The sequence below is a fragment of the Nostoc sp. genome, assembly GCF_036917095.1.
Taxonomy (GTDB): domain Bacteria; phylum Cyanobacteriota; class Cyanobacteriia; order Cyanobacteriales; family Nostocaceae; genus Nostoc.
The window spans coordinates 1-115,343 of sequence record NZ_JBALFH010000056.1 but is presented as its reverse complement, the minus strand read 5'-3'; the positions used below and the strand labels follow the sequence as shown (position 1 = coordinate 115,343).

General features: G+C 41.6%; 100 protein-coding genes and 2 pseudogenes (1 of these 102 running past the window's edge). 39 read left to right on the top strand and 63 right to left on the bottom strand.

What is annotated here, in order from left to right:
• Together V7L01_RS33310 and V7L01_RS33305 are read right to left on the bottom strand one after the other, a co-directional pair.
• On the bottom strand, positions 1-190 hold the 5' end (the start) of the coding sequence (locus V7L01_RS33310) for a type II toxin-antitoxin system VapC family toxin (RefSeq protein WP_335042578.1). 224 nt of this gene lie to the left of the window's left edge; only the first 190 of its 414 coding nucleotides appear in the window; it begins with the start codon at positions 188-190; its stop codon lies off the left edge, out of view.
• Positions 191-211: 21 nt separating this feature from the next.
• Positions 212-583, bottom strand: a complete 372-nt coding sequence (locus V7L01_RS33305; protein ID WP_335042577.1) for a hypothetical protein — start codon at positions 581-583, stop codon at positions 212-214.
• 124 nt (positions 584-707) lie between these two features.
• Between V7L01_RS33305 and V7L01_RS33300 the strand changes: the two genes are divergently transcribed.
• Positions 708-1,484 carry a 2-phosphosulfolactate phosphatase gene (locus V7L01_RS33300; RefSeq protein ID WP_335042576.1) on the top strand — a complete coding sequence of 259 codons (777 nt, stop codon included), beginning with the start codon at positions 708-710 and terminating at the stop codon, positions 1,482-1,484.
• Here the strand turns inward: V7L01_RS33300 and V7L01_RS33295 are convergent, their stop codons facing one another.
• Positions 1,485-2,015, bottom strand: a complete 531-nt coding sequence (locus V7L01_RS33295) for a hypothetical protein (protein WP_335042575.1) — start codon at positions 2,013-2,015, stop codon at positions 1,485-1,487.
• 538 nt (positions 2,016-2,553) lie between these two features.
• Here V7L01_RS33295 and V7L01_RS33290 point away from each other — a divergent pair.
• The 4 genes and pseudogenes from V7L01_RS33290 to V7L01_RS33275 form a co-directional block, all read left to right on the top strand.
• Positions 2,554-5,844, top strand: a pseudogene (locus V7L01_RS33290) (phycobilisome rod-core linker polypeptide); the annotation flags it as partial.
• 383 nt (positions 5,845-6,227) lie between these two features.
• On the top strand, positions 6,228-6,713 hold the full coding sequence (gene apcA, locus V7L01_RS33285) for an allophycocyanin subunit alpha (RefSeq protein ID WP_322716339.1): 486 nt from the start codon (positions 6,228-6,230) through the stop codon (positions 6,711-6,713).
• A gap of 65 nt (positions 6,714-6,778) precedes the next feature.
• Positions 6,779-7,267 carry an allophycocyanin subunit beta gene (gene apcB, locus V7L01_RS33280; RefSeq protein ID WP_094349822.1) on the top strand — a complete coding sequence of 163 codons (489 nt, stop codon included), beginning with the start codon at positions 6,779-6,781 and terminating at the stop codon, positions 7,265-7,267.
• Between the two features lie 221 nt (positions 7,268-7,488).
• On the top strand, positions 7,489-7,695 hold the full coding sequence (locus tag V7L01_RS33275; protein WP_334823159.1) for a phycobilisome linker polypeptide: 207 nt from the start codon (positions 7,489-7,491) through the stop codon (positions 7,693-7,695).
• 211 nt (positions 7,696-7,906) lie between these two features.
• Here the strand turns inward: V7L01_RS33275 and V7L01_RS33270 are convergent, their stop codons facing one another.
• Positions 7,907-8,029 (bottom strand): hypothetical protein, encoded by a 123-nt coding sequence (locus tag V7L01_RS33270; RefSeq protein WP_335042574.1) that lies wholly within the window; start codon positions 8,027-8,029, stop codon positions 7,907-7,909.
• A 454-nt stretch (positions 8,030-8,483) separates the two neighbouring features.
• On the opposite strand from V7L01_RS33270, the gene V7L01_RS33265 reads away from it, so the two are divergent.
• The 3 genes from V7L01_RS33265 to V7L01_RS33255 all read left to right on the top strand — a co-directional run bounded on the left by V7L01_RS33265 (position 8,484) and on the right by V7L01_RS33255 (position 12,055).
• On the top strand, positions 8,484-9,035 hold the full coding sequence (locus tag V7L01_RS33265; RefSeq protein ID WP_335042722.1) for a heme NO-binding domain-containing protein: 552 nt from the start codon (positions 8,484-8,486) through the stop codon (positions 9,033-9,035).
• A 10-nt stretch (positions 9,036-9,045) separates the two neighbouring features.
• Positions 9,046-10,554 (top strand): sensor histidine kinase, encoded by a 1,509-nt coding sequence (locus V7L01_RS33260; RefSeq protein WP_335042573.1) that lies wholly within the window; start codon positions 9,046-9,048, stop codon positions 10,552-10,554.
• Between the two features lie 298 nt (positions 10,555-10,852).
• Positions 10,853-12,055, top strand: a complete 1,203-nt coding sequence (locus V7L01_RS33255) for an FtsW/RodA/SpoVE family cell cycle protein (protein ID WP_335042572.1) — start codon at positions 10,853-10,855, stop codon at positions 12,053-12,055.
• Between the two features lie 52 nt (positions 12,056-12,107).
• On the opposite strand, the gene V7L01_RS33250 is transcribed toward V7L01_RS33255, so the two are convergent.
• From V7L01_RS33250 to rpiA, 3 genes are all read right to left on the bottom strand, one after another.
• Positions 12,108-14,408 (bottom strand): COG1470 family protein, encoded by a 2,301-nt coding sequence (locus tag V7L01_RS33250; protein ID WP_335042571.1) that lies wholly within the window; start codon positions 14,406-14,408, stop codon positions 12,108-12,110.
• 13 nt (positions 14,409-14,421) lie between these two features.
• Complete coding sequence (locus V7L01_RS33245; RefSeq protein WP_335042570.1) at positions 14,422-16,656, bottom strand: hypothetical protein; 2,235 nt, start codon at positions 16,654-16,656, stop codon at positions 14,422-14,424.
• A 794-nt stretch (positions 16,657-17,450) separates the two neighbouring features.
• Positions 17,451-18,161 (bottom strand): ribose-5-phosphate isomerase RpiA, encoded by a 711-nt coding sequence (gene rpiA, locus V7L01_RS33240; protein ID WP_335042569.1) that lies wholly within the window; start codon positions 18,159-18,161, stop codon positions 17,451-17,453.
• Positions 18,162-18,419: 258 nt separating this feature from the next.
• Between rpiA and V7L01_RS33235 the strand changes: the two genes are divergently transcribed.
• On the top strand, positions 18,420-19,100 hold the full coding sequence (locus V7L01_RS33235) for an S-layer homology domain-containing protein (protein ID WP_335042568.1): 681 nt from the start codon (positions 18,420-18,422) through the stop codon (positions 19,098-19,100).
• Positions 19,101-19,130: 30 nt separating this feature from the next.
• Here the strand turns inward: V7L01_RS33235 and V7L01_RS33230 are convergent, their stop codons facing one another.
• A complete protein-coding gene (locus V7L01_RS33230; RefSeq protein ID WP_335042567.1) occupies positions 19,131-20,513 on the bottom strand; it encodes a hypothetical protein in 1,383 nt (460 codons plus the stop codon).
• A gap of 301 nt (positions 20,514-20,814) precedes the next feature.
• Between V7L01_RS33230 and V7L01_RS33225 the strand changes: the two genes are divergently transcribed.
• A complete protein-coding gene (locus V7L01_RS33225) occupies positions 20,815-21,435 on the top strand; it encodes a CP12 domain-containing protein (RefSeq protein ID WP_335042720.1) in 621 nt (206 codons plus the stop codon).
• A 115-nt stretch (positions 21,436-21,550) separates the two neighbouring features.
• Here the strand turns inward: V7L01_RS33225 and V7L01_RS33220 are convergent, their stop codons facing one another.
• The 11 genes from V7L01_RS33220 to typA all read right to left on the bottom strand — a co-directional run bounded on the left by V7L01_RS33220 (position 21,551) and on the right by typA (position 31,131).
• A complete protein-coding gene (locus V7L01_RS33220) occupies positions 21,551-22,666 on the bottom strand; it encodes an LptF/LptG family permease (protein ID WP_335042565.1) in 1,116 nt (371 codons plus the stop codon).
• 228 nt (positions 22,667-22,894) lie between these two features.
• Complete coding sequence (gene lptB / locus V7L01_RS33215; RefSeq protein ID WP_335042564.1) at positions 22,895-23,623, bottom strand: LPS export ABC transporter ATP-binding protein; 729 nt, start codon at positions 23,621-23,623, stop codon at positions 22,895-22,897.
• 30 nt (positions 23,624-23,653) lie between these two features.
• Positions 23,654-24,151: an LptA/OstA family protein gene (locus V7L01_RS33210; RefSeq protein WP_335042563.1), complete on the bottom strand. Its 498-nt coding sequence runs from the start codon at positions 24,149-24,151 to the stop codon at positions 23,654-23,656.
• Positions 24,152-24,583: 432 nt separating this feature from the next.
• Positions 24,584-24,976 (bottom strand): DUF309 domain-containing protein, encoded by a 393-nt coding sequence (locus V7L01_RS33205; protein WP_335042562.1) that lies wholly within the window; start codon positions 24,974-24,976, stop codon positions 24,584-24,586.
• Complete coding sequence (locus V7L01_RS33200; protein ID WP_099100573.1) at positions 24,973-25,338, bottom strand: ferredoxin thioredoxin reductase catalytic beta subunit; 366 nt, start codon at positions 25,336-25,338, stop codon at positions 24,973-24,975. Before V7L01_RS33200 ends, V7L01_RS33205 begins: the two co-directional genes overlap by 4 nt.
• Before the next feature lie 208 nt (positions 25,339-25,546).
• On the bottom strand, positions 25,547-26,728 hold the full coding sequence (locus V7L01_RS33195; protein ID WP_335042561.1) for a DUF58 domain-containing protein: 1,182 nt from the start codon (positions 26,726-26,728) through the stop codon (positions 25,547-25,549).
• 104 nt (positions 26,729-26,832) lie between these two features.
• Positions 26,833-27,219, bottom strand: coding sequence for a type II toxin-antitoxin system VapC family toxin (locus tag V7L01_RS33190; protein ID WP_335042560.1), 387 nt, complete (start codon positions 27,217-27,219; stop codon positions 26,833-26,835).
• Positions 27,216-27,443, bottom strand: coding sequence for a type II toxin-antitoxin system Phd/YefM family antitoxin (locus V7L01_RS33185; protein ID WP_335042559.1), 228 nt, complete (start codon positions 27,441-27,443; stop codon positions 27,216-27,218). Before V7L01_RS33185 ends, V7L01_RS33190 begins: the two co-directional genes overlap by 4 nt.
• A gap of 215 nt (positions 27,444-27,658) precedes the next feature.
• Entirely contained in the window at positions 27,659-27,916 is a 258-nt protein-coding gene (locus tag V7L01_RS33180) for a hypothetical protein (protein ID WP_335042719.1), read from the bottom strand.
• A gap of 157 nt (positions 27,917-28,073) precedes the next feature.
• Positions 28,074-29,198 carry an AAA family ATPase gene (locus tag V7L01_RS33175; protein ID WP_335042558.1) on the bottom strand — a complete coding sequence of 375 codons (1,125 nt, stop codon included), beginning with the start codon at positions 29,196-29,198 and terminating at the stop codon, positions 28,074-28,076.
• Between the two features lie 142 nt (positions 29,199-29,340).
• A complete protein-coding gene (typA, locus tag V7L01_RS33170) occupies positions 29,341-31,131 on the bottom strand; it encodes a translational GTPase TypA (RefSeq protein ID WP_335042557.1) in 1,791 nt (596 codons plus the stop codon).
• Positions 31,132-31,806: 675 nt separating this feature from the next.
• Here typA and V7L01_RS33165 point away from each other — a divergent pair.
• From V7L01_RS33165 to V7L01_RS33155, 3 genes are all read left to right on the top strand, one after another.
• A complete protein-coding gene (locus tag V7L01_RS33165) occupies positions 31,807-33,180 on the top strand; it encodes a serine/threonine-protein kinase (protein ID WP_335042556.1) in 1,374 nt (457 codons plus the stop codon).
• A 54-nt stretch (positions 33,181-33,234) separates the two neighbouring features.
• Entirely contained in the window at positions 33,235-34,695 is a 1,461-nt protein-coding gene (locus V7L01_RS33160; RefSeq protein ID WP_335042555.1) for an ABC transporter substrate-binding protein, read from the top strand.
• A 269-nt stretch (positions 34,696-34,964) separates the two neighbouring features.
• The gene (locus V7L01_RS33155; protein WP_335042554.1) at positions 34,965-36,017 is read left to right on the top strand and encodes a hemerythrin domain-containing protein; all 1,053 of its coding nucleotides are present in this window, start codon (positions 34,965-34,967) and stop codon (positions 36,015-36,017) included.
• An 81-nt stretch (positions 36,018-36,098) separates the two neighbouring features.
• On the opposite strand, the gene V7L01_RS33150 is transcribed toward V7L01_RS33155, so the two are convergent.
• The 12 genes from V7L01_RS33150 to V7L01_RS33095 form a co-directional block, all read right to left on the bottom strand.
• Positions 36,099-37,283, bottom strand: coding sequence for a M20 family metallopeptidase (locus tag V7L01_RS33150; RefSeq protein ID WP_335042553.1), 1,185 nt, complete (start codon positions 37,281-37,283; stop codon positions 36,099-36,101).
• 240 nt (positions 37,284-37,523) lie between these two features.
• A complete protein-coding gene (locus V7L01_RS33145) occupies positions 37,524-38,087 on the bottom strand; it encodes a pentapeptide repeat-containing protein (RefSeq protein ID WP_335042717.1) in 564 nt (187 codons plus the stop codon).
• A 412-nt stretch (positions 38,088-38,499) separates the two neighbouring features.
• Positions 38,500-40,260 (bottom strand): serine/threonine protein kinase, encoded by a 1,761-nt coding sequence (locus V7L01_RS33140; RefSeq protein WP_335042552.1) that lies wholly within the window; start codon positions 40,258-40,260, stop codon positions 38,500-38,502.
• Positions 40,261-40,383: 123 nt separating this feature from the next.
• On the bottom strand, positions 40,384-40,572 hold the full coding sequence (gene rpsU, locus V7L01_RS33135) for a 30S ribosomal protein S21 (protein ID WP_012407716.1): 189 nt from the start codon (positions 40,570-40,572) through the stop codon (positions 40,384-40,386).
• Positions 40,573-40,687: 115 nt separating this feature from the next.
• Positions 40,688-40,999: an RNA recognition motif domain-containing protein gene (locus tag V7L01_RS33130; RefSeq protein ID WP_335042551.1), complete on the bottom strand. Its 312-nt coding sequence runs from the start codon at positions 40,997-40,999 to the stop codon at positions 40,688-40,690.
• Between the two features lie 512 nt (positions 41,000-41,511).
• Positions 41,512-43,134 carry a tetratricopeptide repeat protein gene (locus tag V7L01_RS33125; protein ID WP_335042550.1) on the bottom strand — a complete coding sequence of 541 codons (1,623 nt, stop codon included), beginning with the start codon at positions 43,132-43,134 and terminating at the stop codon, positions 41,512-41,514.
• 260 nt (positions 43,135-43,394) lie between these two features.
• Entirely contained in the window at positions 43,395-45,881 is a 2,487-nt protein-coding gene (gene recG / locus V7L01_RS33120) for an ATP-dependent DNA helicase RecG (RefSeq protein WP_335042549.1), read from the bottom strand.
• Positions 45,882-46,017: 136 nt separating this feature from the next.
• Positions 46,018-46,899, bottom strand: a complete 882-nt coding sequence (locus tag V7L01_RS33115) for a hypothetical protein (RefSeq protein WP_335042547.1) — start codon at positions 46,897-46,899, stop codon at positions 46,018-46,020.
• A gap of 261 nt (positions 46,900-47,160) precedes the next feature.
• Positions 47,161-48,105, bottom strand: coding sequence for a translation elongation factor Ts (gene tsf / locus V7L01_RS33110; RefSeq protein WP_335042546.1), 945 nt, complete (start codon positions 48,103-48,105; stop codon positions 47,161-47,163).
• 213 nt (positions 48,106-48,318) lie between these two features.
• Positions 48,319-49,113: a 30S ribosomal protein S2 gene (gene rpsB, locus V7L01_RS33105; RefSeq protein ID WP_335042545.1), complete on the bottom strand. Its 795-nt coding sequence runs from the start codon at positions 49,111-49,113 to the stop codon at positions 48,319-48,321.
• 250 nt (positions 49,114-49,363) lie between these two features.
• Positions 49,364-50,125, bottom strand: a complete 762-nt coding sequence (locus V7L01_RS33100) for a Uma2 family endonuclease (RefSeq protein WP_335042544.1) — start codon at positions 50,123-50,125, stop codon at positions 49,364-49,366.
• A 50-nt stretch (positions 50,126-50,175) separates the two neighbouring features.
• Positions 50,176-50,973 (bottom strand): HAD family hydrolase, encoded by a 798-nt coding sequence (locus V7L01_RS33095; RefSeq protein ID WP_335042543.1) that lies wholly within the window; start codon positions 50,971-50,973, stop codon positions 50,176-50,178.
• 105 nt (positions 50,974-51,078) lie between these two features.
• On the opposite strand from V7L01_RS33095, the gene V7L01_RS33090 reads away from it, so the two are divergent.
• Positions 51,079-51,903, top strand: coding sequence for a hypothetical protein (locus tag V7L01_RS33090; RefSeq protein WP_335042716.1), 825 nt, complete (start codon positions 51,079-51,081; stop codon positions 51,901-51,903).
• A 73-nt stretch (positions 51,904-51,976) separates the two neighbouring features.
• On the opposite strand, the gene V7L01_RS33085 is transcribed toward V7L01_RS33090, so the two are convergent.
• The 4 genes from V7L01_RS33085 to V7L01_RS33070 all read right to left on the bottom strand — a co-directional run bounded on the left by V7L01_RS33085 (position 51,977) and on the right by V7L01_RS33070 (position 57,323).
• A complete protein-coding gene (locus V7L01_RS33085) occupies positions 51,977-52,687 on the bottom strand; it encodes a DevA family ABC transporter ATP-binding protein (RefSeq protein WP_335042542.1) in 711 nt (236 codons plus the stop codon).
• A gap of 126 nt (positions 52,688-52,813) precedes the next feature.
• Positions 52,814-53,968, bottom strand: coding sequence for an ABC transporter permease DevC (gene devC, locus V7L01_RS33080; RefSeq protein ID WP_335042541.1), 1,155 nt, complete (start codon positions 53,966-53,968; stop codon positions 52,814-52,816).
• Positions 53,969-54,141: 173 nt separating this feature from the next.
• Positions 54,142-55,566 carry an HlyD family efflux transporter periplasmic adaptor subunit gene (locus V7L01_RS33075; RefSeq protein WP_335042540.1) on the bottom strand — a complete coding sequence of 475 codons (1,425 nt, stop codon included), beginning with the start codon at positions 55,564-55,566 and terminating at the stop codon, positions 54,142-54,144.
• A 1,019-nt stretch (positions 55,567-56,585) separates the two neighbouring features.
• Entirely contained in the window at positions 56,586-57,323 is a 738-nt protein-coding gene (locus V7L01_RS33070; protein ID WP_335042539.1) for a phycocyanobilin:ferredoxin oxidoreductase, read from the bottom strand.
• Between the two features lie 201 nt (positions 57,324-57,524).
• Here V7L01_RS33070 and V7L01_RS33065 point away from each other — a divergent pair, with 201 nt between their 5' ends.
• Positions 57,525-57,752: a hypothetical protein gene (locus tag V7L01_RS33065; protein ID WP_335042538.1), complete on the top strand. Its 228-nt coding sequence runs from the start codon at positions 57,525-57,527 to the stop codon at positions 57,750-57,752.
• Between the two features lie 63 nt (positions 57,753-57,815).
• On the opposite strand, the gene V7L01_RS33060 is transcribed toward V7L01_RS33065, so the two are convergent.
• The gene (locus tag V7L01_RS33060) at positions 57,816-58,409 is read right to left on the bottom strand and encodes a Maf family protein (protein WP_335042537.1); all 594 of its coding nucleotides are present in this window, start codon (positions 58,407-58,409) and stop codon (positions 57,816-57,818) included.
• A 231-nt stretch (positions 58,410-58,640) separates the two neighbouring features.
• Positions 58,641-59,186, bottom strand: a complete 546-nt coding sequence (psbP, locus tag V7L01_RS33055) for a photosystem II reaction center PsbP (RefSeq protein ID WP_335042536.1) — start codon at positions 59,184-59,186, stop codon at positions 58,641-58,643.
• 344 nt (positions 59,187-59,530) lie between these two features.
• Here psbP and tnpA point away from each other — a divergent pair, with 344 nt between their 5' ends.
• The 3 genes from tnpA (at position 59,531) to V7L01_RS33040 (ending at position 62,633) form a co-directional block, all read left to right on the top strand.
• On the top strand, positions 59,531-59,974 hold the full coding sequence (gene tnpA / locus V7L01_RS33050; protein WP_335042714.1) for an IS200/IS605 family transposase: 444 nt from the start codon (positions 59,531-59,533) through the stop codon (positions 59,972-59,974).
• 1,103 nt (positions 59,975-61,077) lie between these two features.
• Positions 61,078-61,914: a 4-hydroxy-tetrahydrodipicolinate reductase gene (gene dapB / locus V7L01_RS33045; protein ID WP_012411217.1), complete on the top strand. Its 837-nt coding sequence runs from the start codon at positions 61,078-61,080 to the stop codon at positions 61,912-61,914.
• 32 nt (positions 61,915-61,946) lie between these two features.
• The gene (locus V7L01_RS33040; RefSeq protein ID WP_335042535.1) at positions 61,947-62,633 is read left to right on the top strand and encodes a phosphate ABC transporter permease; all 687 of its coding nucleotides are present in this window, start codon (positions 61,947-61,949) and stop codon (positions 62,631-62,633) included.
• A 76-nt stretch (positions 62,634-62,709) separates the two neighbouring features.
• On the opposite strand, the gene V7L01_RS33035 is transcribed toward V7L01_RS33040, so the two are convergent.
• The 3 genes from V7L01_RS33035 to V7L01_RS33025 all read right to left on the bottom strand — a co-directional run bounded on the left by V7L01_RS33035 (position 62,710) and on the right by V7L01_RS33025 (position 65,801).
• A complete protein-coding gene (locus V7L01_RS33035) occupies positions 62,710-64,119 on the bottom strand; it encodes a right-handed parallel beta-helix repeat-containing protein (RefSeq protein ID WP_335042534.1) in 1,410 nt (469 codons plus the stop codon).
• 100 nt (positions 64,120-64,219) lie between these two features.
• On the bottom strand, positions 64,220-64,846 hold the full coding sequence (locus tag V7L01_RS33030; RefSeq protein WP_335042533.1) for a precorrin-8X methylmutase: 627 nt from the start codon (positions 64,844-64,846) through the stop codon (positions 64,220-64,222).
• A 145-nt stretch (positions 64,847-64,991) separates the two neighbouring features.
• A complete protein-coding gene (locus V7L01_RS33025; protein WP_335042532.1) occupies positions 64,992-65,801 on the bottom strand; it encodes a TPM domain-containing protein in 810 nt (269 codons plus the stop codon).
• 334 nt (positions 65,802-66,135) lie between these two features.
• Between V7L01_RS33025 and V7L01_RS33020 the strand changes: the two genes are divergently transcribed.
• Positions 66,136-66,456 carry a DUF2281 domain-containing protein gene (locus V7L01_RS33020; protein WP_335042531.1) on the top strand — a complete coding sequence of 107 codons (321 nt, stop codon included), beginning with the start codon at positions 66,136-66,138 and terminating at the stop codon, positions 66,454-66,456.
• Positions 66,456-66,899, top strand: a pseudogene (locus V7L01_RS33015) (PIN domain-containing protein). The gene V7L01_RS33020 and the pseudogene V7L01_RS33015 overlap by 1 nt, the downstream one beginning before the upstream one ends.
• 91 nt (positions 66,900-66,990) lie before the next feature.
• Here V7L01_RS33015 and V7L01_RS33010 read toward each other — a convergent pair.
• From V7L01_RS33010 to V7L01_RS33000, 3 genes are all read right to left on the bottom strand, one after another.
• Positions 66,991-67,530, bottom strand: coding sequence for a DUF948 domain-containing protein (locus V7L01_RS33010; RefSeq protein ID WP_335042529.1), 540 nt, complete (start codon positions 67,528-67,530; stop codon positions 66,991-66,993).
• Positions 67,531-67,541: 11 nt separating this feature from the next.
• Entirely contained in the window at positions 67,542-67,892 is a 351-nt protein-coding gene (locus V7L01_RS33005) for a YtxH domain-containing protein (RefSeq protein WP_335042527.1), read from the bottom strand.
• A gap of 310 nt (positions 67,893-68,202) precedes the next feature.
• Positions 68,203-68,538 (bottom strand): hypothetical protein, encoded by a 336-nt coding sequence (locus V7L01_RS33000; protein ID WP_335042526.1) that lies wholly within the window; start codon positions 68,536-68,538, stop codon positions 68,203-68,205.
• Positions 68,539-69,316: 778 nt separating this feature from the next.
• Between V7L01_RS33000 and V7L01_RS32995 the strand changes: the two genes are divergently transcribed.
• Positions 69,317-70,309: a metal ABC transporter solute-binding protein, Zn/Mn family gene (locus V7L01_RS32995; RefSeq protein ID WP_335042525.1), complete on the top strand. Its 993-nt coding sequence runs from the start codon at positions 69,317-69,319 to the stop codon at positions 70,307-70,309.
• Between the two features lie 95 nt (positions 70,310-70,404).
• Here the strand turns inward: V7L01_RS32995 and V7L01_RS32990 are convergent, their stop codons facing one another.
• Positions 70,405-70,938 (bottom strand): DUF4330 domain-containing protein, encoded by a 534-nt coding sequence (locus V7L01_RS32990; protein WP_335042524.1) that lies wholly within the window; start codon positions 70,936-70,938, stop codon positions 70,405-70,407.
• Positions 70,939-71,332: 394 nt separating this feature from the next.
• On the opposite strand from V7L01_RS32990, the gene V7L01_RS32985 reads away from it, so the two are divergent.
• Positions 71,333-72,196, top strand: coding sequence for a M48 family metallopeptidase (locus V7L01_RS32985; RefSeq protein ID WP_335042523.1), 864 nt, complete (start codon positions 71,333-71,335; stop codon positions 72,194-72,196).
• Between the two features lie 58 nt (positions 72,197-72,254).
• Here the strand turns inward: V7L01_RS32985 and V7L01_RS32980 are convergent, their stop codons facing one another.
• Entirely contained in the window at positions 72,255-73,010 is a 756-nt protein-coding gene (locus V7L01_RS32980) for a metallophosphoesterase family protein (protein WP_335042522.1), read from the bottom strand.
• A gap of 251 nt (positions 73,011-73,261) precedes the next feature.
• Between V7L01_RS32980 and V7L01_RS32975 the strand changes: the two genes are divergently transcribed.
• A complete protein-coding gene (locus V7L01_RS32975) occupies positions 73,262-73,546 on the top strand; it encodes a DUF2470 domain-containing protein (protein ID WP_335042521.1) in 285 nt (94 codons plus the stop codon).
• A gap of 103 nt (positions 73,547-73,649) precedes the next feature.
• On the opposite strand, the gene V7L01_RS32970 is transcribed toward V7L01_RS32975, so the two are convergent.
• Both V7L01_RS32970 and V7L01_RS32965 read right to left on the bottom strand, forming a co-directional pair.
• Positions 73,650-74,144 carry a hypothetical protein gene (locus V7L01_RS32970; RefSeq protein WP_335042520.1) on the bottom strand — a complete coding sequence of 165 codons (495 nt, stop codon included), beginning with the start codon at positions 74,142-74,144 and terminating at the stop codon, positions 73,650-73,652.
• Between the two features lie 123 nt (positions 74,145-74,267).
• Complete coding sequence (locus V7L01_RS32965) at positions 74,268-77,447, bottom strand: plasmid replication protein, CyRepA1 family (protein ID WP_335042519.1); 3,180 nt, start codon at positions 77,445-77,447, stop codon at positions 74,268-74,270.
• Positions 77,448-77,891: 444 nt separating this feature from the next.
• Here V7L01_RS32965 and V7L01_RS32960 point away from each other — a divergent pair, with 444 nt between their 5' ends.
• Entirely contained in the window at positions 77,892-78,185 is a 294-nt protein-coding gene (locus V7L01_RS32960) for a DUF2281 domain-containing protein (protein ID WP_335042518.1), read from the top strand.
• A 134-nt stretch (positions 78,186-78,319) separates the two neighbouring features.
• Here V7L01_RS32960 and V7L01_RS32955 read toward each other — a convergent pair whose 3' ends face one another.
• The 5 genes from V7L01_RS32955 to V7L01_RS32935 all read right to left on the bottom strand — a co-directional run bounded on the left by V7L01_RS32955 (position 78,320) and on the right by V7L01_RS32935 (position 85,388).
• On the bottom strand, positions 78,320-79,315 hold the full coding sequence (locus V7L01_RS32955) for a DUF262 domain-containing protein (protein ID WP_335042517.1): 996 nt from the start codon (positions 79,313-79,315) through the stop codon (positions 78,320-78,322).
• Entirely contained in the window at positions 79,299-79,955 is a 657-nt protein-coding gene (locus V7L01_RS32950; protein WP_335042516.1) for a hypothetical protein, read from the bottom strand. The genes V7L01_RS32955 and V7L01_RS32950 overlap by 17 nt, the downstream gene beginning before the upstream one ends.
• Before the next feature lie 727 nt (positions 79,956-80,682).
• Positions 80,683-82,209, bottom strand: a complete 1,527-nt coding sequence (bchB, locus tag V7L01_RS32945; RefSeq protein ID WP_179073504.1) for a ferredoxin:protochlorophyllide reductase (ATP-dependent) subunit B — start codon at positions 82,207-82,209, stop codon at positions 80,683-80,685.
• Positions 82,210-82,718: 509 nt separating this feature from the next.
• Positions 82,719-83,288, bottom strand: coding sequence for a peptidylprolyl isomerase (locus V7L01_RS32940; RefSeq protein ID WP_335042514.1), 570 nt, complete (start codon positions 83,286-83,288; stop codon positions 82,719-82,721).
• Positions 83,289-83,408: 120 nt separating this feature from the next.
• Positions 83,409-85,388, bottom strand: a complete 1,980-nt coding sequence (locus V7L01_RS32935; RefSeq protein ID WP_335042512.1) for a primary-amine oxidase — start codon at positions 85,386-85,388, stop codon at positions 83,409-83,411.
• A 191-nt stretch (positions 85,389-85,579) separates the two neighbouring features.
• On the opposite strand from V7L01_RS32935, the gene V7L01_RS32930 reads away from it, so the two are divergent.
• Positions 85,580-86,080: an NINE protein gene (locus tag V7L01_RS32930; RefSeq protein ID WP_335042511.1), complete on the top strand. Its 501-nt coding sequence runs from the start codon at positions 85,580-85,582 to the stop codon at positions 86,078-86,080.
• Positions 86,081-86,208: 128 nt separating this feature from the next.
• On the opposite strand, the gene V7L01_RS32925 is transcribed toward V7L01_RS32930, so the two are convergent.
• The 4 genes from V7L01_RS32925 to rpmI all read right to left on the bottom strand — a co-directional run bounded on the left by V7L01_RS32925 (position 86,209) and on the right by rpmI (position 88,258).
• On the bottom strand, positions 86,209-86,733 hold the full coding sequence (locus V7L01_RS32925; protein ID WP_335042510.1) for a tetratricopeptide repeat protein: 525 nt from the start codon (positions 86,731-86,733) through the stop codon (positions 86,209-86,211).
• Positions 86,734-86,856: 123 nt separating this feature from the next.
• Positions 86,857-87,672, bottom strand: a complete 816-nt coding sequence (locus V7L01_RS32920; RefSeq protein WP_335042509.1) for a transporter substrate-binding domain-containing protein — start codon at positions 87,670-87,672, stop codon at positions 86,857-86,859.
• A 12-nt stretch (positions 87,673-87,684) separates the two neighbouring features.
• Positions 87,685-88,041 (bottom strand): 50S ribosomal protein L20, encoded by a 357-nt coding sequence (gene rplT / locus V7L01_RS32915; protein WP_069069781.1) that lies wholly within the window; start codon positions 88,039-88,041, stop codon positions 87,685-87,687.
• A 19-nt stretch (positions 88,042-88,060) separates the two neighbouring features.
• Entirely contained in the window at positions 88,061-88,258 is a 198-nt protein-coding gene (rpmI, locus tag V7L01_RS32910) for a 50S ribosomal protein L35 (RefSeq protein WP_069069782.1), read from the bottom strand.
• 115 nt (positions 88,259-88,373) lie between these two features.
• Between rpmI and V7L01_RS32905 the strand changes: the two genes are divergently transcribed.
• Positions 88,374-88,910 (top strand): GrpB family protein, encoded by a 537-nt coding sequence (locus V7L01_RS32905; RefSeq protein WP_335042508.1) that lies wholly within the window; start codon positions 88,374-88,376, stop codon positions 88,908-88,910.
• Positions 88,911-89,000: 90 nt separating this feature from the next.
• On the opposite strand, the gene V7L01_RS32900 is transcribed toward V7L01_RS32905, so the two are convergent.
• Positions 89,001-89,981: an aldo/keto reductase gene (locus V7L01_RS32900; RefSeq protein WP_335042507.1), complete on the bottom strand. Its 981-nt coding sequence runs from the start codon at positions 89,979-89,981 to the stop codon at positions 89,001-89,003.
• 44 nt (positions 89,982-90,025) lie between these two features.
• On the opposite strand from V7L01_RS32900, the gene V7L01_RS32895 reads away from it, so the two are divergent.
• The 3 genes from V7L01_RS32895 to V7L01_RS32885 all read left to right on the top strand — a co-directional run bounded on the left by V7L01_RS32895 (position 90,026) and on the right by V7L01_RS32885 (position 91,970).
• On the top strand, positions 90,026-90,250 hold the full coding sequence (locus V7L01_RS32895) for a hypothetical protein (RefSeq protein ID WP_335042506.1): 225 nt from the start codon (positions 90,026-90,028) through the stop codon (positions 90,248-90,250).
• A 46-nt stretch (positions 90,251-90,296) separates the two neighbouring features.
• A complete protein-coding gene (locus V7L01_RS32890) occupies positions 90,297-90,977 on the top strand; it encodes a phosphatase PAP2 family protein (protein ID WP_335042505.1) in 681 nt (226 codons plus the stop codon).
• A gap of 348 nt (positions 90,978-91,325) precedes the next feature.
• The gene (locus V7L01_RS32885; RefSeq protein ID WP_335042504.1) at positions 91,326-91,970 is read left to right on the top strand and encodes a DUF938 domain-containing protein; all 645 of its coding nucleotides are present in this window, start codon (positions 91,326-91,328) and stop codon (positions 91,968-91,970) included.
• A gap of 537 nt (positions 91,971-92,507) precedes the next feature.
• Here the strand turns inward: V7L01_RS32885 and V7L01_RS32880 are convergent.
• Positions 92,508-95,183, bottom strand: a complete 2,676-nt coding sequence (locus V7L01_RS32880; protein WP_335042503.1) for a CHAT domain-containing tetratricopeptide repeat protein — start codon at positions 95,181-95,183, stop codon at positions 92,508-92,510.
• A 482-nt stretch (positions 95,184-95,665) separates the two neighbouring features.
• Between V7L01_RS32880 and V7L01_RS32875 the strand changes: the two genes are divergently transcribed.
• The 6 genes from V7L01_RS32875 to V7L01_RS32850 all read left to right on the top strand — a co-directional run bounded on the left by V7L01_RS32875 (position 95,666) and on the right by V7L01_RS32850 (position 101,550).
• Complete coding sequence (locus V7L01_RS32875; protein WP_335042502.1) at positions 95,666-96,034, top strand: Nif11-like leader peptide family RiPP precursor; 369 nt, start codon at positions 95,666-95,668, stop codon at positions 96,032-96,034.
• Between the two features lie 121 nt (positions 96,035-96,155).
• Complete coding sequence (locus V7L01_RS32870; RefSeq protein WP_335042501.1) at positions 96,156-97,343, top strand: radical SAM protein; 1,188 nt, start codon at positions 96,156-96,158, stop codon at positions 97,341-97,343.
• A 65-nt stretch (positions 97,344-97,408) separates the two neighbouring features.
• Positions 97,409-98,305, top strand: a complete 897-nt coding sequence (locus V7L01_RS32865) for a hypothetical protein (protein ID WP_335042499.1) — start codon at positions 97,409-97,411, stop codon at positions 98,303-98,305.
• A gap of 49 nt (positions 98,306-98,354) precedes the next feature.
• Positions 98,355-99,347 (top strand): hypothetical protein, encoded by a 993-nt coding sequence (locus V7L01_RS32860; RefSeq protein WP_335042498.1) that lies wholly within the window; start codon positions 98,355-98,357, stop codon positions 99,345-99,347.
• Between the two features lie 51 nt (positions 99,348-99,398).
• Positions 99,399-100,640 (top strand): cupin domain-containing protein, encoded by a 1,242-nt coding sequence (locus tag V7L01_RS32855; protein WP_335042496.1) that lies wholly within the window; start codon positions 99,399-99,401, stop codon positions 100,638-100,640.
• Positions 100,633-101,550: a cupin domain-containing protein gene (locus tag V7L01_RS32850; RefSeq protein WP_335042495.1), complete on the top strand. Its 918-nt coding sequence runs from the start codon at positions 100,633-100,635 to the stop codon at positions 101,548-101,550. Before V7L01_RS32855 ends, V7L01_RS32850 begins: the two co-directional genes overlap by 8 nt.
• A 107-nt stretch (positions 101,551-101,657) precedes the next feature.
• On the opposite strand, the gene V7L01_RS32845 is transcribed toward V7L01_RS32850, so the two are convergent.
• From V7L01_RS32845 to V7L01_RS32830, 4 genes are all read right to left on the bottom strand, one after another.
• A complete protein-coding gene (locus tag V7L01_RS32845) occupies positions 101,658-102,515 on the bottom strand; it encodes a nucleotidyltransferase domain-containing protein (protein ID WP_335042493.1) in 858 nt (285 codons plus the stop codon).
• A 225-nt stretch (positions 102,516-102,740) separates the two neighbouring features.
• On the bottom strand, positions 102,741-104,897 hold the full coding sequence (locus V7L01_RS32840; protein ID WP_335042713.1) for an NHLP family bacteriocin export ABC transporter peptidase/permease/ATPase subunit: 2,157 nt from the start codon (positions 104,895-104,897) through the stop codon (positions 102,741-102,743).
• 116 nt (positions 104,898-105,013) lie between these two features.
• Complete coding sequence (locus V7L01_RS32835; protein ID WP_335042491.1) at positions 105,014-106,456, bottom strand: NHLP bacteriocin system secretion protein; 1,443 nt, start codon at positions 106,454-106,456, stop codon at positions 105,014-105,016.
• A 74-nt stretch (positions 106,457-106,530) separates the two neighbouring features.
• Positions 106,531-107,571 (bottom strand): cyclic nucleotide-binding domain-containing protein, encoded by a 1,041-nt coding sequence (locus V7L01_RS32830; RefSeq protein WP_335042489.1) that lies wholly within the window; start codon positions 107,569-107,571, stop codon positions 106,531-106,533.
• 690 nt (positions 107,572-108,261) lie between these two features.
• Here V7L01_RS32830 and V7L01_RS32825 point away from each other — a divergent pair.
• Genes V7L01_RS32825 through V7L01_RS32815 form a run of 3 tightly spaced genes read left to right on the top strand, consistent with a single transcriptional unit; the run spans position 108,262 to position 113,983 of the window.
• Positions 108,262-109,035, top strand: a complete 774-nt coding sequence (locus V7L01_RS32825) for a DUF928 domain-containing protein (protein ID WP_335042487.1) — start codon at positions 108,262-108,264, stop codon at positions 109,033-109,035.
• Positions 109,036-109,038: 3 nt separating this feature from the next.
• On the top strand, positions 109,039-111,321 hold the full coding sequence (locus V7L01_RS32820) for a CHASE2 domain-containing protein (protein WP_335042485.1): 2,283 nt from the start codon (positions 109,039-109,041) through the stop codon (positions 111,319-111,321).
• Positions 111,314-113,983, top strand: a complete 2,670-nt coding sequence (locus V7L01_RS32815; protein WP_335042484.1) for an NHLP bacteriocin export ABC transporter permease/ATPase subunit — start codon at positions 111,314-111,316, stop codon at positions 113,981-113,983. The genes V7L01_RS32820 and V7L01_RS32815 overlap by 8 nt, the downstream gene beginning before the upstream one ends.
• Before the next feature lie 231 nt (positions 113,984-114,214).
• On the opposite strand, the gene V7L01_RS32810 is transcribed toward V7L01_RS32815, so the two are convergent.
• On the bottom strand, positions 114,215-114,382 hold the full coding sequence (locus V7L01_RS32810) for a hypothetical protein (RefSeq protein WP_335042481.1): 168 nt from the start codon (positions 114,380-114,382) through the stop codon (positions 114,215-114,217).
• 9 nt (positions 114,383-114,391) lie between these two features.
• Between V7L01_RS32810 and V7L01_RS32805 the strand changes: the two genes are divergently transcribed.
• Complete coding sequence (locus V7L01_RS32805; RefSeq protein ID WP_335042479.1) at positions 114,392-115,288, top strand: MFS transporter; 897 nt, start codon at positions 114,392-114,394, stop codon at positions 115,286-115,288.
• The last annotated feature ends 55 nt before the right edge of the window (positions 115,289-115,343 follow it).

The following is a 115,343-nucleotide window of genomic DNA, read 5'->3' as shown; positions in this document are numbered from 1 at the left end:
GAACTGATGCTGTCCGATGCACTGCACTTAAAGCATTACCAACTTCTATCAAAACTGCTTCTGTCACCCATACTTCAAAAGCATTTTTTACTCTTGGAAATAATGCTTTAGCTTGATGATGGTATTGATCATTCTTGTTTAGTAGAGCCTGAATAAATACTGTATCTAAAAACAACCTTTCTTGATTCATTCTATTATCTCATCGTTATTTTTAGGGCATTCCATACAAATAGTGATTATGCTGAATTGACCAATCACTTGGTGCTTCAACTGTTCCTGTTAATGCCTCTAGTACATCCCAAGCGTTACCCTCAGAGTTGAACATTTCCGCAGCTTCCATTAAAGGAGATTCAATTTTAGGAGGGTAGGTTTCTTCTAAAGTAAATATTTTAGGGTTTCGTTGCTCAAAAAGCTTAATGAGATTATATAAAGCTTCTTCTTGATTCTCACCAAAACATTGATAGTCTGGTAAACCTAACAATGTTGCTTTTACTGTGCCATCTGGTTCGGTTTCAATTAAGACATCATAATTTAACTTAGATGCTGTATTTTTAGGATAAGTTTGGATAGTTAAATTCATCATATTTTTCCCATTTAATCGTTATTTTAATTATAACTGCTGACATTATTGCGTAGTAAGGAATTTATTCCTCAAACTATTTTTAGGGTGCGTTAGCGGAAAGTACAGCAATATTTTTCAGGATTTAGTGCGTTACCCTATTGTCTTTGGAACTGTAGCGATCGCACCAATGATTTACAACCAATCAGAGTTTGATTTACGCTGTGAATGGGGGGCACAAGGAGTTGCTGAACTTGCTCCCATCAGTGATGTAATTGTAATAGTTGACATTCTCTCTTTTTCTACCTGCGTGGAAATTGCCACCAACAACGGCGCGATAATTTTTCCCTACGCAATGAGAGATGAATCTGTCATAGATTATGCCAAATCAGTGCAAGCAGAGTTAGCAAGTCATAGACAACGTTGGACTACAACTGGATATTCTCTCTCGCCAAAATCGGTGACTCAGATTCCTGCTGGAACTAGACTAGTTTTACCTTCACCTAATGGTTCTTTTCTGACTTTACATACAGGGAATACACCAACTTTGGCTGGCTGCTTGCGAAATTGCCAAGCTGTAGCGCAGTTTGCTCAAAAGTATGGTGATAAAATCGCTGTGATTCCTGCGGGTGAGAGGTGGAAAGAAGATGGTAGCCTACGACCTGCATTTGAAGATTTAATTGGTGCTGGGGCAATCCTCAGTTATTTAGATGGCAGTCTATCACCAGAAGCTGAAGTGGCTGTGGCAACATTTCAAGCTTTCCGGCAGGATTTACTGGGGTACTTGAAAAAATGCAGTTCTGGTAAAGAGTTGATTGAAAAAGGTTTTGAGTCAGATGTTGAACTGTCCGCCGCCTACAACATTAGTGATTGCGTGCCTTTGTTTACTGATAATACTTATGTAAATTCTAGGCTACGCACTTAATCAAAGGTCGCATTGATTAGTTTGGCAATACTTTGCATTATTGATAAATTCTTGCAAATTCCTCAAGGGAATTATCTGAAATGATGACCCACCTTGCACCTCAGCAGTGATGTAAGCAAACTTTTGCCCGCGATAATACTGGTCACGCCCAACTTTGCTGACATACCGAGACTTCTGGAAGTCATTGGCAATATTAGAATTATAAATATTTTGTAACAATTTCACTGCTTTGTCATTCTTTGTGGTGAATTTGATGCTTGAGTCACCACTAACGGTTATTCCTTCTTTAGTCACTGTGCCATTTTCTTCGGTGACATCAGCATAAAAGTATAATTTTCCTTTTGTTCCCTCGTAGCCGTGGGCTTCGCTGTTGTATCTCAGGGTTGGTAGTTGCGATCGCGTTTTCGCCCACTTAACAACGGTGTTGATGTTTTGCTCTGGAAGCGCATTTGCAGGAGTGACAGCTAAAATAACTGCGATCGCAGACAGAGTAGCATTGAATAAATAGTTAAATTTAAAACTTTTCTGCATAGTATTTTCCGGTTAAAGAATACTGATAGCAAATGCTTAAAACACCACAATTTAAGAATTATTTCCAGGGTGGTGTTATTTCTCAATACTCATTTGCTAGTAGCAAAAACAACTTAGCATCGACTAATGACTACTGTCCACTGAGATTGCTAAAGGCAATTTGGTTTCAACTAAAATTTTGTATAAGTTGTAATAATCGTAGAGTGGACACTGCCACAAACATCACAATAGGGGTTTTCGGCATCAGTAGACCATGCTTACCCTATTAGTTAGTTACAAAACTTAGATTTTGTCTCAGCCAAATAAGAGTATGTACTCTTAAGACTGGATGTATCTAAGCTACGGTTCTACACAGTTCTTAATAAACCAGCTTTGAGAACGCAAAACGTTCTAATCTAAAAGCTAACCGGGTTAATTTACTGGCAGTTTTGCAGGCACTACTCTCAAGCTTATAAAGCACAGACGCACCGATGTGTCAAGCCTCAAAGCGACCCAGACTTAACACATAAATGATTATGATGGGAGTTTTACAAATCCGATGAGTGTTAAGGCAAGTGGTGGAAGCTCAGTTGCGCGTCCGCAACTATATCAAACCCTAGCTGTAGCGACAATTACCCAAGCCGAGCAGCAAGACCGCTTTTTAGGAAGTGGTGAATTAGATGAACTGGCAAGCTATTTTGCGTCTGGTGCAAAGCGTCTAGAAATTTCCCAGACGCTGACGGACAATGCCGAGATTATTGTATCTCGCGCTGCCAACCGGATTTTTGTCGGTGGTTCGCCAATGGCTTTTTTAGAAAAGCCCAGAGAAGTAGAAATAGTACCTGTTAGTGCTGGTGCTAATGTTCAACAAGGGATGCAACTGGGAACTGTAACCTACGTTGAAAGTCGTGGTGGGTTCCTAGAAAATTTACGCTCAATATTTAACTCATCCCCCAGCGGCCCGACACCTCCAGGTTTCAGACCAATTAACATTGCTCGCTATGGCCCAAGCAACATGGCCAAGAGCTTGCGGGATTTATCCTGGTTCTTACGCTACGCTACTTATGCGATCGTTGCTGGCGACCCCAACATCATAGCGGTGAATACACGGGGTTTGCGGGAAATAATTGAAAATGCCTGCTCTGGTGAAGCAACGCTGGTAGCTTTGCAAGAAATCAAAGCCGGGTCGCTTTCCTTTTTCCGCCAGGATGCTGAGGCTACAGAGATTGTGTCTCAGTACATGGATGTTTTGCTAACAGAATTCAAAGCAGCCACACCTTCAAATAAAGTCCGCCAACGCCCCTCTAGCGACCAGCAAGGGTTGCAACTACCGCAAATTTACTTTAATGCGGCAGAACGGCGTCCCAAGTTTGTAATGAAAACTGGGTTGTCAAGTAGCGAAAAAAATGAGGTAATCAAAGCTACATATCGGCAAATCTTTGAGCGCGATATTACTCGTGCTTATAGTTTGTCAATATCTGACCTAGAATCCAAGGTGAAAAATGGCGACATCTCCGTGAAGGAATTTGTCCGTCGTCTAGCTAAATCTCCCCTTTACCAAAAACAGTTTTACCAGCCTTTTATTAACAGCCGAGTCATCGAACTAGCTTTCCGTCACATTCTGGGACGGGGGCCAAGTAGCCGTGAAGAAGTACAAAAATACTTTTCGATTATTTCTAACGGTGGTCTGGCAGCCTTAGTAGATGCCTTAGTAGATTCTGCTGAATACAGCGACTATTTTGGCGAAGAGACAGTACCCTACCTCCGGGGTCTTGGTCAAGAAGCACAAGAATGTCGCAACTGGGGGCCGCAGCAAGACCTGTTTAACTACAGTGCGCCTTTCCGCAAGATACCTCAGTTTATTACCACATTTGCTGCTTACGAACAACCACTACCAGACCAACATCCTTACGGTTCTGGTAATGACCCCTTGGAAATTCAATTTGGGGCGATTTTCCCGAAAGAAACTCGCAACCCCAGCACCAGTCCGGCTCCTTTTGGTAAGGATACCAAGCGCATCCTGATTCACCAAGGGGCAGGCATTAATAACCAAAATAGTAATCCCAAAGCGCGGGGTGAAGCTCCTGGTACCCTTGGACCCAAGGTGTTCAAGTTAGATCAGCTACCTGGTACTGTTGGTAGAAAGGCTGCCAAAGGTTCTAGCGTCAGATTCTCTGAAAGCTCCACGCAAGCATTGATTAAAGCTGCTTACCTGCAAGTTTTCGGTCGCGATCTTTACGAAGGTCAGCGCCCGAAGGTATTGGAAATCAAGCTGGAAAACGGCGACATCTCTGTACGAGAGTTTATCCGTGCTTTGGCTAAGTCGGATGTATTCCGCAATCTGTACTGGTCATCGCTCTATGTTTGTAAAGCGATCGAGTATATTCACCGCCGCTTGTTGGGTCGTCCGACCTATGGTCGTCAAGAAATCAACAAGTACTTTGACATAGCTTCCAAACAAGGCTTTTACGCGGTAGTTGATGCCATTATTAACAGCGTAGAATACAGCGAAGCATTTGGTGAAGATACAATTCCTTACGAACGGTATCTGACTCCTGGTGGTGTATCAGGGCGACAATTACGCGTTGGTAGCATTCGTGAAGATGTGGCGGCGAAAGTTCAGAAGGAAGTAACGCCGAGCTTTGTGACACTGGGTACAGTCACAGAAAATCGGTCAGAACCCGATATTCAGTTCCGTATTAACCAAGGCGTCAGCAAGCAACGCGAACAAACCAAAATCTTCAAGTTGGTGGCGAATACCAGTGACAAAGTTGCTGTAAAAACTTTGATCAGCGCTGCGTATCGTCAGATTTTTGAACGGGATATTGCACCCTACATCGCCAAAAATGAATTTACGGCGTGGGAAAGCAAGCTGGGTAACCGCGAAATCAGTGTGAAGGAGTTTATTGAAGGTTTGGGTTACTCGAACCTCTACCTGAAAGAGTTCTACACACCTTACCCCAACACCAAAGTGATTGAGTTGGGAACCAAACACTTCTTGGGACGTGCGCCACTAGACCAAGCAGAAATCCGTAAGTATAACCAGATTTTGGCTACTCAAGGTATTCGTGCCTTTATTGCTGCTTTGGTAAATAGTGTGGAATATAACGAGGTATTTGGTGAGGATACGGTGCCTTACCGTCGCTTCCCGACCCTACCTGCGGCAAACTTCCCGAATACAGAGAAGCTGTACAACCAGCTTACCAAGCAAAACGATGACGTAGTTGTGCCTAGCTTTAAACCTGTGCAAACGCGTGTAGGAGTTAGTAACGATACGCCGCTTTTGACCCAAGCGATCGCAAATATATCAGCGCAAACAAATGGTATAAACCAGAGTAAGCCCTCCTTTGCTGAACTGGGTCGTTCCTACAACGATGGTAGTGGACAAGCCGTGGAACTGGGTATGCGTAAACATGCACGCATTTACCGTCTAACGGAAAGTACCAACCAAGCCGAAAGACAACAGGCAATCAACGCCATTTACCGTCAAGTATTGGATGTATTTAGCGGTGAAGTGCCTGATAATTTCCGCCGTACTGACCTAGACAGCAAACTCCAGAATGGTGAAATTTCCGTGCGGGAGTTTGTGCGCGAACTAGCCAGTTCCCAAATCTATCGCCAGCGCTTCTATACACCCTATCCTCATGCCAAGGTCATTGAGTTCCTTTTCCGCCACCTGTTGGGGCGTACACCCGCAGATCGGGAAGAAATTGACCAGTATAACAAGCTGCTAGCTGATAGTGGTTTATCGGCTGCTGTAGAAGCAATAGTCGAAAGCCCAGAATATAGCCGCTACTTCGGTGAAGATGTTGTACCTTACAACCGCTTCCCATCTCTGCCAGCAGGTAACTAGCTCGGTAGTGTAGCGGTTGATTAGGAGTAGGGAATAGGGTACAGATTATTTCCTGTACCCTTTACCCTGTCCCCTTCATAACCTTTCGTAATAGCCCTCTCAGATTGCAGCTAAAACAGTAAATTCTGAAAAGCAATATTACAAAGTGTTAAGAGCAGTCATAAATGCTCAACAGAATGCCGGAAAATGTTTTGCGGAAGGTAACTGAGTTTAAAAGCTTGTGTACTTATGTTGACTCAAGCAAACTCGTAATTTATTAGCCGTAGCAGTTATTAAACTGTTGTGTCTAAAAGAACGAAAAAACAAACTCAGTAAACCAAATTTAAGGCCGCACCAGTTTAATCAAATCCTGGTTTCATTCGTATTGGAGGAATCCATTAATGAGTATCGTCACGAAAGCTATCGTGAATGCAGATGCAGAAGCTCGCTACCTCAGCCCTGGTGAGTTAGATCGGATCAAATCCTTTGTTGCAAGTGGTGAGCGCCGCGTACGGATTGCTCAAGTTTTGACAGAAAATCGCGAGCGCCTCGTTAAGCAAGCTGGCGATCAACTGTTCCAAAAGCGTCCTGATGTTGTGTCTCCTGGTGGAAACGCTTACGGTCAGGAATTGACTGCTACTTGTCTGCGTGACCTAGATTACTACCTCCGCCTCGTTACTTACGGTATCGTTGCTGGTGATGTTACCCCCATCGAAGAAATTGGTGTTATCGGTGCCCGTGAACTGTACAAGTCCTTGGGAACTCCTATCGATGGTGTTGCTGAAGGTATCCGTGGGCTGAAGAATGTAGCTAGTACATTGCTGTCTGGTGATGATGCTGCTGAAGCTGGTGGCTATTTCGACTACTTAGTTGGTGCTCTGCTATAGGCTGATGCTGTTTCCCTCCCGAAACAGAAGTATTGCAATACGGTTGGAAATAAGGAATTAACAACATGGCTCAAGACGCAATTACCGCTGTCATTAACTCCGCAGACGTTCAAGGTAAATACCTAGACGCTTCTGCTTTACAAAAGCTAAAAGGCTACTTCGCAACTGGCGAACTGCGGGTACGTGCTGCTAGCACTATCAGCGCTAACGCTGCTGCGATCGTTAAAGAAGCTGTAGCAAAATCCTTGCTGTACTCTGACATCACCCGTCCCGGTGGTAACATGTATACCACCCGCCGCTATGCTGCTTGCATCCGTGATTTGGATTACTACCTCCGCTATGCCACCTACGCTATGTTAGCTGGCGATCCTTCCATTTTGGATGAGCGTGTATTAAATGGCTTGAAGGAAACCTACAACTCTTTAGGAGTTCCCGTTGGTGCTACCGTGCAAGCTATCCAAGCAATCAAGGAAGTAACCGCTAGCTTGGTTGGTTCTGATGCTGGTAAGGAAATGGGCGTTTACTTAGACTATATCTCCTCTGGCTTAAGCTAAGAACTAGTTTGCGCTTAAGAATTTAAGTGCGGCTTTATTAAGGTCTGGAAATCAATCGTGAGTGCTAGAACGTTATATTGCTTATCTTGGTAAATTATCAGTGATGAGTGTTGGTGGTCTAGTATTGATGTTTGATTTCCAGCCTTTGAATGATTAAAAGATTTGCACTCAAGATTTTGAGATAAAAAAGTTTTCCAAAATATACAGGAGATTTTCAAAATATGTCCCGTTTGTTTAAAATTACTGCTCTAGTTCCCAGTCAAACCCGAATTCGTACCCAACGCGAACTGCAAAATACTTACTTTACTAAGCTAGTTCCATACGAGAACTGGTTCCGCGAACAGCAACGTATTCAAAAAGCAGGCGGTAAAATCATCAAGGTGGAACTAGCAACTGGTAAGCAAGGTGCTAATACTGGCTTGTTGTAATTCTGTAAATAGAAGATTATTTTAGGGAATTGGTAAGAGGTCGAGAAAGACCTCTTTTTTGTGGTTAGGATTTTTGCACATCAAAAATTAAACATATTTAAAAGGCGATACCCACGAGTATATAGCGGAAGTGGAGCGCCAGACTTCTGTTTTTTCTTGCGTGCTCAACAGTTTCATCAAACACAGTTAGCGTTTCTTTTCCAACCTTCAGCTAGTGTTCATAAGGCACACTCATATCTTCTTCAATACCACCAATATTAAGTGCCACTATACTGCTGCCTTGTAGCAATTTTATCAAAAAGTCGATCGCCAAGCTCAGAAAATGCGATCGCACATTAATGATTCTGCTAAAAGTTCTTCTAACATCATTTCTTCCAAGTTATTTTAAATTGACTAAATAACTTATGTATCCAAAGCCATTTCGTTTCTAAAACGAATCTGGCTGTTAAAACATATATCCAGTATTTCTGTCTTATCAGACTAAATCGATCGAAACAAACATAACTTAAATATAAATAAATACTTGAAAATGTCAGTTCCCCATCTATCAAAGCCTCAAAAATAGCTGGATAAAAGGAATAAGTGAAAATACGGTTGTAATAACAAGGATTTGTAGCATTAAAATGTGAATAGTTTTCCCCATTTTTTCGGTTTTTAAAGCTATAACGAAAGATTTCAAGGTTTGACTACACAAAATTTTGTTATTTAAATAACACTTTTAAGAAATTAGTTATCGAGTCTTGGGCAAATCCACAAAGTAAATTTAGGTGCAGCAAGAAGAGGGTTCCATGTACGGATTAGTGAACAAGGCGATTCAAGATATGGTGTGCAGTCGCTTTGGCGAAGAGACTTGGAAAAAAATTAAGCACAAAGCAGAGGTGGATGTAGATGTTTTCCTCAGTATGGAAGGCTATCCCGATGACATCACCCACAAGCTGGTAAAAGCTGCTAGTGTCGTTCTGAGTTTACCCCCCTCACAGATTATGCAAGCTTTTGGAGAATTTTGGGTTCAGTACACAGCCCAAGAAGGGTATGGCGAAATGATGGATATGAGTGGAGATACATTACCTGAGTTTCTAGAAAACCTTGATAATCTTCATGCTCGTGTGGGAGTTAGCTTTCCTAAACTCCAACCTCCATCATTTGAGTGTACTGATATGGAGGAAAATTCTTTGACCTTACATTATCGCTCTGATAGAGAAGGGCTAACCCCAATGATTATTGGACTAGTTCAGGGATTAGGAACCAGGTTTGATACAGAAGTTCATGTTACCCAAATCCAGAGCCGAGATGATGGTACTGAACATGATGAATTTTTAGTGATTTATAAACCGAATTGAATGCAGTAGCATGGCTCCTCCTCACCTTACGCTTTCGCCAGAGTTGCTGGCGAAAGCTTTTCCCTTCCACTTTGCCATTAACCGTAATCGTGAAATTGTACAAGTTGGTGATGTCTTAGAGCGCATTTGTCCTGAACCAATAGTTGGTAAATTTATTGAGCAGCATTTTCAGATTAATCGTCCAAAAATCTTGGTCGATTTTGATGCTATTAGTAAACAGTCTCGTGCCCTGTTCATACTAGAGTTTCTCCACAATGGAATGCAACTCAAGGGTCAGATGATGTATCAACCAGAGGAGGAGGTGATATTTTTTTTAGGTTCTCCCTGGATTACAGATACAGCTAGCCTAGCTCCTCTGGGTCTCAAACTCAAAGACTTTGCAATTCACGACCCAATTGTTGATTTTCTGTTTCTACTGCAAGCTCAAAATACTGCTTTGGTTGATGCCAAAAACTTAACAAGTGAACTGAAACAGCAAAGGGCACAACTACGGAGTGTGCTACAAATCAAGGAGAATTTAGCGGAAGCTGAGGCTCAATCCAAAAAATTGGAAAGATCCCTTCGTGAGCTACAACAAACTCAAGCCCAATTAGTCCAGGCTGAGAAAATGTCCAGTCTGGGGCAATTAGTTGCAGGAGTCGCACACGAAATTAACAACCCCGTTAACTTTATTTACGGTAATTTGAAATATGCAAAAGATTATACGCAGTGTTTGGTGAAGCTTGTGCATCTTTACCAACAGTTTTATGCCAATCCTGTGCCAGAAATTCAAGAATACATTAAAGAAATTGAGTTAGATTTTTTACTAAATGATTTGCCCAAAATCCTAAATTCAATGCAAGTAGGAGCCGAGCGAATCTCTGAAATTGTCTTGTCTCTCCGAAATTTCTCTCGTCTTGATGAAGCGGAAAAGAAAAGAGTTGATATTCACCAGGGTTTGGATAGCACTTTGCTGATTTTACAAAATCGCTTCAAAAATACTGTGGATCATCCTGGTATCAAAGTAGTGAAAAACTATGGAAATTTGCCTTTAGTTGATTGCTACGCGGGTCAACTCAATCAAGTATTCATGAATATTATCAGTAATGCAATCGATGCGTTTGATAAATATAATAATAAACGCGCGATCGCAGAAATTCATGCTAATCCTAATACAATTACAATTACTACAGAAGTCATAGAAACGAAGTGTGCGATCCGAATTGCTGATAATGGTTCAGGAATGACAGAAGCAGTTAAAGAACGACTGTTCGATCCATTTTTCACAACTAAGCCTGTAGGTAAGGGTACAGGATTGGGTTTATCAATTAGCTATCAGATTGTAGTTGAAAAACATGGGGGAACACTGAGATGTGTATCAGAGCCTGGACAAGGAACTGAGTTCTGGATTGAAATTCCCCTGTCTGCGGATAGACAAAGAGTTAATTACGTTAAATCGTTGAATTCTACAAATTCTGAGAATTCCGCAAAGCTTGCAGTGGGGGAGAGGGACTCACCACTTTCTTCATTTGACATCTGAATCTAAGGAAGCCTTAAATTTAGAGTTCTCTCTGAATTCTGAACTATTCTTGAAAGTACTATGTATGTTGTATAAAATAGTTTTTAAATAACCGTATGGCGATGTCTACGAGACGCTGCGCGTAGCAAGATCCCTGTAAGGGTATGCCAAGGCAATTTGTCAAAAATATCGATCGAGCCGTGTATTAAAGTTGATAACCATAAATCTTATGGTTGTGAAGCCTACTTATGAGTTATAAGTTATGATTTATGAGCTTTATTTTTAACTCCTAATTCCTAACTTTTTACCTATACTGCTCGTGAATCTACGCCGCCTGATTCCAATTTTTGATAGTTCAGTCTCCAACTGGGCATTAGAAGCGCGGTTGTTGCGCTGGTTAACGTTGATTTGGCTGTTCGTCGGCTTGATCATGCTATTTTCAGCATCCTATCCCGTTGCTGACGCCCGTCAGAATGATGGGTTGTACTATTTTAAGCGTCAGCTGCTTTGGGTCTTAGTTTCCTTAATCGGATTCAATATTATTGTTAATTTGCCATTGCAGAAAATTTTGGGACTATCCCATTGGTTTTTGTTGCTGTTTTTGGCGTTAATTTTCGTCACACTGATCCCAGGATTGGGAAAAAAGGCTTTTGATGCAGCGCGTTGGATTGCGATCGGGCCAATTCCGATTCAACCTTCAGAATTAATTAAACCCTTTTTGGTGCTCCAAAGTGCGCGGCTTTTTGGTCAGTGGGAACGAATCAGTTGGCGGATTCGCTTGGCTTGGTTGGGTATTTTCGGTCTCGTACTTTTAGGAATTCTTGCCCAGCCTAACTTGAGTACAACAGCACTTTGCGGTATGACGATTTGGCTAATTGCTTTAGCAGCGGGGTTACCTTACAAGTATCTGGGAGGAACAGCCATTGGCGGAGTGATGTTGGCAATACTCAGTATTAGTATAAAAGAGTATCAGCGGAAGCGGGTGATGTCATTCCTCAATCCGTGGGATGATGCTACAGGAGATGGCTACCAGTTAGTGCAAAGTCTTCTAGCTGTGGGTTCTGGTAGAACTTGGGGTTCTGGATTTGGGCTTTCTCAACAAAAGCTATTTTATTTACCAATTCAGGATACTGATTTTATTTTTGCGGTGTTCGCCGAAGAGTTTGGCTTTGTCGGCAGTATAGTATTGTTGGCACTTTTAGCTACATTCGCCACTCTTGGATTAATCGTAGCGCTGAAGGCTAAAAATACAGTACATCGATTGGTAGCGATCGGCGTGACAATTTTGATGATAGGACAATCATTGCTCCACATTGGTGTTGCTACAGGTTCTCTACCGACTACTGGCTTACCTTTGCCCATGTTTAGTTATGGTGGTAATTCCATGATTGCCAGCTTAATAGCTGCTGGGTTACTAATTCGGGTAGCACGCGAGAGTAGTGAAGCTGAGGTAGTACCGTTGCGAAAACCCCTGGTTGAAAATGGGCATAGACGTCGAGCTTTTCAGAAAAATAGGAATTGAGCTAGCAAAAGCTTACTTTCATATATCTCTGCTTTTCACATCGCCCAAAAAGTTACCTCAGAGGTAAGGGAGTTTTAAACGGGTTATTGTTGGGTGGCCGAGTAGGAACAATTGGGTTAATGCTAGGTATAGGAGTAGGTACTACTTTTTTGATGACTGTGATAGCAAATCCTTTTTGCTGTTGCTTGCCAGATATGTCATTAACTTGCAGTGCAATTTGAGGTGGGAAGGCTAGATTAACTGGAAGCCGCTTTGAACCAACTAGTGGAACGTCATCACCGTATGGCTGAAGTTTAACCTGAATATTTTCCCCCTCTACTTTCCAACTCAGAGTGGCAGTTGTTCCTTCTTTAAGTTCTAGATTTTGTTGTTCGCTACCGTTGATTGTGAAAGAAACAATCTTAAATGGTTTCGGTAATATTGCAATTTTTGATTCAGTCTTTTTAGAACTAATTTTGCCACTCCCATTATTAGGAAAAGCTTTGATTTCAAACGCAAAGTTTCCAGGTTTAGTTGCTGGTAGAGAAATATTTGTACATCGTAGCTGTTGATTTTGCTGCGTACATAGTTTTTGAAGTTTCGGGTCGGTAATATTACCTTGAGTAAAATTATAAGCAATTGGTTTACCATAGGATGTCCCATCATCTGCACTGCCAGAAATTTCAACTTGCTTCAGCAATAAGGGACGTGCAATTGCCCAACTTAAAAGAATATTTTGACCATTTATATACTGTGGTTTATCTGCTTGAAAACTAAGTACTTCGGCAATTTGCTTTTCAACTATTTCTACTTGGGTTGTTTGGCTAGCTACTTGGTTATTTTGAGAAAATAATTGTATACCATTACGATAAAAAGCTTGTAACTCAAAAGTATAATTCCCTTTTGTTTTCACTCCAGTTTTAACATTGCTACAAATTAGCTCTTGTTTCTGTTGTACCTGACAAGGAGCTATTTCATTGGTGCTTCCCTTACCCAGTGTTTCAGGAATACCATTACTAAAGTCATAGGTAATAGGTTGAATAGGTGGCGAACCTTTGGCTGTCAGAATCAGTTTTTGTAACTGTTTATAGTGATGAATTTCCCAGTTTAAAGCTACCTCATCACCTTCAGTGATTTGAGAGTCATTTGCACTAAAATTTTCCAATCTCAAAGGATCGGGGTTTAAAATTCGCCAAATGATGAATCCTATCCCTCCTAGTAAGCCCAAAACTGCCAAAATTAACAGAATAAATTGCCACCAAGGACGGGGTTTCCATACCAAAGTTCCCTGAGGCAATGTGTTAGGTAAGAGTAAATTTTGTTGGTCTTTTATATCAACTTTAAAGTTGACAACTAGCCCTGCACCAAACCACGGTCGTCGCCACCAAGGTTTGGGTTTGACCGTCAAATTGGCCACAGCGCTTTTGTTGGGTAATAATCTTACTTCCGTAGGATCGAATTTGTAAGTATATAGTTCTTCTTCATCTCGACTTTTTAAGCTTAATATCAGTTCGCGGACAATATTGCCCTGGTTAGCCAGTGATAATTCGTACTTGCCAAGACTACGGCTAACTTGTCCCAAGATGGTATTAAGTTCTATATCTAGGTGATAGTTTGTCGGAATTTGGATGTACACCAAATCCAACAGTACTAAATCTGGAGAGTTTTCCGAATATAAACGGATTGTCGGAGAATAGCTTCCCGCAAGAGTATCCCCAGGTGGGTGAAATTTCAACAATATTTGACCTTGAGTACCAGGGTTGAGTTCTAGTGCGGTCACGTCAGACACTAACCCCGGGCCTTCAAATCCAGTTGCAGGATAATTAATTGTGAACCAGTCATCATCTAAATCAGGGCAACTCAAGCGGAACCTGTCTACCAGATAAGAGCGATTGTCAACTATCACCTCCACTTGCAGAGGTTCACTAGAATTGAAAATTAGTGGCTTGTTGGGATTGGTGTTAGGTTGAATGGAAAATGTCGGGTCGTTCACCCGAATTGCTGTCTGTTCTTTTAGCAGAACCTTAATTTGGTTTGGGAAGGTGATGGGCGTGTCTTGGGGATAATGTAGAGGGGAATCTACGACTAGTGTATAGTCATAAGTTCCTGGGAGAGCATTTGCGGCGATTTGAAATTCAAATGTTACTTCGTCACTATTCTGTTGGGGAGCTAATGCTAAACTTTCTCTAGGAGAACTAGACCAGCCGGTTAAATTTTGAAATACTTCATCAAAAACAAAATATAAGTCAATAACCGCACTTTGATTTCCCTGATTGATTACAACAATATAGAGTTCAATGGTATCTCCTGGCATTCCAAATTGAATTCCAGGTGGGTTGATAATAACTTGCAGTGGATTGAATTTAGCTTGCATTTTATCGACTCCCTTATTTGATGCGGTGTAGTTTGACCTGAAAATCTTCACTACCACTCACAATCATGGTTCCTTGATTAGTTTTCAAGTCGATACTATTAATTGTTTTTGAGCTTTGGTAAATTGTTTTACCTTCTGCTGCCTTTGTTTTGTCGAGCTTATGTTCGGGGGTTAAGTACCAAGCCATCACTCGTCCATCATCGCCACCACTTACTAAAAGGCTACCATCATCACTAAATGCCAGACTACGCACAGATGTTTTTGATGCTGGCCAGCGGTCTAGTGGCGAGCAATTGAGTTCATTTACTTTTTCGAGTGGATTGGGGTTTTTGATAATTTGGCACTGATTCAAATTCCAAATGGTAATAAATCCCGCAGAGTCGGAGGTTGCTAGAATTTTTTCTGCCGAGTTAGGAACAAAAGCCAATCCCCAAATATAGTCTTCACGCCCAACTAATGGGTCTAGTTTTTCCAGATTTTGCACTGATAAACCTGGGAATTTTTTATCCGATTGAGTTGGATTCCACTGCCACAATATGAAACGCTTAAAGTTTCCAGCGATCGCTAGAGTTTTTGCATCTGGGCTGAGATTTAATGCCCTAACTTGGAAACCTGATAGTTTCAATATACTTTGTATATCGATAACTTGCGGTTCTGGCAGAAAATCGCTGTTAGGCGCTGCTCTTGACCATACTCTAACTTTACCACTGCCATAACCACTGAATAAGTTAAGTGAGTTTGAGGTGAAAGCTAGGTCAAAAACGCGATCGCCTTTTGCTTTAGGATCTTTAAAGTCTTGAAGTTCGCTATTCTTTCGACCTGATGGTACATCTCTGAGTTCAATTACACCATTATCTAAACCAACAGCAACGCGATCGTTTTGTAACGGCATGAAGCGTAAGACTTCTACAGCGTCATCGGTAATCGCCATCAAACCTTTGGGCTGTTGTGCTCGATCGCAAGCAACGGGTTGCCCAGCATATGTTACTCTATCATCGGGGTCTAAGCTATCAGCACCGATTCTCCAAAGTCTTAAGGTGCAATCATCTGAGCCACTGACCACAGACAAACCAATACCGCTAAAACGCACTGAGTTGACAGAACGTGTATGCATTACACCTCTTGGTTGCAGTATCCATGCTAGGAGTGCGGCTAATAGTGCGATCGCAGCCAGCTGTAGCCATAGAGGTACGATCGGCAGAGTCTCCACTTCCAATGTCTGCGTGGCGGGGTCTGTACTCCCTAAACGTTGGTCGGATAATTCAGATTTGGCTTCCAGCAACAAAGTTTTGCCGATTCCTACCCAAGGGCGTTTTGTTTTAACATCCAGAATGACTTTACTTGTCTCTCCTAGATGGAGATTGGCAATTTCGGGAAGCTTTTTGAAACTACATTTTCGCCAGTCTCGACCCTGCACATGCACGTTAATTTGTTGGTTGAGGTTGCTAGCGTTTTTAAATAGTAGTTCAAAGGAAGCTGTATTAGATTTCCAGTCAGGCAACCATGCTGATTTACTAGGAATTTTCAGGTGTTTTTGCGTGGTGCTAAAGTCTATAAAACCCACAGGCAAGACTTCAATATTGCCTTCAGCACTAGTTGGATAACCATTATTGCTAACAGCTTCAATAGTAAAAGGGTAATTTTGGCTGGGCGCTTGCACTACAGATGGAGGTTGGCATTGGAATGTAGCTTCTGCTAAACCACCCGGATCTAAAGATAATCGGCGTTCTGCACTGCCAGCTAGCCAAGATGGATCGACGCCTGTAAAACGTAGCATTACATCAGTCGGTTGTTGCCCCAAGTTCCGCACTCGTACTGGTATATCTATAGAATTGCGGGGATAAACTTGGAACTCTCGCACAGGTAATTCTACACTTAAATGCGTTGGTCTGTTGTCTCGCTCGATTTTCAGGCGCAGCACAAGTCTGCACTCTTGTGCTAACTGTGGTGAAAAAATCTTCACCATCAGGTTGACAGTACCGACAAATCCCGGAATGGGTGTATTGAATATGAAGACTTGGAATATGGTACTACTGCCTGGTGGCTTCGCTGCTGCCACCTCTGGTTCGAGTCGATACCAGCGATATCCTGCGTTCCGGGTTTCCCCGGCTGCGGCAATTTCTATCTGAAAATTGACGAAGCGATCGCTGTCATTATTGACACTTACCTCAAATGAGACAGGAGGATCGCCTGGACGAAAGGTTAGGTTCTGAGTAGAAAGACTGGCATTAATAACACTTTTGTCCATGCTATTATTTATACGATTTTATTATTTTGCATGACTAACACTATTAAAAAATTAATATCTGCGAAAAGGTCACAAGGGTCTTTTTTGTTTGATTATTCAAATGTATATATTCAATATTGTGTAATAAATCTGTCAATTTCTAAAATTCATTTTCAGAAAACCTATATATTCAAATCCAAATTCATCAATTGAATATCTGGCACAATTCCCAACAAAACTCAATAAACCGGGTTTATAGGCGAAAAATCTAGATTTTCAGGTTTAAGCACCATAAAACGCGCTTTTTCATACTTATGCTAAATGGGAGTTGGGTAACCTAGTACCGCAAGGCGGAATTAAAAATTAAAAATTAAAAATTAAAAATGAATACAGCGTAAGCGTTTCATTCATTTGAAATGGGTGGTTTACTTCTGCCGTGCTGTACTAGCGAAATTAGATACTTATTCTGGTGATGGTTATTTCTGTAATATATTGGTGACTTTGGATAATTTCACCCTGACAAATCTGGTAAGCTAAAAAACATCTAAATTGCATAATCAGATTAAATCAAACTCTTGTGGGGTGGGCATCTTGCCCGCCCTAGTTATGCAATTTAAATGTGGAACAGCTTAGTCGGTACTAATGTCATCGTCTAGCGCTTAGTTCTAGTTTGTAACGAAAAAGAATGTAGAGATGTACTAGTGCTACGTCTCTACAAGAGTTCTGGATAACGCATAATTAATTTCACCAGATGTCTATTGCTTAATTTTGGATTTTAGATGTCTCTGAAATCCAAAATCCAAAATTTAGAACACTTAGAGTTGCCGCACTAATGGCTGACCATCTTTAACTTCACCAATCAAAACTAAATCCACACAGTTAACGAAGATACCATTTTCCAGAACGCCGGGAATGTTATTCAATGTCTTTTCTAGGTCGGCTGGATCTTCAATAGAGTCAAATCTGACATCTAAGACAAAATTGCCTTGGTCAGTAATCACTGGCCCAGCTTTTTTTACACCCATACGCAGTTCTGGTTTGCCACCAAGTTTCTTGATGGCATTAGTTACAGGAGTAATTGCCATTGGAATCACTTCCACGGGTACAGCGAAACTAGAACCCAACCGGTCTACTAACTTACCACTATCTACCACGACGATGAACTGTTCTGCCAGGTAGTCTACGACTTTTTCGCGGGTATGTGCTGCACCACCACCTTTAATCAAATTCTTCTGTGGATCGACTTCATCTGCCCCATCAATGGCAATATCAATGTGGTCAATAGCATCCAAAGTGGCGAGAGGGACACCATACTGCTTTGCCAGAACTTCTGACTGAAACGAGGTAGGTATACCAATGATATCTTTGAGTTCGCCAGACTTGAGGCGATCGCCCAAAAACTGAATCGTATATGCTGTAGTTGACCCCGTACCCAACCCCACAATAGAACCCGACTTTACTAAGGCGGCGGCGGCTTTGCCAACTTCTTGCTTCATCAACTTTACGGGATCTGCTGCTGCGGTCATTGCCAAAACTCCTGAAAAACTGACTATAGTCCATAGTAGTGGGCAGATAACATCAAAAAATGAAAAGTAAAAAACAAGTTTTTGCTGATTTCTATTTCCTTGATAATGGCAACAAGCTAACACCCTACGTAGCTACGCAACATTGGCTAGCCTAAATTCGTCACTAACTGAGTTACAGGTTATTAGGAACACCAATTTTTGCCTTAACCTCAGTAATATAGTTTTTTCAATTCACGTTAGCGGCTAAAAGTGGTTATCATGATGCGTCAGCTTTCAATTATATCTTTAGTGGCACTACTACAAAACTTGCCAGTAATTGCTCAGACCCCAGCGCCAGAAAGTACTTCTGGAGTCCCATCTGATGCCATTCAACAGGTAACTGCTGTCAAATGGATGACGAACTTTTCCGATGGCAAGTTTTATCCAGAAAGGTTACTGAGTAGGGCTGAATTAGCGTCAATTATGGTAAAAGCATTTGGGCTAAATAAAAGAGAAGCTGTTAGCAAAGAAAATTTAACTATTCCAGATGTTCCTCGTTCTCATTGGGCATTTAATGATATACAGACAGTCTTAAAAACTGACATCATGAAAGGCTATCGGGGCAATGAATTTTTCCCTAACCAAAAGGTGACAAGGGCAGAAGCTCTTGCTATTTTCGCCCAAGCTTATGGTGTATTTCAGTTTCCCGATGACGCTGTGAATGAGATTCTGGCTTCATATCCAGATGAAAAGTCTATCCCAGCTTGGGCTAGAAAAGCGATCGCTACTGTAGCGACTGAGGGATTTCTGAACACAGATACCCAAGGCAATATTTCCCCATTGAAACCCTTTACCCGTGGGGATATGGCTTATGTATTGAGTAAATATTTACAACGGCAACAGAAACAACCCGAAACACCAGAAGTTCCGGTTATTCCAAATAGTCCACAATCACCTTAGCTAGATTTTATCCAGCTAAGGTGCTTAAAATCACCTTTGACCCGGCCCTCTATACTTGTCTCGAATCTGGCGAAGATATAAGGCATTAGACTGTGTTGGCTGCTGCAAGACATAATTCCCATAATTAGATTGTGGTGCTTGCGTCGGTTGCTGCAACCCATAATTCCCATAATTAGATTGTGGTACTTGCGTCGGCTGCTGCAACCCATAATTACTATATCCCATAGGGTTTGTAGGGGTGACAACGCCTTGACTCTGGCTAGAGTAAGGTGCAATATTACTTGGTGCAACAGAGGTGACTGGGGGCGTCACTGGTGCTAAATTAGGCACTACCTGACCGTTATTTAAATTATTGTAGGGATTTTGCGGTAAGTTTGTACCCGTTGACGTATAACCTGTGCCAGTAGTTAACCCATTATTAGGCAATACCTGACCGTTATTTAAATTATTGTAGGGATTTTGTGGTAAGTTTGTACCCGTTGACGTATAACCTGTGCCAGTAGTTAATCCAGTACTTGGTAGAGAATTCTGACTCTGTAAGCTGTTGATGGGTGGCATTAGCGTTGTTCCTGGGCCAGAGACTCCACCCAAGGCATTTGTCTGAGTTGCAGTACCATTGAAGCTAGACAATTTCTGGTTTGTTGATTCGTTGAGCGCTGCTTGCAAAGGGGTGGTAGAGAGAGAATTTTGATTCCTATTGGTTTGATTAGTCAATCCAGCACGCAGGTTAGAGGATGTTTGTTCCCCTTGTGTTGGTTCAGACGCCGCAGTTAAAGTCTTAAGACCAAGAAACGAGTTATTAGTATCAACCGTCCCAGTACGCAATAAATTTTCTGTTTGTACAACAAACGGATTTTTCACGGCTGGGGAAGTATCGCCATTAGCGGCTAAACCAGGATTTAATTTGGTATCAGTACCAGACTTTTGTTTATTAACTACATCCTCTAATAAGCCTTTGCTTTTTTTTGTCTCAGTCTTTTCCTTAGGCGTGTTTGGCGTTAATGAGAGAGTTGCTTGCTCAAAGTCATTAAACAAAACAGGCAAGTTATCAATATCTGCTGCAATAGCTCTATTTTCTTCTGACAGGTCGGAATCAGCAGGCTTTTGTGAAGCGACTTGTTTTTTTTGCTTATAAACGAAAATATCTGGGTTTGACCAGTATTGCCAGGTTACTAGCCCTACTAAAGATAAAAAAATTGCAGTTCCCCAAAAACCAGGTCGCCCTAGATTCCATAACCTGGCTTTGAGATAGCGTAAGTAGGCGGGAGGATAATGACGATGTGGCATGGGATAGATATATTGAAATTTGCTTGAAATGGGGAAAATTTGACGCAAGCTGAAGGCTTTGCTGTTTAAAGCTTTTGCTTTCCTCAACAGGAAATATCTTAACTGAAGTTTGAATGCTGATTTCATCCTAACTTCTCCATCAGTTATTAGCCATTACTAATAGGCATGTAGTAGTCAAAAATTTACTTTTTAGCGGTTGGAGTCCTTTGGCAAGATTTTCTCGGAAGTTATGGCAATTTATGGTTAGTTTTTGGGTATCGGTCACATTGGATAACATCAGGAGTTGACAACTGGTCTAATTTATTGTTGTGGCAGGACAAAAGTTCAACTTTTTTACTTTCTAGTTAGCAAACTGTGCGCTGCAATGCTTCGATATGCCTCTGTAGGCGCTGTGCTGCACCGTACTATTAACCAGGAGACTACAGCAATGATGAGAGCGGAAGATATCATGACCAAAGATGTCGTTACTATTCGCGGTTCGGCGACTGTTGCTGAAGCAGTGGGGGTGATGAAGGAAAAAAGATTGCGGGCGCTGGTTGTGGATCGTCGCTATGACAATGATGCTTATGGCATTGTCACAGAAACGGATATTGTTTATAAGGTCACTGCCTACGGTAAAGACCCAAAGCAAGTGCGGGTTTACGAAATTATGAGCAAGCCCTGCATTGTGGTCAATCCTGATTTGGGTGTGGAATATGTAGCGCGGTTATTTGCTAACACTGGTATTCATCGAGCACCTGTAATTCAAGGTAAGCTGTTGGGCATCATCTCTATTACCGACATTTTGACCAAAAGCGACTTTGTGGAAGCGCCAAAAGCGCTACTGCTGGAGGAGAGAATTAAAAAAGCCATTGAGCAGTCTCGGGCTATTTGCACCGAACAAGGTGCTTATTCTAAAGCCTGTGCAGCCGCCTGGGATGAAGTAGAAGAACTCCAGGCAGAAGCAGCTCATCAGAAAGCTGAGGGTATGGTATCAGCCAAAGTCTCTTTTGAAGAATATTGTAAGGAAAACCCAGACGCACCGGAATGCCGAAATTATCACCCGTAATTGAAGTGTGGGAATGAAAAGGAAAGAGGCAGGGGGCAAGGAGCAGAGGGGGAAGAGGTAATTTTTTATTCTCCCTCTTGCCCCCTCCTTCTTCATTTCCCCCTGCGATCTCAATTTATCGTTTGGCAACTCGCATCAATAAGAATAAGCCTATTCCCAAAAAAAGAAAGTTGGGCAACCAAGCGCCCATAAAGGGAGAGAGGACACCTGCTTGCGCGATCGCACCACTAATAAAGAAAATTAAGTAGTACGAAAAAATTACTACGACACTAATCCCAAAGCTGGTACCTCTTCCAGTTCGCTGGGGTATGCTTCCCATTGCTGCACCTACCAAGCCAAAAACTACACATACAAAAGGTAAGGAGATTTTTTGTTGAATCCGTACTTCGAGTTTACGAATTTTTTGGCGATCGCCACCGAGAAGTTCTACTTGTAGTTGATCTAGGGCTTCAGAAATATTCATCTCACCATAGTCTCGGCTTTTTTCTGCCAGACTTAATGGCGTGCGGGGTAGTTGCAGTTGTTGGTGTTCAAATTTGACGATGTTGCGGTAAGAGCGATCGGCAGCGACAAAATAGATCGTACCGTTGTAAAAATCCCAAACACTTTGAGAAGGATTCCACTGAGCAGATTCTGATACCACAATTTGATTCAGATTTTTTGTTGAGCGGTCTATAATTGTCAACCCTGTCATACGCTTACCATCAAATTGGTCGGCGTAAAACAAGCGTGTCAATATCCGATTCTTAGAGCCATCAGGCTGTGTAACATCCTGGTATTCAGGATAGAAAATATTTTGCTGTTTCAAAATTGGCTTATCTGATTTAAGCGCTTTATCCAGAGTCATCGCCGCTTGATAATTTGCTGCTGGTGCAATTTGTTCGTTAAACACAAATGTCAATCCTGTAACCACAAGACTTAACATCACAGCAGTTAGCACCATACGATAGACACTTACGCCACAACCACGCAGGGCAATTAATTCGCTCTCGCTAGAAAGACGACTGTAGGTCATCAAAGTAGCCAGCAGCGTAGACATGGGGAAGGCTAAAACGATAAAGTTGGGAAATTTTAACAAAAAAACTTGAATAGCAATATCTATGGGTAGCCCAGATTCTACGATTTTTCTGATGAGATCGAATACAGCATCAATGGTGACACCAAGTGATGAAAAAGCTCCGACACCAAAGAAAAACGGCGCTAACAATTCGCTGGCAAGGTAGCGATCCATGATCGTAAAAGGCAGCAGCGAATAGAGACTGTTGAAAGACGTAAGTTTCTTTGATATCATAAGCAACTTTAAAATTTAGATATTGGCAACCCTGGCAAAGCAAAACATATCTACTATATTTAGTATCAAAATTAAATTCTTAATAGCTGAAAATTAACGAATAAATTCATGCTGAAGAATAAAAAATCAAAATATCATTTGAAATGATTAACTAAAATAATTGTGAATTTAAACTTGAAAATTATCCCCTAAATAATATTGCCGCACTAGCGGGTTGCTGTAGAGTTCGTCAGCAGCACCAAAAGCGAGAATTTGTCCCTCACGCATGATGTAAGCGCGATCGGTGATGGCGAGGGTTTCGCGGACATTATGATCTGTAATTAAGATTCCCATACCGCGATCGCGCAGTTGTGCTACGATTTTTTGAATTTCTGAGACTGCGATCGGATCGACTCCCGCAAAAGGTTCATCCAAAAGTAAAAATTTGGGCCCTTCTCGTCCAGCAGCTAAAGACCTTGCTAATTCCGTCCGCCGTCGCTGACCACCAGAAAGTTGAATTCCTTTACTTTTAGCTAATTCTTCCAACCGAAACTCCCGCAGTAAAGTTTTAAGTCGGATTGACCACTCCCATCGTGGCACATGAGTTTGCTCTAGCACCAACAGAATATTATCCTCTACCGAAAGTTGCCGGAAAACACTTGCTTCTTGTGCTAGATAGCCAATACCCAGTCGCGCCCTTTTGTCCATTGGCATTCCCGTAACGTCCAGATTACCCAGCCAGACTTTTCCTTGATTGGGTTTTTCTAAACCTGTGGCAATGTAAAAGGTCGTCGTTTTACCAGCCCCATTGGGGCCTAGTAAACCAACGATTTCGCCCTGAGCAACAGAAAGATTGACACGATTGACAATTACTCGCTTGCCGTAAGATTTGTGAATATTCTCTAAAACAATTTTCACGCTGGAAGCACCCTTTCTTGGTGGTAAATGCTAATTAGAAGGCTTCAAAGGTGGTGTTTGTGGGGCAGGTGTCGCGGTTTGTGCACTATTGTTTGATTCCTCGATCATGTAGATGGACTCTACCTGACGGTTGGATTGGGGTAAAGCAACAAATCGCCCTTCATCAATCAAATAGGTTACTTTCTCCGCTCGGATACTGTTACCGCCCTGTTGCAAAATATAGACATTGCCACTGAAATCAATTCGGCGTTCCTTACTAAAATACTGTGCTTGGGCAGATGTTGCCTGAAGTTGGCGAGCCGGATACAACATTTGCACATTACCACGAGCGGTAATTACTTGATTTTTCGCGTCATATTCTTGCACATCAGCGCGGATAGTGAGGGGTCGATTTGCTTGAGATGTTTGTGCAATAGCGGTTTGCAGTTGGGTAGGCAAGGCAAAAGTGCCCAAAAGTGCAACTGGCAGCATTAAAGCTAATCCAAAGCGACGAAACTGTGACATGGGCAATTGATAGCAGGGCATCATAGCAATTGGGGATTCAGGATTTCAGCTTGCATTCTAATTATCTCAAGTACTTTATCCAGATATGAAATATACAATCTGGAGTGATTTACGATAACTACTGGCTGAAATAGTGACGCTACCCCCAACCTCAAGGTTTCAGATAATTGGCATCTGATTGAAGGACGCAGGAGGCAGGAGGTAGGAGGGGATTCGGCCCCTACTAATTTGAAGCCAGTGAACTCTCGCGAGCGTGGGGGACTCAAACCCTTGCTCCCAAGGCGTTGCGGCAGCCGAGATCGGGCAGTCTTCCTCTCTCTTGAACTGCCCTCAGCAAGAACTGCCTTCATTGGTGAAAATGACGTAGGCACAATACCCTGCGGGAAGCCGCTTTGCATCTACATGAATTGTGCCTACCAAGGATTTCGGGCAACGCATAATTAATTTACCAGATGTCTAATCAGTAGACAGCACAATTTTAGGCAAAGATAAGACTTGATTTTCATCCAGATCGCCAGATGTAATCTTATCTGGCCCCATTTGTTGTAATGTCGTCAACAACACTGCACTCTGACTCAATAGCTCATCTACGTCAACGCCGCTGAAACTAGATGGGTAACGGCGTAGGCGATTGCTGCCTTCTCCAAGTAGAATAACTGCACCTCGCCAGTTCCGGTTCTCCAAATGATACAGTGCCACAGAAATTTGGAGAATGCCTTGATAAAAGGTTTTTTCCGGTTCTCCAGCTTCAATCCACAAAGCCTCTAAAGTGTCATGACAGGCATAGAACTGACCAGAATTGAACTGTTCTACGCCTTGCCAAAACTCTTGGGGGATGATTTCGCTCATCCCATGCTGTCTCGTACTTCTTTGATTGTTTCTAGAGAGATTTCTTGTTTGTCTCCAGCAAACTCGTTGTCAGGGGTGAGGAATAACATGCAATGGCACTCTTTGCGTTCTCTCATTGGCACACAAGGACAGTTCCAATATGTGGCGTGAATCTCAGCTTCTTTATCTTCGTAATGGCGACAAGGACATAAAGGTGCACCCAGGTCGTCTTTATGTTTGGCTAGTCCTTCAATCACGACTGCGGTGACAGAAGGTTCAGAACAGAAATATGTTCCAGTACGCTTGGCGTATTGTTCGGAAAAATGCCGCATTGCCTCTAGGCTTTTATCGCTGGATTTTGTGTTATGTTCTGATGCGATCATGTCGTTCATAATTTAAATATTTCTTTGCATTGTACCTCAGCCTCATGTGGGGATTACTGGGTGGATTTCCCCAACCTTATCCCATTCAAGTTGTTTTACCTTTGCTCAAAGGCTGATATGTCCGGTGTGCTGGGATGGGGCAAAATCTCAGAATTCGCAAAAGCTTAACTTGTCAGCAGAGTTTTGGAATTATAAAATTTAAATTGATTTATGAGTGTAATGTTTTTTGCAGTTGGGGTTGTAGTGGGCGTAGGCGTAGCCCGTCGGAGACATCGCTTTGCAAAACTATACCAGGATGTTCCCAATTGATTATCTCTTGTTCTGCTGCCGAGGAAGTATTTGGCCACAAAACCCAACGACTGCCTTGAGGAAGAGTAGCAAGGCTTAGGGGGTTTTGAGTTAGCCAAATCAAAGCATGGCTTTTAGGAACTGCTGAACTGGCATCTTCTAAGGCTCTGGTTGCTGCTAAGGTTTCTAGAACATAGGCATCGCCTTTGATTAAATCTGTCGATGCTGTCCATAGTTGCACCTCTAACTGTTGTTGCTGTGCATAAAAATACAGCGAAGCTGCGGCAATTACTGCTTGTTCAAAGTTTTCTTCTTCCCAATTGCTAGCACTGTCAAGAGCAATAACTATTTCTTGTCCGCCTGTAACCATTTCTAACTCCCGCACCCTTAATTCTCCATAGCGGGCACTAGTCCGCCAGTGAATCAGACGGGTGGGATCTCCAATGCGGTAAGGACGGAGCGATCGCACCAACCCCGTTGTCGCTGTCTGCAAGGGTCTACCACGAGGATCGCCCTTTTTGCTCTCTTCTTGCCCCATTTCATCTACTAGGGGGCAGGTAGCCAAGGGTAATACTGTAGGATAGACGATCGCTGTGGCAGCACAATCACGCTGACGGCGACACCAAAACAATCCCAAAGGCGCACCAGAACCGAGTTCGACTGTGTGCCAGCGATAAACGCCCCGGCGCTGGGTAGGGTGGTAATATACCCAACGGTAACTACCTTTGCTAGGAATTGTCTCGATGGACTTTTGTACTGGTTTCCCTAAGACGAAGGGTAATATATCCTCAATTTGCAATAAGCTTACAGGCTGCTGTGCCTGATTGCGGATTTCTAATTCCACCGTCAGATCGTCCCCGGCTGACACTGGTTGAATGGGACGGCGGGTGATGGATAGATTTGTGAGCGATCGCGGCGGTAAGATGGCTGCTACACCCAAAAGGGCAAAACTAATGCCGCTAATGGCGTATAGCCAACCAGCCATCGTATTGATACCTGCGCCAAAAAAACAAATAGCCGTTGCTGCTAGTACCCAACCGCCGTATGCAGGAGCACAAGCGCGGGTTTCTAACCAATTGGTGATGGGTTTGATGATTTTCATGTTTCTTTTTTAACCCAATACCACCCCAAATTCACAGTGTCTCAGTGGTTGCGCCTGATGTCCTTATCGAAACCGCTCTAAAATTTGGTTGACTGCGGTACCATTTACCACAATATCTGCACAGGATAATTTTCAAACACACTATCTCTACTAATTACAGGTATGCTCTCCACCAAACTTTGAGAAATTATGAGCCGATCAAATGGATCTTTATGATAAAAAGGCAGCTTTGCTAACTCATCTAAATGTTCTGGTCGTATTTCAAGCAATTCGATAGCGTTACCATAAACCTGTTGTTTAACCAACTCAGTAAAAGTCATTTCCAGTTTTAGCTTGTCGATACTGACCTTGATAGAAATTTCCCAAAGACTCGCAATACTCAAAAATCTTTGATTTTCCCGATCTTCAATCAAGTTTTTTGCTGTGTCACTGAGGTTGAAACTGCCCTCAATAAACCATAAAAACGTATGAGTGTCGAGCAGAAGTCTCATGGAGCGTATTCCTCAAAATCTGCCAACGGCTCATCAAAATCATCTGACATTTTTACTAAACCCCTAGCACTACCAAACTTTGGGCGTGCTTCTACTCCACCAAGTGGCACAATTTTGAAAGATGTCCCATCATTACGAATGATGATGACTTCTTCTCCAGCAGCCGCCTCTTCAATTAATTCTGCTAGGCGAGTCTCAGCTTCTTTCAAATTAACTTGGTGCATTGATAGTCTTTACCAAAACCCGATATTTTGAATATAACTTCTTCGTCAGTTATTGACTCAAGGATCTTTTCATGTTGACAATGGCGATCGCAGTTTCACGAATAGCCATCACAATTACTTCTGCAAAAATTTTTATTCTGCTACTTTACCATCTGAATAATTATCTATCCGATTAACTGTCTGCTGTCTTAATGATTGCTCCTTCATAAATTTGCTCAAATAATCTGATCTGATCCAGATCGGGTCGTTGTGTTGGGCTGCTGGCGCTGGGCGACTTGGATTAACAACCTTAATGCCTCATTCACTGCTTCATCGTTGGGAAAAGCTTGGGCAACATCGGGAGCTAAAAGTACTAGGTTCGTTTTTGTACGATACCGTTCAACATATTTACCTCTAACCCCGCTTGCCATTTGAGCGAAGTCGTACTCAGGACGTAATTCATCTTCCATTTCGTTTTCAACTTCCTTGTTCATAAAACTCGCAGTTTCACAAATAGTCATGATAATTACCTTTTTCAGTCCTCTTCATTTTTCTCAAAAATTTGACTAAATGTACGGCAAGGGCGATCGCACTGTAAATCTATGCTACTAATTGGCGATCGCAATGGGGGTAGTAGATACTTTGACATTCTCAAACAAGATACTCCGCCAGTTGCTCATGAGTGGGAACATCAGCAGATTGAAAGGTTTTGAGGTCTATTTTTGATGGTTGGGCTAATGCTGCTAAACGGTTACATTGAATGGCAATACAACGATCAAAGATATTTCTCACAAATCTACCATTTCCAAGTTTTCCTATTTGATGTTCAAATTGATTAACTAAGAGATGCACCGCTTCTAGAGTCTTCTCTGAGAACAGATAGCCGTGCTGTTCACACCTGACTTTAAAAATCTCGGTTAACTCGGACGGACAATAGTCTTCAAAGTGAATCGACCTTGCAAATCTGGACTTTAGACCAGGATTAGATTCAATAAATCGAGACATTTCCCCTTTATATCCTGCAACAATAACTACCAGATCCTCTCTGTAGTCTTCCATCATTTTTAAAAGAGTATTGATTGCCTCTTGTCCGTACATATCGCCGCGTCCGTCTGGAACAAGAGAGTAAGCTTCATCAATAAAAAGTACACCACCAAGAGCAGATTCAACTACTTTTGCTGTTTTGGGTGCTGTTTGTCCCAAGTATTCTGCAACTAAATTAGTCCGATCTACTTCAAGAAAATGGCCTTTTGATAGAACACCAAGATTTTTGTATATCTCGCCTAAAATCCTAGCTACTGTGGTTTTGCCTGTTCCGGGATTTCCCGTGAATACGAGGTGTCTAGTGATTGAAGGAGCTTTTATACCCGCTTGAGCTTGCATCTGGGCTACTTTTGCAATATTTACCAACTCTTGAACGGTAGATTTTACAGCACTTAATCCAGTTAATGAATGAAGTTGATCTAAACATAGCTGAAGCTCATTAGTGACTACTTCAGGTTGATTAGCATTAATGTGAGGTTGCTTGTGAATCTCTTTACAGACTTCTGCTGCCCATTCGTTGCCTATTTGTTTAATGTCAGTACCCAATAGGTTACGAGCTGTTTTTATTGCATTTTCTTTAGAAGCAGCTTCAGCAAAAAACAAGCAATCAATCTCTAACTGTTTTTCAGGCTTTTCTAGAAAATTATAAGCATCATCAATGCTACTCCAAGCAGCCCATAGCCAAGAATTGCCGGAAGCACAGATACTAAAAACTGTAGAATTCCACGACATATATATACACCAGACAGTGAACACAATGAATTACACAGTGTTATGTTACCCACTCAGGTATTAAGTTATTCATTTTCCTATTACCAGAAAATAAAAAGCCCGCATGAGCAGGCTTTTTAAATCAATTAAGTTATTGCTTTACTTACCGTTTCGCCAACTTCTTCGACATCTTCCGCAGACGAATCGATTGGGGTGTAACTTCCACCAATTCATCGGGGCCAATGTATTCCAAAGCACGCTCTAAACTCATGTCTATCGGTGCTTGCAGTTGCACTAGTTCATCGCCACCAGCAGCCCGGTGGTTGGTCAACTGCTTGGTCTTACAGATATTCAATTCCAAATCTTGGGAACGATTGTGTTCTCCCACAATCATGCCTCTGTAAACCTTTGTGCCGGGAGTAATAAAGAATGCTCCTCTATCTTCGGCATTTCTCATGGCGTAGAAGGTAGAAACGCCTTCTTCAAAGGAGATTAAAACGCCTTTGTTACGGGCTTCAATATCACCACTGATTTGACGGTAGTCTAAGAAGCTGTGGTTCATGATGCCTTCGCCACGAGTCATCCGCATGAATTCACCCCGGAAACCAATCAATCCACGGGCGGGAATGACAAACTCTAACTGGGTGCGATCGCCACTACCTGGTTGCATATCTTGCATTTCGCCTTTGCGTTGTCCCAGGCGTTCAATACAGCTACCCACACCATCAGCAGGAATGTCTAATACCAAAAGTTCAAAGGGTTCGCAAGGTTGACCGTTGATTTCGCGGTAAATTACCTGTGGCTGAGATACCTGAAACTCGAAGCCTTCCCGGCGCATGGTTTCAATTAAGATACCCAGGTGAAGTTCACCACGACCGGAAACGAGGAATTTATCGGGAGAATCGGTTTCTTCGACACGCAAAGCAACGTTGGTTTCGAGTTCGCGGAATAGGCGATCGCGTATTTGTCTTGATGTCACCAACTTACCTTCTTGACCAGCAAAGGGCGAATCATTCACCCAGAAGGCCATTTGCAAGGTTGGTTCATCCACTTTAATTAGTGGTAAAGCTTGCGGATCATTGGGGTCAGTAATCGTTTCCCCAATATAAGCATCAGCGAAACCAGCCACCGCCACAATATAACCTGCGGTTGCTTCTTCCATCTCTATGCGCTTCAGTCCATCAAAGCCCATCAATTTGGTAATTTTACCCTTGACAATGGTGCCATCTTCTGTTACTAAAGCGGCTTGCTGTCCTGAGCGGATAGTACCGTTGTGAATTCTGCCAATCACAATCCGTCCCAGATATTCAGAATAATCTAGGGTTGTGACTTGCAATTGCAGAGGCTTATTGCTGTCTCCTACTGGTGGTGGAACGTGTTGCAGAATCGCATTAAACAGGGGTTGCATATCTACCGATTCTGCTTCCAAGCTTTCCTTAGCGAAACCTGCCATACCGGAGGCAAACAGATAGGTAAAATCACACTGGTCTTCATCTGCCCCTAATTCCAAGAACAGATCCAAAACTTTATCAACAGCAACGTGGGGGTCAGTTTGACCGCGATCGATTTTGTTGATAATAACGATGGGGCGCAGCCCTTTTTCTAAGGCTTTTTTGAGAACAAAGCGTGTTTGGGGCATGGGGCCTTCGTTGGCATCAACAATCAGAAGACATCCGTCAACCATGCCGAGTACGCGTTCAACTTCGCCACCAAAGTCAGCGTGTCCAGGAGTATCAACAATATTAATTAGTGTTTCTTTGTAGCGAACCGCCGTATTTTTGGAAAGGATAGTAATACCCCGTTCCCGTTCTAGGGCGTTGGAGTCCATAACGCAATCCGGAACGTCTTCGCCTTCGCGGAAAATGCCGGATTGTTTGAGGAGTGCGTCAACCAAGGTCGTTTTGCCGTGGTCAACGTGGGCGATAATGGCGACGTTGCGAATTGGGAGCGTCATAGAAGCTTTTGGTGAACTCTAGAGGGTTGTTTATAAGATTTACATTTGAATGCTAGGCTGTTTTAACAGAATTGGGGATAATCGGCAAATTCTGTAAAGAACCTTTAACAATTCTAGCGTAATCGTCACAATTGCGGGGAGTTTTGTAAACCCTACAATGGAGATGTGTGGTAATTACGGTGTTCGTGGGATATAAAAAGCTTTTTTTACAAACAGATGTGGCGTCAAGGGCGGTATCGCTTTTGAGATTGGCGCTTGATTAGTTGAGATGCTTTGCTTTGATGCTAAAGGCGATCGCACCCTTCCTTACCTAATATAAAAGTAACCTGATTTTGTGATTGCGATCGCAATGCCTTGTTTTTCCTTAAAACTGCGGAAATCATAGTTTTATTTCTCGGATGATTTGTATTAAGCTCGCTCATGCTACTACGGTTAAGTCTTTTATGTTTCTAGCTTTTCCTAAGCCCAAGGATAGATAGGTTATTTATACTAATTTTCTTTACATTAGGCTACAGATGTTAAGTTTGGGAAAAAAGCTCAAGGGTTAACTAAATGTCAGGTAAAATAATGCGATCGCACCTTACTTTAATGTTCATCTAGAGACGATACAGCGCAATGTCTCTACTGACATTTAAGGTATATTTTAAAAAATAATAAAATGACAGCGATAATTATATGGTTTGCTGCCTAAATCCCAATTGCGAGAATCCCCAAAACCTTGATGGGACAGATTTATGCCTCAGTTGCGGTACCGAGTTGGTATCGCTACTGAGAAATCGTTACCGCATAACAACACCATTAGGGAGAGGAGGGTTTGCACGCACATATATCGCCGAAGATATAGACAAGCTCAATGAAAGATGTGTTGTCAAGCAGTTGGTTTTAAGTCAATTTTATGGCGATCGCGGTAGTCAAGCACATAAAAAAGCGACTGAGTTGTTTGAACAAGAAGCACAACGTCTAAAAGAGTTAGCAGAACATGTCCAAATTCCCAATTTATATGCATATTTTAAGGAAGGTGAATATCTATATTTAGTGCAGCAGTTTATCGAAGGGCAAAATCTGTTGCAAGAGTTAAAACAACAGGGGATTTTTAATGAATCCAAGATCCGAGATTTTTTAAATGATTTATTATCTGTGCTGGTAGCTATACATCAACAGCAGGTAATTCACCGAGATATTAAGCCAGAAAATATTATCCGCCGTCACGGTGATGGTAGATTAGTACTGATTGATTTTGGGGTAGCAAAGCAAAAGACGGAAAGTATAAACACTACACTTGCTGGGACAATTATTGGTTCATTAGGTTATGCGCCGATTGAGCAAATGCAACTGGGTAAAGTTTTTCCTTCCAGTGATATGTACAGTTTAGGAATAACTTGCTTTCATCTACTAACCGATATTTCTCCTTCGAGTTTGTGGTTTAAACAAGGCTATGGTTGGACTTCTACTTGGCGACAGCATTTAACGCAAACCATAAGTCAGGAATTAGAGATGGTTCTTGATAAGTTACTGCAAGAAAATCATGAAAAGCGTTATCAATCTGCACAGGCTGTCTTACAAGACTTGAATAATCTACCACTTCTAAGGGATACATTACCTCCTACAGCCATTCCCCGTACTCAACCATTAGGTTTGCAACCACAAGTTAAACATAAATCAACTCCATATCTACCGCAGTTTTCTAATAGTCAATTATTGTCTGGATCGATAATTGCTGGATCGGGTAGTTCGTTCTTAGCGATCGCACTTATAAGTTTTCTCGGAACTACTTGGATTAGCTCTGGGTTGTGGTTGCTAATTTTGGGAGGGTTAGTCTTTATTCAATCTCGCCCGCTTCTAGAAAAAACCTATTTAATTGTTATTGCTATAATAGTAAATCTACTCGTTGTTTATATTTTCAGAAATCTCCTAACCAATAATCTTCTTCAATTAGGTGCAAATGGGCTATTGCTCGGAGGATTGCTAGTTATTTTTGCAGGCTTATTGACAGTTATTATTATGGGTGTGTCGGAAATAATAAATAAATTACTTTCTAGATATTTTTAAATTTTAATAATTCTCTTTTCTCAAATAAATTTAGTAGAATTTAATAAATGATTTATGACACATAAAAAAGAAAATTTGAGGCTGCTTATCTCTCTGGGTCTGTCTGGAGTAATGGTAGCAGCTATTTTATGGTTAATTACCAAACTTTCTTCTACGATTATAGCACCATCAAACCCCATATCAACTTCATCTTCATTGGCAAATAAGCCGTCATTAATGAATTTGGGTACAAGGATTTTGGTGAAAGTGCAAACATACCCTGAAAAAATAGATGGAGTTAAAGCTTTTGCTGAGAAAGATTTCAGTACTGCGGTTAAGAAATTTACTGATTCTCTGAAAAATAATCCAAACGATCCAGAAACTTTAATTTATTTAAATAATGCCAAAATAGCACGAGATAATTCGTCAGCTATAAAAGTTGCGATCGTCGCACCAATTAACTTTGAACCTAGTTTAGCAGAAGAGATTTTGCGTGGTGTAGCTCAAGCTCAAAATGAAGTTAATAACCAAGGAGGAATCAACGGTAAAAAATTACAAATTGTAATTGCAAGTGTTGAGAGTAGAGAAGATTCTGTACGGCTAGATAATGAATTAGTTCAAGATAAAAGCCTTGTAGCTGCGGTGGGTGTTAGACGTAATGCAGAAATTTATAAAGATAAACGTTTGGTGTTAGTCTTACCCGTGGAGTTACCAAATCAGGCAGAAAATCAAGGAAACTTAGATAAGAATACAGTAAATAGTCAGCTTAATAATTCACAAGCTAACTACTTGTTTCACATAAATCCGTTATATGAGAATTTAATAGATACTCATTCTCGTTACATTGCTCGACAAGCAAGAAATGTTGCTATTTGTGGAGATTCTCGTAGTTCAACAAGTAATTCAACCTCTTCATCAAATCAGATACTTGTAGAACAGTACACTCAAGCTATCAAAAAATATGGCAGCAACGTTATTAGTCTGCCTTGCAATTTTGCAGACAAAAATTTTGATCCTAGAACTTTCGTGGATAAAGCCATAGAAACAGAAAATGCAAGTGGCTTTTTACTAATACCCTCAATCAGAAATATATATTTTGCTAGCAAAGTGGCGCAAGAGGTTAAAGGCAGAAAGCCACTGTTTGCTTCGGAAATTATGTACAATGCAACAACTTTACAAAATGGGAAGGATCTTGAAGGAATGGTACTACCTGTGTATTGGCATAGAAATGCTAATAAAGATAACCCCTTTGCGAAAAATGCCTTTCAGCTTTGGAATGCACAGGTAAATCAAAGAACAGCGGGAACTTATGATGCACTCCAAGCAATTATTGCTGGCTTAAAAGAAGATAGTACCCGCGAAGGATTACAAAGGGCATTGTCTAATCCTAATTTTTCAACATCTGGAGCAACCGGAATGATTCAGTTTTCGCCCTCTGGGGAGCGTCAAGGAGAAGCAATGCTTGTCAAAATTGAGCGTTGTGAGTCTTGCTCTAGTGGAACTGGTTACGATTTTGCCCTCTTGAATAAGAAGTAGTTTTTTTAATGTTAATTTTCATTCCAAAGATATAGATTACTCCCAAATAGGTAATCTATTCAATTTGAGTGTCATACTAAACTGCTTGATTTGATTGCAACCATCAATTGAATTGAAGCGATCGCTTCGATTTTTCTCTAACGAAAAGTTTTGTTTCTCTACCCATAGTTGTGAACGCGATCGCTCAAAAGAAAGATGGAATCTCCTTAGTCTCTGTGTCAAGGTTATATCAAGTAAGAATTACGAACACTTTGCCGAGGAGAACACGGATGGTAACTACTTTAGATGATACGAAACGCAATGCTATTGCTGTAAAACTTGCAAGTCTAAAAGCTCTGCAACAGTTGGTCATCGAAAATGAACAATCGCTTTTGACGCAAGGGCTTGATGCTGAAATTGCCGATCGCATCCGAAATTTTATCAATGATGATGAAAAAAACCTTGGTATTTTAGAAACTGTAATTGGTCAGTATGGGATTCAGGCTGAACCCAAACAAAATGTTACACAATTCATTGAAAAAGCTCGCGAATTGTTCCAAGGTTCTGAATTAAGCCTGTATGAGAAAGTCTCTCAGCATGAATTGCTGAAACATCAAGTAGTAATGAGTGGCTTGATAGTTCACAAAGCTGCTCAAAAAGTTGGCGCTGATGTTTTGTTAGCGATCGGGCCTTTGAATACCGTTAACTTTGAGAACCGCGCTCACCAAGAACAACTCAAAGGAATTCTGGAAATTCTGGGTGTCCGCGAACTCACTGGACAAGATGCAGATCAAGGAATTTGGGCACGTGTTCAAGATGCTATGGCCGCAGTTAGTGGTGTAGTAGGTAGTGCTGTTACTCAAAACAGCGACAAAAAGGATCTAAATATCCAAGATGTCATCCGCCTCGATCACAACAAAGTAAATACCCTATTTACCGAACTCCTGCAAAGCGACAATCCACAGAAGATCCAAGAATACTTTGGTCAAATTTATAAGGATTTAACTGCTCACGCTGAAGCTGAAGAAGAAGTAGTCTACCCAAGAGTACGTCCTTTCTACGGTCAAGATAACACTCAAGAACTGTTTGATGAACAAGCTCATGCGAAGCAGGCATTAGAGGAAATTAAGGCTCTTAGCCCATCTTCACCACAATTCAAAGAGAAAGTCAAAGAGCTATTGGCTGCTCTCGGCGATCATATTCGTCAAGAAGAAAGCACAATGTTTGCTGCCATTCGCAACAACTTGACTACTGAGCAAACCGAGCAACTGGCGACTGAATTCAAAGCTGCTAAAACCCGAATTCAAGAGAAACTAGGCGTTGTTAGCGAATCGAATGTGTAGGATGCTTTCGGGCTTTCTCTATCCGCTAAAAAAAGTTAGTTAAACAAAAACTCCCAGCGCTTATCTGCTGGGAGTTTTTATTTACAAATTTTGCTGACAGTATTTATAAGCGGCATAGGCCATAGTTACAACCCCGGTAATAATGGCAGATTCATCGACTTCAAATTGGGGATGGTGTAATGGGTGGTTAACGATTCTTTCTTTATAGCCGACACCCAAGCGAAACATGGAACCGGGGACGTGTTCCAAATACATAGAAAAATCTTCAGCACCAAGGGAAGGTTCGGGTAAAACTTGAACGCGATCGCTACTCCAAGCTTCTTCTGCGGCTGATTGCAACAATTGCGTCAAGGTATAATCATTTTGGACACTGGGTACGCCCTGGCGATAATTGACTTGATATTTTGCCCCGTAGGTATGGCAGACATTAGATACAATATTTTCAATCCAGTTTGGGAGATGGGCACGGGTTTCGGGATGGAGCGATCGCACGGTTCCCAATAACTGCACTTTATCAGCAATTATGTTCGGTGCTCTACCACCATTAATCTTCCCTATGCTCAAAACTACAGGACGCAGGGGATTCTGCGTCCGGCTGATAGCTTGTTGCATTGCAGTAATGACTTGGCAAGCAATCCAAATTGCATCAATCGCCTCATGCGGACGCGCCCCGTGCCCAGATTCTCCCATAATCAGAATCTCTAAATCATCAGCAGCGGCTGTTAATGCCCCGTAACGCACGCCAATAGATCCTGCGGGGATAGAAGGGAAAACATGAACCCCTAATACAGCCGAGACGTTTTCCATAGCCCCATCTTTCACCATCCAGCTTGCCCCTTGGGCAATTTCCTCCGCTGGCTGAAATAAAAACCGCACTTTCCCACCCAACTCCTCTGCCACTTGGGACAGCACCATCGCTGTTCCTAACCCCACTGTGGTATGGACATCGTGACCGCAAGCGTGCATAATCCCATCTGCGCGAGAGGCATATTCCAAATTGGTGCCCTCTTGAATTGGCAAGGCATCCATATCGGTGCGAATTGCTAATAAACGGTCATTTTGGCTAGTGCCTTGCAGTTCTCCAATAACGCCCGTTTTGCCAACTCCTTCTTGTACATGCAGACCACAGGAAGACAAAACACCAGCTACGAAGGCTGCTGTTTGGTATTCCTGACCGCTGAGTTCTGGGTGAGAGTGGATGTGGCGACGAATTTCAATTAGGCGGGGCGCTATTTTTGTTGCTAAGTCTTTAATACGGGTAAGCATCGATTTAATTAATCTATAGGCTTTTTTCCCATGATAAAGAACTGTTAACAAACAAAATGCTTTTGCTATACAAGGATGGTTGATAAGCAGAGGGGCAGAGGGGCAGAGGGGCAGGGGGGCAGAGGGGCAGGGGGGCAGAGGGGCAGGGAGCAGGGGGCAGGGGGCAGGGAGCAGGGGGGAAGCAGGGGAGAATTAATAACCAATGCTCTATGCCCTATGCCTCATGCCCTATGCCCCAGTTTATTTTGAGTAGCAGGTTGTACCTGGAGTATTTTCGGGTTTGAACTCGTTACATTCTCTGGGATTTTGACGCTCTAACGACCAGCCATAGGGCTTGTCGGAGGTGACAACACCATTAGCCATAGTTGTGAGACGGAAGTTAGCCCCGCGAAAATTGGTAAACTGCAATTTGGCATCTTTTAAGTTTGCTGCTTCCAAATTGGCGCTGATGAAACCGGCATAAGACAAATCGGCATTTTCCAGAGATGCTGATTTCAAATTTGCACCTGTTAAGGAAGCACCACTGAGATTCGCTGAATTCAGAATCGCACTTTCTAAATTTGCACCGGTGAGATCGGCATTCGTGAGATTAGCTTGAGATAATGTAGCGCTACTCAAGTCAGCCCCTCGCAAATTTGCTCCAGTTAAATTCAATTGAGTTAGGTCAGCACCACTCAAATTACATCGGGGACAGGCACTTGTTGCCTTCAACTGATCCAAATCTAGCTGATTTAACGCAAGGGCCTGCTCTGCAAACCCAAAACAAGCTAACAGGACGATAGTGGCAACAATCTTAAGTTTCATATTTTTTACAGATATCCACAAAAATGACAAGTTACGCACATTGCGTACTGTCATACTTACATATACCGCTTCTCTAAGGAAGAACAGGGATGAAGCATTGATTAAGAAGCTGTAAAAATACTATAAATTCTAGTGGTAAGACTACCCAAACTGAAATAGAGGCTATAGAATCGATTCGTAAGGAACTATACCGAACCAATTATAGACTACCACATATGTGATCCCCCTAGCTCGATAACAAAGACGACTAGGGGGATCTTGTTTTTGGGCACTGGGTACAAGAGGCAGAGGGGCGGGGTGCAGGGGGCAGAGGTGCAAAGACGGAGAGGGAAAAACTTACTGCAACTTCTCCTTTGCTCCCCTGCTCCCCCTGCTCCCCCTGCTTCCCTGCTCCCCCTGCCCCCTGCCTTCTTCACCGCCATCCCAAAAAGCGCAATGCAGGGACAATTAGGTAGTAACTCACTCCTAACCAGAAGCTGATAAATAAGCCCACAGAACCAAAAAAAATCAGAGGTAACTGTAAATCTGACCAGGCTGCTTGACTGGTAAATTGGAAGATAGGAGGTGCTAACCTCAAAAGAATCAAAAAGGCATAGGCGATCGCACTGCCAAAGGCAGCGAACACAGCGTAGACTATGTGATGGCTGCGAAGTCCTAAACTCAAGGTGAGTAGGGAAACTGCTACTAAAATCACTGCCACTAAGCCCTCGCCGCTATCTTTTGGTGTGATTAATTGCAAAATCACCCAGCCGAAGCCATAGCTAATCATGCCCATCAGCGACGCTACTAAAAAGCGCCGCCGTTGACCAAAACACCCGGATACTGTCAGTCCCCAAGCGGTTCCCCAGCCTGCTGCGACGTACACCAAAATATCTGCACCGAAGACGGGTTGAGTGTTTGGCACTAATTCGTTTAGCTGACTCCCAAGAAATTCCACAACCTGACGCCCCAAGCTTGTGCGATAGGCCAAAATAAAACCTGCGATCGCACCAATACAAGCACCGCTACTAGTCAGCACCATCGCCCAAATCGTCGCCAAAGCAGCTTGGATAATTTTGAGGATTGCCTTAGCGATGAAAATAACGGTTTTGGTTACACCTTGACTAAAGTTAGCTAAAGCTTGTTCAATAGCTTGTGTTAACAGTGTAAATCTCTGGGAAGCTTGCGTTGAGGCTTGCTTAACGTTGCCTTGCAGTTGAGAAAATAATCCTGGCGGCGGTAATGGTTGAGAAATCTTCGCCAAACGTTTTTGAATTATAGTTGCATTTGTCGGACGCGATCGCACATCTTCTTGCACCATCTCATCCAGCAAATCTGCTAGTTGCGGGTTGACATTCACCTCAGTTCGCCAGCGCAATTTCCCAGTTTGCCGATCTTCCAACTCTAGCGGATATTTCCCTGTTAGTAGTTCAATTATCGTTCGACCAAGGGCATAAAAATCGGCACCTGGCCCGACAATACCTCCAATCACTTGTTCTGGTGGACTATAGCCAGAAGAAAATAATCGGGTGGAACTAGACTGAGAACGCAGCTTAGAGGCGGTAAATTGTTTTGCACCGCCAAAATCAATTAGTACCAAGCGATCGCCCTCTGTTTGCCCTTGAGGCGGGGTTACAGATGGCGAAGAGGTTCCCAGCATTAAATTAGAAGGTTTGATATCCCGGTGAATAATCTGACGTTTATGTAATTCTTGTAAAATCTCTACAGCTTGGGCAAACCAGTTTAAAACCAAATCTTCTGGACACCCTTGGGGAAACTTTTTTAATATTTCCTCTAAAGTCCGCCCATTGATTTTTTCCATTACCAGACAAGGCAGTTGGTGCGGTTTGGGATTGAACAGTTTTACATGAAAATACCCGTCGGCATCAACTCTGGGGACACCTGGATGCTGCAAGCTAGATAAAACCGCCGCCTCTTGGCTAAATAATTCCAATGCCTTTGGTATACTTTCTACCAACACTTTCAGCACTTTCTCTGTTTGAGTTTTTTCATCCCAAACCGTGTAGATTTGAGCAAATCCTCCCGACCCCAATGGCTGAAGTGGAACATAGCGGTCTAACAGCTCTAGCGGTGCGCCACAGCTGTTGCAAAATTTGTTTCCCCAAGGTTGAGGATAAGGACGTTGACAATCAGGATTTATGCAGTGAACCGCACTCTGAGTGATGTGGGACACAACCGCTACAATACAAAGGCTGACTTGATTTTAGCGTTTCTTTAGGTTTCCTGATTTTAAAATAGGCAAAAGAAAAACCCTCATAGATTTTATGAGGGCATTCGTTTATATCTATGTCAGCGCTTAATTACGGAAACTTCTCTTACTCTGTCTGTGCTTGGCAACTTCTTTGCGCTTGCGTTTTTCTAAGGGCGTTTCAAAATGACGATGCTTTCTCATGTCTGGAAAAATTCCAGCCTTGGAAACTTCTCGCTTAAATCGTCGTAAGGCTGACTCAATGTGTTCATTGTCACCTACAATTACTTGGGTCATTATTTCTCCTACTAAGTTGACTCGATCGATGGCTATCCAGGCAGTAACATTACAAAAAAAAGACAGACTCCTTGTCTGACCTTAAGACTTTAGGCAAATTTTTTTGTTTCCCAGGTTAGTATCGGTTGCGTCCACCGCCGCCACCGCTGTATCCTCCGCGATTACCACCAAAGGAACCTCTATCTTCCTTGGGTTTAGCCTTATTCACTTTCAGGTCACGACCCATCCACTCAGCACCGTCAAGAGCTTCAATGGCAGCTGTTTCTTCAGCTTCAGTTCCCATTTCCACAAAAGCAAAGCCTCGCGGACGACCTGTTTCACGGTCAGTAGGTACTTGAACTCGCTTTACAGTACCATATTCTGCAAAAATACCGCTTAAATCCTCTTGTGTAACGTCATAAGAGAGGTTACCTACATAAATTGACATCGATTCTCTCCAAAATCATCACTGTGTAGAGATTTTAATTTCTCTGAGAAGTCTGTAAATACTAAAAGGAAAAAGCCTTTCAATACTAAAATCAAAGACATCACCGAATTAACTCTCCTAAATCTAGGATGACATAGGAGCCAATTCTCTGCATCCAGTAAATAGTTAACAAATAGTTAACTAGTGATACAGTCGCGAAGGTGCGATCGCCCGCCCCCACTTACCCTAAGTACAGCCCACCGCAAAAAAGGGTTGGAAATCGTAGAAGATAAATTCTGTAGGGCGATCTAAGGAAATCAGACATGCAGGGGCGCATCTTTGAATATCCGAATTGAACGTTTGACTGCATTAACCATAAAGTATTACTCCCAAATTTTAATATGAAAGGCAAAGTCAGGCAACAAATCAAGGCTATGAGACTTTTAATCCTTTAGAGAACCAGCTCTTGAGCAACTGCGGGAGGGATTCTCCCTTGGCGAAGGGCAGTTTCCGCCAACCCCAAAATTTTTTTATTACATTTTGGCTATAGCAAGTTGCTTTTCATCACCTTTCCAAGCTGTTTCTAATTCGGCTTTGACAACTTGAGCAGCCAAATCTTTGCCCTGTGCCTGCAAACTTGCCTCCAAACCAAATAGAGAACGCCCATTATGGGGATACTTTTCTAGATCGGTACGAAAGACTTGCTCGGCCTGTGCATAGTCGCCCTTAGCCAAAAGCACAGCGCCCAAAGATTCCCGCGTGGGAAAGTACCAGTCTGGTGGTTCCACGTAATCGAGGGCATCTTCTACTACTACTGCTTTTTCTAGCAATTGAATGGCAGATTCATAATCATGCTTTTCTCTAGCAATTTTGGCGTCTAGAACTTTTGAGGCAATGTCTAAAATGCCGCTAGCGGGACTGAATCCAATGGTTGCTTCGATGGGAATTCCCTGTTTGGCGGCCAGTAATGCCCGACTTTCACTCGCTGCATCTTCAATGCCTGTAGTTGCAAGCGCCATCCCGCGAGCAAAATGCCAAAGTGCTGTGGTAGTGGGCAATTTTGCATCGGGGGCAGGAGTTTTTAAGATGGCATCCCAGTCACCAAAGCCTGTCTGAATCAGCATTTTGCTGCCCAGGAATCCCTCAAGCATTGGTGCATACGGGTCAATTGCAATAGCATTTGCGATTAACGTCTCTGCGGATTGGAGAGCATCTTGATATTTTCCTGCCATGCTGCTGGCCACCATGAGAAAATATACGTTGTGGTTGTAGTACATCATGGGGTAACTGCCCTGGACTTGATCTTTTTTGATGTAAATATCATCTTGAGCGATCGCCTGCTTGTTTGCCTGCATTGCCCCTTCATAATCTCCTACACGAAAATAAATATGGGAAGGCATATGTACCAAATGTCCGGCTGCTGGCGCTAGAGTTCCGAGTCTTTTGGCACTGACAAGGGCCCGTTCTGGGGAAGGTGATGCTTCCACTGCATGGATGTAGTAATGATTTGCTCCCGCATGATTCGGGTTGCGTTTGAGAACTGATTCTAAAATAGCCACGATTTCTTCTGTATCTGGCTGTGGCTTGCCATCTTTAGTCCAATGCTGCCAAGGATGCAGATCCATCAAGCTTTCAGCGTAAAGCGTCGCCGCATCCAAATCATCAGGATAGCGCTTAACTAGGGTTGCCATTGCTTTTGTGTAGTCCACCGCTAGTTGATACAAGTCTGCATCAGGATTTTGAGAGTAACGTTTTGCTAAGGCGGTAATGTAGTCTCGTTCTTCGGCAGATGCTTGGGTGGAAAGTGCCAAAGCTTGCTGTACTGCTTGGTAAGCAGCTAATTCTCGATTGGGGTCTATTGCTGAGTTAATATTAGGGCCTAGAGCCAGAGCAATACCCCAATATGCGATCGCCAAATGCGGATCGAGTTTGGCAGCGTATTGAAAAGAACGCACCGCCTCATCATGATTAAAAGCGTAAATCAAATTTAATCCCTGCTCGAAAAACTTTTGCGCTTGGGGATTAGAAGTGGAGACTGGATGGGAGAGTGTCCCAAGTCCAGATATTAAAGTATAGGGCTGTCTTGCTTGAGCGCTCGCTGCATTAGGAGCGACTAAACAGAGTATAAGCACCCAAACTATAAATAAGTACTTCATTGTATTATTTTTATTCAAGCTCTTTTTTATTCATATCCAACCAAATGCCACAGTTTTTCTAAGGAGGCAACTCGTTGGCAAACAACAGCAATACGGTGTTTCTTATAGATATTAAACCCTACAAACACAATCATTGGAATCAAGATAAAACATCCGATGAAAATGTTAACAGATGCATCGACTTGCCATATTTGTTCAAATATTAAGACTATTTATCGGGGTGTAATAGTACCTGCATGGGTAATATTCACTGAAATGTTTTATGTCAAAATTGCCCCACCCATCAACCGCTCATACCGATACTTCAACTCTTCTTTCATCAAATGCCAACGTTCTAGGGTTGCATCCATCTCTATAATTTTCTCTGCTGCTTGCCGCGCTAAAAGTAAAACTTCCTCATCTTCGACCAAACTCGCCAAGGTAAAATCTGGCACTCCAGATTGGCGAGTTCCCAATACTTGCCCAGGCCCGCGAAAACGCATATCCATCTCGGAAATGAAAAAGCCATCCTGAGATTGTTCCAACACCTTCAACCGTTGTTGAGCATCAGGACTCCTGGAACTGCTCATCAACAGACAGTAAGACTGAGCTGCGCCACGACCGACACGCCCGCGCAATTGGTGCAGTTGCGATAAGCCAAATCGCTCGGCATTTTCAATGAGCATTACTGTAGCATTAGGTACGTCTACACCAACTTCAATAACGGTAGTAGAAACCAAAATTTGCGTTTGGCGATCGCGAAATTTGGTAATCGCTTCATCCTTATCGGCTGAACTCATGCGACCGTGCAGTAGCCCCACTTGAAAATCGGGAAAAACGCTTTCTTGTAACTTTTGATGCTCCTCCACAGCCGATCGCAAATCCAGTTTTTCTGATTCTTCCACCAAAGGCAAAACCACATAAACTTGTCTACCTTGGGCAATTTCTCGGCGGATGAGGTCGTAAGCATGGTTGCGTTGCTGACCTGACAATACTGTTGTCTGAATCTTTTGTCGTCCTGGTGGTAACTCATCAATTTGGCTCACATCCAAATCCCCGTGTATCGTCAGTGCCAAGGTTCTGGGAATCGGGGTAGCTGTCATGGTTAACACATGAGGTTGATTGCCTTTTTGCTGTAAACGCGCCCGTTGTTCTACCCCAAAGCGATGCTGTTCATCTATTACTACTAACCCCAGTTGCTGGAAGTTTACAGGGTCTTGAATCAACGCATGGGTTCCCACTAACAGAGGTAATTCACCAGTTCCTAACTGAGAATGTATTTGTCTTCGTTTCGCAGCCTTGGTAGAACCTGTCAGTAATTCCACTGGTAAATGCAAGAGGTTAAACCAACCAACTAACTTGCGATAATGTTGTTCTGCCAAAACTTCTGTAGGAGCCATTAGCGCCGCTTGGTAGCCAGATTGAATTGCCGCTAAAATAGCCAGCACGGCGACGACTGTTTTACCAGAACCGACATCGCCTTGCACCAAACGATTCATTGGCACAGGTTTTTGTAAGTCGTTGAGAATATCGTTAAGGACTCGTTGCTGTGCACCAGTGAGTTGAAAAGGCAGTATTTCGTGGAATTTCTCTACAAGTTGACCTCGTGGAACCAGGATGGCGCTAGTTTGAATCGCTCTTGCTTGCTGCTGACGTTGCAGTAACCCAAGTTGCAGATAGAAAAATTCATCAAAGACTAGGCGACGACGGGCAACTTGTAGGGCAGCGCTATCACTCGGAAAGTGGATATTAGCGATCGCATCTTTCAATTCCATCAAACCATACTTCTGCCGCAAACCACTTGGCAAAGGGTCTTTCAGGTTAGCCGCAGCAGGTAAAGCAGCAATTACCGCCTGTCGCACTGTATTCGCCACCACGCCTTCAGTTAGTCCATAAATTGGCACCACCCGCCCAATATTCAGCGACTCAATCGAATCTCCTGGATTTGCCAAAACCTCTAGTTCTGGATTATCCAATGTCAAGCCGTATTTACTTTCTTTCACCAATCCACACGCCGCTAAAATACTACCCACTGGATAACGGCGTTTTAAACTTTCTTGCCAAGCGCGACTGCTAAAGCGTGTACCTGCGTAAAAACGACCAATTTTGATTTGACCGCTGTTATCTTTTACGACCAGTTCTAAAATTGATAATTTTTGATTTTTAGGGCTACTAAAGCAATTGCAACGCTTTACAGTTGCCACTATTGTCACCGTCTCACCCGCTTGTAACTCGCGGATGTTCACCTGACGCGCATAATCAATGTGGTCGCGAGGATAGTAGAAAAGCAGGTCGCGGACGGTGTGTAAACCAAGCCGTGCCAAATTGTCAGCCTTTTTGAAGCCTATTTCTGGTAAATCACTAAGTTTTTGCTCAATTTTCGGTGCAAGCCTCCGACTCACTTCAGTAACAATTGGAGATTTTGGATTTTGGATTTTGGATTTATAAATTCTCCCTTGCTCCTCTGTTCCTCTGCTCCCCTGCTCCCCCTGTTCCTCTTGCTGTAACTGGGAGAGATACCGACGAGTCTCTGCTACTAAGTGTTGTCTTTCTTCCAGTGCTAAATGTGGATAACTAGCAAATTGCACCGCTAGTCCTTGCCAACGGCGGCGTTCAGTATGGGGCAAGCCTGTTGGGAATTTGCCCAAAGTCAGACTAAGAAATTCACTGAAGCGGTATTGTCTGCCCACCAAGTCTGTAAAGCCCCGTTCTGCTTCTATTGCCAAGGCTTTGTGCAATCGTATCCAATCTGGTTTTTCATTAGTCATTAGTCATTAGTCATTAGTCATTAGTCATTAGTCATTGGTGAGCCAGTGCGGTCTTGGGGGTTTCCCCCATGAGCAACTGGCGAACCCGAAGGGTCATTGGTCATTTGACTCTGGACAAAGGACAAAGGACAAATGACTAATCCTCGAACCAACTAGCACGCCATGCAGCTTCAGCTTCAGCAATTGCCTTCTCTCGATGTTTCTTTTGATACTCTCGTCCTAGCTTGTTTAGCTGAACTAAAATACTGCGGATTTGTCTGCGTTCAGACGAGAGTGCCACATCCGCAAATTCAATTTCCCCTAGCCGCAGGTTAATAGCCATAATTTGCGTCAGTCCAGAATCTTCTGACTGCTGCTCATTTTCAATTTCAATTACTAAGTTTAATAAGTTGGGTGGCCCTGGCATTACCTCGCCAGATGCTTCTGATGCAGCCGCAGCCGCAGCTGCTAAAATCGGTTCTGGTAATTTTTTGGGTAATACCCCAGCTTTTTGTAATAAAAGATTTGCATCATGCGAAAGTTTTTTCAGAATCTCTTGCGTGACCTCTTCTAAGTTCTGTTGCCATTTTGCCAGTTCTATAGGGCTTGAGGTGTCGAGGGGAAGAGGCTCAGAGGTAGATATGCCCAGGATCTCAGGAGATAATGATGTTACTCCCCCATCTGTTCCATCTTGCCCATCTTGTCCATCTCCCTCATCTGTTCCATCTGTTCCATCTCCTTCATCTCCCTCTACTTCCTCACTTTTTATAGAAGCGAGTAATTGCTCAGATGCCACTTGACCCAACTTGCGGATGGCTTGTTGCAATTGTTGGCGCTGATTCAATGACAAATGCAGAAAGTTTTCGGGATATCCTTGGGTACAGAGGTGGTAACTCGCCAGAATCAACTGTTTTCGTACAGCTAGCCCCAAGGTGTTTAGATAACTAGCATAAGCGCTTTGTAGTTCTACTGCGATCGCCCGAATCGCTTCTTTTAGTGCTGCAATATCCCGTTCAATTCGCTCGATTGCTCTTGCCATATCTTTTCGTTCTTGTCCATGTGAACTATTACATAGTACAAATGTACAAATTTATTTTAGGATAACTTTCCAGAGGATTTTAGATTTTAAATTAAATACGATATTTCGCATCTCTACTAAATAAAATACAGGTCAGGCTATTTGCTTGACCTGTTTGGTAAAGAGTCATTTGTCCTTTGTCCTTTGTCCTTTGTCATTTGTCATTTGTCGTTGGTAAAGACTAATGACTAATGACTAATGACTAATGACCAATGACTATGATTACTTGCTGCCGATTTGTGCTGCGACTTCATCAGCAAAGCTAATTTCTTGCTTTTCAATGCCTTCGCCCAGTATATAGCGGACGAAGCGGGCTACTTGAATCTCTTCGCCTAATTGCCCCTTCACTTGCTTCACCAAGTCTTCTACAGAAATACTTTGATCGCGAATGTAAGGCTGATCGAGCAAAGTCAATTCTTTCAAGCGTTTTTCAATCCGTCCCTGAACAATCTTTTGTTTGATGTTATCTGGCTTGTTCGCCAAATCATCCTTGCCCATTTCAATGTCTTTTTCTTTTTGGGCAACTTCGGCGGGGATTTGGTCTACGCTCACATACTCGACATTGGGACAAGCCGCAACTTGCATTGCAGTATTCCGTGCCAAGGTTTGGAACTCTGAATTAGCAGCCACTGACTCAGTTTGAGAAGCCAGTTCTACTAATACACCAACTCGACCGCCAGTGTGAATGTAGCTCTCTACTATACCTTGCGTGCCTTCTGCTAGTGCAAAATTGACAAACCGACGCACTTGAATGTTTTCACCGAGCGTGGCAATGGTTTGCTTGATGAATTCTTCTACAGTCCCACTTTCATTCTCAATATAGGGTTGAGCCAGCAAAGACTCAACACTATCAGCTGTCGCTGCTTGCTTTGCTAGATTCTTAACTAAAGCTTTAAAAGCCTCGTTACGAGCAACAAAGTCGGTTTGGCAGTTTACTTCTATGAGTACGCCCACTCGACCACCGGGCTGAATGTAAGTGTCTACTAGCCCTTCTGCCGCAACGCGATCGCTTTTTCCCCCAGCTTTAGAGATGCCCTTTTTCCGTAGCCAGTCTATGGCTTCTTCTATATTGCCATCAGTCTCTATCAGCGCCTTTTTGCAGTCCATCATGCCGGCACCAGTTTTTTGGCGTAGCTCTTGGACGAGTTTTGCAGATATTTCCGCCATGTTGCCTCAATTCCTAACTTGACCTCGAGTTGTAATCGCTCACGGGTGTTGAGTATTTCTATCTTACTCAGGGCTGGGGGAGAAAAAATAACGAAGTTATGAGGTATGGGTTTTTTCGCCTCTACCTTAGCCTACGATTTGCCGCAGGCTAGGGCGGCTTGCTGCTACTGAGCCACCGCCCTTCCTCAGGCACTTGTTTCTCCCCTGCTTTACTTATTCTTCTTCTTGCTCGTCGGGAATTACGGCGTCAGTATATTCGGTTTCTTCGTAGTCTTCGTCATACTCACTACCGTCGTAATCTTCGTAATCATCTTCAGCCTCAAGCTGACCGTGACGACCTTCATAAATGGCATCCGCCAATTTTCCGACTATCAGCTTAATCGATCTGATAGCATCGTCGTTTGCCGGGATGGGGATATCTACTACATCTGGGTCACAGTTTGTATCCAGCATTGACACAATGGGAATACTTAGCTTTTGACATTCTTGAACTGCGTTATATTCCCGGCGTTGGTCTACAATTACGACGATATCGGGAACTTTCCGCATTGTTTTAATGCCGCCCAAGTATTTCTGAAGCTTCGTCATTTCCCGACGTAGCATTGATGCTTCTTTTTTCGGTAATAAATCTAGTGCGCCAGTTTCTTCACGGCGTTCTAAATCTTTCAGACGATCTACCCGTGTTTTGATGGTTGCCCAGTTAGTCAACATTCCGCCCAACCAACGTTGGTTAATGTAGTGGGAACCACAACGGCTGGCTTCTTGGGCGATAATTCCAGCTGCTTGGCGCTTGGTACCGACAAAAAGAAATTTCTTCCCTTGTTCTGCGTGCGATCGCATGTAGTTGTAAGCATTATCCATCAACTGGGCAGTTTGCACCAAGTCGATGATATGCACGCCATTGCGGGAAGTATAAATGTAAGGAGACATTTTTGGGTTCCAACGCCGGGTCTGATGCCCAAAGTGAACCCCTGACTCCATCATTTGAGCCAATGAAACTACTGGCATATATTTTTCAACTCCGATTCGGGTTAAACCTCCATCCAAGTGCATTTCCCAATAAGGAAACACCCGAATTCTCAGATGTGCGAGATTAGTTAACCATACTAGGTTAGCACATTCGGAAGAGTTTAGTTGGCTGATAGAGTGAGGGCTAGAAAATAGTGCTGCTCGCTCAACAATTGGGAAAATCTTGCTGTTTTAAACACCTTCAACAGCGTCGCCGCGCTTATTTATAGTCCAGGGACGACCCTGTGTCTTACTCAATAGTATCGGGGTCTACATTGAGCGATCGCAACCTAGCCTTTAATTGTTCTATTTGCAATTCTGCCTGTTCTGCTCGTTGGCGTTCCTGTTCTGCTCGTTGGCGTTCTTGTTCTGCTCGTTGGCGTTCCTGTTCTACCAGTTCTTCTGCTTGCTGTCTTGCTAAAACTTCCTGCCTTAAAGCCTGTGCCAGTTCACCAGGGATCAGTAATTTTTCCCCTGTATCCTCTCGATAAAACCCAATTAGCCTTCCCTCAACCACCAACCGCAGTTGTAACGGTTCACTACGTCCATCCTCTATAGGTTCGTAGATTTCTCCCCGCAGACGATACCCACGTAACTGTTGTTCCACCCACTCGCCTTTCGGGTCGAATAGCCAGTATTCCTTGACACCTAGCTGTTCATAGAGGGTCTTTTTGAAGATTTCGTCTTGTCCCTTAGTCCCAAAGGATGTCATTTCAAAAATAACTGTCGGTACTTGACCCTCTTCCCAGGTTTTATAGTTGTCTCGACCGCCAGGTGCAACATCAAAAATCACCATCACATCTGGAGCTACCCGCAACTTGGGAAAGCCTTGTGCATAGTAAAGAAATTGATTTGCCAAAACTGTTGCCTGACGATTTGTCAAATACTGTTTCAGGACTTCTAAGGTAGTTAATAAGGCATAAAGGTGGTCGTAGGTTTCTGCCACTGGTTGACCATCAGCACTGGGGTAGAAAATTTCTGATTCGACACTAACAGGTAAAGTAGCCGTCATGGTTGTAAAATCAGCGCTACGAGATTATTGTAGAACAACTCTACTTCTCCTTAACTTGAGATGTGCAAGCTTCTCAAAATATAATTAGATAACTCACAAAATCCTTCCCCTTCGGCAGCAGTGGTAATGTAAGCAGGCTGATATTTCAACTGATCCATATATTCCACAACATTCGCCACGCCTACAGAAACAGGAAAATAACGCCGATCGAATAAACTTTCATCATTGGGGCTATCGCCCACAGTGACAATTTGTTGTGGTGAGTGCTGGGGCAAATATTCGCGCAATACTTGCAACAATCCCACAGCTTTATCTTGCCCTTGAGGTTTAATGTGACACTGCACGTTGCTATAGGTAAATCCCCAGCCCATTTGTTGACAGAGATTGTCTAGGGTTTGTAGTTCGTCTTCACGCAAAGCAGCTACATCAAAAGTCCAGTCGGTGATGCGAAAGCGATTATCAGCAGATTCTTGGATTTGGGGAAATTTGGTTTGTAAATTCTCAAAAGTTGTAGCCAGGTGCTGGCGATGTTTAGTTAAATCGGGAATGGGTGTTAAAACTACTGGTTTTTGGTTCCCCGGTGGAAAGTACAAACCGCCATTTTCTGCCATAGCACCTGCCACTGGCATCAAACTACTCAATCCACTTACCCATCCAGCAGAACGTCCGGTGACAATTAGCACCTTAATGTCAGCTGCGGCTAAATCCTCTAAAGCTTGTAGCAGTGCTGGAGTAAATTTTCCTCGTCTAGTCAGGGTGCCATCCATATCTGTGGCTATCAGACGAATATTGCTCAGGCAAGTAGATGAAACCTCAGATAGGGGAGCGAGGCTCAAATCTCTGGACATATACGGTTTGTAAAAGGCATGTAAAAATTATTAATGATACAGCAAGATGACCTTGAAGATTTGGGCATCCTAAACATCAGGAGTCAAGTTTTTCAGTTTCCCACCATGTCCACTTCAATGTTTCTTGCCCAATCCTCCGGGAAAAAGACTACTAAAAAGGCATCCCAGGAAGTGCCAGCAAGTAATCCTCAAATACCACCATTATTGTTGGTAACTTCTGGAGGACTGGCTTTAGTGGTGATTGCTTTGATTGTGTATATTAAACTCCAGAAGGATAAGCTGGATAAAAAACTTAAGTTTGAACAATTCCGCGCCCGAGAACTAGAGAAAAAGTTCAAGCTGGCGCTGGAAACAATTCGCAAAATGGAAACTAATCCCGATTTGGTGAACTCACGGGACTTTAACCTGGATTATCTGCGAATGCGGATGTCAGAGGAGGTGTTTCATTTTGCAATTCTTAATCAAATAAAGATTCAGATCAAAGAAAAAATTTCTCAAGCCCTGCGTCCAAATCAAGCCCAACAAGGATCGGTTGGAATTGCTAATAGCGCTGGACGGCAAGTAGATGAAATTTTTGATGTAGAGTATGAGACTGGTAGTCCAGGTAACTCTGCTAAACGAGTGCTGTTTCGGATTCAAATCAAGTTAATGAAATTACCGACGCAAGCAACTTCTGCGACTATTAGTCAAATTATTGATTGTATAGAAACTTACCTAAGCCCCATAGAAGACGAAGATAGTTGGCAACCAATAATTCAAGGTCGGATTGCTACCATGCATTGGGATCAAAAGGCTAAACCTACGCCTCTACTTGTGCTGGAACAATCGAATGAAGGCGTGAATGTAACTTTCCGTACTACTCGCCAACCAAATACCCCAACTCAGCCACAGTCACCTGGAATGAAAAAATCAGGCTCGGCTAGACAATAAATTATGGCTGTCATTTAGTCATTGGTCATTGGTCATTGGTCTTCACAAAGGACAAATGACTAATGACTAAAAATCATGACTGAATAACTGTATTGGGGGAATTACGGGTTAAAAGACCATCTTCCATTTCGACGATGCGATCGGCTATGTCTAAAATACGGTTGTCGTGTGTCACTAACAAAATAGTAGTTCCCTGATTTTTAGCTAGACTCTGCATTATTTCCACAACATCGCGTCCTGATTGTTTGTCTAATGCTGCTGTTGGTTCGTCTGCTAGCACCAAAGGGGGACGATTCACCAAGGCGCGGGCGATCGCAATTCTTTGTTTTTGTCCACCAGAAAGATTGTCTGGGTAGTAATCTACTCGTTCTTCTAGACCAACAGACCCCAGCATGGCTTTTGATTTAGCTACTGCTTCTGTTTGAGAAATATTATCGTTCAATTCTACCGCCATTTGCACATTTTGCTTGGCTGTTAAGAAACCTAGCAAATTGTGAGCTTGGAAAATATAACCAATGTTGCGTCGCATCTGCACTAGTTTGCTTTGACTGACGCCAACGAGTTCTTCACCTAAAAATTTTAAACTTCCCTCTTGTACAGACCGCAAACCGCCAATTAAGCTCAGTAATGTTGTTTTACCTGAACCTGATGGCCCGGTCATAATTACAATTTCACCAGAATAAATTTCTAGGTTGATATCAAATAATATCTGTTTTCTCAATGCGCCTTTCCCATAGTAGTGATTGAGATTTTTAATGGCAATTACAGGTTCTTGTCTCATCATAAATTTGTTAGCTATAAATTAGTAGTTCCGAGACGGAACTGTAGTGCCTGTCAGAAATTAATATCTCTTAATTATTAATGATAGGCTATGGTTATCAACAATATCTTTTAATTAATATTGAATTAACTAAAAGATATCTGCTGGATCGGCAGAACGTAATTTTCGGACTGCGATCGCACCAGAAATAATACACATCAGCATAGTCAAAATCAACACCATTACCGCACGATCGAAACTCATGAAAACTGGTAGGAGTGTCGCTTCTCTAGCACTTTTATACATAAATAACGCAAAAACTATTCCAGGAAAATATCCTAAAATTGCTAACAGCAAAGCCTCTTGAAGAATGACTGTTAATAAATAGTTTTGTGTATAGCCTATTGCCTTGAGAGTAGCATACTCAGCTAAGTGGTCTGCAACTTCTGTATAAAGGATTTGATAAACAATCACAGTCCCCACAATGAAACCCATGACAGTTCCTAAGGTGAAAATGAACCCAATTGCTGTACTATTTGCCCAATAATTCCGCTCAAAATCAATAAATTCTTGCTTGGTTAAAACATTTACCTCGTTAGGTAAATACTTTCGTAATTCTTGGGCAACAACATTAGCATCTGCTCCCGGCTTTAATCTAATCAGCCCAATATCAATTAATCCTTTTTGCCGAGTGTTGAATATTCGCAAAAAGTTAATATCACTAGTAATTAAATTACCATCTGCGCCAAATGATGCACCTAATGTAAATAGCCCTTCTACTTTAATTCGCCGTCTTCGTACTTCTGCTGTTACAGTCTTTCCTTGTTCGTAATTAGCAGCTATTGGGCCATATTCCACTCTAGAAGAACGGTCAAATAGAACTACATCAGGCAGTTTCAGCTTATCTAAATTCTCCTGAACTCCAGGTAAGTTAACTATGTTAGTTTCTGGATTCATTCCAAAGACAAGAATACTACGAGGACGACCTGTTACAGGATTTTTCCAGATTGTAAAGTCCAAATATATCGGATGTACCGATTGGACTGCGGGTAACTCTAAAGCTTTATATAATCGCCGTTGAGAAAAACTTCTCATGGCCAAAACAGCACTAGATTGACTATTAATTAAAACAATATCGCCCTGCAAGCTGTTATGGAATCGAACGTTACTATAATACAGAGCATCTCGGAAACCGAGTTGCATAAACATTAAAATATCAGCAAAGGAAATTCCTGCTAAAGCCACAGCTAGGCGAGTTTTTTCCCTTGTCAGTTGTAGCCAGGACAGAGGTATTTTTTGATTCATTTTCTAGGCATCCAAGCACAGTTAGCGATTTTAGATTTTTCCTTGAATCTATGCGGTTGATGCTCGTATCAAATTTATAGAATGTTTAAAAATGAGAAAACAGTCTAGTTAAGAAGATTTACAATCCAAAATATCAACTCATGAATTGGTATTGCTGCTCGCTCATAACTTAATTAATTATTAATATCGACCACAACTTTAGCGTAAGTTAAACCAGAAACTTTCTGGCTATCTTCTGGAGACAGAGCAATTTTCACTTCTACGACTCTGGCATCCACATCTGCTGCTGGATCTGTATTCAACACATCTTTTTTACCAATTTTTCTGCCAATTTCAGTGACAGTTCCCTTTAACTCACCGCTAAATGCGCCATTATCGCTGGTGACAGTAGCATTTTGACCAATACGCACTTTACCAATACTATCTTCCGCGACTTCAGCAATTACAAACATTTGGCTGGTTTGCCCAATTTCAGCAATGCCATTTGCACCGATCGCTTCGCCTGACTTGGTGTAAACTTTTAAAATCTCTCCGGCGATTGGTGCTTGAACGTAGCTCAATTTCAGTTCTGCTTCGGCTTTTCTGATATTTGCGATCGCATTACTAACTTGGGCTTGCGCTACTTGCACATCGGTAGGACTAACGTCTAGAATTCTGCTCAGTTTGGCCTTTTCTTCATCGATTTGTCTTTGCAAAGTAGCTACGGTTTTATCACGGTTAACTCTGGCTTCAATTAGCTGCTGTTGCAAAGTTGCTAAATTTTGTATTTGGGTAGCTCTGGCTTCGGCAAGTTGCTGTTGTAGAGTTGCCAATGTCTGTTTCAGGGTAGCTTGACTTTCAGCAACCTGTTGATTAGAAGTTACTGCACTCAAGCGTCTTCTGTCCCGCTCTTGCTGAGAAATAGCACCTTCTGTGTATAAATAATCATAGCGTCCGGCATCCACTTGGGCATTGCGCTGTTCGGCTTTAATACGTGCAAGCGTTGCTCTGAGAGCATCTCTTTGCCCACTGAGTTCAGCTTCTAAGCGATTTACTGTTGCTTGTTGGACGAGTTTATCACCACTTAACTGGGCTGCAATCCGTGCGATCGTCGCTTGCGCTGCATTCCTTTCGCCAATTAACTGTGCTTGTAAACGAGCAATAACTGCTCTTTGGGCTTGAATATCTCTTGGAGATCCAGCCCTAACTTGTGCTAAATTCGCACGGGCTTCTTGCACTTTGGCTTTTGCCTCTTCTAGCCCGGCTATTTGAGTATCGCGGTTGTCCAAAATTGCCACAATTTGACCTTGCTTTACCTGTTCGCCCTCTTTCACCAGAAGTTGCTGAATTCGTGACGATGGTGCTAATCCTGATGATGGGGCTGACAATTTAACAACTTCGCCTCGCGGTTCCAAACGCCCTACAGCACTGATGCTATTGCTAGATGGCATTATGGGTGCAGGTGTAGCTAGTTTTCTCAGCTGCTCAATTTTGGCTGTACCTAGTATCCCAGCGGCAATTACTATTGGTACGGCTACAGCGATACCCCACCAAATCTTAGGTTGTTCGTGATTAAGTGTCTGCTCACTTGGCTTTGGCTTTTCAGTCACCCTTGACATAGTATGTTGCTCGTTTACCTGAATTGTGCTGATGGAAGTAAAAATAAAAGGGTTTTTAATCAACAGCCAGCCGCTTAGGACAAACAACAGTGGTTTAAAGCTGGGTATGGCTTAAAATCCATTGCGTGATAGATGCTCAACACTATGGTTTTACAAAATGGTGTTTTCTATAGTGTTTCTCGTTTGTATGCAATACACCAATCTCTCTCCAACGCTCTGTCCTAAAAGGAGAGAGGCTTTGAGGCTTACTTACTCCCCAACGCTAGTAGGGAAGGCTGGGGGTTAGGTCTGTATTGAAACTGAGAAGCGCTATAGTAGCTGGCTATTCAATAACTCTGAGTATTATTGAGACATGAGTGCAATGGGAGTTAGTAGGATTCACAAGCAGTATGAATCTAGATGTAGAGACGCGATATATCACATCTCTACACAAAATCCCAAAGTGGTATGATGCGGTACTCTACTGCTACATTCACTACGGCTACAGTTAGCCACAAATTTGAAAAGAAACATCAAAAATAGACTGTTGCCTTTGCTGGATACAATCTTGCTACAAAAGTTAGTCTTCCTTAAGTCAATCAACGATTAACTAACTAAAAAATATCTCTCAACTTGAACATTTCTAACATCAGAGTATCCTTATAGCGATTCTCGCTTGGGTGCAGTACAGTTTTGACCTCACTTCCATTCCTCTCTCTTTTTAGGAGAGAGGCTTTGAGTCTTACTCCCCAACGCTAGTAGGCAAGGGGGTTGGGAGTTAGGTCTGTATTGCACTCAACTGCAAACTGCTATATCTTTCTGGTCAATGAGTTAGCAGGGCTGGTTGCTTGCACCTAGCAAGACAACAAACCATATTGTGATATTCGCTTCAAAGACCTTACTACTCTCCCTGTTGCTGTTATGGGACTCCATTAAACTCTCGTTGAATGAATTCTACATTTATCCGTTACGCGAAAACGTAACAGAGCCTACAGATGGGAACTCTGAGTTTGAAGGGGTTGAGAGGGATGCTCCCATGATTATTTTGGCAGGTCGAATAAAACTGTGGTCATGTAATGTTCTGCCCAAGCTGGGCCAAAGGCTTTTTCTAGTACGCGACGGGTTTTATCGTTTTGCTGCTGTTTGGTGCAGTAGTTGTGTTGTCCGGCAAGATTTTGTGTGATTTGTTCAACTGAAACAGGATGTGAAGCGATCGCTTGGGTGCAATGAATGTCTAAAAATTCTCGCACACGCAAAAGAAACATTGCTTCTTCTTCGGGGGAACTGGGGCGCACAAAGATGCAGAAATCCGAAAAAATATTTCCCCATTCAGGTAATTCACGGGGTTGGGAAAAGTTAAGCACTGTTAGCTGTGTGAGTGCAGAAGTATAAGATTCTGGTAGAGTTCGCTCTAACTGAATCGGAGAAAGGTCGGCGATCGCTGCACTAATTTGACCTCTACCCCCAACTAAATCGCAACCAAACATCGGCAGGTTGTATTCTGGACGGGGAAACATGACGCAGTGCAAAATATCCAGCATATTTCCGATTTTTGCCAGTTCCAGATGCATTTTCCGAAACTGGGGCGTTTGATAGCAGCGGTTTTCAATCGTCAGTTTTTCGCCTTCTAGTCTACCTTCCACATACCCCAACTCATCAGGCAAATGGTAGGGTGATAAATCCAGGTGCTGATGCCAAGCTGCCTCAATACAATCAGCTAGCTGACGAATTAGGGGATGTTGTTGCTCGCGCAGCGAGGGCATAGAAGTAAATGACATATTCTAGTTGGGAATGCGATCTAATGGCCAGTCTACAACCTGTCGTGCCACACCTGTTATGGACTGCAATATAAGCAAACACTTGCACTCAGCCAACGTAAATTTATAAGACAGATGCTTTTCACAAGGATTATTTATTTTGTAGTCTAGGTTACAGAAATAATTTTAGATTAGCCCATTTGTAAAGGCTAATAGAAAGCTATGAAACTAGATTCTCATAGACCAGATTTTGCTGTGCAAGCAAGAAGGCATAATCTGGAAGCTTTGCAGCGGTTAAGGGCTTCTACTTGGGTAAAGCTTTTGCTACTTCCCAACCCCTTTAGTTTTGACGAAGCACTTTTATTGTGTCCGGTTTCAGCAGATGAGTGGCTAGCCTGGGTTCCAGATCATGGAGAGCTAATACTTAATATCAGGCAATTTAGTTATTAGTTATTGGGCATTGGGCATTGGGCATTGGTTATTCACTTTGGACAAATGACAAATGACAAATAACTATTGCCAGAAATCAATGACATCGTATCCCAATTCCTCTAGCATATGCCGCAGCAGGGGTAAACTAAGCCCTATTACATTGGTGTGACAGCCTTCAATTTTCTCAACGAAGAAACTACCAAAACCCTCAATGGCAAAAGCACCAGCACACTTGAGGGGTTCACCTGTAGCAACATAGGCTTTAATTGACTTCTCGCTCATTTGAGCAAAGTAAACTCTTGTGACTTGAGACTTGACTAAAGTACGGTTTTGGTCAATATCAATTAAGGCATGACCTGTATACAAGTCGCCAAAGTTACCTTGCATTATCTGCCAACGAGCGATCGCTTCAGAAAAGTCTGTTGGTTTGCCGTAAATTTCACCATTGATGGACAAAACTGAATCACAACCCATAATCAAAGCTGATTCAAACTGTGGGGCTACAGTTTCCGCTTTATACTGGGCGAGAGTTTTGACTAATTCTGCTGGTTCACTTAATTGAATTTGCGACTCATCAAAGTCACTTGCTCGAACTATCGGTTCAATACCAACAGTTTGCAACAAGCGGCGTCGGGCTGGGGAAGCTGAGGCAAGTACAAAAGGTGGGATTTTCATGAGATTTCTGACAAATTTGACAATTGGGGATGGGGTACTGGGCACTTGTACTGAGCGACTTGCCTTGACTTGTGCCGAGCGTTCGCGTAGCGTCTCGTAGAAAAGCCGAGGTAGCGAAGTCGAAAGGAGCCGATGTATTGGGCATTGCTTATTTCCCTTGTTCCCCTTTTACCCCAGTCTTTTTTTAATTTTTAATTTTTAATTTTTAATTGATGTCTCCCTATTCCCCAATTAATAGACAGAAAAAGAATTGACAACCTCATCAATCATTCGTTTAACTCTCGGCCAGCGTTTTTCAGGAATTGAGGCGTTGAGGGTAAAAAGTTTACCACGGCTAACAGCGACACTGGCGATGTTGTGTCGTTCCTGTTGATTGGGGAGTTTAACCTCATACTCTAAAAGGTAGTATATTTTACCGTCTACTTCTCGCTGTGCGGCATTAACTAATTCAGCTGAACGACCAGAGTCAGGAGGTGCAAGAGCAGCTTTTCCTAATTTATATCCTACTTCTGTTGGCGTTCCCAATTCTGGCAAAGTTTTGCCTTCTGGAACTGGGCTAATCACAACCGAAACATTTTCAGACACCTCAATCAAATCGTGGAAAACCACATCTGGGCCATTAGCAACTTTAACTTGCAGCCAGCCGTTAGGATATAAAAACTGATAGCCATCACTAGTGTCTACAAAGCTTTTGAGTCCAGCCGCAGCAGCTACACCAGAATTACTCAGGCTGAAGCTCAACACCAATAGCGAAATTAATACAATTCGTTTCCACATTTCTACAGATTCCTTTGGGCTGGATACAACACAAGGTTTGCATCATTTCTCGTTTTTATTCTCCCACCAACCGGGACGCTTCGGATGACGCATTACATGGGGAGGGATAAATGAGGGATAAATGCTCAAATGTGTTGAAAAGTGCAGGAGTCAGGAGGAGCAAATCATGCCTTTATTTGAAGAAAGGATGATTTGGAGTTACTGAACTCTTGTAAAGTTGCAACCCTACCCGCCTCGGAATGAATTCCAAGGCTAATAGTTCAAGTCAGCTCAAGCTGACTGGAAGATTTTTAATGATTCCGGGAATACTAGACACAGGAAATTGCATCAAAAACAGCACGTACATGGCTCTGTGGCGACTTTACTATCATCTTATTTGGGCGACAAAAGAGCGCCAGCCACTAATTACTCCTGAACGCGAAACCCAACTTTATAGCTACATCATCGGCAAAGCCAATGCACTTGGTAGCATTATCCATGCTGTGGGTGGAATAGAAAATCACATCCATTTAGTGGCTTCTATACCACCAAGACTTTCTATCTCTGATTTTGTCCAAAATCTTAAAGGCAGTAGTGCTCATCATCTCAATCATCTCTCGCCCTCACAAGATTTGTTTGGCTGGCAACGCGGATATGCCGTTTTTTCAATGGGAAGCAAACAACTTGAGCAAGCTGTTGTGTATGTAGAGAATCAAAAAGCTCATCATTTAGATGGAACTACAATTTTGTCTTTGGAACGGGATAATCATGAAGATGATGGGCCAAAACTCACGCAGCTAAACCAATGAATTCTATCGATCTTCACGTTCATTAAACCATAGTCAGCTTAAGCTGACTTGAGCTATTAGCCTCAGAATTCATTCTGAGGCGGACTTGTTATCAAGCCAAGATTCCACAATTATTCAAAAACGTAATCTCCAATCTCGCGCCGGAACCATTACCCGCCTTAAGCCAAGATTCCACAATTAGCCAAAAACGTAATCTCCAATCTCCCGCCGAAACTCATCACCCGCCATCAGCCAAGATTCCACAATTAGCCAAAAACGTAATCTCCAATCTCCCGCCGAAACTCATCACCCGCCATCAGCCAAGATTCCACAATTATTCAAAAACGTAATTTGCAATCTCGCGCCGGAACCATCACCCGCCTTAAGCCAAGATTCCACAATTAGCCAAATACGTAATCTCCAACCTCCCGCAGGAACCATCACCCGCCTTAAGCCAAGATTCCACAATTATTCAAAAACGTAATCTCCAATCTCCCGCAGGAACCATCACCCGCCTTAAGCCAATGATTCCACAATTATTCAAAAACGTAATCTCCAACCTCCCACCTGAACCATCACCCGCCATAGGTTAGAAACCTACGGCTAATAGTGAAAGTCATCTCAAAGATGACTAAAGAAAAGTTAAAGAAATCAAGGGCTAATTGAAAACACAAAAAACCCCGGCTTGATAGCCGAGGTAGATGGGAGAAGTCCAAATGTCGATGATATATACCGATACCGAAATCTGCTTTTCTTAGCTAACACCAGTTAGGTAGTTGAGTTTGGATTTTGCTAAGTTATGTAAATAAATTTAACAAAAATATTACAAATAGTCAATTAGACTTGACAAAAAAAGTCTGATGTAATTTATAAGAACTACTTATCAGGGAGAGGATGAAATTATTTTTGGAGGTGTGGTAAGTAAAGTAAAGAAAATAAAACGGGTTACTGGCTAAGATAGTGGGATAAAAATAATAACCGATCTGCTTTGGGGAGTAGAAAAACTGAGCGATTAGCTGATAAATCAGGGTAGTCGGAATTAAGCCAGAGATTTGAGAAGCTAGCTACTAGATCGCCAAAGTCTTTACAATTCCTTTGTTAGCTCAAAAAGTATTTCTCGACCTATGACGAATCAAGCTCCTATCCCGGTTATTGTCAACGGTGCTGCTGGTAAAATGGGCCGTGAGGTGATTAAGGCGGTGGCGCAAGCGCCTGACTTAAACCTAGTGGGTGCAATTGACCACAGTTTGGAACATCAAGATAAAGACGCTGGAGAGTTGGCGGGTTTAAGCGAACCCCTGGAAGTGCCAATTACCAATCAATTAGAACCGATGTTGGGGTATGTGGCTGGCGATAGACAGTCTCCTCCTGGGGTGATTGTAGACTTTACCCATCCCGATTCTGTTTATGACAATATTCGTAGTGCGATCGCTTACGGTATTCGTCCAGTAGTCGGCACTACTGGGTTAAGTCCAGAACAAATTCAAGACTTGGCAGACTTTGCCGACAAAGCTAGCACTGGTTGTCTAATTATTCCTAACTTCTCCATTGGGATGGTGCTATTGCAACAAGCCGCGATCGCAGCTTCTAAATATTTTGACCATGTGGAAATTATCGAACTGCATCACAACCAAAAAGCTGATGCCCCTAGTGGTACTGCGATTCAAACGGCACAGTTACTAGGAGAATTGGGTAAAACTTTTAACCCTGCTCTTGTAGAAGAAACAGAGAAATTACCAGGAGCCAGAGGTAGTATAGCAGATGAAGGGATTAGAATTCATAGCGTCCGCTTGCCAGGATTGATTGCCCATCAGGAAGTTATTTTTGGCGCAGCGGGACAGATTTATACTTTACGACATGATACGAGCGATCGCGCTTGCTATATGCCAGGAGTGCTACTAGCGATTCGCAAAGTCTTAGCGCTAAAGTCGTTAGTATATGGATTAGAAAAGATACTTTAAACACACTATTGGGCATTCATCACTCAGCACTCATGTTAGTACCACTGACTCGCCAGAAATTTGAACAAGTTATCCCCCTAATTGCCACCGGTTTGCAGTACAAATACTATTGGGGGAAGTTCTCAAATTTTTTGCAACGGCTGTTAATTTCTGTAGTTTCCGTAGTTGCTATTTTGCTTGTGACAGTCGTTTTTAGGCTTGAGTTTGCTTCAATAGTATTTGTGCTGGGAGTAGTTAGCGCTTTTTTTTGGCTGTGGTATCCAGTATTTCAAGCAAGTATGCGGAATTTGCAATGCCGCCGTTATAAGTATGGCGGCTTTTTCCGTGGTCGAGTGCTTGATTGGTGGATTACAGACCAGTTGATGGGTAAAACCGAAACAGTCAACAGCAAAGGCGAATTGGTGATTGTGGAAAACCGAGAAAAACAAATAAATTTAGAAGTCGGTGATGAAACAGGATTTAGCATTGAGTTTGTCGCACCATTACGTTCTGCCCACAAAGTTATTACTCGCGGTCAAATTGCAGAAATGGTAGTGATGTCAAATCGCGCAGATTTGAGCAGTATTGAACAATTCAGCGATATATACTTTCCCAGTCGCGACCTGTGGGTTAGCGATTATCCTTATCTGCGGCGAGATTTCTTTAACGAAGTCGGTCGCCGCTTGCGTGAAGACCAACAACAAAAGCCGCGTCGGCGTCGGCGTAGTGTAGAGGATTGATTGAGAATTCACAATTTTGGCTAGTTACACTTTTCTTACTTAAAAGTCAAAAACTTCTTTTGACGAGAGAAATTCTTTAACGGCTGCATCCCACCTTGATGAGTTTTCCTTTTAGACTATAAGTCACTGGTTCACAAACAAAACCTGACGAATCAACCCCTATAGAACTCGGTGCAGACCGACTTTGTTTAGATAGCTGCGATGTCCAATCGCCAGCTATTTTTTTCAAAGTTGGATGTGTCTTAATGAACTCGTCATTTGCAACAATATCGTGAGGCCCCTTAACACTTACAGAGGAAGCATTTAGGTATATATTATAATCAAAAATAACGTTTTTACTTTTCATGTTACTGTTAACATTTTTACCAGGAAAAGCATAAAGAATATTATTTAAAATTTTCACATCAGATGACATCTGAGTAAAAATTTGTCCAAGTTTAAGTTGGGGAGTCTGATTATTTAAAAAAGCTGTGTTATTTATAATATCAATATGAGCGCTGTAATATGCATGAATACCTGAACCACCATTATTAAATATCAAATTATTTTTAACTAAAGTACGTCCTTTATATGCACCCAATTTTGAGTTATCCTGATTATTTGTAGTATCGATAATAATGCCATTGCCATCCGTGATAGTCCCAGTTTTAATCCAAGGAATGTATTCTCTATTGTTGTAAACCTTGTTGTTGGTAACCAACATTTTATATCCCTGCTTACCATCAAGATTCCAATTACTCAACATCGAAATTCCACTGGTAGCATAGACGCTGTACCAAGCATTATCGAACACTACGTTACGATCCACTGTCACATAGTCCGATTGAATTACTGTAATACCTCCTCCTCCACAGCTATGAACCTTGTTATTAATAATACGTATATGGTGAGTATGACCATTTCTTCGTCCATCCACATTGATGCAGTTTCCATTAGTTAGCGGATTTAACTTATTACTCTTCTCACTCATTGCATAATCAAGGCTTACATTGGCATTGTTTCCTATTACCTCAAGTCCGTTTACCTCAATATATGAAGCTCCATTGTGAATCAAAATTCCATTCCATCCATTGTGGCGAAGCTTTGGCGAATGTCCCGGATATGCTTTAAACTTAATCCATGCATTTGCAGTTCCAGAACGAGTAATTGATACTACTTCCTCTTTTGGCTTTATATTCGTGTAGACTCCGTTCATAATCAGTACGGTGTCTCCGGGCTTGGTAAGGTTTGCTGCCTTTTGAATAGTCCTAAAGGCCGATGAGGCAGAAAGTCCACGATTTTTGTCGTTTCCGGTACCACTAACATAATATGTTTTTGCAGTCGTCTTAGCGCTAATTAACTGGCCGCTGGGTGGTATTGTTTCCTGAGCAATAGATACCTGACGAAAGTTTTTAAGTACAAATAATTTTATGTTTTCTCTCTCAAGCAAAAGACCTACCACGGGAATTGCAATACATGCGATTAAACTGAAACCTTTAATTGCCACAAGACTAGGCTCCTTTCTCGCCACTCTTCAATAAAAATATCAGGATATTCAGTAATTTTGAATACTTTTTTGGATGCAGAATACAATAGAGCCGACTTTCCTAACTCCCCCGATTTCCATCTTGTCCATAGGCTTGCCAAGCCAAGTCTACCAATCCATCAACGATCGCAGCTGCTACAACTGCATTACCTTTGCGACTGTCAATTGTAATGTGAGGCACTAAAGAGTCTTGTAAGCGCCCCTTCGCTTCATCAACAACAAATCCCACTGGAGTTGCAATTATCAAAGCAGGTCTAATTTCCTCAGCTTCAATTAAATCCACAAGTGCTGTGAGTGCTGTTTGCGCTTGACCGACCACAAAAATGCCTTCTGGATAACGCTTTGCTAAGGTTTCTATTCCCCATGCTGCCCGAGTTTTTTCTTTTTGAGGGCGTGTCAGAGCTTCCATACTGCAATACACCGGATTAGCAAAGGTGTTTTGAATCTCGTAGGCAATACCTACTTGTACCATCGGCACATCTACCACAATCGTGGTACGCGCGGCTAGTGCTGCTGCTCCAGCTTGCAAGGCACGTTCAGAGAAACGAATCAAAGACTTATACTCAAAGTCAGCTGTAGAGTATATTACCCGACGCACAATCTCATACTCTGCGGGTGAAAAGACATGAGTGTCAATTTCACTATCAATGATTGCTAAACTTTGAGCATCAGTTACGTGCCATTCCATTTTTGTTGAGCTTCTCAAATATTAGCTTTCAGCTTATCAGCTTCAGAGAGTTAGCAGTTAGGAATTATAAGTTTTTAATTAACTCATAACTCTTAACTCAGCGAGAAATTTGAGCGGCGGCTTGGGCCGCTCAAATTTTTGCTACTCATAACTCATTGCTGGAAGAAGACCGGCTCAAAACAGGAGATAAGTAGGCAACCAAGACGCCAATGAGGAACCCAGAGATATTCCGAACTAGAGGTAACCAGTCGCTTGTGCGTGTCACAACTGGCCCAATGCCAAAGGCAATAAATAAGATTCCCCACAATGGTGAGAAAATTAAAGCCCATTGCCAAGCAAAAACTTGTCCTTTCTCGCGGGGGTGAGCTGCAAATCCACAAATCACCCCACCAATAACTGAGGTAATCAAGGTGAGAATCCATTGCTCTCGTGGCAATCCGGGGACAACATTGCAACCACCTTTGAGCAAACAGCCTTTAACCGATTCTAAGGCTTGCAGAATCGCTTGGTCTTCGCCTTGCTCGCGGACAAAGTACAAATTACCGAAGCGGGTTTGCAGTTCTATCCAAAAAGTCCGGGGTAAAAGTTTATAAACAGCATCGCCGACGCTAAAACTGAGAATGTTACCGCCACGAGAATCGGCAACTAGTAGAATGCTTTTGTCATCTAAACCCCAATATTTTATGACTGCCCGACCTGGAGTGCGGTCATATTGAGTCAATACTCGCAGTTTCCAGCCTGTATCGGCTTCAAACTGCTCTAAATCTTTGACAAGCTTTTCTTCTTGCAGCACAGGAAGAGATTTAGCTAAGTCTACAACTGGCGTAAAGGTGTTAGGGAGTAAGTCAGGATTGTCATAAGCCAGTGCTGGGGGAGAATGCATCACCCAAATTGACCCAGCCAGGAAAAATACTGCAATAGATACCAGAATTCGTCGCCAAAAACAAGATTGCATGGACGTTTTTATACAAATATCAACGGTAAAAGTAAACAAGTTGTTTTAAAAGAGTACTGGAAAAGTGATAGTTCTTTACACTTGTTTACTTTACTCTAATCTAAGGGATCAAAGCAAAGCGTTTTTGGGAGTGGAAAATAGCCTTATTATATAAGACATATTTTGTCAATCAGTTTAAATACTTAAAAAATCCTTAATAAAAATGATAATTGTGGCTGGGCAGAGGAGTAGGAGGTAAACGTCATTAGCCTCCTCAAAGTTTTTAACAACTCAAAGTTGACTAAGCCATAGCGGAGTTCCCCATACAATAAAAGTAAATTATTAGAGGTGAGAGATGACTAACAAAGAATTATTAATCCAAGAAATAGAAACTTTACGGCCGGAGTTGCTAACAGAAGCACTCGATTCGATCCGTTCTATTAAGGTTAACTATATAAAAAAGGAGTTGGAACGAGGTAGGCTTGAACCTATCACTTTAAGCGATTCTACAGAAACTTCTAGCAATCAAGAACAACTTACATACCGTCCTGCTTCGGGGCGCTCCATCCTTCGACACGCTGGCACTTGGGAAGGTGACGACTTTGAAGAATGTCTTCAAGCAGTATATGCTACTCGTGGTCAAGCTAAATTTGATGACGAAAACCTATTTGAATAATGTATTTACTCGATACAAATCATTGTAGTGCCATTATTTTAGGCGAACCAAATGTTATCCGTCGCGTGAAAGAAGTTGGAGAAAATAACATTGCCACTTGCGTAATTGTACAGGGTGAACTGACATTCATGATGGAAAAATCTCAACGCAAGGAAAATAATCTGGCTCGCTTGACAGAGTTTTTATAAGACATCCGTGTATACCATATAACTGAAGAAACAGCAACAATTTACGGTCAAATTAAAGCAGCTTTATTCAATCAGTTTGCACCTAAAGATAAAAATAAGCGACGAAAAATTAAAATTGTTGATTTGGGTTTTGATGAAAATGACCTTTGGATAGCTGCTATTGCACTGCAAAATAATTTGACTGTCGTTTCCAGTGATAGTGACTTTTTGCGAATTCAACACGTGAGAACCTTTGCGCTGTCATCTTGGGTTTGATTTGCAGCATAGAGCTATAGCTCCATAATTAACTTTCACGTTTTGACACCGCAACAAGGGAGATAAGCAATGCCTCATGCCCTTTTTTTGGTCAATCTTCGTCATCAAAATTTGTTTCCCAGCTAGCAGCGTCGTTGTAACCGTCATTAGCACGGTACACTTCTGCTTTGATCCGGCGATTTTCTTGCCTGAGCACTTCTCGTTCTCGCAACGTGAGTGGTGGTTTTTCATTGCTTGGCAAGCGATCGCTTGTTCGCCTCGCGGGTTTTTGGCGCGTGAAGTTTCTCCAAGCAGCTTTCGCGCCAATAAAGACGCTGCGCGTACCTACTTGCAGATTTTGAGCCTGTTTTCTTGCACTATCAAGGCTTTGATCGACTTGCTTCACGACCTGATTAGCACTTTTCACACCTTCACTGACATCATCTGTTAAGTCAGTGATTTCCAAACCAGTCACACGGATAGCTTCTAGAGTAGGCGGTAAATCTCGTGAGAGTGTATCAAATAGCTTTTCTGCACTGCGAGCAGCGCGTGCCAACTCCTGCAAAGCCGGTATTGCCGCCACTAAAACCGCAGTCAAACTTGTGGCAACTAAGAGTAAGGAAAGTCCCAACCAAAACAGGGGGTCAATCACGGTTATGTCATTTATGAGCGTTCTAATTGCTGGGGAAGAGAATCTGAGTCTTCAACAGGTGTTTGCCGCTTTAAGACTTGGCTTTCCCTCTGACTGGCATCTACACCTGCTGCGATCGCTTCCCGTAATCTATCTAAAGTCTCATCCCAGTTTCGCAGTGCGCTGGCAGAGAGTCGATCTGCCTGGATTTGCACACTCGTTGATAAATCTTCTGCCAATTCTGGGATAGCATTGGCAGATTTTTTCAAAATTTTACGCGTTTCGCGCCCTGTGCGTGGAGCCACGAGCAAACCGGTCAAAGCACCGATGGTAGCTCCCAGCATCAAACCGCCAATAAATACTCCAGAACGGTTATTAGACATCTTGTTGTTTCTCTCCTTACACCCATTTTAGGTGGGTTTTCTCTCCTTGTAAGACTCCACCAATTTTATCCAGTTAATCTATGTGACAAAATATCAGCCATAAATGTTGCTTTTATTCATTAAATATCAAAACCATTAATTACTTGTAATTAAAAACTCCCCCTGTCTCCCAAAGTTTTTATGCCTCTGATAAGCCTTCTGGCGGGCTTCTAAGTCCCAAATCGGCGTTTAGACTTCTCTATTGTGTCTCCACGTCCCAGTGTCCTGACATCAGCCCTAATTATAAATGTTCATGCAATCCTGACATAACTTATTTTGCAACAGTTCTTTTCCCGGACGTTAACTCTAGCCTCCGAAAATAACGCTGCCAGATTTGCCGTCCTAGCAAAAGTAGACTGATAATTTGCCGCACTTGTTGGATTTGCATTTGTAGCACTTGATTTTTCTGCCGTAAGTTATAAATATTCTCCTGGCTGAGATAAATATTTTCGGGCGCTTTATTCAATGCTACATGGGTGCAACTTTCATAGACAGTTAACCTATCTGCTATGTATGCTAGTTGCTGCTTGAGTTGCCACACCCGCCAAGTCACATAGAGTAGTATCAGCGAAATGAGGGTGTTAGTGAGGATGACTAAAATTACCATTGTTTATCTTCACCAATATTAGCTTTGAAGAATTGTTCTATATACTGGACTTGGCTCTTATTTAATGATGAAGAAACTAAAGGATAAAAATTATGGCAAAAAGTACAGCCGGGATTATGGTAATAAAGAGCAGTTAGATGATGCTCTGAGCGCTATTGAAAGGATTTTAGTAGATGGAAATTAGTGTAACAAAGGCTGATGGCTAAAAAATCGCCAATTGCCAATTTTGTAACAAGCATATGCTCACACCTCGCACAACCACAGCTACAATTGCCTTAGATTCACGACTCGGTTTGCGAAATCAACCCGTATGCTCAATAAGCCCCAGCATTACTACGTTCCACTCCTTAACCCGATCGTCTTAGTCAATTTGCGACCTTTGTGGCATGTAAGCACAATGGCATAGCCTCTTCAACAGACGGTGAGAGAACTACACTACACTCCTTACCGAAGGCTCCCCAGCATCGCCTTGATTATTGTGCTCTTGCATCTACCAGTTTTCCTGTCTGTCGCGTGAAGTTAACTAACATTTTGCCTGCAAAAACCTCACTAGTGGTTCGCCAAGCAAAAATTGCTGGATGTTTTCTGGGAAAAGGGAAAGTGGGAAAGGAAAGAGTCTATTAATTTCTCTTCCCTTAACTTTTATAATTTTCCCAGCCGAAGGTTTACCCGTCCTCCCTTAACCTTTAACCTCTTCTTTGTTGAAGGCTTCTCCCTGGTATTTCACTAAATCCGTTACTGATAATGATTATTTCAATACATCCAGTAGGAGTTGAGGATGTCAAAAAAATTACCATCAACTAATTCCTTTCGAGCTATTCTTGTTGCCTTGACAATTGGATTTGTTGGGTGTGGGAATCAAACTGCAAGAACCGCATTCACTCAGACTACCACCCAGGTAAATGAGAATCTTCCCAAAATTGTAGCAACTACAAGTGTATTATGTGACTTAACTAAACAGGTTGCGGGGGATACAGTTAACCTCACCTGCTTAATTCCCCCTACAGCCAACCCCCAATTTTATAAACCAAAGCCGGAAGATCGTAGAGCCATTGAGCAAGCTAATCTTATTCTCTATAATGGCTATAATTTAGAACCAAATTCGATCAAATTAATTAAAGCGACTAAAAGCACTGCACGGAAAATAGCCGTCGGACAAGTTGCGATGTCTAAGCAACAAAAATTTCAAAAAGGCGGTAAGAAAGCGCTCGATCCTCATCTTTGGCTCAATACCAAGAATGCGATCGGGATGGTGGAGGTAATTAATAGTAACCTGATAAAATTAGAATCTAGTAATGCAGAGGTTTATACCAGCAATACCAAAAAGATCGCCAATGAACTTACTCAACTAGATAGCTGGATTAAGTCAAGAATTGCCAGTATTCCTACCAAAGAACGCAAGTTAGTTACAACCTCTGATGCACTGAATTATTATTCCAAAGCATACGGGATTCCATTAGTAGGTGGATTACAAAATATTAGTCCTGACGAAAACCTGACAGATGCAAGAGTGAAAAATTTGGCTACAAATATTAAACAGGCTAAAGTGTCAACAGTTTTTTCTGAGGCGACAATTAACCCTAATTTGCTTCAATCTGTAGCCAAAGAAGCTGACGTGAAAATTTCTGACAGGAAGTTGTATGCTGAGGGACTTGGCGAACCCGGAAGCGAGGCGGACACTTATCAGAAAATGATGATTGCCAATACACGCACAATTGTAGAAGGGTTAGGAGGAACGTATTTAATGTTTGAAGCGAAATCTCGAAAGTAGTTTTAACTCAATTGACTAATCTGATAAACCGAGTTTTTGTAAATTATATAAAATTCGGTTTATCAGCCTATTTTTTGAAAACGGAAATTTGAATGTTATTTGTCTTTTAATCTGATATCAATAACAGTTGCATTGAAGTTGTAGTTAAAGCCTTCCAACTCAAATGGCATTCCAATTTTAACTTTGCTGTTACCCAAAACTGGCCCATTGTCAGTGACCTGGGCTTTACCGTCTAAAGTCATAAGTAAATCCGTACTAAAATTGTTGGTTTTTGGATCTGGTAATTCTTTAACAGTACCATCAGGTTGGGAAACATTGATTGTTCTAGGTAACTGTTGAATGGATTTAATCTCAATCTGCCCATAGGGTTGATTGCGGATAATCACATTAGTTTTCCCGCCTTTTTTTAATCCTTTATCGAATAATTGTTCGGGGTCACGGACATTCAAACCACGAACTACTAAGTCTACTTCTATGGGTATTGTTTTTGCACCGACTTGGGCAACAGAACCAGAAGTGCCAGGAAAGACAAAGATGCCAAATATAACTAGCAGAATTACCAGCGCAGCACCTAAATCTAAGAGGTTGATTTTGCCGAACAAACGACCTTTTGAATCTAAAATAGCCATAAAAACTTTTCCGAGGTAATAGCGAAGTAATTGATTGTAGCAAGAAGGTTTTCAGTGGGAATAGCAATTTTCCCTATTTGGTAATAACTCAAAACGGCTGGGCGTTGCAGTTATGCGACAGTCTATCACGAGTTCGTAAGTTCGCAAGGGTGGCAGCTAACCCTCAAAGTTTTGCCAGTTAAGACTAACGCACCCAAAAATTAATATCTAGTGGTTAAGCCTATCTCTAGAGGGAATCTCTAATGTTTAGGCAATTCGGTAGATTTGCCTAAACATTAGCTGTATAACAACTCCTTTGGTCTTGAGTTTAGAATGCAACATAGAATACTCTAAATCCGTCTCATAATTTGTCCCATCATTTTATGTTCTCCCAAAATAATCTTCAGAGCGTATTATGTTCAACTGGAAAAGTTTTGTTGCAAATCACCGTGTGTGGCGGCGTCGCTGGTTTTATCCTTTAATTTCGGTGGTAGTTGCCCTGAGTCTGTGTCTGAGTACACCCTTGCCCGGAAGAACTTTAGATTTCTTGCCTCTTTTACTCCAAGGAGTTCAGGCATTTCAGCTTTCTAATATGTCTCCTCGCCAGGAAGTCGATCTGGGTAAGCAGATTAATCAAGAATTAGTCGGCAGTGAAGTGCGGCTTTACCGCGATCCAGAAGTTAATCGCTATGTGGAACAAGTTGGTCGGCGTTTAGCAGCTAATAGCGATCGCCCCGATCTCCCATATACCTTTCAGGTAGTTGAAAGTGACACCATTAATGCTTTTGCTACTTTGGGTGGCTATGTTTATGTCCACACCGGTTTGCTGAAAACCGCAGACAATGAAGCGGAACTAGCAAGTGTACTCGCCCATGAAATTGGTCACATTGGCGGAAAACACGTAGTCAAACAGATGCAGCAAAAAGCGCTCCAAAGTGGTCTATTAACAGCTGCTGGCTTAGACCGGAATACGGCGGTGAAAATTGGTGTACAGTTAGCGCGAGATTTGCCACGCAGTCGTAACAATGAATTTGAAGCCGATGAAAGAGGATTACGAACTTTGACACGTAGTGGTTATGCTCAGTCTGCAATGGTTTCCTTTATGCAAAAGCTGCTGAAAAAGGGTGGTTCTGCTCCGACATTTTTGAGTACGCACCCCGGAACCAGCGATCGCATTGATGGCCTCAGACGTGCAATTAACTCTCAACCTAGTAAGGGAAATTATGGCTTAGATAAGGCTAGTTATAAAGCTAATATTCGACCATTAGTGGGGTCTTGAGGGCATTGGGCTTGGTTATTACCCTTGTCTCCTTCATCCCTCTCATCTCGAATATTGCTTAATTCTTATTGCGGCGATCGACTTTGATTTTGGCTGGATCGACTCTGATCGCTACATCTTCTAAAGGCAAGGTACGCACATAGTTTTTAAAAATATTAACTTGATAAACCAAGTTATTCGTAACATCCAGTCCAGTCAACCAGCCACTCCGGGGATGATAAGCGCCAGTATCTATGTCTAGCCATCCCTCTCCTTGTGCCAGTTTACCAGGAGAAACACCCGGCAAAGTAAAAGTAATGGTGTGACCGATAATAATTTGCTTATCTGGGAAGTAGGGTTTTTCAATGCTGTGAAATTCCTCTCGTATCCAGCACAGTTCATCGGCAGTTTGTTCTGCTACCGACTTGGAAGGGTCAACACCAGCATGAGTTAACCAAATATCCCCCAAGTCGAGATATGTAGGCAAACTCTTGAACCAATCCAGATGATCGTCAGGGATTGGAGCTTCGTGGTAACTGGCTACTGTAGCTTGCCCTCCACTGTACAGCCATGCTTGCATCGTCGGGGATGAGGTTCTTTCATTGGTCAGAATGTCTAATAACATCTGCTCATGATTTCCCAGCAAACATGAGTAGTTATTTCGCTTGACAAAATTAACTACTTGTGCACTATGAGGGCCGCGATCGATTAAGTCTCCCAGAAAATAGACTCGATCGTCTGAGGTGGGGGCGATCGCCTCCAACAATGTCATCAAACCTTCATAGTGACCATGCACATCCCCAATTACAATTCGTCTGGGGCTAATTTCGCTCATTATCTCTTAGCTTCAATAGTTTTGGCTAATACTTCTGCTACAGTTTAAGCTGTCTGGTTTCCGTAATGGAAGGTAAAAATACTGAATAAGTTTTATTTTAATTTAATTACTCTCTCAGAAATAAAATTAATTTATGACAAATAGGGTATTATGCATAATTTTGAGTGCTAAGAAAGAAAATCAGCAAATTTCATTGGCGTTGTTAGCTTAAAATTTAAGCTGTTAATGTATTGCTTATTTTCAATCTCACAATGTCTAAAGATTTTTCTGCTGATATTAGTTCGCGCATTTGCAAGCATATGAATGACGACCATGCTGATGCCATAGTTCTTTATGCTAAGGCTTTTGGCGGGATCGCAGATGCAATCGCAGCGCAAATGCTGGCAATTGATGCACAAGGTATGGATTTGATAGCGCAAGTGAATGGAGAAACTGTGCCAGTTCGCATTCAGTTCGATCGTGTTTTAGCTGATGCGGAAGATGCCCATCAAACTCTAATTGCGATGGTGAAGCAGGCGCGGGTGAAGGCAAATTAGAAATTGGGATAATTGTTTATGACTAATGGTAAGGCGTAGATGCGTAGCGGAAAGCTGGAGACGTTTCCGTTACTTTGGGCTTGTCATCAAACATCGCCTAAATCTAAGTCCTCATTAGTGAAATAATCAAACGCCCTAACCCTCCCAAAACCAAGCCAAAAACTGCGGTTCCCACCAAAATTAGCACAGTGTAAAACTGATTAAAAGAAAAGAGTAATTGATTTTTTGCTCCAACCAAACTCCAAGCGCCAGACCAAGCTATACCCACGACTATTGCCCAAATTAGAGTCAAGGTTATTCCGCCACCCATAACCAAACCTAAAACTAAACCTACACCCCAAGTTAAGATCCAAGCCCAACCAAAACCTTCAGCCCAACTCATAACATCAACCCGATTCCAAGCCAAACTCCAAGTTAAAGTTAGAGCCAAAACTATCAAACTAACTCTCGATAAAGCTAAAGCTTTGCCATTAGCTAGAGCCGCATTCATCCCAAAAGCGTCAGCCCAAAGTGGAGTCAAGGCAAATAAGAAGCCAACTAGTACATAGCAGAATAAACTAAACATCAATCTCGCCCAAAGAAGAGTGTTACTGTTCATAAGTTAAGATATAGCGATCGCTTCCATTTGTTAAGGTTGTAATAGGTTCTCACAATCTTGATTTTCTAAAGCAATCTTACTTATCAGAGCAACAAATAAATCTTAAAGATTGGATGCCTTAAATTATTCGTGGGTATAAGCCCCGACTGCATTCGTCTCCCTTACCTCTTCCTTGACTACTGCGGCATAAGGTTTGGGTTGGATAATTCCAAGCTTCCAGTCTGAAGAATAATTAGGCAACTCATAGCCAACACTCTTAACATGAGCCAACATTAACTCATCCCGTTGATGCCAAACTGCAAATATTTTCTCTCTGCCATCATAAAGCGTTTCTAGGTCGATTTGATAAACCTCATTTACCCGCTTTAGTTTCAAGCCCAACAAATTTAACAGTCGGCTGAGTATTTTTATTGCTGAAACCTGCTCTTTTTCCCCGACTAAGTTAATCCCAAGCGCTCTTTTGATATGCTTACTATGCTGAAAAACAATATTTTTAAGCATTATTAAATCTGGATTACTCTCGGTAAACTCTCGTTCTGCTTCGAGAAATTGAAGCATTCCCAAAGCTCTCATCGCCTCAACTTTGAGCGTGTAAGTTTTTAAATCTGGGAGAAAAACTTTCCCTTCACCCCAAGATAATTGCTGATGCCATTCTTGCTGATCTCTGACGTGAAAATACTCGCTTTCGTGAGTTAGATAATAATGAATTAACAGTTGACGATAATATCCTTGGTCATCCTGCAATTTCAGCCAAGGAGTAACTTCTACACCATATCTTTGCCTAAGAACATATTTATTGATTTGGTTGCGTTCTCCATCAGACAGGGAATGCTTCACTAATAGCTGCTCGTATTCTACATAATCGATATCTTTAGCATTAGCTACAGCAGTTGCTACCGATAGTTGATTTTGCTGCTTAATCTCTTTAATTTTGCGTTTAATATCTTTAGCTTTTTGACGGCTTTGCGCCCAATCTTTTTGAACTTTGACAATTTCTAAAATTAATCTTCTGCGGGTAGCTAAATCATCAGCGTCAGTTGCCAAAAACGCAAGGCGTAAATCTCGAATAATATTATTGTGAACAGCATTACTCCGCATCTGAATTTGATGCCCATCAGCAATTAAACCATCTTGCATCGATTGACGGTAGAGGCGAATAGAAGCATTTACCCGTGCAGATAACTTAGCCCAAGTTCGCAAATGAATCGGGTCATGAACTAAAGGCAAATCGACATCTATTTTATGTAGTGGACTAAGCAAAGCTAAGTTTTCTTTTTGATTTTCTTGATACCAGTCAGATAGCAAGCGATAATTTGTACTACCACTACCAATTAAGCCAATACCTCGTTTAGCGCACCAGACAACACGCGGCACATCATCTCGCACTCTCGCTAATGCTTGTCTTGCTTCCGAGTCAGGAATTACCCCTTGAAAAATGCCATAAACTCGGTCGAAATGTTGGACATCAATACTAATTCCTGTACCAAGGCTAGGGGTAACAAAAACGCCATCATATTCAGATATTTTTTGATTGATTGCTGCGATAAAATCAACGGCTTCGTGGCCAGGTGTGTTTGTAGTGTGGCTACTAACTACCAAAGTTTTGGGAAATTGCCTTCGTAATTTTTGTAAGCGTTCTTTCAGATAACGTTCAATTGTTTCACAACTGTAACGTCCAGCGCGACTATCGGTAGTAACATAACATTTACGTCCAGCAAGTAAATCCAATTCCAGTTGGTGAATTAGCGGTGTTGGGTTCGGCGAATCATAAAAAGTTACGTCCCAACCATGCTGAGGTTTCCATTGGTTGAGAACTACCCAAGGCGTTAACTTAATTCCTGCTAATCCCTGTAGATATTCAAGTGATACATCTGATAAATCAGCATCTTGGGCAATTACTAACCCCCCAGTTGTTAAAACTGTGGAAATTAGTTGCTGAAATAATTTTAATATTTTTACACGTTTGTATTTACAAGTATTACTGTTTAATAAATGCCACAAAGACTGCTCTACTTCATCCAGAATTACTATTGCTCCCCGCCAATTTTCAGGGTTAAGTTTCCAAATAGAATCAACGCATAATCCAAGAGATTGCTGAGGTGAGAGTGAGCGAAGGATGGGAGGAGCGGGGGTAAGTGTTTTATCAATCCTTTTATCCCCATCTTCTTTATGTGTTCCCCATTGAATACCAATTTTTTCACACAAAAATCTTCCTAGTAGAATTCTGTGAGTAATTAATAAAACGGGTTGAGTTCTAATTTTTGCTTGCCGAACAACGCTTTGCAGTGCTGTAGTTTTACCTGTTCCTTTTGCTGATTTGACTCCGACTAATCCAGAAGTTGGGAAAGGTATTTCGCTTATATAGGGGCGATTGAAGGTGAGTGCAGCAGGAATAGTTAACTCAGTGTGGGGTTTGGTTTGAGCAAGATAAATTTCTAAATCAACACTTTGGCGATAAACTTTCTCGAAACTAGTTGCACCTTTCGCAACGATAAACTCATCAACTCCTTTTTCTATTCCTGGGAGTTCGATAATTTTAACAGTGCAATTTTTTTGCTGGAATAAACAACCAAGTTGAGAAATAGCATTATTTACAGCAGCAATTGTTTTAGGTTGAGTTTCAAAATCAAAGCAAATATAAAAGCTACGCTTTGTAATTGCAAACGCTGCTAAGTCAGGAATTAGCTGACGACGAGTAACTTTGCCAAATTCATCTTTAACAACCCGATAACCGCTAGTAATTCCGGGAATGGCAATAGCTACATATCCTTGCGTCAACAGCGTTGCTGCTTTCTTCACACCTTCGCAGAGAATGAGGGGAATGTTATGTTGCATCACCCATTGCCAAAAGCCTCTAGCTTCACCATCAGCAGTAATGGTGATATTGTCAGGCATGACCAGATTGTAACGTCCAGCAACTTGCTGCCACACTTGCAGGGTTACCCGCAAACAAAACACTCGCGTTGGCGTGCTGGGCGGATGCTCGTATTTGATGGACTTACCATTGTGATTCTGCCGGGGTTGGTTTGGCTTAAAGCATCCCCATTCCATCATTTGCCAATTATTCAAAGGGTCTAGCCCCGAACACCACCAACCACCTTCAGTGATATGAGCATAACGCTGCAACCATCCAGCTTTCACCATTCCGGTATTGGTGCGAGGGAGTAGCTCAGAAATCAATAGGTACTCATAAGCAGTTACGCCTTGGAGTGACCTAAAATTGAGTTGCACTAAGTGTAAGTCTATACCACTACTCTTGACTAATTCTTCAAGGTGTTGGGGGTGTAAATAGTGCAGATGCATAGGGAAAGGCGCGAAGGGAAGTCAATGAGATTAAAACATTAACATGCATCTGCTTTTTTTCTATAAGAGATATTGCTAGGCTTTTGTGATGCTTTTTTTACTTCGTCGCGGGAGACACATCGGTTAAGGCTTTAGTGGGTTATTCTGCCTATTAGATCCCCAAAGTAATAATTTTGTATTGTGATATTTGTTCGCAATTAATTTTTATTTATCAGTAAATTTCTGCGTTAAGGAATGCGATCGCTAGAGGGGTTGCAGCAGCGATTGCTGTAGGGTAACATCTTGTAAAATAAGCTTTGTCAAGAATCGTAGACGTATACTGCCTTTTAGCTATGTGCTATTTCAATAGTGATATCGAGCTTGAAGAAAATCAATTCGGTCATCACTTACGATAAGCCTATTCTGAAAGATAGAGGCTATGAGTTACACTGTTCAATAAAGATAGTGTCTGCAAGCATGGATTCTCTCAAAGAAAAGATTTTAGAGAAACTAGAACGCCTTCCAAAAAATGCACAGCAGGAAGTTCTAGATTTCTTACAGTTTCTAGAGTGGCGAAAAGAGAATCGTCAGGAATCTCAGTTATCTGTAGTCAATGAAGAATCTGATGCAGGATGGCTAGAAAGCGACTTTTCAAATTTGGGTAGCTATGAAGCTTATGATTGGCAACCCGGCGAACTAGATAAGGGTTTGCCTGTCAAGTATGTTCCTGGAATAGGAGTAGTCATTGTTGAGGAATGACTACTCGTTCTTTACAGTTTGGGGATGTTGTAACAGCACGTTTTCCTCAACAAAACCCTCAAGGCCGTGAGCAATAAGGTTATAGACATGCAATTTTTGTTTGGTTTCCAAACTGTTAATTGGAGTATATATTTTTAAGCGAAAATATGCTCATTAAATACCTCTGCTCTTACCACTCTCCCCTTTCTATTAGTAGTTCCTGCGTACATATATGAATAATATTTTCCATACTTGTTATCAGGTTTATTTCTATTCTCTAAGAGTAGTGATTCCAAATTTGTTAGACGTTCAACAACATTGTCTGGTATCTGGTTTATGTGTTTTGCTAATTCGACAACAAGCGTAAAGAAATTAGACTTTCTAAACCAAATTGAATCAGATGGTAAAGCCATATCACTAATGGTAGCAAAAGTCTTTATTAGCATAGCTTTCATGTGATCTTTATTAGGGTATTCATCATTGTATTGAGCGATATAATTTTCAACTTCTTTATCTTGAGGAAAATACCCACCATTTTCGATAGTTGCCATTACTAATAATATAAAGTATAAATCAGCCATTCTGGTGAATTCTGATTCATGAAAAACACCATATTCCTGCAAAGAAATATCTTCTAAAATACTCTTGCCAGTTTTGATAAAATAGCCGCTATATATAGCATTATGTATTTCTATGTCGTCCAGTTTAAACTCTGTCAAATTAATTCTGCGGAATATTTCTCTGATTGTTTCCTCTGAGACTTTGCCTATATCTCTTACAACAATTTGATATGAGAGGAATTCTTCTCTTTTTTCTTCTGTTAAATCTTCAAATTTAGGGATTTTATTTAAGATTTTATCGTTATCATATTGATGATCAATATACCGTTTTATTGTAGTTAGTCTTTGTTGTCCATCAATAACGTGTTGTGTTGTACGCAGCTTTTTCGTATCAATGTCACCTTGGCAAACATAAATCTCAGGGAAAGGATATCCTTTTAAAATAGTATCTATAAATTCCTCTTGGTGATCATGAGTCCACACAAACTTTCGTTGAAAGTCAGGTCTTAATATAAATTTTCCTCCTTCAATATTCTGGTAAATATCAGCAATAGTAGGATTAGTCACTGATGGTTTAATTTGATTTGCCATGTTCTCCACCGATTTCTAAAGATTTTTTCAGATCTATTAACCCACTTACTGTATACATTTCAAAATGTTGATAAGTTTTGAATATACCAGCATTTACTTTATAGTCACCAACTTCTGATTTACCGTAAGAAATAGAGTTAAAAAAATCAAACCATTGATTTTTTAACTCCTTAACCTTAAATGACACTGGAAGTTTGTCAGGTCTTATCCATCCGATTGCTGTGTATTCTAAAAAAGAATGGTACATCTTTAACTCATCGGATGTGACTGTTCTTCTTGCTCTCCTGAGTTCCATCTGATAAATACAAATAATATCAATAATTCTGTCATATAGGTTCTGCGATACTATAGCAACATCAATGTCTGAGTCATAATCAAAATTTTTCCTTTTACGTGGGCTAAATCCCAATTTCGCGGAGCCTGTTATGAAAACTTCATGAAAAGCAATATCAAATTTTTCAGAAATTCTTTTTCTAAATTCGTAGTATTTATCTTCTTGTCCCTCAAAGATATGTGGAGTGCCATGTAAAACTTTTTTCCTGCATAAATCTATTACAGCAGCATCATCTTTAATTTCTTGTAGAGATGATATAAATTCATGTACATTCACAGCTATATTTTTCTCAGTAAGGTCTAGCAATATTTTAGATATTTGGTATATATAATAACGTAAATTATATTAAAAAAAGTAAAACTTAGTAGTGAAGTTTAATATTTATGCTTCACTACTAAGTTATATTAACTAACCCCCTAATCTACGCCCCAACAGCTTCCTTCGTGGCGTACAACACCTCAGCGTTGATTTCTTTGAAACCGCGATCGCAGATAAATTTCTCAGTGCTGCACTAGATTGATATTCTGTTCGTTCTTTACAGTTTGCGGAGGTTGTAACAGCACGTTTTCCTCAACAAAACCCTTTCAATGTAGATTTTCCTCAGTTATTATTCAGGCCTTGTATTCCGTTCTATGCGGCTTAAAAGGTCAATGATTGCTATTAAAGCTGCTGTCAGAATATATATAATAATACAGGGAATAATCGCATAAATTAAAGGTAAGAGAATAAATATATTAGTTCCACCAAAACTTAAAGCTCGACCAAATATTGAAAATATTACAATAAAAAAAATGACTACAATAAAAAAGCCGACATACTGAAGTATCTTGAGTGTAGTAACTAATCTGGTATACAGTCTATTTTCGTTTAATCTGCTGGATAATTGATTGTTACTCATAAATACACGATTTTTTTTATAAATTAGTTTGTGCAAGAAAATTTATTTCATAATAAGCAGAAGAGTGTTCTTTCAAAGAAACACTCTTCTATGGAATTCTAGCTATCAGTTTTATAGCTGATAACTAAATTATCATTAAGCCCCGACGGCTTCCTTCGCGGCATATAATACCTCAGCGTTGATTTCTTTGAAACCGCGATCGCGGGCAAATTTCTCAGTATTACGCTTCACTTTGCCGCGCACAAATCCAGGAATCTTATTCAATTCTGCTTGACCATCTTTTGTCCAATTCAAATCAGAATCAGCAGAAATTCCTCTAGTAATAACTTCTTTGGTATCATGACCACCGAAGATTTCTAATAGGTGATCTTCCATTCCCAAAGTGAAGGAATTGTAGATCAAATCTGTAATCTGATTCGTGCCTTCGTAACCCATAAATGGTTTGTAACCAATGGGGAAGTTTTGGACGTGGATTGGTGCAGCAATTACGCCGCAAGGAATATCCAAACGCTTACCAACGTGGCGTTCCATTTGCGTGCCGAAAATGGCAGAGGGTTCGACACGAGCGATCGCATCCCCAATTTCACCATGATCTTCGGAAATTAGCACTTCATCGCAATACTCGCTAACCTGTTCGCGGAACCAGTCTGCATCATATTTACAATAGGTTCCAGCCCAAACAACATGAATTCCCATTTCTCGCGCCAGAATCTTGGTAATGGCGGCGGCGTGAGTGTTATCACCAAAGACTACAGCTTTTTTGCCAGTCAAGTTTTGACAGTCAATTGAACGGGAGAACCAAGCAGCCTGAGATACATGCAAGGTTTGCTCATTGATGAAGTTTTCATAGTCAACTTCTGCGCCTTGAGCGTTAATTACCTGCTGAATCTTGCGAATACAACGGGCAGTTTCCACTACACCCATTGGAGTAATGTCTATATAAGGTGTGCCAAATTGTTCTTCCAGGTAACGCGCTGTGGTTAAACCAAGTTCACGGTAAGGCACCAGGTTAAACCAGGCTTGGGACATCTTTTTCAAGTCATTCACCGAAGCACCTTCAGGAATTAAGGTATTTACCTCAATTCCCAAATCAGCCATCAGCCGTTTTAGTTCGGTGCAGTCGTGATTGTTGTGAAAACCAAGGGTGGTAGTACCGATGATGTTCACCGAGGGCTTCGCAGTTTTACCCTCTGCTAATTCGCCCCGCTTCCGGGCTTTTTCAATGTAGTATTGGACGATTTGATCCAAAGTGCGATCGGCGGCTTGCAGTTCGTTATAGCGGTAGTGGTTCACATCCGCCAGCATTACGTCTCCTTTTGCTTCCAACTGCGCCCGTTCGACAAAGTTGTGCAAATCCTCTTGCAAGATGCTGGAGGTGCAGGTGGGAGTTAACACAATCAAATCTGGGTGTTCCTCGGCATCCTTGCGGACGATGTTATCTACTACCTTCTCTTGGGAGCCGCGTGCCAAAACGTTGCGATCGACAACACTGGTTGTTACCGGAGTGAAATCCCTCTCCCGCGATAGCATGGAGCGCATGACGTTAAAGTAGTCATCGCCAATGGGGGCGTGCATGATCGCATGGACATTTTTAAAAGAGCTAGCGATTCGCAGAGTGCCGATGTGGGCTGGGCCTGCATACATCCAGTAAGCCAATTTCATGTTTGTGTTCTCCCTTTTCAATAGAAATAACACGGAGTCCGATAAGAGTGGACTATAAGTGCTTGATTATTATTAAATCGTTTCTGATTGTCTCAAAAGTTGTATCCCTGATGAAGTGAAGACTTGTAAGGATTTTAGCTGCACTGTGTAGGTTTAGGCATCGCTCAAACCTTGTTCCTCATTGGAATCTAGCTTCTGAATTTAACAATATTACTGTTGCTTTTTTAAAATAAATCTTAATTTTTCGGCAAATTTGCTTTCAATTTGGAGCGGCGTATTATACCAATTCTGGATGAAAATGCGCTAAATCATATTTAAGTACAAGAAAGAAGAACGAACTGCAATCGCGCAGCGTCTTGCAGAGAAGAAAGAAAGAAATTAAAAAAGATTAAGTCATGTAAAAAATCTTGAGATTAGTTTGTAGTGAGGACTTTAGTCCTTATAAGAGGACTAAAGTCCTCACTACAAACGACTTTTGACTTCCGCCTTGTGTACTAGAGAGGTGTTAGTTACTGCCGAAAAATTTCTACTTTTTCTAACACTACGTCTTGATTTGGACGATCTCTAGTTGTAGGCACATTGGCGATGCGGTTGACTATATCCATACCTTCGACAACTTTACCAAAAACACTGTGTTTGCGGTCAAGATGAGGCGTTGGCCCTTCTGTAATGAACCATTGCGAACCATTAGTACCGCGTCCTGCATTTGCCATTGAGAGGATACCCGCACTAGAGTGTTTCAATTCAGGATGAAATTCATCTTCAAATTGATATCCCGGGCCACCAGTACCCCAACGGTTGGCCATATCTGGATAACGAGCCAGGGGATCGCCACACTGAATCATAAAATCAGGGATGACTCGGTGAAAGCGAATCCCATCGTATGCAGGAGTCCCTTTCTGAGATTGACTTGTCTTAGGGTCTTTCCAGTCGATTGTGCCAGTTGCTAAACCTACAAAATTTTTGACGGTGTTGGGGGTTTTGTCTTCCTCCAAACGAACTATAATTTGACCCAAGGAAGTAATTAAACGAGCGTGCAGTGTGCCATCACCGGGAATATTAATTTCTGGAAAATCCATGAGGTAACCTATGAATGAAAACTGCTAGTATTTGACCTACGATAAGCTTATCAGCATTCAAGTTGCAGGTTTACAGATTGCGAAAAAACTGAACCAAGGAAACTTTAGAAAACGAATATTTTACTCCGGTAAATTAATCGCTGGATTACGGCTAAAGAATCCTCTAGGGACTAGCTTAAAGCCAACTCGGTGAACAGGCATCACAGGCCAATCTTCCGATCGCGGAATATGAGTTACGCCCATTGTGTACCACAGCACAATATCTTCACCCATCAAGGATTCATCGTCTGCAATATATTTTGGTAAACCCTGTCCTGGTTGAGTTTGGTTGGGATAATCGCCGCCAGCATAGAGTTCAGCAGATTTATATTTTGTTACCCAGACGTGGTGAGTCGCAAATTCTGCCTTTTGACGGATGTTTGAGCCTTCCACAGGGAAAAATATGGAATTTCCACCAGGCATCAGCATATATCCAGGTGCAGCCCCTAGCGGATTTTTCTTATCTGCACTAACAATCATCCATTCCCGACTGCTTTTCATATCCAAATCGCGGACAGCAGCCGTTTCTTTTGTGAGTGGGGTTTCTGTAATTGCGATCGCATTTCCTAAAGGATTTTTCTCATCCATCGGCAAAGCTTTCACATTCATTTCCATCACAGAATTAGCCTGTCCATCAACATCTAAATCTAGGCGGTAGTTGAAAAAGTGCTGGTGATTTACTCCAAAGATATTCTTAGCAATTAACTGACCATAGGAATCATCCTCAGATTGCTTTTGGGCAGCCGTTCCCTGCGCCAGTACGATCCCTGTTAATTCATTTTGGACTTCCAAAGTCCCATCCTGGTGAAAGATCCAATTGATGCTGTAATCATAGTTATCAATCGTCACTGTCATCGTCATCACTAATTCTCGACTGCGACGGACATCATTACGCTGAGTATTATACTCATAGTGCTTCCAAAGCATTCCGTTATCGCGCTCGTAGATACCGATAACCCCTGGCATTTTATAAGGTTCTCCCTGCTCATTAGCAAAGACAGCATTTAACAAAAGGCCATTTTCGGGAATTTCCTTACCTAACTCCATCGTATTTGCGAACAAACCAAAGTTGTATTCTCCAACATCAAAGGCATTTCTAAACGACCAAGTAGGCTCAGGATCGCCATAAGGTACTATCATCTCTGATAGGCTAGCGCGGTATAAAACTGGTCTGACATTTTCCCCGTCGTTGTGTGTAACTTGGTACAACACCAATCCATTACGAGGATGGATTAAATAGCGAAACTTCCAACCTTGCCAGCTAATTTCATTACTGTCGATCTGGAAACTTGCACCATTTGGTTGCAGAATCTTCAATGCTTTAGGCGCTGAAAGTAATTTGCCTAAAGACTTGACATCGTAGTTCCAGCTTTCTTGAGAGAAAGGTACGTTGCCTTTGTCAACTAAACTGGCCATTTTACCCGTGTTCAAATTGACTGTTGCTAAGACTCCTTCAATGGGACTACCGTAATAGTTCCAGCCTTTGCCTTTGTAGTAAGATAAACCTCGACAAAGACGATTACCTGTTGCTTCTTCTTGTTTACTCAGGATTCCTGGTGCCCACCAACTGATTTTGACTTGCTCAAAATCCGTAATTCCCCGCCTTTGCATCGCTTTTTGCCATCGGGGATCGGCTTTAACTACCTGAGTTGCCAGTTCATATTCTGGATTGACGAGCGCAGGTTGAACAGAGGATATTTCTTTCCAGGAACTTAAAGTTTTGCTTGTTAGGTTAACGATACCCTCATAGGTTTTATTGAGCGATCGCTCATAGATTACCAAAAAAACTTTTCGCTGGAAAGCTTTGCCAGGTGTAAATTTCAGAACTTCTTCTTTATCTGGTTCTTGTAAAGCGATCAGTGGAAAAACTGCCATTTCGCTCAAACTTTTCTCTCTTTTGATCGCTGAAACGGCTGTACTAATTTCTGCCTCTGTTAGCGAAGTGAGAGGATGAGAAATCGAAGGCTGTTGAGCCGTCAATCTTCCCATGAGTCCCAGTGAGATAGAAATGACGACAGTGATAGTAATAGCTATCCAAAAAAAACGTAGCCGCTTAATCATGTTTTACATTCTTTCAACAAACCCATAGTTATTTATTTCTAAGCAATAGCTCAGAAACCGATAGATTAAGAAATTAATTTGCTAACAGTATCCTCAATTATAAAATCCATCAATCTAATCAATTGTTAGCTTTACATTCAAACCTGGGAACAATGTATACAGGCATTCATGAGAAATTGGAGTACACTGTCATGCAGCAAGCAAATTCAGGTGTCGCATACATTCTTTGGTGTTTGTGCTTCTTTGGTATCTGTGGTGGCCAAAGATTCTACACCGGACAGATTGGTACTGGTTTGATATATTTCTTCACAATTGGTTTTTTTGGTATTGGTCAACTAATCGATTTGGCTCTCATTCCTGGTATGGTTGACAAGCGAAATATTTATTTGCGTGGGTTAGGTAATGGAACCCCTAGTGTTAATCAATCAATTACGTTGAACATTGGTGACATTCCCCAACTTCAACAGTTACAAGCGATACAGCCACCAATATCTACAGGTAGTCCAATGCAGAAGCTGCTCAAAGCTGCAAAGGAACATAATGGGCAACTTTCCATCGCTCAAGCGGCTATGTATACTGAACTAGAATCAGAGCATCTGAAAGAGTTGCTTCAAGAAGCAACGAAGATAGGGTACGCTGAGGTCAACAACGATCCAAATACTGGAGCTATCCGTTATCACTTTGATGTGTAAGATTTAAAAGTAAATATTCATATATTTTCATATTTAAGATTTACGCATCAAGTACGAAATCTAGGGGCAATTGATGAATTGCCCCTACGGTAAATCAAGGCTATAATCCTCTGTTTAGAACCGATCAATTACGCAGAAACCAAACGACGTAAAGATTCAGCACGGCGTTTAGCAATAGGGTTATTTGGAGCCAATTTTAGTGCATCTTCGTAAGCTTGTAACGCCTGAGTAGTTAACTTTTTTTTCTCGTAAGCGTGACCGAGATTATTCAACCCTGTTACGTAGTCTGGTTTAGATTTTAGGGCTTCTTTATACTGACGAATTGCTAGGTCATATTGCTCTTGGGTAAAATAAATATAACCCAGCCCGTTGTAAATGGGGGCGATATTTTCTTCTTCCTCTTCTTCGGCAGCCTTCAAAGCTTTTTGAAACAGCACGATCGCTTGGGAATACATTTTTTTGTCTGAATAAATACTGGCTAACTCATAATATTCTTGAGTCGTACCCTTTTCTTTCTCTAACTTCTTTCGCAATCGTCCAAAGGAGCCTTCAATCTTGCGAGTTTTGAAAATCTGGCGAAAAACACTCACGGCTGCAAGTGTCAGTATACTCACAAAAATTGAGAGATAAACTACGGCTAGACTGTTATCCATTGCTGCAAATACAAATATTATAAAGTTGCTTTTGTATCTATATATCAGCCTATTATTATTTGTCCTTTGTCCTTTGTTCTTGGTTATTCACTAATGACAAATGACTAATGACTAATGACAAAATTACGGTAAGCCCCAATATTGAACGCGTTGCTGGAGCCAACCTTCTGCTATGTAACGAGCGATCGCTTCATTCACATTCCGTCTTAACTTATCGTACTGCAATCCCTTGGGCATGACTACAGACAAGGGTTCTGTTGATAGCTTAATTGGCAGTAGCCGATATTGGGGATATTGTTGCACCCAACCGCTCAGAACGCTAGCATCTGCGGCAAAGGCAAAGGCTGCATTATTTTCTATTTTATCTCGCGCTTCGTCATAAGAATTCACTCCTACCAACTCGGCGTTTGATACAAAGTAACGCACTTTAGCGATGGTGCTGGAGTTGTTGAGTACAGCAATTTTTTGTTTTGCCAAATCGCTCAATTTCTGTACAGAGGCATCTTTTGTAACTAATACAGTGCTATCCAAATAGTAGGGAACACTGAAACTAACTATACGGCTGCGAGATTCAGTTGCTGTTACCCTAGCGATCGCAAAATCAACTTTCTTGTCTAAGACTACAGACAAGCGATCGCGATTCGCTACAGGTTTCAATTTTACAGCCTCGGCTTTCCCAACTAAGTCAAGTGCCAAGCGTTGTGCCAAGTCAATTTCTAAGCCTTGCAAATTACCTTTGGCATCTTTAAATCCCAAAGGACGCAAGTTATCTTTAACGGCAACATTTAAAAAGCCCCGTTGCTGAATTTCTGGCATTTCGGCAGCAGATGCAGTTAATCCCGTCCCCACTATGGAGAAGCAAAAAATCCACAAAATAGTGGCGGATAATACCAGATGTAACCGAGTAATTACTTGCAATCTGTTACATCTGTTATACATCCCTTGCCACCTTTATCCTTTAGCTTGATTTGCCAATTCAGCAACTTTGCCGAAGCTAGCTGGATCGAGGACTGCTAATTGTGCCAACATCTTCCGATTTAGTTGGATATCAGCTTTTTTCAAGTTACCGATCAACTGGCTGTAGCTCAAGCCGTGTTGCCTTGAAGCAGCGTTGATGCGAGTAATCCACAGGCGACGAAAATCGCGCTTTTTCTTTTTGCGATCGCGGTAGGCACTCCGTAGCGCCTTCATCACTTGTTGGTTAGCAGTTCTAAACAGAGTTGAGTGGGAACCGCGAAAACCTTTAGCTAGTTTGAGAATTTTATTGCGGCGTTTCCGAGCTACATTACCGCGTTTTACCCGAGTCATAACTTATTTCCTAAAATACTTACAAATATGGGAGCATCAAGCGCACGTTAAGTTCATCGCGTTCATGTACAAGCGCACTTTGGCGCATACCACGCTTTTTATCAGAAGATTTGTGCTCTAAAAGGTGGCTTTTGAACGCTTTACGACGGACGATTTTGCCGGTGCCGGTGGCACGGAATCGCTTTGCCGCAGCTTTACGAGTCTTTAGTTTAGGCATGATCTAGATTTGATTCGACACGATCCACTATTATATACTATAAAAATTGCTCGAATGGCAATTAAATAAAGGATTTAACCAACCGCGATCGCTGTAGACAAAATTAATTTCACCTATGGATGAGGTCAATATAGTCGAATATGACCCACATTGGCAGATTTTGTTTGCACAAGAAGCCGAGCGTATTTGGCAGGCACTAGGCAATAACTTAGTTGTGGAAATTGAACATATTGGTAGTACCTCAGTACCAAAAATGGCAGCCAAACCAGTTGTTGACATCATGGTAGGAGTAGGTTCCTTAGTAGATGCGAAATCTGCTGTTCCGATATTAGAATCGTTGGGATACATTTATTGGCGTGAAAACCCAGATCCTGGACGGATGTTTTTTGTTAAAGGAATGCCACCATACGGAAAGCAACGTACTCATCATGTTCACATAGTCGGGGTTGACAGCGAATTTTGGGAGGAGCACAAGCTATTTTGCGACTATCTGAGAAGGCATCCTGAAGAGGCGAAACGATATGAAGCTTTGAAGCGCGATTTGGCGGCAACTTTTCGGAGCGATCGCGAGGCTTATACCAATGGTAAAAATGACTATATCCGGGCTGTGATGTCAAAAGCCCGGTGTGAAGAGATGGCGAAAAAAGAGTGAGTGGGTTCAATCACTACGCGTAGAATTTTGCCAAACTGTTCAACCAAGAGGCAGGGGGCAGGGGGAAGGGGGAAATGACCTTAGAATAACTTAACGGTTAACTGTACTCATATCAGGGTAGCGATCGCCTGCGCTTACGCCCTTTGGTGCAACTGCTTCAATTCGAGCGAGTTCATTTGGAGTTAGGGTGATTTCAGTAGCTGCAATGTTTTCTTCCAAATAGGTGCGCCGTTTTGTACCAGGAATTGGGACAATATCTTCGCCTTGGGCTAGCAACCAGGCGAGAGCAAGTTGGCTGGGTGTGACTCCTTTTTGGTCAGCAATTTCCTTGACTTTTTCAACGAGTTGCAGGTTCTTATAAAAATTCTCGCCTTGAAAGCGGGGAGAATTTCTGCGATAGTCATCAGATGCCAGTTGCTCAGGACTTGTGATTGCACCCGATAGAAAACCACGTCCAAGTGGACTGTAAGCAACAAAGCTAATTCCTAACTCACGAATAGTTGGTAAAATTTCGTCCTCTGGGTCGCGACTCCACAAAGAATACTCTGTTTGGAGTGCGGTAATCGGATGAGTAGCTTGTGCTCGTCGAATTGTAGCAGGGGCAGCTTCCGAAAGTCCTAAATAACGCACTTTGCCAAGCTTGACTAACTCAGCCATTGCTCCTACGGTGTCTTCTATTGGGACATTAGGATCGACCCGATGTTGATAATAGAGGTCAATTGTCTCAACTCCCAAGCGTTTAAGCGAAGCATCACAAGCTTGATGGACATATTCTGGTTTGCCACTAACGCCTTTCCAACCGCCGTCTTCAGTGCGGACATTACCAAACTTGGTTGCTAGTACAACTTTGTCTCGACGATCTTTAATAGCTTTACCTACTAGTTGCTCGTTGGTAAACGGGCCATACATATCAGCAGTGTCGAGGAAATTTACCCCAAGTTCTAATGCACGATGAATAGTTGCGATCGCTTCTTGTTCGTCACGACCACTATAAAATTCAGACATTCCCATGCAACCAAGTCCTATATTTGAAACTTCTAATCCTTGCTTGCCTAACTTTACAGTTTTCATTTAACAGTCTCCTTATCAGTAATTAGTCAGAGAAAAACAAACCTTTGAGCATTATCCCTCTTCCTCTGGCTAAGTCATCTATTATTAGAAGTACTTCATCGGCACAATTGGTAGTCGATCGAGCTAGTGGCAAAAATCTTTGTATAACTTATGGCGTTGGTCGCATTCATTGCGAATTTTACCCAAATTATCGAAAGTTATGCTTAATTCGTGGGATGCTCGATCGAGGGAGTAGGTTAAGCGATCGCCATCTGCATCACTCGCAATGATATCTTTTGATAAGTATTGTTGGCACAGCGATCGCTAATAGATTACATGATCCGACAAATTTATAATTTCTGGTTGCGCCATATACATCCTCGTTTGGCTCCCCTAATTGCCACAATTGGTATTGTTGGACTTGCTAGTTGTCTGCTGATACTTTTTGTTTTAGCAGAACTGGCTGAAGAGGTTTTGGAGCGAGAAGCTTTTGAATTTGATACTCATTTTTTGTTATGGCTACATCAGTTCGCCAATCCAAGTTTAGATAATTTAATGCTATTTATTACAAATCTTGGTAATCCTAGGACAGTGGTTATAGTTGCAGGCGCTACTGTCTTGTTACTTTGGTGGCGACGTTACCAAGAAGAAGCGAAAGTTTTTGTACTTGCTTGCTTGGGAGGATTAATTTTAAATACAGGGCTAAAGTTGTTTTTTTCTAAACCTCGCCCTGAACTGTGGCATCGCTTGATTTCTGAAACATCTTTTAGTTTTCCTAGCGGTCATGCACTAGGTTCTATGGTGCTTTATGGTTTTATTGCTTACGAGTTGGCAATTCACTATCCTCATTTTGCCAAATTTATTTACAGTTTCACCGTTATTTTAATTGCTGCTATTGGTATCAGTCGCTTATATTTAGGAGTCCATTGGCCCACAGACATAATTGCAGGTTATGGAGTTGGTTTTTTGTGGCTGATGATATGTATTACAATGCTTAAATTGCAAAAATTGAGGTAGGGAAAGTTAGTTGATTAAATCCTATTAACCTCTAATGCCATAACTCTCAATACGGTTCGTTCGGTTAAGGTTTTTTGATGACACGCCGCTAATCGCAAAGACGCGATAAATCGCCGTCTTTACAAAGGACTGATTATTGTAGAGACGGCGATTTATCGCGTCTCTTGCCTTAACCGAACCGTATTGCCATAACTCTAACTTACAAGCTGTGGCTCTAAGTAAGTCCAGAACGAGAACATTCTATATTTTTTTCATAACCTACTTTTTTGTTCGCATTGAAAGAGACAGGAATGCTTACCTTACAATAGCGAATAGGATGAAAATTAAGTAGGTTTAAAAACGATACGGATGACACCACAAGACGCACGCCAATACGCACCAGCAACTGAGCGCAACCGCGAAGCAATTCTAGAAATTCTTTTGCAGGTATTGCCGGAGAGTGGCACTATTTTAGAAATAGCAAGTGGTACTGGTGAACACGCAGTCTTTTTTGCGTCCAGGCTTAAGGAGTATCTGTGGCTACCAACAGAAGCGAATTTACAATTACGAGCCAGCATTGTTGCATGGACTGAACATAATGTATGTGATAACGTTTATCCACCGCTTGAGCTAGATGTTAGAGAATCAGTTTGGCCAGTGGAGAAAGGGGCAGTGCCTCAGTCGCTTAATACAAAGCCAATTGCCGCCATCGTCAACATTAATATGATTCACATTTCACCGTGGTCAGCCTGTCTAGGACTAATGGCAGGCGCAGGTCGGATATTACCAGCTGGAGGTATCCTCTATTTATATGGGCCTTTTAAACAAGCTGGAGAACATACAGCAGCAAGTAATGCAGCTTTTGATGAATATTTACGCGCTCAAAACCGAGAATGGGGTGTGCGTAACTTGGATGATGTTGTAGCAGTAGCTAGCGCACAAAATCTCATCTTAAAACAGACTTCTCAAATGCCAGCTAATAATCTTTCTGTAGTGTTTCAACGTTCTGCTTAGAAAGCAATACGCTTGGGTTAAGGCTAAAACTTTTTGTCAAAGTTATTTTTTAACGAACCGCAAAGGACGCGTTCGCGTAGCGTCTCGAAGAGAAGGACGCAAAGGAAGAGAAAAAAGAGAAGGAAGAAATGCTTAACTGAACTGTATTGGCTTAGAAAGGAATATTTCCTAGAAATGTCGGTTAGCTAACTCGAAGCGTTGACAAAAAATAATCCGAGAAACCGACAAGCTCAGTCTCTTCAGACCTGAGTAGAGGCGAATGGCAGTTAAGCGATCGCGTTCAATTTTATCTCGATCGTAAGCCAGTGCATTAACAAGGGAAATGAAAGCATCCTCTACAGGGCTATTTCATTCTCATCTAGCCCACCTCAGAATTTATTCTGAGGTAATAGCACTCATTCGTCTAAAGACGACTAGAAAGGCTTTTAGTCCACTAAGCGTGGACTTGGGCTATGAGCCGCGGAACTTTAGTTCTGGGCGGTTTATGTCTAGAACGAAATAGCCCTGGCATCCTCTATCGACTTTCGAGAAAAATAATCAAGGTTCACCAATCAATATAAAAGCTGCCCAATCTAATGGGTAAGGATATTGTTTCATTGTGGTCAACATGGCTTGACGCAATGCTGCTGCTTTATCATTCTGATGTTGGATATTGCGATAAAACTCGGTCATCAGTAAAGCAGTCGGTTCATCGGGTAGTGCCCATAAAGAGACTACTACGCTGGGAACTCGCGCAGCAACTAACGCACGAGATAACCCTACTACTCCATCTCCAGTAATCTTACCTCGCCCGGTGTTGCAAGCGCTGAGAACGACTAACTCAGCGTTTAATTTCAGGTCAATAATTTCACTGGCGGTAAGGATACCATTTTCTTCTGTTGAGGTTTGCCCTTGGACTGTATCGGGAGCCAGAGCGATCGCTCCTGGGACTCCTAAGCCGCGAAAGTCGCTCAACAATCCGTGGGTAGCTAGATGAACTAGAGTTGAATTGCTCATCTGTTTAATCACCTTAGATTTATTGGCATTTGCACCAATTAGTGCTTTTGTCTGGAAGAGTTGAGCGATCGCGTTGGCTTCTTGTTCAGAACCGGGGAGAGGGGCCAATTCTTCGGGTGGTTCGCCTAGTTCAGTGACAATTTTCGGCATGGTTGGATTGCCGACAATTAAGTTTGAGCCAGAATTCTTACTTGCTTTTGGCTTTTCTCGTAGTTGATGTGTGATATCTAAAACTTGAATAGAAGGTGAAATCGAGATGGTATGCTGTTCAATTAATAATTTACCCGTGGCATCTTGAAGGGTGGCAAAAGGAACCAGAAAAAGCGATCGCTGAGGGATAAATATTACATGGGCATTTGCATCTTGAGGAAGAAGATCGTTAATAGGTTGAATCAATAATTGATGGAGTTGATGTAAGGGGTTTTTATCAATTACAGAAGATGTGTTGCTACTTCTCCCCAAACTAGGATTTCTCATATTGAGCAACTCACGAGTTTTAGAAACTAAATCTGTTAGCCCTTTTTGATAACAGAATTGAGGATTTTGACACTGCCAAAGAGGTTTTAAGTCAACTCGACGGAGAGTAATATTGCCTGTAGGTTGAACAACCCAGATTAAAAGTTCAGATTCGTGAGTTTCTAGCTTTCCCTCAACTAGGAAATTTCCAGGCACGATGGAATACTCTACCAAAGTTGCACGATGATTTTGAGCAACTTTTTTAATCTCTGCAATCGTCGGTGAGGCAATGGTTGCAGTCGGCGCTTGTTTCTGCATGGGAACAGTAGTAAGGCGACGAGAGAGTAGTTCGGCAAGGGCACGGGCACGCCCCCGCTCAGATATTTTTAGGGCGGCTTCGGGTTGGTTTTGGGCAACTAATACCGCTTGCAGATTGCTATAAGGTGCATTTTGGGTTTCAAAGATCGAGATTTTAAAGCTATCATTGCTGCCTAATCTGGCTCGCAAGGACTCCCAAATTTCAATTGCTTCTTCGAGGGTTTTGGCTGCTCCTGCTAGGTTTCCTGATTGGAGACGTACTGCTGCGGCGTTAATTTTCGCAATGCCTTGTTCTCGATGGTTATTGCGTGAGGAAGCGTACTGGAAATATTTCCCGTAGGACTCTAGGGCTTTGTCGAAATTGCCCATTTGAAAGTAGACGAGTCCTTGATTACCAGCAATGCGATACAGAATATCGGCGTCGTGTAGCCTTTCCCAAGAAATTTTCCAGCCTTGCTCGTAAAGTGCGATCGCTTTGTTAAAGTCTCCCTGAAAATAAGCTACCCCTCCTAGATTTGCTAGGGCTTCTGCTTCAGAACGTAAGTCTTTAAGTTGACGAGCGATCGCTAAACGTTGCTGGTGATAATCGCTAGCTTGTGTATAGTTGCCTTGATTTTGGTAAATAATGCCCAAGTTCCCCAAAACAAACGATTCTAGCGATTGCTGCTTGATTTGTTGAGCGAGGGTTAATGCTTGCTGTTGATAGCCAATCGCTTTTTTTGCATCTCCCAAAGCCTGATAGACAATCCCCAAGTCGCTCAAAGCTTTTGCTTCTCCTGCTTTGTCTTTAATTTTTTGAGATAAAGCCAGATGTTTTTGGTGAAATGCGATCGCTTTTACATACAAATCTGCCCCATAATAAGCATTGCCTAAATTACCTAATGCTTGGGCTTCTTGAGATTGGGCTGTGTTGGTATTTTGTTTGCGATTATGAATTAACTGCCAATAATCATTTAAATAATCTATTGCCTCAGCATAATAATTTCCTTGTTGGACATGAGCAAGACCCAAATTTCCTAAAAGGATTGTTTCTAATTCTAAGTATGCGTTCTGTTTACTAATTTCCAGCCCTTCTTTATAGTAATTAATTGCTTTTTCATAGTCGCCTTGAAGATGAGAAGATAATCCTAATGTTGCTAAAACTTTAGCTATTTTGGATGGATCTTGACTAGTGCGTGCCACATCTAAATCAGACTCAGAGATAGACTCATTTGAAAAACCATCAAGGGAAAAGTACGCAATTCCAGTATTGCTAACTCTTTCCCCTTCCCATTGCAGATGCTGAAGAGGTTGATAGAGGGTGAGTATTTGGGCTTGTTGAGCAGTATGTGGAGTAGAGTCGTTTTTTGCTAGTTCTCCCAGCTTTTCATGTTTATTAGGTGTAGCTTTATCTGAAGATTTGGCAGTAATAATTTGCTGCCAGATTAAAGTTAACAGAGTCAAGGAAAGGGGAAGAAAAAGAGTAAAACAAATTTTTTTAAGAAACATTTGCATTAAAGTACGCAGGCGAATTTGGGTTGTGTAATTGTGGTAATCAGAGCGTCAAGGCTTTCATTGCGATGCTTCTCAAACCGTATTAGGCGACAAATTTATTATTTCAGAGGGTCAAAGCTTGTTTCATCCCCTCAACCGCACGCTTCAGCTTCTTTTAGTGATTCTCATTCTCACTGTTAAGAATGTCTAAGTAAATTCACTAATTTTCGATTATGGAAACGCAATGAACGCACTACGTTTATAGCATTTGGAGTTAAAATATTTTTTAAGAGTAGCAGTAAATTTACTCGATAGATAGAGCAATTACATATACTTAAACTTTTAGATCGGAAAACACTTAACTTTTCTTAACTTTTAAATATCGACAATAGCTGAAAAGTTTGCATATACTGAACGGGAAAAATCCCAAGCCATTCTGAGAAGGAGTAACAATGTCACAAGAAACAGTTGTTCAGTTCTTTGATGCTGTTTTTAAGGATACATCTTTACAGGGAAAACTGAATCAGAGCTTTGCTGCGATCGCACCAGACGCTCTGATTCAAATAGCACAAGAGAATGGTTATAGTTTTACAACTGAGGAATTAAAAGCAGCTTTACAACAGGCAGAGCTGTCTGATGAACAGTTAAATGCAGTAGCTGGAGGCAGACCAGCAGATTTTGTTCGTGAAGGTGGGCCACCGTGGGTACAAAACCAGTCCTATGGCTCTGCAACGCCAGATGGAGCGGGTGAAGAAGCGATTAATTCTGCCACAGAGTCGTATCCTTCTGCTGTAGAAACGTTTCGCTCGCTAGCAGATTAATCATTAGCGATTGCCTTTAGCTTGGTTGACTAGGAGATTTCATGAATGCTGAAGTATTCCTAATGAACCAAGCTGACTCATAACTATCAGTACAATCTGGAAGTTCCGATTGGAAGAACGTATGACATCTAAAGAGAAGAAAAAAGTTCAATTTGTAATTAAGAGTTCTAAATTCTGTAATCTTCGCTGTCGTTACTGCTATGAATATGCGGAGTTAGGCAATCGTGAGGCGATCGCGCCAGAGCAATTAGATAAGATGTATGCTCACATTGCTAGTTATTACAGTCGCCTCGATTGCCCAGTAGATATTCAATTTATTTGGCATGGAGGCGAACCTCTTTTACAACATCCAGACTATTACTGGCAAACCTTTGACCGTCAGCAACAATTTTTTGGAGAGCTAAGTAGTTCTGTGACAAATACTGTTCAGACTAACTTGACTGTACTGAACAAACAACATATCCACTTGTTGCGAGAGGGATTTGACGGTGTAGGGGTTTCTGTAGATTTATTTGGGGGATTGCGTGTTAATCAAGCAGAGGTAGACTCTCTAGAGATTGTGTTGGCAAATATGGATCGTTTACGATCTGAAAAAGTTAACTTTGGATGTATTACAGTTCTGACAAAGTTAAATTTGTCGTATGTGGAAGAAATTTATAAATTCTACGAAAAAACAAAAATACCCTTTCGAGTGTTACCACTTTTCAATGGCGCTTTTGATGGACAACATCAAGGATATGAAATAAGTGCTAGTGAAGTTTTAAATGCTTATCGTACCTTATTTGACCTCTGGTTAGAAAGTAAAAATCCGGTGATAGTTAGACCAATTGTTGATTATATTAAACAGGTAATTCGTCATTATACTTCTAACGCTAAACCAGACTTTTATAATAAGCGAGAATGGGAATATATTTATCTAGTTAATGTCAACGGTGACGTTTATAGCTATGCTGATGCTTACAATAGTGAATTTTGTCATGGCAATTTATTCACGACTCCTATGGAAAACATTATTTTTGGCTCTGGACATGAAAAAGCCATAATTGCAGCAGAAAAGCGCATGGCATCTGCGTGTCATTCATGCGAATACTTTGGTAGCTGTAGCGGTTATCCTATTGCTGAAGAAAGCGTAATTCACAATCAAGTTGATGCGGATGGAAATGCCCACTGTACAAAAGAAAAAGGAATTTTGCAATACATTGAAAAACGTTTGAAAGAAACTGGAATCATCAACCCAATAACGCGCCAAGTAAATATCAAGCAAGAATATATTTCTAAACATATCTTGGGTTTAGATATTGCTGTATGATTCTGAGAAAACGAGAATTAGGAATAAGCTTTTATAAATAACAGATATTTCTTTGAGAAGATGCTATGTTAGCCCAAAGTGAATGGACGTGTATACAAGAAGGAATCAAGCTTTTTTTGGATGCTAACGTAGATAACCAAAGCCCCAGATTTTGGTTAAGTTCAGGGACAATACAGGAAATACAACCTGTGTCGGATCGCATCAAATATCGACCTGGTGCGTTTTTACCGAAAGAACCTTGGAGAGAACCAAGCTTAACAGAATATCGTCGCCTGAGCGCTAATGAACAAATCTCGCACCTTGGCTCGTGGGAACTGGGTTCTTATATTGGTGTATGTCGCTTTCCAGATGAAGTTTTAGCGCCCTTGGAAATAATACTCGAAGAGTTTAAAACAAGAACTGAAACGCTTCAATATTATCCATCTGCTAGTACGCACCCAGATTACGAAAGTGCGATGCAGAAAATTATTAATTATTCTCACCGTTATTGTCTATCAAGTGACGAACCAAAACTACTAGGTTTACGAGTGACACTGCCCGGATTACGCACACTAACAATGGAAGATGCAGACTATTTTGTAGGAATGCACCTTGATAGTTGGGATCGAGCGCCTCTTCGTCGCAGACATCAATCAAGAAATCGTATCTGTATTAACTTAGGACGTGAAGATCGGTTCTTCTTATTTATCAACCTTCCACTGATGGAGATGTTCAAGGCTCTAGGCTTATCTGACGACGAGGTTTATCAGCATTATCGGGGGACAACGGTAGGCGATGAGTTTATGAAACTATACCCTGACTACCCGATCGTTAAACTCAAAATAGCCCCTGGAGAAGCATATATTGCACCCACAGATAACTTAATTCATGATGCATCTTCTCTGGGCAAGCAATATCCTGATATCACTTTGTCTTTTCTTGGCTATTTTGGAATTCAATCTCAGCAAAATCAGGAATGCTAAGTTCAAAAGCGAAAATAGTTTTTGAGTAGAGAGTTTTAAGTAATAAACTTTGCTAACACATATTGTGATACACAAAAATAATTTTACAGAACTAGACCAGAGTCCGGTTTTAAATTTACAAAATGCAATTAAAATCTTTTGTGATGTAAAATCAGATATTCAAAGCCCTCAAATTTGGCTGAGTTCAGGGATAACGCAGGAAATAAAACCTGAATTAAACGATCTCAACTATCGCCCTGGGGCCTTTGTGCCCAAAGAACCTTGGAGAAAACCAAGCCCAACAGAATATTGCTACCTTCATGCTAACAAATCACTCTCGCAAATTGTCTCATGGGACTCTAGTTTACATATAGGATTATGCTCTTTTCCAGATAGAGTTTTAGCACCATTTATAGCAATACTTGAGGAGCTTGAAGCAATATCTAAAGCAACGCTTAATGAATATAAAACTATTTTTAGGCATCCACTTTGGGAAAATGGACTTACAGAAATTATTAAACATTTACAAATTTATCGTCTAGCCTATAACAGACCAGAAGTAATAAGCTTTCAAGTAACCCAGCCTGGATTAAAAACAGTCACACCAAAAGTGATTAGTATAATCACACAGCCGGAATTGAAAACAGCAATTAAAGACGATTCTATCAATCCTTCTGAAAATCTTTTGCTTGGGATGCATCTTGATGGATGGGATCGAGAATCTCTCCGTTTGAAATACAAGTCGAGGAATCGTCTTTGTATTAACTTGGGACGTGAGGATCGCTTCTTTTTATTCATTAACCTGACATTGATAGATATGCTCAATGCTTTAGGTTTGCCAGACAAGGAAATTTATGAGGATTATCAAGAAACATACATAAGAGATGAGTTTATGAATCGATATCCTGACTACCCGGTTGTCAAACTCAAAGTAGCGCCTGGAGAAGCTTATATTGCGCCCACGGATAATTTAATTCACGATGGATCTTCTCTGGGCAAGCAATATCCTGATATCACTTTGGCTTTTCTTGGCTATTTTGGAATTCCATCTCAGCAAAATTAGGAATGCTAACTGCAAAAGCGAAAACAGTTTTTAAGTAGAGAATCTTAACCCATGTCTAACCGAGATTTCGATTTTGAAAAATTGATTCATCCCATTGACACAACTACCTTTTTTGAAAACTATTGGGAGCAGCGATCGCTCGTTCTCATCCGCAAACAGGCAGATTACTATTCCAACCTTTTCTCAATGGAGTATATTGACGATCTTATTAGCTTTACTGATTTAAAATCTGATGACTGTAGAGTGTTTAAGACTGGAGAAGACGGATGTGTTGAAACCTATACAGGAATGGGAGCTAACCAGACCAATTCCTATGGAGCGAATCAATTTTATGACGCATACCATCAAGGTCATACATTCTGTATTGACAAGATTCACGATCGCAGCAAGCCAGTTGCTATTTTTCGTCGGAATCTGGAAGAATTTCTGAATCATCCTGTAAATATCAACTTGTACTTGACACCTAAAGGTGCTAAAGGATTTCCACCGCACTATGATACACATGACGTTTTCGTGCTTCAAATTGCGGGATCTAAACACTGGCGAATTTATGACTCTTTCTCAGATATGCCGCTAGTTACTAAGGGCTATGTAGTAGATCGGGAAAAACTTGATGCACCGTTGCATGAAGTTTGCTTACAGCCTGGTGACTTATTGTATATTCCTCGCGGTCATGTTCATGAAGCAATTACTTCAGAAAACTCCTCATTACATCTCACTGTAGGAGTTTCTGTCTTTGAGTGGGCAACTTTAATTAATGAGGCGATCGCATCTGTCGCGGAGCAAAACGTCAACTTTCGCAAAGCACTACCAGTAGGCTTCCTCCATCGCAGCGAAGCAAAGGCATCGATCAAACACCAATTAGCACAACTGCTGCAAATCCTTGCTGACAGTGCCAATGATAAAGATGCGATGGAACGGTTGACGAAACGTTTCATCGGAGCGATGTCTCCATTACCTGATGGACATTTTATCAGTTTGGATGCAGTTAAGCAGATTGACCCCAACACTACCATTGCTAGGCGACAGGGAATGATTTGTCAAATCACAAGTAAAGCAAACTCAGTGATGATTCAATTTCCTGGAGGAACAATTGAAGGCCCAGCGCATATTGAGCCAGCGCTTCGCTTCATCGCCAATTCAGAAGAATTTCTCGTCAAAGACCTTCCAGGCATCCTCAGCAACAATAGCAAATTAGTTCTAGTGCAGCGTTTACTCAAAGAGGGACTATTAAAAATTCAACAGCAATCGACAAGCACAACCGAAAGTCTGAAGATTACAAATAATGTCTAATCCAGATTTTGATTTTGAAAAATTAATTCAACCTATCGATGCAAACACTTTTTTGACAACCTATTGGGAGCAAAAACCCTTTGTACTCATTAGAGAAGAGACAGATTACTATACAAGTCTCTTCTCAAGGAAAGATATCGACAATATTATCTGTTTCAGCAATCTGATACCTTCTGACATCGAAATTGATTCCCTAAATAATTCTAAAGATTTTAAACTTTCTGATTCATCTCCATTTCCTAATATTAATTACCTCTACAAAGCTTACTCGCAAGGCAATACTTTGCTCATCCACGAGCTTCAGAAGCATTGCAAGCCAATTGCTACTTTCTGTAGACATTTAGAGGAATTTCTCAATCATACTGTAAATGCTAATTTATATCTGACGCCTGAAAATTCACAAGCCTATTCAACGCACTTTGATTTAAATGACGTTTTCATTCTTCAATTAGAAGGTTCTAAAGTTTGGCGTATTTATGATTCCTTTTTAGATTTACCCATTGCCGCTCATGTTCAATCAATACCAAAAGAAATACTTGACGCATCGCCACGCGAAGTTTATCTGAAGGCTGGTGATTTGTTGTACCTTCCTCGTGGTTGTGTTCATGAAGTGCTAACACACGAAAGTTATTCATTGCATCTGACAATTGGGATTGATGTGTTTAAATGGAGCCACCTGATTACTGAGGCGATCGCATCTGTCACCGAGCAAAACGTCAACTTTCGCAAAGCATTGCCAGTAGGCTTCCTTCATCGCAGCGAAGCACAAGCATCGATCAAAGACCAACTAGCACAACTGCTGCAAGTCCTGGCTGACAGTGCCAACCATGAAGATGCTTTAGAAGGGTTGGCTAATCGTTTTATCAAACCACCTCTGAAAATAGGGGAGAAGTTATTCAAGGATTCTTGAATTGGTATTAATGGGCAGCCATAGCATTTTTATCAGAAAACTTTAGGTAGTTCGAGTGATTTTGCTGAATATAGCCTTTCTCACTTGAAGGAAGATGGCAATAAATATCACATCGCTAATCGCCGATTTCCATACCATTGGCTCAAATCAACCTCAATCGCCTCAAGAATTGCGATCGCCTCGGTTATTGATTTCGCATCGGCAGCTAACAGTGCAAACACTCGCTCAACCCGTGTTTGGTAGTCCTGCGGGCAGATAGCAAACCTATTCGCAATTGCCACCGCACCCTTTTCATTCAATAGGTAATCTTCATTCAGCGCGAATAAAACCTGATTAATACATGCCACACTGCGGAAACAACAACCTGCTGCGTAAACAACATCATTGCGTGCGATCGCCTTTTTGGCGATAAACAGCGAGAAACTTATTTCCCAAGCAAAAGTATCAATAGTTGCTTGTTTCAATTTAACTGGATAAAGCTCTGTCTTTGCCTTCAAAGTTTCTAAAACGCGATTGGGGTCGTAAAGTGGCTGACAAATAGCAACTTCCCCCATATAAATCGAAGACACAAAGCCGTGAGGATGCCCTGGTTGATAATCAATAGTAATTTGTCCAGCATGGCAATCATCAATGATACGATTGACTTTCGCCAAATCGCGATAGAGAAAATCTACAGCTACACCTTCCACTTTTAGCCAGCCGCCACCATTAATCCATTTTCCCCATTCCCCAATCGCAGTAATCAAATTTACGCGACGGTTATCATCAATCTCAGAGGCGAGGCGATTTAAAGCAATTAAATCGGGCGGGTTTTCTGGATTGTAATAAATCCCCAAATCTACATCTGACTTGTTAGTATGGTTGCCCCGTGCCCGTGAACCACCTAGTGTAATAGCCGTAATTCCCTCAATTGACTGCAAACTAGAAACAATATGGTTGATGAATTGAGGCAATTCTTTATTCATAGAGCGATTGTTGGATTTACATCGCAGGTCATTTTATATTTTAAAAGCATCGCTACATAAATCGATAATCCGATTGAATAAAGTTAAATCGGATTGCTATATCAGCTTTAATTTATTTATTGTTACTTTAACGCTAAGGACTAATGTTGTAACGTTACGAACTAATGTTGTAACGTTAAGGACTAATGTTTGTACAGAAGTGCGAATCTAATCTGCAAGCATAACCTAAACACTTGCCTGCTCTGACTGAATCAACTTTGCATAAAAACCATCAAGCTGCGACATTTCTTTGTGAGTACCCCGTTGCACTACTTTACCCTGTTCTAGAACAATGATTTCATCACAGTCGCGGATGGTACTTAAACGGTGAGCCACAATAATGCAAGAACAGCCTCGATAGCGCAGATTTCGGTCAATATTTTTTTCTGTCTCTGCATCTAAGGCGCTGGTTGCTTCGTCCATAATCAGAATTGTTGGATCGGTGACTAATGCACGAGCAATTTCTAAACGTTGGCGCTGTCCGCCACTGAAATTAGCAGCCCCTTCCAGCAAGTTACCTTCATAGCCCCCAGGTAAAGCTAAAATCACTTCATGAATGGCAGCATCTTTGCAAGCTCGGACTAATTGAGAATTTGAGACTGTATCATCCCACAAAGTTAAGTTATCTCGAACACTGCCAGCGAACAGAAAAATTTCTTGTTCTACCATTGCCAAGGAATTAGAAAGTACTGCCCTCGGAATTTGTTCTCTAGGGCTACCATCAAAGAGAATTTCTCCCGACCAAGGTTGATAAAGTCCTGCAAGCAATTTGGCAACTGTTGATTTACCAGAACCACTACCACCAACTAGGGCTACCCGTTGTCCTGGTTTTAGCTGAAAACTCAGGTTTTGAATTAGAGGCTCGTCAGCGCGTGAATAGCCAAATGTAATGTTTTTTAATTCTACATATCCTTTAAGTGTGCAGTCTGTTGGAGTATTTAAATTCTCATTTTCTCCTTCTGGATCGGTTGGGTTTTGCAACACATCATCCAGGCGATTTAAGTCTCCTTCTAGTTCCTGTAGCATACTACCGAAACTGACCAGAGAGTTGACTGGAGTCAAAAAGCTAGTTATTAAACTTTGGAAAGCAATCAACATCCCAATGCTGAGATGCCCATCCATAACTCGTAGGCTCCCAATAAATAGAACTGATAAGGAGCTTAAACTAGTCAAAAAAACAGGTAGAATACCTAGCACTTGATTGGTAATGCCTAACTCTTGTTGAGCATTGAGAAATTTTGTGTAGTAGCCTGACCAACGAGAGAAGAAATCAGACTCTAACGCTGATGCTTTGAGAGTTTCCATACTTTGAAGGGCAGCAATTTCTGTACCTGCAACTTTGCCCTGGTCTTGGATGATTCGCATATAAATATCTTTGCGTTGCTGCGAAATCCACTGCAAAGTCAAGATATTGATCGCGGCAAAACAAATAGCGATCGCAGTCAGAACTCCATCATAAGCAAACATGATTATGGCATAAAACACCACCATTACAGTATCAATTACAGTCCTGGCTAACTGCCCCGAAAGCACTTGAGCAACTTTAGTATTGATATTAATCCGAGTGCTGATTTCTCCAGCAAATCTTTGGGCATAAAACCCCACTGGCAAACGGAGAATATGGTCGATGAATTGCCCAGACATCTTTACCGATAACTTAATATTTAGTTTTCGCAAAAACCGTCTTTGTAGTAATGTCAGTAAGACTTGGATAATTACAGTGATTGTCATCCCCAAAATCAATGGACGCAACCAGTCTGTACGATTTTCCACCAAAACGTTATCTACAAAAATCTGATTAAAGACGGGTAAAACTAATCCTGGAATAACTAAAAAAAATCCTGCCAGGAAACAATAAAGAATAGCTCCCCACGAACCCTGTAGGCGGTCAAGAAGTGAAGCTATCAAGCTAGGCTTACGACCCCCGCGTTGGAATCCTGGCCCTGGTTCCATCATCAGGACAACACCTGTATAGGCTTCATCAAATTCTTTCAATGAAACTCGCCTCGGCCCGCTACCTGGGTCATTGAGATAAACCCAATCTTTTTTAAATCCTTCTACTACTAGAAAATGATTAAAATTCCAAAACACAATATATGGCGGACGAAGTTCTTGTAATTGTGTCAACTGCTTTTTAAAACCTTTGGCTTGCATTCCATAGTTTCTCGCAGCTTTAACAATGTTAGAAGCTTTACTGCCATCACGAGAAACACCGCAATTTTGACGCAGTTCTGCTAAAGGTACAATTTTATGATAATAAGCCAAAATAATCCCAAGAGCTGCGGCTCCACATTCCACCGCTTCCATTTGCAATAGGGTGGGAGTTTTGACACGGGATGGGATCTTACTTTGTGCGGCTCCTAAATTTGATGATGAAGCTTTTTGGCGTAAGGGATTAAGGTTTTGAATTGAGGATACAAATTGCTGAATCAATAGCACAAGACCATTCCCCTAAAACTTTAGTTAATGCCAGTAAATTCTCGTAGTATGGGTAAGATATAAGTAATTGGTGCTTGCTCTGCTACTTTAACTCGGACATTGGTAGTTGTCCCCGCAGAGATGTTTAATTTTGGCCCTTGGGAAGAAGACCAACGATAGCCGTTAAAGGTGGATGGAGTTAGTTCCATTTCTGCTCGGATTTCTATGTCCCCGCCGTCAGTTGACAAGATGTTTGTTACTAAGTCAGGGTTGCCAATCACAGACTTTGCGCCTTCTCTAGTCACAGGTAAAGGGGAAACAGAGGTAACTTTGCCAACAATCCCACCAAAGCGTTCTCTTTTCACAGAAGCAGGGGTGATTTGTACGGTCATTCCTGGTTGAATCTGTTTGCCATCTTGAACATTAAAGTAAGTGACGGCGATTAATGGGGTCTTTTTATCGCCGACGTTTAGGGTGACAAGAGAAGTTTTCGGACTAGTAACTTGTCCTACAAAGCTAGTAACTTCTAATACACAGCCGCTATTGGGGCTAATAATTTGACTATTATCTAATATTTGTGTTTCTAGTTGAGCGATCGCTCGATTAACTTCTTGAATTTGATTAATTTTGGTATTGTGAGTTTCTAGATTTTCTTGCTCAATCTGTTGGCTCTTAGTATCTAAGTCTTTTAATTGCGCTTGCAGCTCGCTTAAAGAATTGAGATTTTGTAAGTATCTCTGTTGTGCTTCTGTTTCTTGCACATCTAACTGTTTGATCTGCGCTTTGATATCAGATATAGTTTGCAGTCCCTGTTTGTATTCTTGCTCTGCTTGTAAATATGTATCTTTAGCAATGGCTCCCGCATTTACGAGTTGCTGGCGCTTCTGCAATCTATCTTTCAGTACAGGTTTAAGAGCTACAGCATCATTGAGCTTTTGTTGTAAACTAATGCGTTGTTCGCGAATGGCATTTAAATCTTTTTCATAAAACGCAGGCGTAAGAGTCTGAGTATCCCGCAAACGCTGGATATAACTAGCTTTAGTAGAAGCGATCGCTTCTTTTTCTTTAGCAGTCCGTTGTCGCTGAAGTAATGATGAATGCTGTTCTTGCCTTTGTAATTGCCCTAGTTTTGAGCGTTGTAGTTGTAATTGCTGTTTGAGATCGGTGGGATCGATTGTTGCTAGGATATATCCTTTATCTATACATTGTCCTGTTTTGACATTCAGACTTTTTAACTGTCCTGAGATTGGCGACTCAAAAGTTACAACTTGATTGGGTTGAATCAGTATTCCCTTTCCTGTCACTGTTATCGGAATACGTCCAAAAATACTCCAAATTAACCCAAGTAAAATAAAAATACCTAGCGTAGCCAGAGGTAACCAATCTATAGGGTTAACTATTTGCATTAACTGATCCAATCTTTCTGGAGAAGATAAACGCTCCAGCGATTCTTTACGAAATATATTTTCTCGATTTTCAGCCATTCATTTTTTAATTCGTAATTCTAACTGATATTAGGGAATAGTAAATAGCTAAATAATTTAACCTCCTGCCTCCTTCAAGATTGCCTATTGAGACGTTTAATCATCCAGTCAAATCTAGCACCTGCTAGGGCGGTATTGTCTAATGTATCTAAGTTGAGTTCATCTTCAACTTCAATATCTTCTGCTAAAAATCGATCTAGTTGATAAGCCAATGTTCCAAATCCCCGGCGGAAAAGGCGATCGCGAATGCGATCTACTAAAACTACAGCGATCGCTCGGTAAAAACGTGCTGCAAATCCTGGATCTTGCTTTAATTTTTCAGCTAGTTTGTGTTGGGGAAGAGCCAGTAATACAGAAGATTCTGCTGCCTTGACTGTGGCAGAAGCAGTTGTTGCTTCCACAAAAGACATTTCCCCTAAAATTTCGCCTTTGATTGATTGAGCAATTTCTTTTTCGGTAGCTTCATTCTGTAGGGTAGTAACAAAAATCCCTAACTTGCCATCTAACAATATATATAATGCCTCAACAGGTTTTCCTGCTTCAATTAGCACTTTACCTGGATTGACTTTAGTTCTTATTCCCTGAGAAATCATCCAATCAATATCGCCATCGTTCAAAATAGCAAACACAAACAAAACCTTCCGCAACGCTTCTCCTGGAACTACTTTGTTCTTGGCAAGAAAATCGGTGAGCCTCCGCAACTGTTGTGACATTAAAATAGATAATAGTTGATAAAAATTGGCAGCAAATTCTGTATCATGCTCTAGCTTCTGGAGTAATAATTGCTTTGGTAATGCTAATATTTGTGAGGTTTCCAGAACTATAAAAGTGCTAGAGGGAGGACGATTATCTACAAAAGACAAAGCTTCTACAAATTCTCCTGGCGATACGCGATCGATTTCTTGCGAATCTTTTATATTCCCTGTGGGAGAGACGCAAATACTTAACGATCCTTCTAACAAAATCTCTACTGTATCAATAATCTCTTGACCTTCTTTGATGATTATTTCACCAGTACGATATTCTCTACATTCACCTACGCTGAACATCCAATTAATATCGCTTTTTTTAAATGCAGCAAAGTTTTTATTATTTAATAATATTTGTTTAAACATAGCTTTATTTAAACTTCATAAGGGGTAAAATTAAATCATTTATTGCAGCTTGACTTAGCTGGCTGACAAAATTAGCAAAAATTTAGGAATAACAAAGTTTTTCAGAAAACAGATTAAGCCTCTTTTATTACTGAAGGCAGAGGGAAAATAGAAGTCAGGGTTAGTTAAGAAAATAAAAATTGAACTCTAATAAACCAGCTTTATCTGCTGAGTTCAGAGAATACTCTTTTAAACTTGTGCCACTTTAGATATTGAACTTGCGTGCTTAGAGCGAATTGCAACTATACAGTTTAAACTTAGTTGACAATATTCGTCCACAAATTTTACTGTTGGTACGGATGGACGAGACTTGATCGTGCTCTGTATCTATCTTTGAAGAATTGTAAATTTTATACCACTGGCAGAGCGACAAAACAGGGCTAAGTGACATAAGCAACTAAAGTTACCACATAGCTAGTACAACTAAGCCAATGATATGAGACTTATTGCATTTGCCTTCTTGCGCTCACTTATTACTTATGCCAAGTTATACCCAGTTTCATTATATTTTGACAAGTTTTTTAACCAATTTTTTAGATAGGAAGTTAACATAGATTTACTTATTGGTAGCTAATATTACTCAATATCAGCTTTTTGTGCTGTCATAAATATCTCTGTTTGTTCAAAGATTGAAAATTAATAGGACTTAATATGAATTGGATACAAAAATTTGTAAACTCTACTGCATTTCCTATAACTTTGGTATTACTGATTTCCAGTTTGCCCAAAATTGCGATCGCTGAATCACCAGTAACACTTAAATCTCAGAAACTTCAGAATTGGCAAATTAGTCAGAACTTTATCCCACCAAATCGAAAAGCACCACAAACTACGGCTGGTGGAGCAACTCGCGGGGGAGATGAGTGCAGTTTAGAGGGTAAAAAAAGTTTAATTGCCTTAATGCCTGCAAATAAATTAGGTTTAACTATTACAGAACGTCCAACATTTTATTGGTTTGTACAGCAAATGCCATTACAAACTGCTCAATTTTCACTTCTAGATGATGAGGGTATACTTTACAAGACGACTTTTAAACTTCCTAATCAATCAGGAATTATTGGTTTTACTCTCCCAGCACAAGCACCAAGTCTCAAAGTTGATAAACAATATTACTGGTATGTAGCGATCGCTTGCGATTCAGAGGAACCAGAGCAGAAAATCACCGTTGGTGGATGGGTACAACGAATCCAACCAACTCCCGATTTATTAAGGCAATTATCTAAGACTAATCCAAAGCAACTTTCCCAAGCGTATGCCAAAAATGGTATTTGGTACGAAGTACTACATACTTTAGCGCAGCAACGTCTTAACAATCCTAGCGATCGCACTGTCATGGCTAATTGGCAAGCATTATTAGAATCAGTGGGTTTAAAAAACTTAGTTTCCAAACCTTTAGTAAATATCTATAATCCTCAGACTAAGTAATTTATGTGGAGTCAGGTAAAACGACTACTTTGGCAATGGCGCGGTATCTTCATCGCTGCTCCTAGTGCCGGAGCATTTGTATTAATTCTGCGCTTGAGTGGATTATTACAAATGTTGGAATTAGCAGCGCTGGATCAAATGTTTCTGTTACGTTCTCCAGAACCTATCGATACACGAATTGTCATTGTAGAAATTAACGAATCTGATGTCCAAAAACTTGGTAAGCGTGGTTATTGGCCTTTACCTGATGCTTTGCTAGCACAAGTTTTAGAGAATTTAAAACAACAAAAACCCAGTGCTATTGGTTTAGATTTATATCGAGATTTACCAGTAGGATTTGGGCATCAATCCTTAGTTAAAGTCTTTGAATCTACACCAAATTTGGTTGGCGTGCAAAAAGTAGCTGAAAGTGAAGATAGTTCGGCAGTTGCGCCACCACCAGCCCTGAAACAACGCGGCCAAGTAGGTGCAAATGATTTTCCCTTAGATGGAGATGGGAAAATTCGTCGGAGTTTGATGTATTTGTCCGATAAAAATGACGAAAATGTGTTTAGTTTTGCTTTTAAACTTGCTTATCTTTATTTGAGCGATCGCAAAGTTGATGTCGGACAAACAAAAGATAATTTAGTTAAAACAGGTAATGTCATTTACCCTTTATTTCAAGGTAACGATGGTGGTTATGTTCGGGCTGAAGATCGGGGTTATCAAGTACTGATAAATTATCGAAAATCTCAGCCAAGTTTTCTGCACATATCTCTTATAGATGTGTTAGAAAATCGTATCCCTAAAAACTTAGTCAAGGGACGCATTGTGTTAATTGGCTCCACAGCAGAAAGCCTCAAAGATTTATTCTATACACCTTATAGTAGTACTATTTTAACTCCACCTAAACGGATGGCTGGTGTAACTATTCATGCCAATGCCATTAGTCAAATTTTAAGCGCTACTTTAGACAATCGCCCATTAATAAAAACATGGAGCAAACTAGAAGAATGGTTGTGGATTTTTCTTTGGGCAATGATTGGCGCAATATTAATCTGGCAACAACGATATAGCGGCTCCTCTAAAAGAAAATCATTATTACCTTTAATTAGCATTTTGTTAGCAGTATGCTGTCTTATCGGTAGTAGCTATCTCATTTTTATAACAGGTTGGTGGATTCCTGTGGTTCCACCATTAATTACATTAATTGGTTCCGCAATTGCTGTTACTGCTTACGTTGCCCGAACTGCGGGAGACATCCGGAAAACTTTTGGTCGTTATCTTACCGATGAAATAGTTGCTAATTTATTAGAAAATCCTGAAGGTTTGAAACTTGGTGGAGAGCGCAAAAAAATTACTATTCTTACTTCTGATTTAAGAGGTTTTACAGCTACCTCTGAGAGATTATCAGCAGAAGAAGTGATTAAAATCATTAACTTTTATTTAGGACATATGGCAGATGTGATTACTCAGTATCACGGCACGATTGATGAGTTTATGGGTGATGGTATTCTAGTTTTATTCGGCGCTCCCATCAGCAGAGAAGATGATGCTACAAGAGCGATCGCTTGTGCTGTGGCAATGCAACTAGCAATGGAAACTGTGAACAAAAAAATCCAGCAAATGGGATTACCAAAGTTGGAAATGGGTATTGGGATTAATACAGCAGAAGTAGTAGTAGGTAATATTGGTTCAGAAAAACGAACTAAATATGGCATTATCGGCAATCAAGTTAATTTAACCTATCGCATTGAATCTTATACAGTCGGCGGACAAATTTTTGCTTCGGAATCAACAATTAATGAAGCTGGTTCTATTATCAAAGTTATTGGAAGTAAAAAAGTACAAGCTAAAGGGGTAAAGCAACCGATTAAGATTAATGAAGTGGGTGGTATTGGTGGAAAATATAATTTGTATCTTGCTCAAGAAGAAGAGATATTTTTTGAACTGGCAGAAGCAATTCCCTTGAAATATGCAATGTTGGATGGAAAAGATGTAAATAGCACTGTCGTTGAGGGAAAGTTAGTGAAGCTTTCAGCTAAGGGGGCGCAAGTATGTTATAACTCAACGGTAAATTCTGTGGTTTTACAGCCATTTACTAATCTCAAGCTGAACTTATTTATGCCCACTAATACCGAAGTGAGCGAAGATATCTATGCTAAAGTCTCAGACAAGACGGCAAAGCCAGATAATTTTTATATTTGCTTTACTAGTCTGCCGCTAGAAGTGGAAGCGCAACTTAATGCTATACATGCTATACACCTCCGACAAAGAACCATTGTACCTCTAACTTCAGATGAGTGATTCTAAGTTACTGCTCGCAAGCAATCAATCTTTAGTATTAGATAATCCCCAACTAGTTTGGCAAATTCAATCCGGTGCGATCGCTCTATTTGCTATTCCTATCGAGCAAGGAATTGAAGGTGTTCGTCGCTATTTATTTAGTGTAAATCCTGGAGAAGTCTTGTTTGGAATATCGGGTAATAATCATAAATTTTTGGCGATATCTGTAGAAGATACTGCGCTGTTGCAATTAACTGTACAGGAATGCGAGCAATGGATACAGGGGAAAGATGAGGCAGAAATTTTTTTCAATTTAGTGCATTGGGAGAAAAAAATTCGTAGTTGTGTAGGCGATACTTCCTCTACTGAGTTAGTTTTTTCCCAAACTGAAAAGCTGGATAGTTGGAACACCGTTCAAGTTATTCTTGAGCAAATACACGATGAATTCTGCCAAACTTTAACTCAAATAGAAGAAAAAGAATCAGCAATAAAATGGACTCAATTTCAAGCACGGAAACAGCTTAACTATCAGCTAAAAGTTAGTGCCTTAGGAAACTTGGCATCAGTCCTCAAACCTAAGCAAGCTGAACTTATACAAGAAGGTACGCCATTATTAATTGCCGCAGGTGCAGTGGGTAGGGCATTAGGGATTAAAATTCAGCCACCTCTGCGTTCTGAAAATATGAATCGGATTCAAGAACCACTAGAAGCGATCGCTCGTGCATCCCGAATTCGCATCCGCCGGGTATTGCTCAACGATCGATGGTGGCAAAAAGATAGCGGCCCTTTATTGGCATACACTCATCAAGATAACCATCCTGTTGCAGTGTTACCAGCAGGAGTGGGAAAATACGAAATTTTTGACCCCCAAAAGCACACTCGCATACCTGTAAATACTGATACTGCTCAACAGCTAGCTCCCTTTGCCTATGTGTTTTATCGTTCCTTACCAGATCGAGATTTAACTGCGATCGGCTTAATTGTGTTTGCCTTTAGGGGGCAAATTCGAGAATTGGCGATTATCTTCCTGACAGGAAGTGTCGGCGCATTATTGGGAATGTTAACCCCCTTAGCAACTGCCATCCTCATCGATTCCGTGATTCCTGATGCAGACAGAGGGTTGTTAGTGCAAATCGGATTGGGTTTGATAGCCGCCAGCTTTGGTACGATAATTTTTCAAATTGCCCAAGGTTTTGCCAGTCTGAGATTGGAAAGCAAAGCCAGTTTAGATGCTCAAGCAGCCTCATGGGATAGATTATTTAATCTGCGGGTATCTTTCTTTCGTGAATATTCAATTGGGGATTTACAATCTCGTGTTTCTTCGATCGCTAAAATCCGTCAGAAACTCAACGATACAGTACTACGCTCAATTTTTACTAGTTTCTTCTCCCTACTCAATCTGGGGCTTTTATTTATCTACAGTTCCAGTCTCGCTTTAGTTGTGGTAGCCATAGCGTTAGTAACAATCGCCTTGACTACTATCTCAGGTATACTTAGCCGTCAGAAGTTGCGTTCTTTAGAAGAAATAGAAGGGGATATTTTTGGTTTTACTGTCCAAATGGTTGCTGGGGTGTCTAAACTGCGAGTCACCAATGCAGAAGACCGCGCTTTTGCCTATTGGGCAAAAAAGTATACTCAACAGCTACAACTCAAGCTGAGTACAGAGGTGATTGAAGATGTCTTAGCTATATTTAATACCGCCATGCCAACTGTCAGTTCGATACTTATTTTTTGGCTGGCAGTCATGTTAATCGCACAAACCCCATCTCAAAACGGCACAGGACTATCTACAGGTACATTCCTCGCATTTAATTCAGCCTTTGCCATATTTATTGCTGGGGTAACTCAACTAAGTAACACCATAGTCAGCATATTAGATATCAGCGTTTTCTGGGAACGTGCAAAGCCCATCTTTCAGGCTCAACCTGAAATCGACCTCAGCAAAAGCGATCCAGGGCGATTAATGGGTAAAATCAAAATCGATCGTGTGACCTTCCGCTACCGAGAAGATGGCCCCCTTAATTTACATGATGTGACGATTCAGGCAGACCCAGGAGAGTCGGTCGCTTTGGTAGGGCCTTCTGGAAGTGGTAAATCAACTGTTATTAGGCTGTTATTGGGTTTTGAAACGCCAAAAGATGGCACGATTTACTACGATGGTCAAGACTTATCAGGGTTAGATACATCAGCAGTACGGAGACAGATTGGTGTCGTGCTGCAAAATGGTCGCATCAATAGCGCTTCTATTTTTGAAAATATTTCCAGTGGTGCATTGGTGACAATGGAAGAAGCTTGGAAAGCGGCGCGGATGGCTGGGTTTGCCGACGATATTCAGTCAATGCCAATGGAGATGCACACAGTCATTTCGGAAGGGGGTACAAATCTCTCTGGTGGGCAACGACAAAGGTTACTAATTGCTCGTGCTTTAGTATTAGAACCAAGAATCCTGATTTTTGATGAAGCTACTAGTGCTTTAGATAATCGTACTCAAGCTATAGTTAGCGCAAGTTTAGACAAGTTGGGAGTAACACGCATCATCATTGCCCATCGTCTCAGCACTATCCGCAACGCTGACCGAATTTATGTGATTGAATCCGGTCGGGTTGTACAGCAAGGTAAGTTTGAGGAATTAGTCAATCAAAACGGCTTATTTGCTAATCTGATGGCACGACAAATGGCTTAAAATCCTTTAACAGTTTGCGGATGATGATTTCGCGCAAATCGCAACAGGATGGCAGAAAACCTCAGCCAAGTGCAAGAACGAGTTCTCCTTATAAATTTGGCTATATCTAAGTAAATCGGCACAATACAAACTGTGTAAAGAAAAGTAAATAAGCCTCAAACTCTCTTTCCCCTGCCCCCTGCCCCCTGCCTTATCCCAACAATAATAATTTACGCCGACCTACTTATATCATTAGCGGAGTTCAGCAATACCTCTAGCGAGGAAGGTTTGCCAAACCAAAAACTGATAGCATAATTTACCAAGCGTCACAAACGGGCAAAACGATCGCTCTACCTCATGTGTCGGGACTGGATACCACTCGTTGTCCCGCTCCTCGAATGCTGAAGTAAATACGTGCATACCGCAGTTATGACAACCTCTGCTTGGAGTCCGCTCCGTAAATCTTTGTTTCGCGATCGCTGGATTGCCTCAATTGTCTCCAACATTGGCGGTTGGATGGAGGACACGGCGGGAGCTTGGTTAATGACTTCTCTCACCACCTCTCCCTTGTTGGTGGCACTCATGCAAACAGCCGCAACTTTGCCGGTGCTGCTGTTAGGATTACCAGCCGGAGCAACGGCAGATATTTTCGATCGCCGTCGGTTACTACTGTTTTGGCAAGTCTGGATGCTGGTGGCTGCACTGATCTTGAGTGGATTGATTTTTGCAGGTAAAATTACACCTTGGTCACTGCTGGCACTAACGTTTTTGCTCAACTTGGGAGCGGCAATGAATGGCCCAGCTTGGCAAGCTATTGTACCAGAACTAGTACCGCGATCGGAACTTATGGCTGCGATCGCTTTAAATAGTGCTGGGTTTAACATTGCGCGAGCAGTTGGGCCTGCGATCGCAGGTTTTATATTAGTGGCGGCAAATGCGGGAGTCGTCTTTTTGATTGATGCCCTCTCTTTTGTCGGGGTAATTTTCATCCTTTACCGTTGGCAACGCAAACCGTTTTATGAAAGCGCCCTGCCCGCAGAGCGAGTATTGGGTTCTATTCGGGCTGGTATTCGCTATGTCCGTTTTTCTCCCGCCCTGCAAGCCGTGTTAATTCGAGCGGCTGTTTTAACTAGTTGCACGAGTGCTTTGTTAGCGTTACTGCCTTTAGTAGCACAGCAAGATTTGCGCCAGGGAGCAAGTGGGTATGGTTTACTACTGGGTTGCTTTGGATTGGGGGCGATTCTCGGTGCGATTTTGATGCCACGAGTGCGGCAACATCTTACAACCAGTAAACCAAAAAGTTTTTCTCCAAAGAGCGATCGCTAAAACATTGGTAGTTTATAATACTAGTAAATACGTAATCCTCTAACCAGCAGACAGA

Bases quoted from the DNA above. Each gene is read 5' to 3' on its own strand.
- V7L01_RS33190 (WP_335042560.1), bottom strand. From the start codon at position 27,219: ATGAGACTTCTGCTCGACACTCATACGTTTTTATGGTTTATTGAGGGC.
- tnpA (WP_335042714.1), top strand. From the start codon at position 59,531: ATGGCTCTGTGGCGACTTTACTATCATCTTATTTGGGCGACAAAAGAG.
- rpsU (WP_012407716.1), bottom strand. From the start codon at position 40,572: ATGACCCAAGTAATTGTAGGTGACAATGAACACATTGAGTCAGCCTTA.
- V7L01_RS33090 (WP_335042716.1), top strand. From the start codon at position 51,079: ATGTCCACTTCAATGTTTCTTGCCCAATCCTCCGGGAAAAAGACTACT.
- dapB (WP_012411217.1), top strand. From the start codon at position 61,078: ATGACGAATCAAGCTCCTATCCCGGTTATTGTCAACGGTGCTGCTGGT.
- V7L01_RS33195 (WP_335042561.1), bottom strand. From the start codon at position 26,728: ATGAAAATCATCAAACCCATCACCAATTGGTTAGAAACCCGCGCTTGT.
- recG (WP_335042549.1), bottom strand. From the start codon at position 45,881: ATGACTAATGAAAAACCAGATTGGATACGATTGCACAAAGCCTTGGCA.
- V7L01_RS33260 (WP_335042573.1), top strand. From the start codon at position 9,046: ATGGCTCCTCCTCACCTTACGCTTTCGCCAGAGTTGCTGGCGAAAGCT.
- V7L01_RS33210 (WP_335042563.1), bottom strand. From the start codon at position 24,151: ATGATGCCCTGCTATCAATTGCCCATGTCACAGTTTCGTCGCTTTGGA.
- V7L01_RS33230 (WP_335042567.1), bottom strand. From the start codon at position 20,513: ATGAAATCAGCATTCAAACTTCAGTTAAGATATTTCCTGTTGAGGAAA.
- V7L01_RS32930 (WP_335042511.1), top strand. From the start codon at position 85,580: ATGCAGCAAGCAAATTCAGGTGTCGCATACATTCTTTGGTGTTTGTGC.
- V7L01_RS33245 (WP_335042570.1), bottom strand. From the start codon at position 16,656: ATGGACAAAAGTGTTATTAATGCCAGTCTTTCTACTCAGAACCTAACC.
- apcB (WP_094349822.1), top strand. From the start codon at position 6,779: ATGGCTCAAGACGCAATTACCGCTGTCATTAACTCCGCAGACGTTCAA.
- V7L01_RS32825 (WP_335042487.1), top strand. From the start codon at position 108,262: ATGAATTGGATACAAAAATTTGTAAACTCTACTGCATTTCCTATAACT.
- psbP (WP_335042536.1), bottom strand. From the start codon at position 59,186: ATGTGGAAACGAATTGTATTAATTTCGCTATTGGTGTTGAGCTTCAGC.
- V7L01_RS33220 (WP_335042565.1), bottom strand. From the start codon at position 22,666: ATGGATCGCTACCTTGCCAGCGAATTGTTAGCGCCGTTTTTCTTTGGT.
- V7L01_RS32890 (WP_335042505.1), top strand. From the start codon at position 90,297: ATGATCCGACAAATTTATAATTTCTGGTTGCGCCATATACATCCTCGT.
- V7L01_RS32865 (WP_335042499.1), top strand. From the start codon at position 97,409: ATGTTAGCCCAAAGTGAATGGACGTGTATACAAGAAGGAATCAAGCTT.
- V7L01_RS32965 (WP_335042519.1), bottom strand. From the start codon at position 77,447: ATGCATCTGCACTATTTACACCCCCAACACCTTGAAGAATTAGTCAAG.
- V7L01_RS33040 (WP_335042535.1), top strand. From the start codon at position 61,947: ATGTTAGTACCACTGACTCGCCAGAAATTTGAACAAGTTATCCCCCTA.
- V7L01_RS33115 (WP_335042547.1), bottom strand. From the start codon at position 46,899: ATGGCAAGAGCAATCGAGCGAATTGAACGGGATATTGCAGCACTAAAA.
- rpiA (WP_335042569.1), bottom strand. From the start codon at position 18,161: ATGACCGCAGCAGCAGATCCCGTAAAGTTGATGAAGCAAGAAGTTGGC.
- V7L01_RS32885 (WP_335042504.1), top strand. From the start codon at position 91,326: ATGACACCACAAGACGCACGCCAATACGCACCAGCAACTGAGCGCAAC.
- V7L01_RS32980 (WP_335042522.1), bottom strand. From the start codon at position 73,010: ATGAGCGAAATTAGCCCCAGACGAATTGTAATTGGGGATGTGCATGGT.
- V7L01_RS33145 (WP_335042717.1), bottom strand. From the start codon at position 38,087: ATGAAACTTAAGATTGTTGCCACTATCGTCCTGTTAGCTTGTTTTGGG.
- V7L01_RS33180 (WP_335042719.1), bottom strand. From the start codon at position 27,916: ATGAACAAGGAAGTTGAAAACGAAATGGAAGATGAATTACGTCCTGAG.
- V7L01_RS32940 (WP_335042514.1), bottom strand. From the start codon at position 83,288: ATGGATTTTCCAGAAATTAATATTCCCGGTGATGGCACACTGCACGCT.
- V7L01_RS32845 (WP_335042493.1), bottom strand. From the start codon at position 102,515: ATGAATAAAGAATTGCCTCAATTCATCAACCATATTGTTTCTAGTTTG.
- bchB (WP_179073504.1), bottom strand. From the start codon at position 82,209: ATGAAATTGGCTTACTGGATGTATGCAGGCCCAGCCCACATCGGCACT.
- V7L01_RS33095 (WP_335042543.1), bottom strand. From the start codon at position 50,973: ATGTCCAGAGATTTGAGCCTCGCTCCCCTATCTGAGGTTTCATCTACT.
- V7L01_RS32925 (WP_335042510.1), bottom strand. From the start codon at position 86,733: ATGGATAACAGTCTAGCCGTAGTTTATCTCTCAATTTTTGTGAGTATA.
- V7L01_RS33275 (WP_334823159.1), top strand. From the start codon at position 7,489: ATGTCCCGTTTGTTTAAAATTACTGCTCTAGTTCCCAGTCAAACCCGA.
- V7L01_RS32870 (WP_335042501.1), top strand. From the start codon at position 96,156: ATGACATCTAAAGAGAAGAAAAAAGTTCAATTTGTAATTAAGAGTTCT.
- V7L01_RS33070 (WP_335042539.1), bottom strand. From the start codon at position 57,323: ATGTCATTTACTTCTATGCCCTCGCTGCGCGAGCAACAACATCCCCTA.
- V7L01_RS33100 (WP_335042544.1), bottom strand. From the start codon at position 50,125: ATGACGGCTACTTTACCTGTTAGTGTCGAATCAGAAATTTTCTACCCC.
- V7L01_RS33150 (WP_335042553.1), bottom strand. From the start codon at position 37,283: ATGCTTACCCGTATTAAAGACTTAGCAACAAAAATAGCGCCCCGCCTA.
- V7L01_RS32835 (WP_335042491.1), bottom strand. From the start codon at position 106,456: ATGGCTGAAAATCGAGAAAATATATTTCGTAAAGAATCGCTGGAGCGT.
- V7L01_RS33185 (WP_335042559.1), bottom strand. From the start codon at position 27,443: ATGCACCAAGTTAATTTGAAAGAAGCTGAGACTCGCCTAGCAGAATTA.
- V7L01_RS32855 (WP_335042496.1), top strand. From the start codon at position 99,399: ATGTCTAACCGAGATTTCGATTTTGAAAAATTGATTCATCCCATTGAC.
- V7L01_RS33030 (WP_335042533.1), bottom strand. From the start codon at position 64,846: ATGGAATGGCACGTAACTGATGCTCAAAGTTTAGCAATCATTGATAGT.
- V7L01_RS33250 (WP_335042571.1), bottom strand. From the start codon at position 14,408: ATGCAAGCTAAATTCAATCCACTGCAAGTTATTATCAACCCACCTGGA.
- V7L01_RS32805 (WP_335042479.1), top strand. From the start codon at position 114,392: ATGACAACCTCTGCTTGGAGTCCGCTCCGTAAATCTTTGTTTCGCGAT.
- V7L01_RS33205 (WP_335042562.1), bottom strand. From the start codon at position 24,976: ATGAGCGAAATCATCCCCCAAGAGTTTTGGCAAGGCGTAGAACAGTTC.
- V7L01_RS33025 (WP_335042532.1), bottom strand. From the start codon at position 65,801: ATGCAATCTTGTTTTTGGCGACGAATTCTGGTATCTATTGCAGTATTT.
- typA (WP_335042557.1), bottom strand. From the start codon at position 31,131: ATGACGCTCCCAATTCGCAACGTCGCCATTATCGCCCACGTTGACCAC.
- V7L01_RS33225 (WP_335042720.1), top strand. From the start codon at position 20,815: ATGATGAGAGCGGAAGATATCATGACCAAAGATGTCGTTACTATTCGC.
- V7L01_RS33155 (WP_335042554.1), top strand. From the start codon at position 34,965: ATGGTAACTACTTTAGATGATACGAAACGCAATGCTATTGCTGTAAAA.
- V7L01_RS33295 (WP_335042575.1), bottom strand. From the start codon at position 2,015: ATGCAGAAAAGTTTTAAATTTAACTATTTATTCAATGCTACTCTGTCT.
- V7L01_RS32920 (WP_335042509.1), bottom strand. From the start codon at position 87,672: ATGTATAACAGATGTAACAGATTGCAAGTAATTACTCGGTTACATCTG.
- V7L01_RS32830 (WP_335042489.1), bottom strand. From the start codon at position 107,571: ATGTTTAAACAAATATTATTAAATAATAAAAACTTTGCTGCATTTAAA.
- V7L01_RS33075 (WP_335042540.1), bottom strand. From the start codon at position 55,566: ATGTCAAGGGTGACTGAAAAGCCAAAGCCAAGTGAGCAGACACTTAAT.
- devC (WP_335042541.1), bottom strand. From the start codon at position 53,968: ATGAATCAAAAAATACCTCTGTCCTGGCTACAACTGACAAGGGAAAAA.
- V7L01_RS32975 (WP_335042521.1), top strand. From the start codon at position 73,262: ATGTCTAAAGATTTTTCTGCTGATATTAGTTCGCGCATTTGCAAGCAT.
- rplT (WP_069069781.1), bottom strand. From the start codon at position 88,041: ATGACTCGGGTAAAACGCGGTAATGTAGCTCGGAAACGCCGCAATAAA.
- tsf (WP_335042546.1), bottom strand. From the start codon at position 48,105: ATGGCGGAAATATCTGCAAAACTCGTCCAAGAGCTACGCCAAAAAACT.
- V7L01_RS32985 (WP_335042523.1), top strand. From the start codon at position 71,333: ATGTTCAACTGGAAAAGTTTTGTTGCAAATCACCGTGTGTGGCGGCGT.
- V7L01_RS33305 (WP_335042577.1), bottom strand. From the start codon at position 583: ATGATGAATTTAACTATCCAAACTTATCCTAAAAATACAGCATCTAAG.
- V7L01_RS32810 (WP_335042481.1), bottom strand. From the start codon at position 114,382: ATGCACGTATTTACTTCAGCATTCGAGGAGCGGGACAACGAGTGGTAT.
- V7L01_RS32970 (WP_335042520.1), bottom strand. From the start codon at position 74,144: ATGAACAGTAACACTCTTCTTTGGGCGAGATTGATGTTTAGTTTATTC.
- apcA (WP_322716339.1), top strand. From the start codon at position 6,228: ATGAGTATCGTCACGAAAGCTATCGTGAATGCAGATGCAGAAGCTCGC.
- V7L01_RS32850 (WP_335042495.1), top strand. From the start codon at position 100,633: ATGTCTAATCCAGATTTTGATTTTGAAAAATTAATTCAACCTATCGAT.
- V7L01_RS33130 (WP_335042551.1), bottom strand. From the start codon at position 40,999: ATGTCAATTTATGTAGGTAACCTCTCTTATGACGTTACACAAGAGGAT.
- V7L01_RS32875 (WP_335042502.1), top strand. From the start codon at position 95,666: ATGTCACAAGAAACAGTTGTTCAGTTCTTTGATGCTGTTTTTAAGGAT.
- V7L01_RS33265 (WP_335042722.1), top strand. From the start codon at position 8,484: ATGTACGGATTAGTGAACAAGGCGATTCAAGATATGGTGTGCAGTCGC.
- rpmI (WP_069069782.1), bottom strand. From the start codon at position 88,258: ATGCCTAAACTAAAGACTCGTAAAGCTGCGGCAAAGCGATTCCGTGCC.
- V7L01_RS33005 (WP_335042527.1), bottom strand. From the start codon at position 67,892: ATGTCTAATAACCGTTCTGGAGTATTTATTGGCGGTTTGATGCTGGGA.
- V7L01_RS33165 (WP_335042556.1), top strand. From the start codon at position 31,807: ATGGTTTGCTGCCTAAATCCCAATTGCGAGAATCCCCAAAACCTTGAT.
- V7L01_RS33235 (WP_335042568.1), top strand. From the start codon at position 18,420: ATGATGCGTCAGCTTTCAATTATATCTTTAGTGGCACTACTACAAAAC.
- V7L01_RS33085 (WP_335042542.1), bottom strand. From the start codon at position 52,687: ATGATGAGACAAGAACCTGTAATTGCCATTAAAAATCTCAATCACTAC.
- V7L01_RS33020 (WP_335042531.1), top strand. From the start codon at position 66,136: ATGACTAACAAAGAATTATTAATCCAAGAAATAGAAACTTTACGGCCG.
- V7L01_RS33175 (WP_335042558.1), bottom strand. From the start codon at position 29,198: ATGTCGTGGAATTCTACAGTTTTTAGTATCTGTGCTTCCGGCAATTCT.
- V7L01_RS33200 (WP_099100573.1), bottom strand. From the start codon at position 25,338: ATGATCGCATCAGAACATAACACAAAATCCAGCGATAAAAGCCTAGAG.
- V7L01_RS32990 (WP_335042524.1), bottom strand. From the start codon at position 70,938: ATGGCTATTTTAGATTCAAAAGGTCGTTTGTTCGGCAAAATCAACCTC.
- V7L01_RS32905 (WP_335042508.1), top strand. From the start codon at position 88,374: ATGGATGAGGTCAATATAGTCGAATATGACCCACATTGGCAGATTTTG.
- V7L01_RS32900 (WP_335042507.1), bottom strand. From the start codon at position 89,981: ATGAAAACTGTAAAGTTAGGCAAGCAAGGATTAGAAGTTTCAAATATA.
- V7L01_RS33065 (WP_335042538.1), top strand. From the start codon at position 57,525: ATGAAACTAGATTCTCATAGACCAGATTTTGCTGTGCAAGCAAGAAGG.
- rpsB (WP_335042545.1), bottom strand. From the start codon at position 49,113: ATGCCAGTAGTTTCATTGGCTCAAATGATGGAGTCAGGGGTTCACTTT.
- V7L01_RS32820 (WP_335042485.1), top strand. From the start codon at position 109,039: ATGTGGAGTCAGGTAAAACGACTACTTTGGCAATGGCGCGGTATCTTC.
- V7L01_RS32995 (WP_335042525.1), top strand. From the start codon at position 69,317: ATGTCAAAAAAATTACCATCAACTAATTCCTTTCGAGCTATTCTTGTT.
- V7L01_RS33160 (WP_335042555.1), top strand. From the start codon at position 33,235: ATGACACATAAAAAAGAAAATTTGAGGCTGCTTATCTCTCTGGGTCTG.
- V7L01_RS33060 (WP_335042537.1), bottom strand. From the start codon at position 58,409: ATGAAAATCCCACCTTTTGTACTTGCCTCAGCTTCCCCAGCCCGACGC.
- V7L01_RS32935 (WP_335042512.1), bottom strand. From the start codon at position 85,388: ATGATTAAGCGGCTACGTTTTTTTTGGATAGCTATTACTATCACTGTC.
- V7L01_RS33000 (WP_335042526.1), bottom strand. From the start codon at position 68,538: ATGGTAATTTTAGTCATCCTCACTAACACCCTCATTTCGCTGATACTA.
- V7L01_RS32955 (WP_335042517.1), bottom strand. From the start codon at position 79,315: ATGGCAAATCAAATTAAACCATCAGTGACTAATCCTACTATTGCTGAT.
- V7L01_RS33125 (WP_335042550.1), bottom strand. From the start codon at position 43,134: ATGAAGTACTTATTTATAGTTTGGGTGCTTATACTCTGTTTAGTCGCT.
- V7L01_RS32815 (WP_335042484.1), top strand. From the start codon at position 111,314: ATGAGTGATTCTAAGTTACTGCTCGCAAGCAATCAATCTTTAGTATTA.